Source organism: Romboutsia maritimum (assembly GCF_002251085.2).
GTDB classification, from domain to species: Bacteria; Bacillota; Clostridia; order Peptostreptococcales; family Peptostreptococcaceae; genus Romboutsia_B; species Romboutsia_B maritimum.
The window spans coordinates 230,686-346,028 of the sequence record NZ_NOJZ02000001.1; the positions used below are offsets into that span (position 1 = coordinate 230,686).

Annotated in this window: 121 protein-coding genes and 2 other annotated features (1 of these 123 running past the window's edge); of the genes, 5 read left to right on the plus strand and 116 right to left on the minus strand. The window is 27.5% G+C overall.

Annotation, left to right across the window (positions count from 1 at the left end; genetic code table 11):
* Positions 1 to 75: 75 nt before the first annotated feature.
* The 37 genes from CHF27_RS01100 to CHF27_RS01280 form a co-directional block, all read right to left on the minus strand.
* Complete coding sequence (locus CHF27_RS01100) at positions 76 to 1,401, minus strand: pyrimidine-nucleoside phosphorylase (RefSeq protein WP_095404816.1); 1,326 nt, start codon at positions 1,399 to 1,401, stop codon at positions 76 to 78.
* Between the two features lie 101 nt (positions 1,402 to 1,502).
* Complete coding sequence (locus CHF27_RS01105; protein WP_095405106.1) at positions 1,503 to 2,315, minus strand: purine-nucleoside phosphorylase; 813 nt, start codon at positions 2,313 to 2,315, stop codon at positions 1,503 to 1,505.
* 26 nt (positions 2,316 to 2,341) lie between these two features.
* Positions 2,342 to 3,514: a phosphopentomutase gene (locus CHF27_RS01110; RefSeq protein ID WP_095404815.1), complete on the minus strand. Its 1,173-nt coding sequence runs from the start codon at positions 3,512 to 3,514 to the stop codon at positions 2,342 to 2,344.
* A 22-nt stretch (positions 3,515 to 3,536) separates the two neighbouring features.
* Complete coding sequence (locus CHF27_RS01115; protein ID WP_095404814.1) at positions 3,537 to 4,412, minus strand: tyrosine-type recombinase/integrase; 876 nt, start codon at positions 4,410 to 4,412, stop codon at positions 3,537 to 3,539.
* Between the two features lie 12 nt (positions 4,413 to 4,424).
* Positions 4,425 to 5,030, minus strand: a complete 606-nt coding sequence (locus tag CHF27_RS01120) for a stage II sporulation protein M (RefSeq protein ID WP_095404813.1) — start codon at positions 5,028 to 5,030, stop codon at positions 4,425 to 4,427.
* Between the two features lie 61 nt (positions 5,031 to 5,091).
* A complete protein-coding gene (locus CHF27_RS01125; protein ID WP_095404812.1) occupies positions 5,092 to 5,622 on the minus strand; it encodes an NUDIX domain-containing protein in 531 nt (176 codons plus the stop codon).
* On the minus strand, positions 5,597 to 6,691 hold the full coding sequence (locus tag CHF27_RS01130) for a DUF3866 family protein (RefSeq protein WP_095404811.1): 1,095 nt from the start codon (positions 6,689 to 6,691) through the stop codon (positions 5,597 to 5,599). Before CHF27_RS01130 ends, CHF27_RS01125 begins: the two co-directional genes overlap by 26 nt.
* 4 nt (positions 6,692 to 6,695) lie before the next feature.
* The gene (locus tag CHF27_RS01135; protein WP_095404810.1) at positions 6,696 to 7,520 is read right to left on the minus strand and encodes a glycosyl transferase; all 825 of its coding nucleotides are present in this window, start codon (positions 7,518 to 7,520) and stop codon (positions 6,696 to 6,698) included.
* A 6-nt stretch (positions 7,521 to 7,526) separates the two neighbouring features.
* Positions 7,527 to 8,219 carry a glycosyltransferase family 2 protein gene (locus CHF27_RS01140; protein WP_095404809.1) on the minus strand — a complete coding sequence of 231 codons (693 nt, stop codon included), beginning with the start codon at positions 8,217 to 8,219 and terminating at the stop codon, positions 7,527 to 7,529.
* Positions 8,220 to 8,235: 16 nt separating this feature from the next.
* Positions 8,236 to 9,111 carry a copper transporter gene (locus tag CHF27_RS01145; protein WP_095404808.1) on the minus strand — a complete coding sequence of 292 codons (876 nt, stop codon included), beginning with the start codon at positions 9,109 to 9,111 and terminating at the stop codon, positions 8,236 to 8,238.
* Between the two features lie 16 nt (positions 9,112 to 9,127).
* Positions 9,128 to 10,249, minus strand: coding sequence for a putative cytokinetic ring protein SteA (steA, locus tag CHF27_RS01150; RefSeq protein WP_095404807.1), 1,122 nt, complete (start codon positions 10,247 to 10,249; stop codon positions 9,128 to 9,130).
* Positions 10,250 to 10,448: 199 nt separating this feature from the next.
* Entirely contained in the window at positions 10,449 to 11,702 is a 1,254-nt protein-coding gene (locus tag CHF27_RS01155; protein ID WP_095404806.1) for a CCA tRNA nucleotidyltransferase, read from the minus strand.
* Between the two features lie 98 nt (positions 11,703 to 11,800).
* Positions 11,801 to 12,628: a sporulation transcription factor Spo0A gene (gene spo0A / locus CHF27_RS01160; RefSeq protein WP_095405105.1), complete on the minus strand. Its 828-nt coding sequence runs from the start codon at positions 12,626 to 12,628 to the stop codon at positions 11,801 to 11,803.
* A gap of 114 nt (positions 12,629 to 12,742) precedes the next feature.
* The gene (locus CHF27_RS01165; protein ID WP_095404805.1) at positions 12,743 to 13,774 is read right to left on the minus strand and encodes a SpoIVB peptidase S55 domain-containing protein; all 1,032 of its coding nucleotides are present in this window, start codon (positions 13,772 to 13,774) and stop codon (positions 12,743 to 12,745) included.
* 146 nt (positions 13,775 to 13,920) lie between these two features.
* Entirely contained in the window at positions 13,921 to 15,603 is a 1,683-nt protein-coding gene (gene recN / locus CHF27_RS01170; protein ID WP_095404804.1) for a DNA repair protein RecN, read from the minus strand.
* Positions 15,604 to 15,634: 31 nt separating this feature from the next.
* Positions 15,635 to 16,444 carry a TlyA family RNA methyltransferase gene (locus tag CHF27_RS01175; RefSeq protein WP_095404803.1) on the minus strand — a complete coding sequence of 270 codons (810 nt, stop codon included), beginning with the start codon at positions 16,442 to 16,444 and terminating at the stop codon, positions 15,635 to 15,637.
* Between the two features lie 17 nt (positions 16,445 to 16,461).
* Complete coding sequence (dxs, locus tag CHF27_RS01180; protein WP_095404802.1) at positions 16,462 to 18,318, minus strand: 1-deoxy-D-xylulose-5-phosphate synthase; 1,857 nt, start codon at positions 18,316 to 18,318, stop codon at positions 16,462 to 16,464.
* Positions 18,319 to 18,590: 272 nt separating this feature from the next.
* Complete coding sequence (locus CHF27_RS01185) at positions 18,591 to 19,028, minus strand: divergent PAP2 family protein (protein WP_095404801.1); 438 nt, start codon at positions 19,026 to 19,028, stop codon at positions 18,591 to 18,593.
* Between the two features lie 9 nt (positions 19,029 to 19,037).
* Complete coding sequence (locus CHF27_RS01190; RefSeq protein WP_095404800.1) at positions 19,038 to 19,925, minus strand: polyprenyl synthetase family protein; 888 nt, start codon at positions 19,923 to 19,925, stop codon at positions 19,038 to 19,040.
* A 2-nt stretch (positions 19,926 to 19,927) separates the two neighbouring features.
* Positions 19,928 to 20,143: an exodeoxyribonuclease VII small subunit gene (gene xseB / locus CHF27_RS01195; RefSeq protein ID WP_095404799.1), complete on the minus strand. Its 216-nt coding sequence runs from the start codon at positions 20,141 to 20,143 to the stop codon at positions 19,928 to 19,930.
* A gap of 2 nt (positions 20,144 to 20,145) precedes the next feature.
* Positions 20,146 to 21,351: an exodeoxyribonuclease VII large subunit gene (gene xseA / locus CHF27_RS01200; protein ID WP_095404798.1), complete on the minus strand. Its 1,206-nt coding sequence runs from the start codon at positions 21,349 to 21,351 to the stop codon at positions 20,146 to 20,148.
* Positions 21,352 to 21,407: 56 nt separating this feature from the next.
* Positions 21,408 to 22,376, minus strand: coding sequence for an O-sialoglycoprotein endopeptidase (locus CHF27_RS01205; protein WP_095404797.1), 969 nt, complete (start codon positions 22,374 to 22,376; stop codon positions 21,408 to 21,410).
* On the minus strand, positions 22,360 to 22,869 hold the full coding sequence (nusB, locus tag CHF27_RS01210; RefSeq protein ID WP_095404796.1) for a transcription antitermination factor NusB: 510 nt from the start codon (positions 22,867 to 22,869) through the stop codon (positions 22,360 to 22,362). The genes CHF27_RS01205 and nusB overlap by 17 nt, the downstream gene beginning before the upstream one ends.
* A gap of 77 nt (positions 22,870 to 22,946) precedes the next feature.
* Positions 22,947 to 23,309, minus strand: a complete 363-nt coding sequence (locus CHF27_RS01215) for an Asp23/Gls24 family envelope stress response protein (protein ID WP_095404795.1) — start codon at positions 23,307 to 23,309, stop codon at positions 22,947 to 22,949.
* A gap of 186 nt (positions 23,310 to 23,495) precedes the next feature.
* Positions 23,496 to 24,140, minus strand: coding sequence for a SpoIIIAH-like family protein (locus CHF27_RS01220; protein WP_095404794.1), 645 nt, complete (start codon positions 24,138 to 24,140; stop codon positions 23,496 to 23,498).
* Positions 24,141 to 24,163: 23 nt separating this feature from the next.
* Positions 24,164 to 24,715 (minus strand): stage III sporulation protein AG, encoded by a 552-nt coding sequence (locus tag CHF27_RS01225; protein WP_095404793.1) that lies wholly within the window; start codon positions 24,713 to 24,715, stop codon positions 24,164 to 24,166.
* A 14-nt stretch (positions 24,716 to 24,729) separates the two neighbouring features.
* Positions 24,730 to 25,314 carry a stage III sporulation protein AF gene (locus CHF27_RS01230; protein ID WP_095404792.1) on the minus strand — a complete coding sequence of 195 codons (585 nt, stop codon included), beginning with the start codon at positions 25,312 to 25,314 and terminating at the stop codon, positions 24,730 to 24,732.
* 11 nt (positions 25,315 to 25,325) lie between these two features.
* Complete coding sequence (spoIIIAE, locus tag CHF27_RS01235) at positions 25,326 to 26,507, minus strand: stage III sporulation protein AE (RefSeq protein WP_095404791.1); 1,182 nt, start codon at positions 26,505 to 26,507, stop codon at positions 25,326 to 25,328.
* 14 nt (positions 26,508 to 26,521) lie between these two features.
* Positions 26,522 to 26,899, minus strand: a complete 378-nt coding sequence (gene spoIIIAD / locus CHF27_RS01240; RefSeq protein ID WP_243444920.1) for a stage III sporulation protein AD — start codon at positions 26,897 to 26,899, stop codon at positions 26,522 to 26,524.
* A gap of 24 nt (positions 26,900 to 26,923) precedes the next feature.
* Positions 26,924 to 27,121: a stage III sporulation protein AC gene (spoIIIAC, locus tag CHF27_RS01245; RefSeq protein ID WP_095404789.1), complete on the minus strand. Its 198-nt coding sequence runs from the start codon at positions 27,119 to 27,121 to the stop codon at positions 26,924 to 26,926.
* 10 nt (positions 27,122 to 27,131) lie between these two features.
* Positions 27,132 to 27,653 (minus strand): stage III sporulation protein AB, encoded by a 522-nt coding sequence (locus CHF27_RS01250; protein WP_095404788.1) that lies wholly within the window; start codon positions 27,651 to 27,653, stop codon positions 27,132 to 27,134.
* Positions 27,643 to 28,611 (minus strand): stage III sporulation protein AA, encoded by a 969-nt coding sequence (gene spoIIIAA / locus CHF27_RS01255; RefSeq protein WP_095404787.1) that lies wholly within the window; start codon positions 28,609 to 28,611, stop codon positions 27,643 to 27,645. The genes CHF27_RS01250 and spoIIIAA overlap by 11 nt, the downstream gene beginning before the upstream one ends.
* 118 nt (positions 28,612 to 28,729) lie before the next feature.
* Positions 28,730 to 29,746 (minus strand): phosphate acyltransferase PlsX, encoded by a 1,017-nt coding sequence (gene plsX, locus CHF27_RS01260; RefSeq protein ID WP_095404786.1) that lies wholly within the window; start codon positions 29,744 to 29,746, stop codon positions 28,730 to 28,732.
* 11 nt (positions 29,747 to 29,757) lie between these two features.
* The gene (gene fapR, locus CHF27_RS01265; protein ID WP_095404785.1) at positions 29,758 to 30,315 is read right to left on the minus strand and encodes a transcription factor FapR; all 558 of its coding nucleotides are present in this window, start codon (positions 30,313 to 30,315) and stop codon (positions 29,758 to 29,760) included.
* Positions 30,316 to 30,471: 156 nt separating this feature from the next.
* Positions 30,472 to 30,648 carry a 50S ribosomal protein L32 gene (rpmF, locus tag CHF27_RS01270; protein ID WP_095404784.1) on the minus strand — a complete coding sequence of 59 codons (177 nt, stop codon included), beginning with the start codon at positions 30,646 to 30,648 and terminating at the stop codon, positions 30,472 to 30,474.
* 13 nt (positions 30,649 to 30,661) lie between these two features.
* The gene (locus CHF27_RS01275) at positions 30,662 to 31,189 is read right to left on the minus strand and encodes a YceD family protein (RefSeq protein WP_095404783.1); all 528 of its coding nucleotides are present in this window, start codon (positions 31,187 to 31,189) and stop codon (positions 30,662 to 30,664) included.
* 167 nt (positions 31,190 to 31,356) lie between these two features.
* Positions 31,357 to 32,553, minus strand: coding sequence for an acetate/propionate family kinase (locus CHF27_RS01280; RefSeq protein ID WP_095404782.1), 1,197 nt, complete (start codon positions 32,551 to 32,553; stop codon positions 31,357 to 31,359).
* A gap of 447 nt (positions 32,554 to 33,000) precedes the next feature.
* On the opposite strand from CHF27_RS01280, the gene CHF27_RS01285 reads away from it, so the two are divergent.
* Together CHF27_RS01285 and ylbJ are read left to right on the plus strand one after the other, a co-directional pair.
* Positions 33,001 to 34,278, plus strand: a complete 1,278-nt coding sequence (locus tag CHF27_RS01285; RefSeq protein WP_095404781.1) for a nucleotidyltransferase — start codon at positions 33,001 to 33,003, stop codon at positions 34,276 to 34,278.
* A gap of 84 nt (positions 34,279 to 34,362) precedes the next feature.
* Positions 34,363 to 35,565 (plus strand): sporulation integral membrane protein YlbJ, encoded by a 1,203-nt coding sequence (ylbJ, locus tag CHF27_RS01290; protein WP_095404780.1) that lies wholly within the window; start codon positions 34,363 to 34,365, stop codon positions 35,563 to 35,565.
* Between the two features lie 74 nt (positions 35,566 to 35,639).
* Here the strand turns inward: ylbJ and CHF27_RS01295 are convergent, their stop codons facing one another.
* The 6 genes from CHF27_RS01295 to CHF27_RS01320 form a co-directional block, all read right to left on the minus strand.
* Entirely contained in the window at positions 35,640 to 36,164 is a 525-nt protein-coding gene (locus tag CHF27_RS01295) for a hypothetical protein (protein WP_095404779.1), read from the minus strand.
* A 3-nt stretch (positions 36,165 to 36,167) separates the two neighbouring features.
* Entirely contained in the window at positions 36,168 to 36,665 is a 498-nt protein-coding gene (gene coaD, locus CHF27_RS01300) for a pantetheine-phosphate adenylyltransferase (RefSeq protein WP_095404778.1), read from the minus strand.
* Positions 36,666 to 36,670: 5 nt separating this feature from the next.
* Positions 36,671 to 37,225, minus strand: coding sequence for a 16S rRNA (guanine(966)-N(2))-methyltransferase RsmD (gene rsmD / locus CHF27_RS01305; RefSeq protein ID WP_095404777.1), 555 nt, complete (start codon positions 37,223 to 37,225; stop codon positions 36,671 to 36,673).
* A gap of 40 nt (positions 37,226 to 37,265) precedes the next feature.
* The gene (recG, locus tag CHF27_RS01310) at positions 37,266 to 39,326 is read right to left on the minus strand and encodes an ATP-dependent DNA helicase RecG (protein ID WP_095404776.1); all 2,061 of its coding nucleotides are present in this window, start codon (positions 39,324 to 39,326) and stop codon (positions 37,266 to 37,268) included.
* A 77-nt stretch (positions 39,327 to 39,403) separates the two neighbouring features.
* Positions 39,404 to 41,026, minus strand: a complete 1,623-nt coding sequence (locus CHF27_RS01315) for a DAK2 domain-containing protein (protein ID WP_095404775.1) — start codon at positions 41,024 to 41,026, stop codon at positions 39,404 to 39,406.
* Positions 41,027 to 41,041: 15 nt separating this feature from the next.
* Positions 41,042 to 41,392, minus strand: coding sequence for an Asp23/Gls24 family envelope stress response protein (locus CHF27_RS01320; RefSeq protein WP_095404774.1), 351 nt, complete (start codon positions 41,390 to 41,392; stop codon positions 41,042 to 41,044).
* Between the two features lie 399 nt (positions 41,393 to 41,791).
* Between CHF27_RS01320 and rpmB the strand changes: the two genes are divergently transcribed.
* On the plus strand, positions 41,792 to 41,980 hold the full coding sequence (gene rpmB, locus CHF27_RS01325; protein WP_095404773.1) for a 50S ribosomal protein L28: 189 nt from the start codon (positions 41,792 to 41,794) through the stop codon (positions 41,978 to 41,980).
* A 274-nt stretch (positions 41,981 to 42,254) separates the two neighbouring features.
* On the opposite strand, the gene CHF27_RS01330 is transcribed toward rpmB, so the two are convergent.
* The 21 genes from CHF27_RS01330 to CHF27_RS01430 form a co-directional block, all read right to left on the minus strand.
* Positions 42,255 to 42,404, minus strand: a complete 150-nt coding sequence (locus CHF27_RS01330; RefSeq protein ID WP_095404772.1) for a 2-oxoglutarate translocator — start codon at positions 42,402 to 42,404, stop codon at positions 42,255 to 42,257.
* A gap of 172 nt (positions 42,405 to 42,576) precedes the next feature.
* Positions 42,577 to 43,266 carry a hypothetical protein gene (locus CHF27_RS01335; RefSeq protein WP_095404771.1) on the minus strand — a complete coding sequence of 230 codons (690 nt, stop codon included), beginning with the start codon at positions 43,264 to 43,266 and terminating at the stop codon, positions 42,577 to 42,579.
* A 93-nt stretch (positions 43,267 to 43,359) separates the two neighbouring features.
* A complete protein-coding gene (locus CHF27_RS01340) occupies positions 43,360 to 43,920 on the minus strand; it encodes a flavodoxin domain-containing protein (protein WP_095404770.1) in 561 nt (186 codons plus the stop codon).
* 146 nt (positions 43,921 to 44,066) lie between these two features.
* Positions 44,067 to 44,714, minus strand: coding sequence for a thiamine diphosphokinase (locus CHF27_RS01345; protein ID WP_095404769.1), 648 nt, complete (start codon positions 44,712 to 44,714; stop codon positions 44,067 to 44,069).
* Between the two features lie 9 nt (positions 44,715 to 44,723).
* Positions 44,724 to 45,380 carry a ribulose-phosphate 3-epimerase gene (rpe, locus tag CHF27_RS01350; protein ID WP_095404768.1) on the minus strand — a complete coding sequence of 219 codons (657 nt, stop codon included), beginning with the start codon at positions 45,378 to 45,380 and terminating at the stop codon, positions 44,724 to 44,726.
* 1 nt (position 45,381) lies between these two features.
* The gene (rsgA, locus tag CHF27_RS01355) at positions 45,382 to 46,263 is read right to left on the minus strand and encodes a ribosome small subunit-dependent GTPase A (protein ID WP_095404767.1); all 882 of its coding nucleotides are present in this window, start codon (positions 46,261 to 46,263) and stop codon (positions 45,382 to 45,384) included.
* 204 nt (positions 46,264 to 46,467) lie between these two features.
* Positions 46,468 to 48,324, minus strand: coding sequence for a Stk1 family PASTA domain-containing Ser/Thr kinase (pknB, locus tag CHF27_RS01360; RefSeq protein ID WP_095404766.1), 1,857 nt, complete (start codon positions 48,322 to 48,324; stop codon positions 46,468 to 46,470).
* Positions 48,325 to 48,336: 12 nt separating this feature from the next.
* Positions 48,337 to 49,089 (minus strand): Stp1/IreP family PP2C-type Ser/Thr phosphatase, encoded by a 753-nt coding sequence (locus CHF27_RS01365; RefSeq protein WP_095404765.1) that lies wholly within the window; start codon positions 49,087 to 49,089, stop codon positions 48,337 to 48,339.
* An 18-nt stretch (positions 49,090 to 49,107) separates the two neighbouring features.
* Entirely contained in the window at positions 49,108 to 50,139 is a 1,032-nt protein-coding gene (gene rlmN, locus CHF27_RS01370; protein WP_095404764.1) for a 23S rRNA (adenine(2503)-C(2))-methyltransferase RlmN, read from the minus strand.
* Positions 50,140 to 50,146: 7 nt separating this feature from the next.
* Positions 50,147 to 51,472, minus strand: a complete 1,326-nt coding sequence (rsmB, locus tag CHF27_RS01375) for a 16S rRNA (cytosine(967)-C(5))-methyltransferase RsmB (RefSeq protein ID WP_095404763.1) — start codon at positions 51,470 to 51,472, stop codon at positions 50,147 to 50,149.
* Between the two features lie 91 nt (positions 51,473 to 51,563).
* Positions 51,564 to 52,274: a zinc metallopeptidase gene (locus CHF27_RS01380; protein WP_095404762.1), complete on the minus strand. Its 711-nt coding sequence runs from the start codon at positions 52,272 to 52,274 to the stop codon at positions 51,564 to 51,566.
* A gap of 13 nt (positions 52,275 to 52,287) precedes the next feature.
* Entirely contained in the window at positions 52,288 to 53,028 is a 741-nt protein-coding gene (locus CHF27_RS01385; RefSeq protein WP_095404761.1) for a DUF116 domain-containing protein, read from the minus strand.
* A 9-nt stretch (positions 53,029 to 53,037) separates the two neighbouring features.
* A complete protein-coding gene (gene fmt, locus CHF27_RS01390; protein WP_095404760.1) occupies positions 53,038 to 53,967 on the minus strand; it encodes a methionyl-tRNA formyltransferase in 930 nt (309 codons plus the stop codon).
* A gap of 15 nt (positions 53,968 to 53,982) precedes the next feature.
* The gene (def, locus tag CHF27_RS01395; RefSeq protein ID WP_095404759.1) at positions 53,983 to 54,423 is read right to left on the minus strand and encodes a peptide deformylase; all 441 of its coding nucleotides are present in this window, start codon (positions 54,421 to 54,423) and stop codon (positions 53,983 to 53,985) included.
* Between the two features lie 17 nt (positions 54,424 to 54,440).
* Positions 54,441 to 56,930, minus strand: coding sequence for a primosomal protein N' (gene priA, locus CHF27_RS01400; RefSeq protein ID WP_095404758.1), 2,490 nt, complete (start codon positions 56,928 to 56,930; stop codon positions 54,441 to 54,443).
* Between the two features lie 74 nt (positions 56,931 to 57,004).
* Positions 57,005 to 58,204, minus strand: a complete 1,200-nt coding sequence (coaBC, locus tag CHF27_RS01405) for a bifunctional phosphopantothenoylcysteine decarboxylase/phosphopantothenate--cysteine ligase CoaBC (RefSeq protein WP_095404757.1) — start codon at positions 58,202 to 58,204, stop codon at positions 57,005 to 57,007.
* 5 nt (positions 58,205 to 58,209) lie between these two features.
* The gene (gene rpoZ, locus CHF27_RS01410; protein ID WP_095404756.1) at positions 58,210 to 58,476 is read right to left on the minus strand and encodes a DNA-directed RNA polymerase subunit omega; all 267 of its coding nucleotides are present in this window, start codon (positions 58,474 to 58,476) and stop codon (positions 58,210 to 58,212) included.
* Position 58,477: 1 nt separating this feature from the next.
* The gene (gene gmk, locus CHF27_RS01415) at positions 58,478 to 59,095 is read right to left on the minus strand and encodes a guanylate kinase (protein ID WP_095404755.1); all 618 of its coding nucleotides are present in this window, start codon (positions 59,093 to 59,095) and stop codon (positions 58,478 to 58,480) included.
* A 41-nt stretch (positions 59,096 to 59,136) separates the two neighbouring features.
* Positions 59,137 to 60,018 carry a YicC/YloC family endoribonuclease gene (locus CHF27_RS01420; RefSeq protein ID WP_095404754.1) on the minus strand — a complete coding sequence of 294 codons (882 nt, stop codon included), beginning with the start codon at positions 60,016 to 60,018 and terminating at the stop codon, positions 59,137 to 59,139.
* A gap of 1 nt (position 60,019) precedes the next feature.
* Positions 60,020 to 60,850 carry a diaminopimelate epimerase gene (gene dapF / locus CHF27_RS01425; RefSeq protein ID WP_095404753.1) on the minus strand — a complete coding sequence of 277 codons (831 nt, stop codon included), beginning with the start codon at positions 60,848 to 60,850 and terminating at the stop codon, positions 60,020 to 60,022.
* A gap of 188 nt (positions 60,851 to 61,038) precedes the next feature.
* Positions 61,039 to 62,064, minus strand: a complete 1,026-nt coding sequence (locus tag CHF27_RS01430; protein WP_095404752.1) for a threonine aldolase family protein — start codon at positions 62,062 to 62,064, stop codon at positions 61,039 to 61,041.
* 259 nt (positions 62,065 to 62,323) lie between these two features.
* Between CHF27_RS01430 and CHF27_RS01435 the strand changes: the two genes are divergently transcribed.
* Positions 62,324 to 64,096: an Rqc2 family fibronectin-binding protein gene (locus tag CHF27_RS01435; RefSeq protein ID WP_095404751.1), complete on the plus strand. Its 1,773-nt coding sequence runs from the start codon at positions 62,324 to 62,326 to the stop codon at positions 64,094 to 64,096.
* Between the two features lie 82 nt (positions 64,097 to 64,178).
* On the opposite strand, the gene CHF27_RS01440 is transcribed toward CHF27_RS01435, so the two are convergent.
* The 16 genes from CHF27_RS01440 to CHF27_RS01515 form a co-directional block, all read right to left on the minus strand.
* Entirely contained in the window at positions 64,179 to 65,192 is a 1,014-nt protein-coding gene (locus tag CHF27_RS01440; RefSeq protein ID WP_095404750.1) for a BMP family lipoprotein, read from the minus strand.
* 228 nt (positions 65,193 to 65,420) lie between these two features.
* Complete coding sequence (locus tag CHF27_RS01445) at positions 65,421 to 66,668, minus strand: uracil-xanthine permease family protein (protein WP_095404749.1); 1,248 nt, start codon at positions 66,666 to 66,668, stop codon at positions 65,421 to 65,423.
* A 108-nt stretch (positions 66,669 to 66,776) separates the two neighbouring features.
* Entirely contained in the window at positions 66,777 to 67,310 is a 534-nt protein-coding gene (gene pyrR, locus CHF27_RS01450) for a bifunctional pyr operon transcriptional regulator/uracil phosphoribosyltransferase PyrR (RefSeq protein WP_095404748.1), read from the minus strand.
* A gap of 221 nt (positions 67,311 to 67,531) precedes the next feature.
* Positions 67,532 to 68,443, minus strand: coding sequence for an RluA family pseudouridine synthase (locus CHF27_RS01455; RefSeq protein WP_095405104.1), 912 nt, complete (start codon positions 68,441 to 68,443; stop codon positions 67,532 to 67,534).
* The gene (gene lspA, locus CHF27_RS01460) at positions 68,443 to 68,895 is read right to left on the minus strand and encodes a signal peptidase II (protein WP_095404747.1); all 453 of its coding nucleotides are present in this window, start codon (positions 68,893 to 68,895) and stop codon (positions 68,443 to 68,445) included. The genes CHF27_RS01455 and lspA overlap by 1 nt, the downstream gene beginning before the upstream one ends.
* A 67-nt stretch (positions 68,896 to 68,962) precedes the next feature.
* Positions 68,963 to 69,745 carry a polysaccharide deacetylase family protein gene (locus tag CHF27_RS01465; protein ID WP_095404746.1) on the minus strand — a complete coding sequence of 261 codons (783 nt, stop codon included), beginning with the start codon at positions 69,743 to 69,745 and terminating at the stop codon, positions 68,963 to 68,965.
* A gap of 51 nt (positions 69,746 to 69,796) precedes the next feature.
* Positions 69,797 to 70,288, minus strand: a complete 492-nt coding sequence (locus CHF27_RS01470) for a TraR/DksA family transcriptional regulator (RefSeq protein WP_095404745.1) — start codon at positions 70,286 to 70,288, stop codon at positions 69,797 to 69,799.
* Between the two features lie 14 nt (positions 70,289 to 70,302).
* Positions 70,303 to 70,641 (minus strand): DUF5665 domain-containing protein, encoded by a 339-nt coding sequence (locus CHF27_RS01475; protein WP_095404744.1) that lies wholly within the window; start codon positions 70,639 to 70,641, stop codon positions 70,303 to 70,305.
* 271 nt (positions 70,642 to 70,912) lie between these two features.
* Positions 70,913 to 72,331: a carbon starvation CstA family protein gene (locus CHF27_RS01480; RefSeq protein WP_095404743.1), complete on the minus strand. Its 1,419-nt coding sequence runs from the start codon at positions 72,329 to 72,331 to the stop codon at positions 70,913 to 70,915.
* Positions 72,332 to 72,511: 180 nt separating this feature from the next.
* A complete protein-coding gene (locus CHF27_RS01485; RefSeq protein ID WP_095404742.1) occupies positions 72,512 to 73,237 on the minus strand; it encodes a LytR/AlgR family response regulator transcription factor in 726 nt (241 codons plus the stop codon).
* Between the two features lie 4 nt (positions 73,238 to 73,241).
* Entirely contained in the window at positions 73,242 to 74,432 is a 1,191-nt protein-coding gene (locus tag CHF27_RS01490; protein WP_095404741.1) for a sensor histidine kinase, read from the minus strand.
* Positions 74,433 to 74,497: 65 nt separating this feature from the next.
* Positions 74,498 to 75,502 carry a tryptophan--tRNA ligase gene (gene trpS / locus CHF27_RS01495; protein ID WP_095404740.1) on the minus strand — a complete coding sequence of 335 codons (1,005 nt, stop codon included), beginning with the start codon at positions 75,500 to 75,502 and terminating at the stop codon, positions 74,498 to 74,500.
* A gap of 16 nt (positions 75,503 to 75,518) precedes the next feature.
* A complete protein-coding gene (locus CHF27_RS01500; protein WP_095404739.1) occupies positions 75,519 to 76,217 on the minus strand; it encodes a 5'-methylthioadenosine/adenosylhomocysteine nucleosidase in 699 nt (232 codons plus the stop codon).
* Between the two features lie 65 nt (positions 76,218 to 76,282).
* Positions 76,283 to 76,528: a binding site (T-box leader), on the minus strand.
* Positions 76,529 to 76,602: 74 nt separating this feature from the next.
* Positions 76,603 to 77,046: a hypothetical protein gene (locus tag CHF27_RS01505; protein WP_095404738.1), complete on the minus strand. Its 444-nt coding sequence runs from the start codon at positions 77,044 to 77,046 to the stop codon at positions 76,603 to 76,605.
* A gap of 8 nt (positions 77,047 to 77,054) precedes the next feature.
* Positions 77,055 to 78,422: a rhodanese-like domain-containing protein gene (locus tag CHF27_RS01510; RefSeq protein ID WP_330409725.1), complete on the minus strand. Its 1,368-nt coding sequence runs from the start codon at positions 78,420 to 78,422 to the stop codon at positions 77,055 to 77,057.
* 136 nt (positions 78,423 to 78,558) lie between these two features.
* On the minus strand, positions 78,559 to 79,401 hold the full coding sequence (locus CHF27_RS01515) for a DegV family protein (RefSeq protein WP_095404737.1): 843 nt from the start codon (positions 79,399 to 79,401) through the stop codon (positions 78,559 to 78,561).
* A 212-nt stretch (positions 79,402 to 79,613) separates the two neighbouring features.
* On the opposite strand from CHF27_RS01515, the gene CHF27_RS01520 reads away from it, so the two are divergent.
* Positions 79,614 to 80,174, plus strand: a complete 561-nt coding sequence (locus tag CHF27_RS01520) for a TetR/AcrR family transcriptional regulator (RefSeq protein ID WP_095404736.1) — start codon at positions 79,614 to 79,616, stop codon at positions 80,172 to 80,174.
* Positions 80,175 to 80,224: 50 nt separating this feature from the next.
* On the opposite strand, the gene CHF27_RS01525 is transcribed toward CHF27_RS01520, so the two are convergent.
* The 36 genes from CHF27_RS01525 to CHF27_RS01700 all read right to left on the minus strand — a co-directional run.
* Entirely contained in the window at positions 80,225 to 81,091 is an 867-nt protein-coding gene (locus CHF27_RS01525; RefSeq protein WP_095404735.1) for an ABC transporter ATP-binding protein, read from the minus strand.
* Positions 81,091 to 82,173, minus strand: a complete 1,083-nt coding sequence (locus tag CHF27_RS01530; protein ID WP_095404734.1) for a FecCD family ABC transporter permease — start codon at positions 82,171 to 82,173, stop codon at positions 81,091 to 81,093. The genes CHF27_RS01525 and CHF27_RS01530 overlap by 1 nt, the downstream gene beginning before the upstream one ends.
* Positions 82,173 to 83,201 carry an ABC transporter substrate-binding protein gene (locus tag CHF27_RS01535; RefSeq protein WP_095404733.1) on the minus strand — a complete coding sequence of 343 codons (1,029 nt, stop codon included), beginning with the start codon at positions 83,199 to 83,201 and terminating at the stop codon, positions 82,173 to 82,175. The genes CHF27_RS01530 and CHF27_RS01535 overlap by 1 nt, the downstream gene beginning before the upstream one ends.
* Positions 83,202 to 83,351: 150 nt before the next feature.
* Positions 83,352 to 83,624, minus strand: coding sequence for a hypothetical protein (locus CHF27_RS01540; protein WP_095404732.1), 273 nt, complete (start codon positions 83,622 to 83,624; stop codon positions 83,352 to 83,354).
* 249 nt (positions 83,625 to 83,873) lie between these two features.
* The gene (locus CHF27_RS01545; protein WP_095404731.1) at positions 83,874 to 85,568 is read right to left on the minus strand and encodes an AbgT family transporter; all 1,695 of its coding nucleotides are present in this window, start codon (positions 85,566 to 85,568) and stop codon (positions 83,874 to 83,876) included.
* 276 nt (positions 85,569 to 85,844) lie between these two features.
* On the minus strand, positions 85,845 to 88,955 hold the full coding sequence (ileS, locus tag CHF27_RS01550; RefSeq protein ID WP_095404730.1) for an isoleucine--tRNA ligase: 3,111 nt from the start codon (positions 88,953 to 88,955) through the stop codon (positions 85,845 to 85,847).
* Between the two features lie 89 nt (positions 88,956 to 89,044).
* Positions 89,045 to 89,279: a binding site (T-box leader), on the minus strand.
* A gap of 84 nt (positions 89,280 to 89,363) precedes the next feature.
* Positions 89,364 to 89,900, minus strand: a complete 537-nt coding sequence (locus CHF27_RS01555) for a DivIVA domain-containing protein (protein ID WP_095404729.1) — start codon at positions 89,898 to 89,900, stop codon at positions 89,364 to 89,366.
* Between the two features lie 12 nt (positions 89,901 to 89,912).
* A complete protein-coding gene (locus CHF27_RS01560; RefSeq protein ID WP_095404728.1) occupies positions 89,913 to 90,698 on the minus strand; it encodes a YlmH family RNA-binding protein in 786 nt (261 codons plus the stop codon).
* An 18-nt stretch (positions 90,699 to 90,716) separates the two neighbouring features.
* The gene (locus CHF27_RS01565) at positions 90,717 to 90,977 is read right to left on the minus strand and encodes a YggT family protein (RefSeq protein ID WP_095404727.1); all 261 of its coding nucleotides are present in this window, start codon (positions 90,975 to 90,977) and stop codon (positions 90,717 to 90,719) included.
* Between the two features lie 15 nt (positions 90,978 to 90,992).
* On the minus strand, positions 90,993 to 91,457 hold the full coding sequence (locus tag CHF27_RS01570) for a cell division protein SepF (protein ID WP_095404726.1): 465 nt from the start codon (positions 91,455 to 91,457) through the stop codon (positions 90,993 to 90,995).
* 34 nt (positions 91,458 to 91,491) lie between these two features.
* Entirely contained in the window at positions 91,492 to 92,196 is a 705-nt protein-coding gene (locus CHF27_RS01575) for a YggS family pyridoxal phosphate-dependent enzyme (protein ID WP_095404725.1), read from the minus strand.
* A gap of 8 nt (positions 92,197 to 92,204) precedes the next feature.
* The gene (locus CHF27_RS01580) at positions 92,205 to 93,434 is read right to left on the minus strand and encodes an HlyD family efflux transporter periplasmic adaptor subunit (protein WP_158534713.1); all 1,230 of its coding nucleotides are present in this window, start codon (positions 93,432 to 93,434) and stop codon (positions 92,205 to 92,207) included.
* A 198-nt stretch (positions 93,435 to 93,632) separates the two neighbouring features.
* Positions 93,633 to 95,111 carry an alanine/glycine:cation symporter family protein gene (locus CHF27_RS01585; RefSeq protein WP_095404723.1) on the minus strand — a complete coding sequence of 493 codons (1,479 nt, stop codon included), beginning with the start codon at positions 95,109 to 95,111 and terminating at the stop codon, positions 93,633 to 93,635.
* Positions 95,112 to 95,423: 312 nt separating this feature from the next.
* Entirely contained in the window at positions 95,424 to 96,896 is a 1,473-nt protein-coding gene (gene spoIVA / locus CHF27_RS01590) for a stage IV sporulation protein A (protein WP_095404722.1), read from the minus strand.
* A gap of 163 nt (positions 96,897 to 97,059) precedes the next feature.
* Positions 97,060 to 98,082, minus strand: coding sequence for an NAD(P)H-dependent glycerol-3-phosphate dehydrogenase (locus CHF27_RS01595; RefSeq protein ID WP_095404721.1), 1,023 nt, complete (start codon positions 98,080 to 98,082; stop codon positions 97,060 to 97,062).
* Positions 98,083 to 98,113: 31 nt separating this feature from the next.
* Positions 98,114 to 98,722, minus strand: coding sequence for a glycerol-3-phosphate 1-O-acyltransferase PlsY (gene plsY / locus CHF27_RS01600; RefSeq protein WP_095404720.1), 609 nt, complete (start codon positions 98,720 to 98,722; stop codon positions 98,114 to 98,116).
* 24 nt (positions 98,723 to 98,746) lie between these two features.
* Positions 98,747 to 100,072: a ribosome biogenesis GTPase Der gene (der, locus tag CHF27_RS01605; protein ID WP_095404719.1), complete on the minus strand. Its 1,326-nt coding sequence runs from the start codon at positions 100,070 to 100,072 to the stop codon at positions 98,747 to 98,749.
* 14 nt (positions 100,073 to 100,086) lie between these two features.
* Positions 100,087 to 101,415, minus strand: coding sequence for a DUF512 domain-containing protein (locus CHF27_RS01610; protein ID WP_095404718.1), 1,329 nt, complete (start codon positions 101,413 to 101,415; stop codon positions 100,087 to 100,089).
* 119 nt (positions 101,416 to 101,534) lie between these two features.
* A complete protein-coding gene (locus CHF27_RS01615) occupies positions 101,535 to 101,735 on the minus strand; it encodes a capping complex subunit for YIEGIA (protein ID WP_095404717.1) in 201 nt (66 codons plus the stop codon).
* Position 101,736: 1 nt separating this feature from the next.
* The gene (locus tag CHF27_RS01620) at positions 101,737 to 102,669 is read right to left on the minus strand and encodes a YIEGIA domain-containing protein (protein WP_095404716.1); all 933 of its coding nucleotides are present in this window, start codon (positions 102,667 to 102,669) and stop codon (positions 101,737 to 101,739) included.
* Between the two features lie 22 nt (positions 102,670 to 102,691).
* The gene (locus tag CHF27_RS01625; RefSeq protein WP_095404715.1) at positions 102,692 to 103,624 is read right to left on the minus strand and encodes a YIEGIA domain-containing protein; all 933 of its coding nucleotides are present in this window, start codon (positions 103,622 to 103,624) and stop codon (positions 102,692 to 102,694) included.
* Between the two features lie 96 nt (positions 103,625 to 103,720).
* Positions 103,721 to 105,010 carry a HAMP domain-containing sensor histidine kinase gene (locus tag CHF27_RS01630; protein ID WP_095404714.1) on the minus strand — a complete coding sequence of 430 codons (1,290 nt, stop codon included), beginning with the start codon at positions 105,008 to 105,010 and terminating at the stop codon, positions 103,721 to 103,723.
* Positions 105,011 to 105,042: 32 nt separating this feature from the next.
* Positions 105,043 to 105,732: a response regulator gene (locus CHF27_RS01635; protein ID WP_095405102.1), complete on the minus strand. Its 690-nt coding sequence runs from the start codon at positions 105,730 to 105,732 to the stop codon at positions 105,043 to 105,045.
* A 19-nt stretch (positions 105,733 to 105,751) separates the two neighbouring features.
* On the minus strand, positions 105,752 to 106,462 hold the full coding sequence (pgeF, locus tag CHF27_RS01640; RefSeq protein ID WP_095404713.1) for a peptidoglycan editing factor PgeF: 711 nt from the start codon (positions 106,460 to 106,462) through the stop codon (positions 105,752 to 105,754).
* 1 nt (position 106,463) lies between these two features.
* Positions 106,464 to 106,922, minus strand: coding sequence for a transcriptional regulator NrdR (gene nrdR / locus CHF27_RS01645; protein WP_095404712.1), 459 nt, complete (start codon positions 106,920 to 106,922; stop codon positions 106,464 to 106,466).
* A gap of 24 nt (positions 106,923 to 106,946) precedes the next feature.
* On the minus strand, positions 106,947 to 107,210 hold the full coding sequence (locus CHF27_RS01650; protein WP_095404711.1) for a YlmC/YmxH family sporulation protein: 264 nt from the start codon (positions 107,208 to 107,210) through the stop codon (positions 106,947 to 106,949).
* Positions 107,211 to 107,280: 70 nt separating this feature from the next.
* Positions 107,281 to 108,948: a bifunctional diguanylate cyclase/phosphohydrolase gene (locus CHF27_RS01655; RefSeq protein WP_095404710.1), complete on the minus strand. Its 1,668-nt coding sequence runs from the start codon at positions 108,946 to 108,948 to the stop codon at positions 107,281 to 107,283.
* 71 nt (positions 108,949 to 109,019) lie between these two features.
* Positions 109,020 to 109,139 carry a cyclic lactone autoinducer peptide gene (locus CHF27_RS01660; protein ID WP_095404709.1) on the minus strand — a complete coding sequence of 40 codons (120 nt, stop codon included), beginning with the start codon at positions 109,137 to 109,139 and terminating at the stop codon, positions 109,020 to 109,022.
* A gap of 49 nt (positions 109,140 to 109,188) precedes the next feature.
* The gene (locus CHF27_RS01665; protein ID WP_095404708.1) at positions 109,189 to 109,839 is read right to left on the minus strand and encodes an accessory gene regulator ArgB-like protein; all 651 of its coding nucleotides are present in this window, start codon (positions 109,837 to 109,839) and stop codon (positions 109,189 to 109,191) included.
* Positions 109,832 to 110,305, minus strand: coding sequence for a hypothetical protein (locus tag CHF27_RS01670; protein ID WP_095404707.1), 474 nt, complete (start codon positions 110,303 to 110,305; stop codon positions 109,832 to 109,834). Before CHF27_RS01670 ends, CHF27_RS01665 begins: the two co-directional genes overlap by 8 nt.
* Before the next feature lie 171 nt (positions 110,306 to 110,476).
* Positions 110,477 to 111,250, minus strand: a complete 774-nt coding sequence (gene sigG / locus CHF27_RS01675) for an RNA polymerase sporulation sigma factor SigG (protein ID WP_095404706.1) — start codon at positions 111,248 to 111,250, stop codon at positions 110,477 to 110,479.
* Positions 111,251 to 111,338: 88 nt separating this feature from the next.
* Complete coding sequence (gene sigE / locus CHF27_RS01680) at positions 111,339 to 112,052, minus strand: RNA polymerase sporulation sigma factor SigE (RefSeq protein ID WP_095405101.1); 714 nt, start codon at positions 112,050 to 112,052, stop codon at positions 111,339 to 111,341.
* A gap of 50 nt (positions 112,053 to 112,102) precedes the next feature.
* On the minus strand, positions 112,103 to 112,945 hold the full coding sequence (locus CHF27_RS01685) for a sigma-E processing peptidase SpoIIGA (protein ID WP_095404705.1): 843 nt from the start codon (positions 112,943 to 112,945) through the stop codon (positions 112,103 to 112,105).
* 468 nt (positions 112,946 to 113,413) lie between these two features.
* Entirely contained in the window at positions 113,414 to 114,559 is a 1,146-nt protein-coding gene (gene ftsZ, locus CHF27_RS01690; protein ID WP_095404704.1) for a cell division protein FtsZ, read from the minus strand.
* A 104-nt stretch (positions 114,560 to 114,663) separates the two neighbouring features.
* On the minus strand, positions 114,664 to 115,017 hold the full coding sequence (locus tag CHF27_RS01695; protein WP_095404703.1) for a small basic family protein: 354 nt from the start codon (positions 115,015 to 115,017) through the stop codon (positions 114,664 to 114,666).
* 66 nt (positions 115,018 to 115,083) lie between these two features.
* Positions 115,084 to 115,343, minus strand: partial view of a DUF881 domain-containing protein gene (locus tag CHF27_RS01700; protein WP_243444916.1) — the end only. 433 nt of this gene lie beyond the right edge of the window; 260 of the gene's 693 nt are visible here — the last part of the coding sequence; the start codon falls outside the window, past its right edge; it ends in the stop codon at positions 115,084 to 115,086.

The window sequence follows — 115,343 nt, forward strand, 5'->3', positions numbered from 1 at the left end:
ATTTTTTTAATTCATATCAAAATAAAAAAAGCCTAACGTTATTCTTTACACGTTAAGCTTTTTATAATCATTTTTCTAGAATTTTTTAATTTCATTTTTAGTTACAACGCCGTATATTAGCTTTCTAGGAGCTACTTTTGCTTCTACTATTGAATAAGCTCTTATAAATCGTTCTTTAGCTGATTCAAATTTTTCTTCTTTGTTAAAATGCATATAAGCTAATATATCGCCTTCTCTTACATAATCTCCGACTTTTTTCTCTAATACAATCCCTGCTGATAAATCAAGTATATCTTCTTTTGTTTCTCTTCCTGCACCTAAAATCATCGCTGAAATTCCTACTTCTTCTGCCTCTATTTTGCTTATATATCCTGCTTTACTTGATTTAATAGGTACTATCTTACTTGCCTTTGGAAGTAATGAGTAATCATCAATTACTCTTTTATCTCCACCTTGATTTTCTATAAATACTTTTAACTTATCAAGTGCTTCTCCTGAAGATATAGCATGTCTAATTTTCAAAATACCTTCTTCATAATCTTTTGCAACTTTTGCTAGAACTAACATGTATGCACCTAAAGTCTCACATAAATGTACAAAATCTTTTGGTCCATTTCCCTTTAATGTTTCTATAGCTTCTATTACTTCTAGTGAATTTCCTACTGCAAACCCTAATGGCTCATCCATATCAGTAATCATTCCTATAGTTTCTCTATTCATGCCACTTCCTATATCAACCATAGCTTTTGCTAATTCAAATGAGTCGTCTAACGTTTTCATAAATGCTCCATCACCAGTTTTTACATCTAATAATATTGCATTTGCTCCTGATGCTAATTTTTTACACATTATACTTGCTGCTATAAGAGATATATTATCAACTGTAGCTGTAACATCTCTAAGTGCATACATTTTTTTATCTGCAACTGCTATTGATGCAGTTTGACCACAAACTGCTATTTTATGTTTATTTACAGAGTCTACAAACTTATCAGATTCCATTTCTATTGAAAATCCAGGTATGGCTTCTAATTTATCTAATGTCCCACCTGTATGTCCAAGACCCCTTCCTGACATTTTTGCAACTGGTGCTTTGCATGCAGCTACTAATGGTGCTAATGCAATTGTAGTTTTATCCCCTACTCCACCTGTACTATGTTTATCAACTTTTATACCTTTTATTTCTGATAGATCTATTACTTCTCCAGAATTCATCATTGCCTCTGTAAGGTATACGGTTTCCTGCTTATTCATTTTATTTAAGTAAATTGCCATTAGTAAAGCTGAAGCTTGATAATCTGGTATCTCACCTTTAGAATATTGTTCAACAAAGAAATTTATTTCTTCTTTTGTTAACTCATTGTTATCTCTTTTTTTCTTTATTATATCGTAAATTCTCATATCAAAATCTCCTTAATATATTGATAAATTGTTTATTAAATTCCAATAAGCTTAATATTAAAATTAATTCAATATTAAGCTTATTATTTAACTTATCTTTACTATATTCTATTTACTACACTTTTTACTAAGCTTAAAAATTCAGCTTTTACTTTTTGAGTAGTTTCTATGACTTCTTCATGATTAAGCGGTTGATCAAGTATTCCAGCAGCCATATTTGTTATACAAGATATACCTATAACCTCCATTTTTGAATGAGAAGCTACTATAACTTCTGGTGCTGTAGACATACCTACTGCATCTGCTCCTAATATTTGAGCCATTTTTACTTCTGATGGAGTTTCATATGTTGGTCCACTAAAGAACGCATATACACCTTCTTTTATATTCATATTTAAATCTTTTGCACATCCTTTTACTAATTGTACATATTTAGGAGTGTATGCTGTTGACATATCTGGGAATCTAGCACCTAGTCTTTCATCATTTTTTCCTATTAATGGGTTGTTCCCACTTAAATTTATATGATCTTTTATAACCATTAAATCTCCTGGTTTAAAGTTTGGATTTGCTCCTCCAGCTGCGTTAGTTACTACTACAGTATCTACACCTAAAGCTTTCATAACTCTTATTGGGAAAGTTATTTCTTGTTGAGAATATCCTTCATAGTAATGGAATCTTCCTTGCATAGCAATTACTGTCTTTCCTTCTAAATTACCTATTACAAGTTGTCCTGCATGACCTTCAACAGTTGATACTGGGAAGTTTGGAATATCATTGTATTTTATTTTAATACAATCAGTTATTTGATCTGCTAATACACCAAGACCTGAACCTAATATTAATCCTACTTTAGGTTGTACACTAGCTTGTCCTTTTATAAACTCTGCACTTTCTTGTATTTTATCAAACATATTATTCATATTTATTTCCTCCAAAATTATTTCATTATGATATTTTTAAAACTAGTACCATTTTTAGGCATTTTTACTTCTAATATATCTGCAACTGTTGCACCTATATCAGAAAAACTTTTTCTTATTCCTAAATTTAAGTCTTCTTTTATTTGATTTCCATAAACTAAAACTGGAATATATTCTCTAGTATGGTCTGTACCTTTATAAGTTGGGTCATTTCCATGATCTGCATTTATAATAAGTATATCATCATCTTTCATAGATTGTATTATCTCTGGTATTCTTGCATCAAATTGTTCTAGAGCTTCTTTGTATCCTTGAGTATTTCTTCTATGACCATATTTTGAGTCAAAATCAACTAAATTAGTGAATATAAGTCCATTATTTTCTTTTTTGATGTAATTTATAGTTTCGTCTACTCCATGCATATTATCTTTAGTATGTACTGCTTCTGTTATGCCTTGTCCATTAAATATATCTTCTATTTTTCCTACTCCTATAACATCAAGCTTTTCTTCTTTTATATTATCTAGAACTGTTTTTTCAAATGGATTTAATGAATAATCCCTTCTATTAGAAGTTCTAGTAAACTCTCCCTTTTTTTTACCTACAAATGGTCTAGCTATTATTCTAGCTACAGCATTTTCTCCCATCATTATGTTTCTAGCAATTTCACACATTTTATATAATTCTTCTAGCGGAATTATTTGTTCATGCGCTGCTATTTGGAATACACTATCAGCTGAAGTATATACTATAACATCTCCAGTTTTCATTTGATGTTCACCATATTCATCTAATATAGCTGTTCCTGATGCTGGTTTATTTGCAACAACTTTTCTACCTGTTTGTCTTTCAAACTCATCTATTACATCTTTAGGAAATCCATTTTCAAATGTTTTAAAAGGTGTCTCCACTAAAACGCCTGTCATCTCCCAATGTCCTGTAGTCGTATCTTTCCCCTGAGATAATTCCCCACATTTTCCATAGCATCCTATTGTATTTTCTTTAGGTTCCAAAAAATCTACACCTTGTATGTTTCCTATCCCTAGTTTTCTTAAATTTGGTATTTTAATATCACTATGTTGTCTTACTATATTGCCTAATGTATTAACTCCTACATCCCCAAACTTCTCAGAATCTGGTAAAGCACCTATTCCTACACTATCAATTACTATCCATACAACTCTTGCCATGTTACTATTCTCCTTTTAAGTTTTATTTTCTAGGATGTTTTTCTTTCATTTCCTTCCTAATATTCTTATTTATATGATTTAAATAACATTGTAGACTCGATAAGTTAGCATTTCCTAGTATTTTGCTTACGACTGCAATATTTGCACCCTCATTTAATAAATGTATTGCAAATGAGTGTCTAAGCATACTAGGATTTATATTTTTATCTATATTAGCTAGCCTTGCGTATTTTTTTATTATTTTCCAAAGCCCTTGTCTTGTAAACCTTTGCCCTAGAGAGCTTACAAACAGGGCATTTTCATCGTTAATAGCTAATTTAGGTCTTGCTTCTTTTATATATTTTTCTAGATATATTTTTGTAATATCAGATAGAGGTATAACCCTTTGATTTTTACATGAGTTACAATATATATAATCTATCTCTAAATCAATATCACTTATATCCATTTCTACTAATTCAGACACCTTTATTCCTGTTCCATACAACATTTCAAATATAGCTTTATCTCTAATTAACTTAGGAGTTGTTAGTTTTGGAAAACTCAATAATGACTCTATTTCTTCCTCTGTTAATATATCTAAATCATTTTTCTCAATCTTTGGCTTTTTTATATTTTTAGCCGGATTCATATTACATGTATGATTTAAGAATAAATAGTCATGGAAAGATTTTATAGAAGATATCATTCTTGATACTGTTGCAACTGATACATTACTTTTCTCTAACTCAATTAAGTATCCTATTATATCATTTTCTACTACATCATTTAATTTTATATTTTTTCTACATAAATATTCTACATATTTTTTTACATCTATACAATACGATGATACAGTATTTTCTGATAATCTTTTTTTATTTTTTATATAACTTATATATTCCTTTATAACTTCCATAGTAAACTCCTTTTATCTGACTAGGAATTGTAAAATACTAACACTCGCAGTATTTAAAATAACTTGTAATCCTACTGATATTGTCAATACAATTACGGAATTTAATAAGTATCTTCTACTTAAGAATAATATACTGTCTATATCTCTTTTTTTCAACTCATAAATGCCTTCTTTTATATAATTTAAAGAAATCAGGGCTAATATAATAGTCCCTGGAATAATAATAAAATTTTTAAATAAAACTATTAATATCATTTTTATACTTTTAAATTTCAAAGTTAAAATACAGCTATTTATAGTATAGCCTATAGATAACCCTTTTAACATAAAAATTATAATTGCAATTGGAAATGTTATGATAAATAGACTTAATATACATATTAATCCCATAAAACCAATATCTGATTTTAAATTAGACATTACTACATCCTTCATCTTCACATTTGAACCATAGTAATTTACTACTGAATTAATGCTATCAAATATATTACGCTGTGAATTAGACCATACTTTATTCAAGTATGTCCCAAGTATAATAAATACAATAAATACAAATCCCATAATTAATATTTTTTTGTTTAGTTCATCATAATTCCCTTTTCTATATGTTCTTCTCAAATTTATAACCTCCTCTTATATCTTACAAAATACTATGTAAGAGAAGAGGAGGTTATGCATTTTATATTATCTCTTTAGCCAATAAAAGTCCAATCGATGTTTTAGCATCTTCGATTTCATTTTTAATAATCATATTGTAAGCTTCTTCTAATTCGATTTCATATACATCTAAAAATTCATCATCATCAAGCTTATCTTCTCCTGCTTCAAGTCCTGTGGCTAAGTATATATATATTTTTTCATTTGAAAATCCTGCTGATGTAAAAAATTTATGTATTAATTTCATATTTTGGGCAGTATATCCAGTTTCTTCTTTCAATTCTCTCATAGCACAATCTTTTGGATTTTCACCTATTTCAAGTTTTCCTGCAGGTATTTCCCAAATAACTTTTTCTATAGGTTTTCTAAATTGTTTAACAAGAACAACTTTACCCTCTTCAGTTATTGCTAATATTCCTACAGCCCCTCCATGTTCCACTATTTCTCTTTTTTGATATCCTTGATTTGGTATCTCTACTGTGTCTATTTTTAAATTAACTACTTTCCCATTATATATTCTATCACTACTAATCGTTTTTTCTTCTACTATCATCACAAACCTCCATTAAGTAATATGCAGCTGTACTAGCAGCTTCAAAAAATTCCTTATCTTGTTCGTAATTTCGTCCCATACTTCTAACTTTCAATCCAAAATAATCTAAATCATCTTTAGTATTTTTATTATCTATATAAACTATATTGTGTTTTTTAAGTAAACAATTATCTTTTATCTGTTCTTTTATAAGATTAATTTTTTCTTCTGAATACATAGTTATTGGAATATCTACAGATACATTAACAATATCTTTAAATACTGTAATACTATGATGTGATAATCCTCTATGTCTGTCTCTTTTATCTGCAAAACTTATCCTTGGTATTGCAATTGGCATTCCTCCAAGTTTTTTAACTGCATCTAACAAAGGTCCTTGTTCTATACCTGTAAATCCATATTTAGTACCTGTCCCTGCAATCCCTGGTCCCATACTTATAAATATAGCATCAGCTTTTAAAATTTCTTTTGCTGTAATTAGTGCAGTATATATATTAATACATTCAAAGTCTCCACCAAAAGCATTACCTATAGTTATTGTACTATCTATTAATCCTTTGTTTTTAAGCATTTCTACATTTTTACTTAAATATATAGGAAGGGAAGCACCATCAGTCATTATATACACTAATTTTTTAGTTGGATTATTTCTTTTGTAAGAAGCCACAAATGGCGTTAACATGCTATGTAATGTTCCTATTGCAACTGGCAAATTTTCTAAACTTGAAAATTCATCAAATTTATCATGATAAGAACTATCTTGTTCTTCTACTGAATCAACTTTAACTTGAAATGGTGTATATCTCAATTTCATTATATGACCACCCTCAGTTAAGTTAGACTCTAAGTTGTTTAAATTAGTTATTACAAAATGATATCCACCTGTTCCTAAGCTAAGCTCAACAGCTGTAGTATTTAAAACAACTTCATCTCCAACGTTTACTTTTCCAGTCATTTTAGGATAATTATATGCTCTTTGAATATCTCCATTTATATTAACTCTTATATCTTCTAATTTATCACTTTTATCTACTATTTCTTCTACTTTACCTACTCTTTTACTTATCATAAGTTTACCTTCCTAACTTATCTATAAAATTTAATAACTTATTTTTTTCAATTATTTTTGTTAGCGAATACTTTTCTGTAAGTATATGTATAAATACTAAAAATACCAACCATCCTATTCTTATATTAAGTGAATATCCAAATATAACAAGAATACCTATTGATATCCCTAATACATTTGAGCCTGTATCTCCCATCATAGCTCTAGCCTTAAGATCATAATTAAAATATGCTAAAACATTTGGAACTATAAGAAGAGGAAGAACTTTAACATATCCTGTTAATGTTAAAAATATTATCACCATTATAGATAAATATGCTTTTATTGCTCTCCCTGGTCTTAAATCTAATAAATTCATTAAATTTGTTGATAAAGCTATTATAAGAGTATTTACTACTATATCTACAGGGTCTTTTGAAATTCCTATTGATATTATTAATCCTACAAACCCACCAAATAAAGCTTTAAATCCACCAGTTGTAAGATTTCCTTTATATAAACTTTTAAAATGTCCTTTAAGGCCACTTACATTTCTATTTCCTATAATGTCATCTAATACACCTGCAAAAAACATTGATATCATTCCAAATATATACATAAATAAATATAATAAATTTTTTATATCATAAGTAAAAAACACTAATATTATACCATTTATAATTATCATTGGAAGAAATACTATCCCCATACTTACAGGAATCATATCTTTTTTATAGTTTGGTCTTAATATATTGCTATCTGTCAATAAATTTTTAAACAGTGGTATTCCAAAATAAGTTCCAAATAATCCTGTTAATAATAGAATAATATAAAGTATAAAATTATCCATTTGGCACTACCTCCATTCTTTCTTTTTCTGTCTTAAAACCTTCTTTATATGGTAGTATTGTTTCCCTCTATGGATAAATCCTTTTAAATCTCTTCCTGTTTCACTATGAGTCATATTAACTAATACTTCTTTTATCTTGTATCCATATTTTAATATATCTATAGTCATTCCAACTTCAACACCATAACCATATGGCATTTCTTTAAATTTTTCTAAAACTTCCTTTTTAAATAATCTTTGACCAGATAAAGTTGCATCTAACTCTACACCTGTCATTTGTAAAACAGAGTCTTTAGCTAATCCTTTTACAAATCCTAATCCGCCCTTTTTCTTTGCTGGTGGAAATTTAGCTATAATTACGTCTGCATCTTCTTTTAAAATAGGTTCTATTAATTTTTTTACTTCACTTGAACAACTACCTAAATCTCCATCTAAAAATCCTATAATATCTGCATTTTTCATAGATATTTTCAATCCATAATTAAGTGCATATCCTTTACCGCTATTCTTATCTAATTTAAAAACTTTTACTTTTTCACTTTTAACTTGTGATGCAATTTGTGCAGTATTGTCACTAGATCCATCATCAACAACTACTACTTCATTTATTTCATTTATGCCTATTATACCTTCTAATGTATCTTTTATTTTATTTTCTTCATTATAAGCTGGTATTATTATGCTTATATAAGGTTTCATTTTTTTCTCTCCTTTATTACTTCTTATATGGTAATAAACTTTCTGCACTATCTAATCTTCCAAACTTACCTACCATATTACCTTGTTTTAAAATCCAAGCTAATGAAACTTTTCCTACACCTTCATCAACATTGTCTATAGTCGATACTTTATCTTTAGTGTATAAATCAATATTAGGGAATTTATTAGCTTGCTTTTGAACTGCAACTATATATTTATTTTCTTCTTTTAAAGTATTTATTAAGTTTTTATCTATTTTTTCAAACTGAGTTTTAGCAACTTTTTCTTCTGCTGATGATGCTATTACTACTGATTCATAAGATGTATATTCATTTCCTAATGTATTTAATTTTATTATTCCAAGTTCTTGAAGATATGTTAATTTGTCGCTTGCATCTTCACCTTTTAAAGCTTCCTTTATATATTTTATTGCATCAGATGTAGTTTTTATTTCTGTTCCTATTTTACTTGAAACTTCTTTTAATTTTACTTCATCAGTAATACTATTTTTTAACACAATACTAAAAGCTATCTTTCCATTAGCTTTATTCACAACATCTTCTATATCTTTTGTATAATCATTATTTTCGTTTGTAGATATTATACCTATATTTTTATTAGTTAATTCATTTACAATTATCTTATCTACATTTTCATTTATGAACTCTATAGTTTTGTTATAATCTTTACCTAATTTATCTAAATCGTCTTCTAGATTATCATTAGTTTCTTTTAAAGCTTCGAATCTTTCGTCTAAATCATTAATTACTTGTGATTGTTGTTTACTTAACTCTTGGTCATAGTTTAAGTTGAATCCTACTAATATACCTATTCCTAGAGCTATAAATATAGCACCAATGGTAACTATATAGTACTTCATATTTATATGCATTTTAATCCTCCTAAATTTACATCTGTAATAATAGCTTAAATTTCAACTGCATTAAATGTATAAATTGCTTAGCACTTGGTGATAAAGATGCTAATATCAATACTGGAAATAACGCAGTTGCAATAAGTGCAAATATATATTTTAATTTTAATTTGCTTCTATATAATAAGTTAACACCTTTTGCATCTATAAGTTTTGAACCTATCTTTAATCTAACTAAGAATGTACTAGCCATTCCTTTTCTTCCTTTTTCTAAGAAGTCAATCATATTAGAATGAGTTCCTAAAGCCACTATAAGCTCAGCCTTATATTCATATGCTATAAGCATAGCTATGTCCTCACTTGTCCCAGGTGCAGGAAATACGATGGCATCTAATCCTAAATCTTCTACTCTTTTTAATCCTGGAGCTCTACCGTCAGTATAAGCATGTACAACTATTTCTTTTGCTTTCTTTAAAGCCTCATCACTGACACTGTCCATATCTCCTACTATTACATCTGGAGTATACCCAAACTCAAGAAGTGCATCTGCTCCTCCATCAACACCTACTAATATAGGTTTCATTTCCTCTATGTAAGAAATTATTGTATTTAAATCTTCTTTATAATCTTGTCCCCTTACCACAATAAGAACATGTCTATTTTTATACTGAGTTTTGACTATAGGTATATCTACATCTCCAAGTATAAATCCTTTTTCTTTTTTAGCATAATCTATAGTATTATCTATAAATCTGTCTAATTCAACAGCTAGGTTTTCATAGGCTTTTTTTAATTTAATAGCCACTTCATTTTTTCCTAATACTTCGCCTTCACCTACAAGATTTCCATCTCTATATATTTTCCCATCTATAACTTCAATTATTTGACCTTCTTTTAATTCATTAAATACTTCTTCTCCTACATTGTCTATTATAAGAATATTTTTTTCAGTTAATATTCCTGGTCCTTTATTCGGATATCTTCCACTTATAGAAGGAGATGCATTTATAACTAGCTTTATCTTACCTTCTACTAAAGAATTAGCTGCAACTTCATCAATATCTATATGATTTATAACGGCTATTTCTTTACCTGTAAGTCTTTTCGCAAGCCTTTTAGTTTTTCTATCTACCTTAATAGGGGCTTCGACTCTCATATTTTTAACCTCCGATATCATTTTTAAAATCAAACTACATTATAGCATTATTTAGCAATAAAAGAAATATTTTAGATTTCTTTTACTATTTTAGCCATGTTTTAATATTTTTTATATTTATAATTTTACAACTCGAGATTAATTAGAATACTTATAAAATTATACTTTTTAATATTAAAAAGCATAATTTTATAAATAATTACAATAAACCAATGAGAATTTCCTTTTTATTATAATTTGGATTTTCCATAACTTTATTTAATAAAAAATTAAGTTTTTCTCCTATTTCTTTTCCTCTATATCCTAGTTTTTGTAATTCATTACCATCAATATTTAAATCTTTTATTTTATAACATTCATTCTTTTCTTCTATTCTTTTTATATTATCAATAATTTCATCTATTAAATTTACTTCTTCTTTTAAACAATAACTATAATATAATGACTTTAATTTTAATACCTTTTTAAATTTTTCTGGTCCTATTTTATTTAAAATCAGCTTTATTTTTACCAAATCTATATCATCTGTATTCATTAACATATATTCTAATAAAAGCTTGTATTCGTTTATTATTTGATTAGAATATTTAAGATTTTCTACTATACTACATTTATCAAAATCCTCTTTACAGTTTGATTTTTCAAATGACTTGCGCCTAATTACATATTCTAACATAGCTAATCGTTCTGATACATCCAAATCACATTTTTCTAATACTTCAATTTCTTTTTCAAAGCATTTATAGCTATGGATATCCATTTTCAATAAAATACCAATATGTTTAAATACTCCTGTTTTGTATAAAAGCATCATATCTTGAGGTTTTTTACTAAGAATTATTTTTGTAAATTCATCTGTAATTCTTTCCTTACTTATATTTTTAATTATATAAGCATTTTTATATATGCTATCCAACGTTATACTTTCTATTTCAAAATTTAATTTATTACTAAATCTAATTGCTCTAATTATTCTAAGTCCATCTTCATTAAATCTTTCATCAGGATTTCCTACTGTTTTTACAATTTTATTTTTTATATCTTGTATTCCACCGAATTCATCTATTATTCCTACTTTGTCATTATATGCAATTGCATTTATTGTAAAATCCCTTCTTTTTAAATCCTGTGATATATTCGAAGTAAATTCTACATTTTTAGGTCTTCTATTATTTTCATATTCTCCTTCTAACCTATATGTCGTGATTTCATACACTTCATTATCAATGATAACACCTACAGTTCCGTGTTTTATTCCATTTTCTATTAATTTATGATTTTTAAATATTTTTATTATTTCACTCGGCTTTGCATTAGTAGTTATATCATAATCATTAGGCTCTATACCTAATATACTATCTCTTACACATCCTCCAACTATAAATGCTTCATAGCCTTCTTTATATATTTTATCAATTATGTACTTTACATTATTAGGTAAGTATATTTTCATATTATACACTCCTCGTTTGAATGTCTATTGTAATGTATTTTAAATTTACAAAAATAAAGCCTTCTATTTCGAGAAGGCTTTGGTCTTATTTTATAGAATTATTTTACCATACTATGTTCTAATCTTAATTTATCTGCAATCATTGCTATAAATTCAGAGTTTGTTGGTTTACCTTTTGTATTATGAACTGTATATCCAAATAATTGGTTTATTGTATCGACCTTGCCTCTACTCCATGCAACTTCTATTGCATGTCTTATAGCTCTTTCAACTCTACTTGGAGTAGTATTAAATTTCTTAGCTATACTTGGATATAATTCTTTAGTTACTGCACCTAAAAGTTCTACATTTTCTATAACCATTTTTATAGCTTCTCTTAAATATAGGTATCCTTTTATATGTGCTGGTACACCTATTTCATGTATTATGTTAGTTATTTCAGTTTCTATGTTCCCAACATTTTTAACAAAATCTGTTCTTGTCATTTGAATATCTGGACTCGTTCTCATTTTTTGTTCCATATGAGAACTTCTATTTGTAACTAGCTCTCTTATTCTATTTATGAATATTACGAAATCAAACGGTTTTACTATGTAGTAATCCGCCCCTAAGTTTATCGCACTTTGAGTTATTTTATCTTGACCAACAGCAGACAATACTATTATTTTCGGCATCTTAGGTATATCCATTGCATTTAACTTTTCAATTACACCTAATCCATCTAGATGAGGCATAATTACATCTAAAACTAATAAATCTGGTTGAGTTTTTTTGACTAAATCTAATGCTTCTATTCCATCTTTAGCTATCCCTAGAATTTCTATATCGTCTTCATTAGATAAGTATTCCTTTAATACCTGACAAAAATCCTTATTATCATCAGCTAAAACTATCTTAATTTTTTCATTCACTAAAATTCCCCCCATTAATAAAACATTTTCTTTTATATAGAAAAATCTAAACTTTTTCACTCTAAAAGCATATTCGACACAGCAAAATTATATTCCTTCTGAGTATTTAAATTTTTAATGTCTCTTTTCTCATTCTATCATCTTGCCTATAAAAATGCCATAGCCTTTTTTAGGGTTATCTTTAAATACATGTGTTATTGTGCCAATAATTCTGTTATTTTGTATTATCGGACAACCACTCATACCTTGGATGATTCCCCCAGTATATTTTATTAAATCTTCATCTATTACTTTTATTATCATATCTTTATCTGTTCTTTTATTAAAATCTATACTTTCTATTTTTACATCATAACTTTGAATATTTCTATTTTGGTCTTCAAAAAGAATTATAGCATCCCCTATTTTTACATCTTTAAAAGAAGCAACTTCTACCAATTGTATGTCTTTTTCTTTTTCATTATTAAGTTCGCCACTTATTCCAAAATTAGAATTATCATTAAATTTTCCTATAATATCATTTGCTGTAAAATCACCTTCGATTTTACCAACTTTCTTGTTAATTGTTTTTATTATACTTATATTCGATAGATTATATACATACCCTTGATTTATTTTCAACAATTCGTTTGTATCTACATCTACAATTGGATGACCAATTGCCTTAAATTTTTTAGTATTAGGGTCATAAAAACTCATAGTTCCTATTCCAGATATTTTATCCCTTACCCATAGACCTAATTTGTATTTTTCTTTTATTTTTTTTGTCTTTATTATTTCTTTTTTATATTTATTATTTCTTTCAAAAGTGACTTCTATTTTATCTTGTTTTATTTTATTTAAAATAGATAAAATATCTTCACTATTTTTTATTGTCATCTCATTAATTGCTACTATGTTGTCACCTTTCTTTAATCCCCCTATATACTCTATGTCATCTTCTTCATAACCTAATACTAAAACCCCGTCTGTGTTTGCCTTTATACCGACTATAGTTCCTAAGGGGTATATAAATTTCTTACTAGTCATTTCATCTTCTTTAAAAGTTTGTATAATTTGATTTTTATTATTTTTAGAAAAATTATAAATTCCTATCAACGTAATTATTGTGAACATCATTAAATAACCTTTTTTTGAGTTAATATTTAATTTTAATTTCATTTTATTATCTCCTAATTTTTATGATTATTTACTTATAATTCCTTTGTTCTAAAAATTTATTCATTGTATTTTGAAATAAAAAAATAGAAAATTTTTATAAAATAATTTGTATTTTATATTTTTATATGCAAAAAAAGTACTTATTTCTAAGTACTTTTTTTAGCTAATTGAATAATCTCACTTGCATGTTCTATTGTCTTTTCTGTTATATTACTTCCTGCAATCAATCTAGCTATCTCATCTCTTCTTTGCGAATCATCTAATTTTTTTATAGTAGTAAAAGTTCTATCATTAGCAGTATTTTTTTCAATACAGTAATGTGTATCTGCATTTGCAGCTATTTGTGGTAAATGTGTTATACAAACTATTTGCTTTTTCTTAGCTATATTCCCTAGCTTTTCTCCTACAATTTGTGCTGCTATTCCACTTATTCCTGTATCAATTTCATCAAAAACTAATGTATCAATTTGATCTATATCTGCAAGTATAGTTTTAAATGCTAACATAAATCTAGACATCTCTCCGCCTGATGCTACTTTATAAATAGGCTTTATATCTTCACCTAAATTGAATGATATCATAAATTCCACATCATCTTTTCCATTTTGAGTAAAATTATATTCTCCAAAATCAACTTTAAATACTACATTTTTCATGTTTAAACTTTTTAATTCTACAAGTAAAACTTCTTCTAAATTAGCAGCTACTTTTTTTCTAGCTTCAGTTAATTTGTCAGCCTTGTCCAAAAGAAGTCTTTCCAATTTTAATAGTTGAGATTTTAATTCTTCTACTTTCTCATCTCTATTTAATATTTCATCTAATCTATCTTGTATCTTATTTTTATATTTAAATATATCTTCTATTGTTTCTCCATATTTTCTTCTCAAACCATTTATTTCATCTACCCTAGACTCTATTTGTTCAAGTTCATATGGTTCAAAATCTATACTTTCTTTGTAATTTCTAATTTCTCTAGATATATCTTGAATTTCATACATTATTCTTTCTATATTTTCATTGTAATCATTTAGAATTTTATCATACTCAGAAATCGAACTTAGCTCTTTAGATGCAGCACCTATTAAATCAACTGCATTTACACTTCCTTCATATAAATTTTGATAGCTTAAATTTAAATTATTATAGATTTTTTCACTGTTTCTATATACTTCTCTTTGTTTTAGTAAATCCTCATACTCATCTTTATTTAAATTTGAAGATTCTATCTCATTTATTTGAAATTTTAATAAATCTATTTCTCTTTGAATTTGCATGTCATCTTTATTTTCAGTTAAAACATTTAATGAATGTTTAACCTTACTATATTCAGAATATATAGATTTATAATCTTTTATAGATTTATCTAATTTCGATTCTCCAAACAAATCTAAGAACTGTAAATGAGTTTCTTTATTAAACAAAGCTTGATTTTGATGTTGACCATGTATATCTATTAATGTAGCTGCCATTTCCTTTAAAATTGACATTTTTACAGTTCTACCATTTACCCTAGCCACACTTTTTCCATCACTATATATAAGTCTAGTTATAACTAATAAATTATCACTATCTATTTCTATTCCATTTTCATCTAAAATTTGTTTTAAATGTATATTTTCTGAATAAAATACAGCTTCTACTAAACCTTTATCAGTTCCTTTTCTTAAAAAAGATCTATCGTATTTTTCACCTAAACAAAGTCCTAAGGCATCTATTATTATAGATTTTCCAGAACCTGTTTCTCCTGTTAATATATTTAAATTCTTATCTATACTTAGCCTTAGCTCATCTACTAAAGCACAATTTTTCATATATAACTCAAGGATCAATTTAAATCCCCCTTTTTCATAGAGAAAATTTTTATTTTAAATTATGAGAAGATTCTACAACTTCTATTATTTTTTTGCTGTGTTCTTCACTATTAAACTCATATCCTTCATTAGTAGTTTTTAAGTGAATTAAATACTCTATATTACCTTCTGGCCCTTTTATTGGAGAAAAATCTAATCCTAAGATTTCAAAACCATTTTCAACTGCAAAATTTGAAACCATTTCAATTACTTCTATGTGTGTAGATTTTTCTCTAACCACTCCTTTTTTACCAACTTTTTCCCTTCCTGCTTCAAATTGAGGTTTTATTAATGCTACAACCTCCCCACCTGGAATAAGAAGTTCTTTTGCCTTTGGTAATACTAATCTTAATGATATAAATGATACATCTATAGACGCAAATTCAGCAAATTCTTTAGTATTTTCAATAGTTACATTTCTTATATTGGTTCTTTCCATACAAACTACTCTTTCGTCTTGTCTTAACTTCCAAGCAAGTTGTCCATATCCTACATCTATAGAAAATACTTTTTTAGCACCATTTTGAAGCATACAGTCTGTAAATCCACCAGTTGAAGAACCAATATCCATACACACTTTTTTATCTAAACTTAAATCAAAATTTTTCATAGCTTTTTCAAGCTTTAATCCACCTCTACTTACATATGGAATTGGATTTCCTTTTACTTCTATTTTAGATTCTTCTTTAACTTCTGATCCTGCTTTGTCACATCTTTGATTATCCACAAATACAAGACCTGCCATTATTGCTTTTTTAGCCCTTTCTCTACTTTCAAAATGACCTTGTTCTACTAATAATATATCTATTCTCTTTTTCATAAAACTACCTTTCTGGTTTATAAACTTTTTATTTTATCAGCTATACAGTTTGGTGATAAACCTATGCTATCGTAAATTTCATTAGGGCTACCATGTGGTATAAATGTTTCTGGAAGTCCTATATTTGTTACTTTTACATCATAACCATTATCAATAATAAATTGATTTATTCTACTTCCAAATCCTCCAGTTATTATATTATCTTCTATAGTAACTATATTTTTATATTCTTTTACTAACTTGTGTAACAATGTTTCATCTATTGGCTTTAAAAATCTAGCATTAACTATTGTAGGTTTTATATCCTCGTTAAGCAATATTTCGCTAGCCTCTAATGCATGTTTAACCATGTTTCCTATTGCTAATATAACTGTATCTTTTCCTTCTTCTAGTACTTCATATTGGCCAATATTTATATTTTCATAACTACCTTTATTTAAATAATAACTATTTCCTCTTGGATATCTTATAGCTACTGGTGCATTAATATCTAATGATAAATCCATCATAAGTTCTAACTCTCTAGTATCCTTAGGTGCCATTACTGTTATATTCGGCACAGAATTTAAATAACTTAAGTCAAACATTCCATGATGAGTTTCTCCATCATTACCAACTATACCAGCTCTATCTATAAGTAACGTTACTGGTTTATTAGTTATACAAATATCGTGTATTACTTGATCATATGCTCTTTGTAAAAATGATGAATACACTGCAAAATATGGTTTCAATCCATTTTTAGCTAATCCCGCAGAAAAAGTTGCTGCATGTTGTTCTGCAATTCCTACATCATAATATCTATTTGGGTATACTTTTTCAAATAAATTTAATCCTGTTCCTGATGGCATCGCTGCTGTTATTGCTACAATATTCTCATTTTTCTTTGCCATATCTATTAATTTTTCGCCTACTGCACAAGATATAGATTTGTTACTTGAAGGCAATACCCCTGTTCTTATATCAAATTTTGAAACTCCATGATACTTATCAGGTTTTTCTTCTGCAAACTTATATCCTTTACCTTTTTTAGTTATTACATGAAGTAATACTGGCCCTTTTTTGTTTTTAGCTTTTATTAATATATCTATCAATTCTTTTGTATTATGTCCATCTATAGGTCCATAGTACTTTATCCCTAGAGAATCAAATAAAGCACATTCTTGTGGTATAAATTTGCCTATTATACTATCCTTAACTTTGTTAGCTGTTTTAGATATTGCATTTCCTGTTGAAGTAATGCTTAATAGTTTTTCTACTTCATCTTTAACTTTATTTACAGTAGAATTACTTATAATACTTGATAAGTGTCTTGACATACCTCCAACATTTTTATCTATAGACATTTCATTGTCATTTAATATTACTATCATATTTTTTTTAACATAACCTAAATGATTTAAAGCCTCAAGAGCCATTCCTCCTGTTATTGAACCATCACCTATTACTGATATAACACTGTAATCTTCATTTTTTATATCTCTAGCGCAAGCAATTCCTGTTGCAACAGAAATAGAAGTACTACTATGTCCTGTATCAAATATATCATGAGGACTTTCATTCTCCTTTGGAAATCCACTTAACCCATTAAATTGTCTTAATGATGTAAAATCATTTTTTCTTCCAGTAACTATTTTATGTACATAAGATTGATGACCTACATCCCATACTATTTTATCTTCTGGGCTATCAAACACTTTGTGTAGTGCTAAAGTTAATTCTACGACACCCAAATTAGAAGCTAAGTGACCTCCCGTATTAGAAACAGATTTCACTAAAAATTTTCGTATATCTTTTGCTAGCAAATCCATTTCTTCTACACTCATAGCCTTTATGTCTTTTGGAGAGTTTACTTTATTTAAATATTTATACATAATCATCCTCACCTTTTACTATATTAAATTTCGCTTAACGTCTTCATTTATTTTACCAGTATTTAACCTGAATTTATTTTTACTCTAAATATACAAATTAATACAATAAATCAAAATATTAAAAAGGTCTTCCATCGAAGACCTAAAATATTGACATAGTTTCCATGTATTTTCAAAATAAATATATTTTAAGTATTATCTAAAATATATCCATTTTATAACTTTTTTATAAAACATAAAAAATTATATCATATAATATTGCTTTTTTCAATTTATACCAAAACTAAAGCTGTTATTATACCTAGTAAAGCACCTAGTATTACTTCCTTTGGTGTATGCCCTATTAACTCTTTTAATCTATTTTGTTCTATATGTTTTCCTTTATGAAAATCATCTAACATTTGATTTAATATAGCAGCTTGTTTTCCAACTGCCCTTCTTACTCCAGATGCATCATACATTATTATTAATGCAAATACTGCTGCTATTGCAAAATTAGATGAATCAAATCCTTTTTCTGCTCCTATAACTGTAGCTAAACTAGTAACAAATGAACTATGTGAACTTGGCATTCCTCCTGAAATAACTATTCTTGAGATATCTACTCTTTTTTGTTTTCCTGTAAATATCTTAATAAATTGCGCTAAAAAACAAGCAAATATGCTTATTCCTAATACTTTGTTGCTAAAAATCTCCGAAAAAAAGTTCATTTTTCCTCCTTAGTATTCTCTAGCTATTATATAATCAGCTAATCCATCTAATAACTCTGTTTCCTCTGATAATTTACTAATGCTCAACTTAGCTTCATCTATTAAACTTCTTGCGATCTCTTTTGATTTATCTAATCCTAATAACGATGGGTATGTTGATTTATGATTTTCTATATCACTTCCAACTTTTTTACCTAATTTAGCTTCATCTCCTACAATATCTAATATATCGTCTACTATTTGGAATGATAACCCTATATTTTTTGCATATTTTGTTATCTCTTCAAGTTGTTCATCATTAGCTCCACCAATGATAGCACCAGCTCTCATACATCCTATTATAATAGCTGCTGTCTTATTTAAATGTATAAAATCTAATTTATCTTTAGAAATTTGTACGTTTTCACTTTGAACATCTACAACTTGACCACCTATCATACCATATATCCCTGATGACTTTGCAATTTCATTTATTGCACATAAGTATTTATTAGAGTCTTCTTTATTTATAGAATTAGAAAGCATCACTTCAAATGCATAATTTAAAAGTGCATCTCCAGCTAATATAGCCATAGATTCTCCATATACCTTATGATTAGTAGGTCTTCCTCTTCTTAAATCATCATTATCAAGAGCAGGTAAATCATCATGAATCAATGAATACGTATGTATCATCTCAATCGCAACTGCAAATGCAATAACATCTTCTTCATTTCCTCCAACTACTTTACACGCTTCTAAAGTTAATATTGGTCTTAATCTTTTTCCACCAGCTTCTAAACTATAATTCATAGCTTCCATTATAGTTTTTTGATAACCTTCTTCTTTTGGCATATACTTTTTTAGTAAATCTTCTATATAATTAGCTCTTTCTTTTAAGGCTTGTTTAAAGTCCACGTTTATTCCTCCCTTAAATACAAATCTTCTTCTATACCCAGCTTATTAAATTTACTTATTTTTAATTGGGCATCTTCTAAAAGTTTATTACAATGCTTATAAAGACAAATACCTTCCTCATACAAACTTAAAGATTCATCTAGGCTAGCATTTTTAGATTCTAATTTTTCCAATATATTTTCTAATTTTTTATAGGCTTGTTCATATGTTAAATTCATACTTATACCTCTTTATTTTTTATTTTATTTACACTACATTCAATACTTCCATCCACTAAAATGACATCTATACTATCTTTAAATTTTACTTCTTTTATGCTATTTAGAACCTCCCTGTCTTTTTGAACTATACTATATCCTCTTTCCATAGTTGCTACTGGACTTAAATTGTGTAATATAGCTCTAGACTTACTAAGATTTTCTGTTTTTATATTTATATTATTTTCTACTTCAAAAATTATTTTATCATATATCTTATCTAATTGTATAATTTTATCTTTTATTATGTATGCTTCTAAGTAATTATTTATTTTATCAAAAACAGAACTTAACCTATGTTCATCAATATTTATTTGATTTTTTAAAGACCTAGTCATTCTATTTCTAATATTCTCAAGTTTAAATTTTAAGTCTTCTAAAGACGGTGTTGCTATTTCTGCTGCTGCTGACGGTGTAGGAGCTCTCATATCTGCTACAAAGTCACATATTGTAAAATCAGTTTCATGTCCAACTGCAGAAATTATAGGTATTTTAGAATCAAAAACAGCTCTAGCTACATTTTCTTCATTAAATGACCAAAGCTCTTCTATAGATCCTCCTCCTCTACCCACTATAATTGTATCTACAACACTAATTTCATTAAAAAATTTAATTCCCTCACATATATCACTTGATGACCTAATACCTTGTACAGTTACAGGATAAAGTTTTATTTTTACTTTTGGATATCTTCTTTTTATTACATTTATTATATCTCTTATAACTGCTCCTGTTTCTGAAGTAACAACTCCAATTTCTTTTGGTATCTTCGAAATAGATTTTTTATATTTTGAATCAAATAAACCTTCTTTATTTAATTTTTCTTTTAGTTTATTAAATTCTATATATAAATTTCCCATTCCTTCTACTTCTATAGAATTAATATATAACTGATATGCACCATCTCTTTCATATACAGATATATATCCATAAGCGATTACTTTTACACCATTATCTAATTTTAAATTTTTATCATAATTTTTTTTAAACATTACGCAGTTTAATTTTGAATGCTCATCCTTTAAGGATAGATAAACATTTCCACTACTATGAACCTTAAAATTAGAAATTTCTCCTTTTACTTTAAGGTTATATAATATTGGATCGTTGCTTAGAATTCTTTTTATATATGAATTTGCTTCACTTATTTCTAAAGCTCTTAATTTCATATTTTTTCTCCTAAAATCCAAACTAATCATTTACTTTCACTCAAATAATTAATTTTTTAATTTTGTTGTTTCAAAAAATTATTTAATCCTATTATAGCACAACCAACTGCATTGTCTGTTGAATATTCAGAACTGGTAAAGTGTGTATATATGTTATTCTTTTCTAACTGTTTACTTAATTTCTTAGCTATATATTTACTTGCAGATACTCCTCCTGCAAATACTACTTCATTTATATTATACTCCCAACATACATATGTAAGTGACTTATACATATTTTTTACAATAGAATCTAATACTACTTTTGATATGTATTCGTCAGTTTTAATTCCTATTAATTTTTCAGCTTGATTTTCCAACCCAGATAAATTCATATATCCTTCTTTTACTGATGTTTTTAATCCTTGTTCAATCTTTTCATTGCAACTAATAGCTTTTTCATCTAAATATATTCCAGCTGGAAATTTATAACCTAACTTAACTCCTATTCTGTCTATAAGTTGTCCAAAACTTATATCTTTACTACCTCCAACTATTTCTATATTATATCCATTATCTTTTTTATTTACTAATAGTATTTCAGTTGTTCCTCCAGACATATGTACAGATAAAAATCTATTTTTTTGGTTAAGCTTACTCGTAAAAAGACTCGCTTCTATATGATTTTCTTGATGACTCGTTTCATATAGTGGGCAATTTAGCATTGAATCAATTAGTTTTGTAAAATTATAACCTACTGTAAAAACCGGCATATAAGAATCTTTTGTTGGTCTTGGCTTTGTTGATACACACAACGCCTTTATATTATACATTTTCATTATATTATAAAGCTTATCTCCCAAAGTTCCTAAGTTATTAATATGCTGAAAAACAGCTTCACTTTGTCTTAATCCCTTGCTATTTTCCTTTACCTTTAACATTATTTTTTCGTTAAAAATAATACTTTTATCTAAAGATATAGCTGCTATAGAAGTCGTATAGCAGCTAGTATCTATTCCAAGTATTATATTATTGTCCGATTTCATTAACAACACTTCCTAAAATTCCATTTATAAACTTAGGAGATTTATCATCACAGTATATTTTTGCTAGTTCTACAGCTTCATTTATAGAAACTTTTTTAGGTATTTCTGGTAAGCACATCATTTCACATACACATAATCTTAATATAGATAAATCTACTTTTGGCATTCTTTGTATTGACCAGTTTTTAGAAAATTTATTTATAGATTCATCTATAACACCACTATTATCTTTTAATGCTCTACAAATCTTTATCATATATTCTCTGTCTATTATGTCTTCTATCTTTAAATTTTCTAATTCTAAATTAGGATTATTTGAATATTGTAATCTAAGTTCTTGGTATCTATTTACTATGTATTCAAAGTTATCATTTAAGAACGTATTTATATACCCTTCTAAGTTTTGAATATCTTCCTTGTTTATATTTGCTTGATATATTAACTTCATCATATATTCTCTTGTAGTTACCTTCTTTGCTTTATCGCTCTTCATTCGTTGTAATCCTCCTTCAATTTTTAGTATGCACGATTACGCAATAAAAAACCCTCTGATTTTCCAGAGGGTTTCTATTAACTTTTCTTAGCCTGCTTAGCTTCTTCTTTCTCAGCTTTTTCTTTTTTAAAGCTGATTCCTTGAACATGTATATTTACTTGAGAAACTTTTAATCCTGTCATCGTCTCAACAGTATTCTTTACATTTTCTTGTACTTTGAAAGCTATATCTGGTATAGATGTACCGTACTCTATCATAACCATTACGTCTAAGTTAACGTCCTCGTCTTCTACTTGAATTTTTATGCCATTATTTTTAAGTAATTTATCTGTAAATGTAGTTGTAGTTTCTACGCCATCAACTTCTAAAGCTGCAAGTCCTGCTATAGTAGCTATAACATCATTAGATATTTTCACTTGTCCAAAGTTATTATTTTCCATGATAAATACTTACCCCCTATTAAGGAACTTTTTTATAAATATAATAATACCAAATCCTTTAAAACTTTGCAAGAAAATAACCTCAGTTAAATTCTGAGGCTTTTGTTTTAATCGATTAATATATTATATATATTATCCAAACTTGAAAAATTTATCCTATTTAAAGTTAATTTTTTAAATTAATTTTTATTTTTTATTATTATTAACAAGTTTTATATTTTCATATTTTACATTAGCTTGCTGAGCTACTAAATCAAATATTTTTGCCGCTTCTTTTTTCTCTAATTTTTCCTCATCAACTACTACATTTACACTATTATCACTTATATAAACCAATGCATTTTCAAATCCCTTTGTACTTAATAAGTTTTCTATCTGAAGCTCAGTTTCTTGGTCTCTAACTAACTTTAATTTCATCTCAGAAGCTTCTTTTCTTGACTCTTCTGATGTTGATGGATTATTTATCATTTCATTTAAATCCTGTGATAATTCATTTCTCTGTTTTTCTCTAGTCATTTTCATATCTAATATATATGATGCTTTTTTCATATTTTCCTGTGAAGTCATTTGTTTTTCTATTTCTTTACTTGTTTCTGTTACTTTTTCATCTACTTTATTAGCTTTGCTATCTACTATTCCTACTTCTTTGTCTTTTTTATCATTTGATTTATCTGAATTTTTTTCCAATTGTGCTTGCTCATATGCTTTAAATTCCTGAGATACTCCTAATGCAGATTTTTTACTTAATTGATAATTTGCAACACCTAGAACTACTAGCATTGCTGATAATGTTATTACAACAAAACCTCTATTCTTATAATTAAATTTCAATTTTATCCCCCCGTTATATGTATTTATTTAGAATATATTTCAACCTGATGACCAGATATTTGAAGTGATGTTTGTACTGCACTATAAAGCGTTTCTTTTACTTGTGGATTACTTGCTCCACTTGACACTACTATTACTCCTTTAACTTTTGCTTCTGTCGTTTTTATTATTACTGGATTACTTGAATTAGAAGTTACCATAGTCTTATTATCACTTGATGTTGTAATAGTTCTTACCCCCCCTTGTGGATCTTTTTCCTCTGTCTTTTCTGTAGTTGAATTTGAGTTAAAAGCTGGTTGTATTTCTTCACTAGATTCAAAAGTAACCATTACATCTATATCTCCAGCTCCCTCAATTTGAGATAATATTTTTTTTAGTTTGCTTTCTACAATATTTCGCTCATCTTCTTTTGTTACTTGTTTTTCATTTTGCGTATTTGCTTCTTCTTTTTTTAGGCTCTTTTTATCTCCTCCAGGCAAAAAAGGTATTAGTACTAAAGATATTATACATATAGCCCCTAGAGATATTAGTGAGTAAATTTTCTTTTTATCTTTTTCGTTTAAGTTTTTAAACATTCTCCCAACCCCTATTAATCAATTTCTATGGTTTCAATTGAGACATCAAGTATTTTTACCAAATCATCTTTAAGGTCTTTTTTACTTAAATTTAGTTCGTGTTCAGTACTTTTTTGATTATTCTTATCTTTAAACACTTGTGTTGATTTTTCTTTTTTACTAGATTGTATGTCCTTTTCATTATGTTTATTACTATTATTTTTTTCTTTAATCTTTATATTGTTTATATCTGATCCACTAAAGTCTATATCTTCCAACTCATATCCATACTCTTCTAGCTTAAGTTTCAACACTTCTTTCAACCCATCTTCATATCCTTTTTCTAAACTATTTGTACCAGTTTTTTGCATTAAATTATTAGTACTCTCCACGTATTTTCTATTATAATCGCCCATTGATTTCAGTATCTTATCTTCTAAATTCATATCTTTTGAAAAAAAACTTATAATAGGTGTTATTACAATAAATACAAATATAAAATTAATAACTAAATTTATATAAGGCTTTATTTTTGAAGAAGGTAAAATCATATCCACTATATTTATTATAAATACACCAATCAAAATACTAATTATCCACGTTTTAATACTACTTAGCATATAACACCTCCTTAGCCTTGAGATACTACACTTATAGATGTTAATATTGCAACAGTTACAAAGAACATAATAGTTATAGCAATTACACAAGCAAGCATTATCATCATTAAATTTGCTACTTCATTTAAAAAACTTGATATATTTTCTTCTCCTATTGGTTCTACAACTATTGCTGATACTTTATAAACAACTACTACTGATAATATTTTTATAATTGGTAATAAGCAAATTCCAATTAACAATACAAGTCCTATTCCTCCAAATACATTTTTTATAAGTTGAGATGAGGATAATAATATATCTACAGAATCTGAAACAAATCCTCCTACAACTGGTATAAAATTTCCTATTGCAAATTTGGCAGTCTTTACACTAAACTTATCAAAACTAGTTACATATAATCCTTGTATAGATACAAGTCCTAAATAAACCGTAAACATTGCACCTATACAAACTACATTAAATTGTTTTATAAATGAAGCAAATTTCTTAAGTTTAATATTTTTTGATAAATTATTTATAATTAAAACTGCAAATGCAATAGTAATTGATACTAACATAAATTTCTTAAATACAATATTTATAAAAGTTACTCCACCTATAAATATCGGATTTAAAGCTGTTGATGTTATCGGAAATCCTATTACTACTAAAAGAGTTATAAGTATTGGCATAATAACTTGCATAAGTCCAACAGTATTATCTATGGTGTTATAGCAAATATTTAAAACATCCTTAAAACCTATTAACGTTAGTGACACCATTGTTATAAATATTATGTAAGTTGTTATCTCACTTATTGCTCCTGATGAAAATGAATTTTCCAAACTTCTAAGAATTGATGATAAAAGTGCTAAAACTAATATTATAGCAAAAACCCTAAGACTTGATTTTAATTCATCAAATGCCATTATTTTTATTCCATCCTTATTAAAAAGGTCTAATATATTTTTGTCCCCTTTAATAAGATCTTTAACAAAAGTTTTCAAATTTACATCTTTTACACCAGAACCATCTTTTATGTATTTCTCCATTTCATTTAAATCAATTTTATTTAGTTGATTATCTATATAACTATCTATACTGTTTTTAGTTTGTTTATACTCTTCATTGTCATTGTTAGCAAAACATATACTGCAACTTAATATTGTCAACATTATTATTAATATAATAATTGAAAGTATTTTTTTCATAAGTAATCATTCTCCTATGGAATTATATTTAATATTGTTTCTACAATAGATAAAAGTATAGGGAATGACATCGTCATTACTATTATTTTTCCACCAAACTCTAATTTAGAAGCTATATTATTTTCTCCACAATCTTTGCAAAGTTGTATTGCAAACTCCATTAAATATGCTATTCCTATCAGTTTTATTATTAATGATATATACATTGTAGGTATATTTGCTTTGCTAGCTAAATTTTGTATACTTTCTATTATGAAATTCAACTTAAATATAACTGATAATAATATTGTAATTCCTGTAATTATAGCTATAAAGTTTGCTATTTCTGGTCTCTCTTTTTTTATTACTAAGCAGAGTGTAGTCGAAATTATTGCAATCCCTATTAATTGCATTACCTCCAAGATATCTCCTCCTCTTTAGTAAAGCTGAAACATCGTTCTTACTGCATTGAATAAACCACTTATTTCATTCAAAACCATGCCTAAGACTATTATTACTCCCGCTAATGTAGTAAGAGATGCCCAATCTTTTCTATCTGTTTTTTCTAAAATCATATTTAATACTGATATTAATATTCCTACACCTGCAACTTTTAATATCAATGTTATATCCATACCCAACCTCCTAAATTAAAATAATTCCTATACCTATTCCTATAAAAGTGGTTAATTTTTTATATAATAATCCTTTTTTATTTATATCGTCTTTACTTTCATCAGTAAGCTTTTTAAGATTTTCTATGCTTAAATCTATCATTCTTTCCTGAGATAAAATATCACTTTTACCTAGAGTAAGTATAAGTTTTTTTACTTCATCAACCTCCTTATTTTGTAAATATGTTTCTTTAGTTAAAATATCTATATTGTCTTTTACTATTTCATCTAAAATTTTACTTGAATTTTTATGTAAATCTAATGACATACTTTTAAAAAATATTGATAAAGAATACTCTTTTCTCTGACCTACTCTTTCAAAAATTTCCTCTAATGTATATAATCCAAAAGACAAGTCCATCCTTATTATCTCTAATATTCTTATGAGATCATTGAGTTGTTTATGTCTTTTTGTATAAGCTTTATATAAATAATCACCTATTAGATAACTGCATCCCACTAAAACTCCTATAAGTATTATTTTAAGTTGCAAAATACCATCTCTTTTCTTCTAAGTCATAAACTTTATCTATAGTTCCTGGTCCTTCTTTTGCTGATAATAATATTACTTTTTGAAATAATTCTTTGTCTAATAGGTTACTTAGTTCTTTTCTTGACTTTATATCTTCTATAGAATCACCATGCACTGTAGTTATCAAACCTACACCGCCATTTAGAGCCGTGTAAAGCGCCTTAATTTCACTTTCATTGCCTATTTCATCTGTTACTATTACATTAGGTGACATAGACCTTAGAAGCATCATAATTCCGACATCCTTAGGGCAAGTTTCTATTATATCTGTTCTTATACCTATATTCATTTGAGGTATACCTAAATAAGATCCTGCTATCTCATTACGTTCATCTATAAGTGCAACTTTCATTCCCCTAAACCCTAATCTTTCATTTCCATTACTTAAATTTCTTACTATATCTCTAATTAAAGTTGTCTTTCCACATTGAGGTGGAGATATTATCAATGTATTATTAATTTGATTATCATTTTTTATAATATGATTTATGATTTTATCTGAAGCTCCTATTATTTCTCTAGAAACTCTTATATTTAAGGATGATATATGTTTTATATTTTTAACTTGTCCATCTTCTACTATTGCTTTTCCTACCAATCCAACTCTATGACCACCTCTTAGAGTTATAAATCCTTTTTTAATATCATCCATAAATGAATGAATTGAGTATTTGCAAATTATCTGAAATGTTTGTTCTATATCATCTCTAGTTACTATGTAAGGATTATCCATTTTTAAATTAAGATTCTTTGTTCTTTCATCATAGAAGTAATCCTTATTATTGGCATTTAATATTAGTGGTTTTTGAGTTCTTAGTCTTATTTCTTCTATACTTATGTTTTTATATATAATATGCTTTATTTTTTCTCTTAGGTTTATAGAAAGTGAATTTATTATTTCATCTGAAAGTTTATTCATGTCTTGTCCTCCTCTCTTGTTTGTATAATTATATTAAAACTTCTTAAATAATATTACAAAAAAGAGACAGCCTCAAAATTTTAAATTTTGAGGCTGTCTCTTTTTAGCTATATATAAATTATTTTTCTTCTTTATTTTGTTCTTCTATTTTTTTCACAACTTCTTTTATATCCTCAACTACATTACCTTGAGCAAATTTGATACCCTGATTTATTGCATTTTTTATAGCTTTAGCATTAGAGCTTCCATGAGCCTTTATAACTCCTCCATCTACACCTAGAAGAGGCGCTCCTCCGTACTCTGCGTAATCCATAAAACTTTTTAACTTTTGTAAATCACTTTTTATAAGCATTGCGCCCATTTTACCTTTTGTACTAGATAAGATAGTTTCTTTTATTAATTTCATGACAGACATAGCTACACCTTCAACAGATTTTAATAATATATTTCCTGTAAATCCATCACAAACAATTATATCCGTACATGCATTTATAGCATCTCTAGCTTCAACATTTCCTATAAAGTTTAAATCTAGCTTTTTTAGTTCTTCATAAGACTTTTTAACTAAATCATTTCCTTTTCCTTCTTCGATTCCTACGTTAGCCAATGCTAATCTTGGATTTTCAATTCCTAAAACTTTTTTTGAATAAATATTACTCATTGCTGCGAATTCAACTAAATTTCTAGGTTTACAATCTGCATTTGCTCCTCCATCAGCTATTAATGTCATCCCATGCTTTGCATTAGGCATAGCTGGGCATAAGCATGGTCTATCGATTCCTTTTATTCTACCTACTACAAACAATCCTCCTGCTAGTAGTGCCCCTGTATTCCCTGCTGAAACTACAGCATCTGCTTTTCCTTCTTTCACTAATCTAAGTGCTATAACCATAGATGCATCCTTTTTACTTCTAATTGCTTTTACTGGCTTGTCTTCATTTTCTATAACTTCCGTCGTATGAATAATTTCTAACTTACTTCTATCAAATTCATAATTAGAAAATTCCTTTTCTAATAACTCTTTATCTCCTGTTACTATTAAATCCACATTATACTCTTTAATTGCATCAACTACACCCTCTACATTTGATTTAGGTGCATTATCTCCACCCATTCCATCTATAACAATTTTCATATTTTAACCTCCTACTCTATTTCTTCGAAAATAAATTCACCTATATATATATTCTCTTGAGCCCTATTATTGATAACTACTTTAACATAATATTTCTTATCTTCTTTTTTATAAATTTCAGCTTTTGCTATAAGTCTATCTTTTTGTTCAATTAATTTTAAACACTTTCCATTTACTTCTCTCATTATTACCTTAGGTGCATCTATTATTGCCATAGCCAATGAATTAGCTAAGGAAAAAACATATGTATCTCTTAAAGTATTTGTTTTTGAGTAAATCATATCCTCAGAAATTTCTAACATCGATATGCCTAATTGTCCAACACATAAATCTATAATTTCTCCAGTAATTTCTTTCATTCCTAGAGTTTTTACCTTTGAGCTTTGTGTCTCTGCTATAGATTTTACTCTTTCTCTTAGTTCAGGTATATTTAAACTCATTCTATCTAACCTAATAGTTTGAATACTAACTTCAAATAAATTAGCTAATTCTTCATCTGTATAAAAAGGGTCTTCATTTAAAATATCAACAAGTTCTTTTTGTCTTTGATCCTTGCTTTTCTTTTTCATATTACCTCCAAAATTATATGTACAGTTAACACCTGCTACTAATTGCAGTGTATAATACTGTACATATTTTTTCAATACTTATTAATATTTTAATTATTTATAAATTTAATATAAAAAAAACATGTAGAATATTCTACATGTTTTTTTTAGAAATTATTATTCAGAAACAACTTCTTTACCTTTATAATATCCACAATCTGGACATATTCTATGTGGTAATTTTGGCTCATGACATTGTGGACAACTTACAAATCCAGTTGCTGTCATTTGTGAGTTAGCCGCTCTTCTCATTTTAGTTTTTGATTTAGATGTCTTACGCTTTGGTACTGCCATTTACGCCACCTCCTTAGTCATTTTTAAACAAATCTTTTAATTTAGCAAAACGGGGATCTATAAGCTCCTCGTCGTTCGCGGTTTCATTGCAAGAACATTCTTCTTTATTTAAGTTTGCTCCGCATTTGTGACAAAGTCCTTTACAATCTTCACTACAAAGACTCGCAATAGGCATATTGAAGTCTAAAGTTTGTTCTATTATATCAATAAGATTTACTTCATCTGAATGATATATAAAAGCATCATAGTCTTCAAAACTATCTTCGTCATAATCTTCTTTAACTAAAAATCCTTGTATAGAATACTCTATTGGCACTTCTACATCATCTAAACATCTTGAACAAGTATCAAGAATAGTAAAATCAACATCTACGTCTAAATATAAACCTTTATTCGTATTAGAAATCTTACCTTTTAAATTTAGGGGTGAAGTTAATTTGTAATTGTTATCACAATAATTAATAGTATCAACTTTTTGAGAAAAATTCAAGTCTAATTTGTCAGTTTCTCTTTTATTTAATCTATCTAGACTAATTTTCATTCATTTCACCTCAATATGTTGCCAAATTTATTATACAAATCTCGCATTTGTTTGTCAAGTATTTTTACTTGATAGATAAATTTGTAAAAACTTTATATTGTAAAAAATATCAACTAAAATTTAAGGTAGGTGTTAACCTACCTTAAGTATATTATATCCTTTTATAATTATTTTACTAAAGATAAAGTATCTCTAGCTATCATTAATTCTTCATTAGTTGGTATTAATAATACCTTTACTTTAGAATCTTCTGTAGATATAACTCTTTCTTTTCCTCTAACTTTGTTAGCTTCTCTGTCTAATTTCATTCCTAAGAATTCCATATCAGAAGCTATAGATGCTCTCATGTCTATACCATTTTCACCAACACCAGCAGTGAATACAACAACATCTACTCCGTTCATTTCTGCAGCATAAGAACCTATATATTTCTTAACTTTTTTAACATAAGCTTCTAAAGCTACTTGAGCTTTTTCATCTCCATTTTTAGCTGCATCTTCTATATCTCTGAAGTCACTTGATATTCCTGTCATTCCGTATACTCCAGATTGTTTGTTCATTAAGTTACTTAATCCATCAGCATCTAAGCCTTCTTTTTGCATTAAGAATGGTAATATAGCAGCGTCTATATCTCCACATCTAGTTCCCATTATTAAACCTTCTAATGGAGTGAATCCCATAGAAGTATCTACACATTTACCACCATCAACAGCAGCTAAAGAAGCTCCGTTACCTAAGTGACAAGTTATTATTTTTAAATCTTTTATGTCTTTTCCTAACATTTCTGCTGCTCTTTGAGATACATATTTATGAGAAGTTCCGTGGAATCCGTATCTTCTTACACCGTATTTAGTGTATAACTCATGTGGTAAACCATATAAGTAAGATGATTTAGGCATTGTTTGATGGAATGCAGTATCAAATACTGCTACCATTGGTACTCCTGGAAGTATAGCTTTACAAGCATCTATTCCCATTATATTAGCTGGGTTATGAAGAGGAGCTAATTCTATACATTCTTCTAATGCTTTTTCAACTTCTTCAGTTATAACTACTGATTTCGCGAATTTTTCACCTGCATGAACAACTCTATGTCCTACAGCTTCTATTTCTTTCATGTCTTTAACTCCACCGAATTCTGGGTGAAGTACAGCATCTAATACTAATTTTATAGCATCTTGATGGTTATTCATTGGTTGCTCTATTACAAGTTTGCCTTCTACACCATCTTTTTCTTGCTTAAGTATTGATCCTTCTATTCCTATTCTTTCAACTAATCCTATACATAATACTTCTTCATTTGACATATCTATTAATTGATATTTTAATGAAGAACTACCACAGTTTAATACTAATATTTTCATTAGTGTACCTCCTTAAAAATTTTATCAATAATTATGTAATTAGTCTATTTAGACTTTACTTTTAAAGTTTTTTCAAAATTGTATACATTAAACAATTTATTTAACATAAATAATATACCATCTTTTAATTTAAAAGTACATACTCTATTTTTAGACCCAAATAATAAACTTATATTTAAGTTTATACTTTTTATACTTATAGTATTATAACATAGATTATTTTTATCTATTTGTTATAATATTATAATATAAATATTGTTTTTGTAAAACAACTTTATTTATATTAATTTTAGTTATTAAAATTTTTCATACTATTAAAATACGTACCATGAAGTAATTCTATATATATTATATATTTCCTTTATTTGAGAATTTTATTAATATTATTATATATAAATTATAAATTTCATGGTATCTATTTAGTTATATAATAAAAGGAGAATACTTATGAATATTTTAGGACTTGTAGTTGAATATAACCCTTTTCATAATGGTCATTTATATCACTTAGAAACATCTAAAAAAATATCTAATGCTACTCATACCGTAGCAATTATGAGCGGGAATTTCTTACAAAGAGGAGAACCTGCCTTAATTGACAAATATAGTCGTGCAAAAGCTGCTGTTTTAAATGGTGTAGATTTAGTTATTGAACTACCTACAATGTTTGCATCCCAAAGCGCTGAAATATTCGCTCATGGTGCCATAGCTACTCTTAATTCACTAAATTGTATAAGTTCTATTTGTTTTGGTAGTGAATACGGAAATATTGATGTACTTTCAATAATTTCAAAAATTCTTGTTAATGAACCAAGTGAATTTAAAGTTCTTTTAAAAAAATATTTAGATGAAGGGATGCTATTTCCAACAGCTAGAAGTCTCGCATTATTTGAATATATTAACAAAAATAAACTAATAAATATATCTAAAGAAAGTTTAACAGATATCTTAAATTCATCTAACAATATTTTAGGTATAGAATATATAAAAAGTTTATTAAAATTAAAAAGTACTATAAAGCCTTATACTATTACAAGAATTAAATCTGAATATAACAGTGAATCTATAACTAGCAATATTTGTTCTGCTACTGCTATAAGAAAAACGTTAAAAGACTGCTGTGATATTTCTTTTACAAAGTCTGTAGTTCCAAAAGATACATATAAAGTTTTAAATGATAAAATTAACAATCAATTTTATCCTGTTTTTGATGAAATGTTTTTTGATACATTATCTTCAATAATAATTAGAGATATAAATCATTTAAATAATTACTTTGAAGTAAATGAAGGTATCGAAAATAAAATATATAATAATATTTTCAAATCTAATTCTTTAAATGAACTTCAACTTGCAATTAAATCTAAAAGATATACATTGACTAAAATCAAAAGAACTCTTAATAATATTTTATTAGGAATCACCAAGGATGATATGAACTTAGTTAAAAATATAGATTGTTTACCATATGTCAGGGTTTTAGCTTTTAATGATAAAGGACGTGAAATTTTAAAATCTATAAAAAATAATTCAGAAATAAATATTATTAATAAATTTTCAAATATTTCATTTTCTATGAATGATGAAGTATTTAAAACTTTAATAAATTATGATATAAAAGCTAGCAATATGTATAATTTTATATATTATAAAAATAATAAAAATCTTTTAAAAGGTCCAATGGATTTTTATACTACTCCTATTTATGTAAAAAAAGAGTATTAAATCTAAATCAAAATTATTTATTTTTCATATATTTTTAAATTAATTAATATAATATCTTATATTATTATGATTCTAGGTGATATTATGAAAAAAAATAAATTATTCATGTTCTTTTTTCCAGTATTTATAGTTATGTTTTTAATTTTAGGTATAATTTTATTTCCCAACGAATCCATAATATCTGCTAAAGAAGGAATTAGTATCTGGACATCCGTACTTATCCCTTCCCTTCTTCCTTTTATAATAGGTGCTAACTTAATTGTTGATTTAAAAATTGCAGATATTATAGGGTTCATAATTAACCCAATAACTAAATTTATTTTCAATGTATCTGGAAAAGGAGCTCTTGTTTTTGTTATTTCAACAGTATCTGGCTATCCTGTTGGATCAAAATTAGCTTCCGAATTACGTATTAACAAACAAATTTCTTTAAACGAAGCTCAAAGATTAGTTGCATTTTGTTCTACATCTGGTCCATTGTTTATAATTGGCTCTGTTGCAACTGGCATGTTTCAAAATCCATCGCTAGGATATTTAATGATTATTTGTCATTATTTAGGTTCAATAACTGTCGGCTTATTATTTAGAAACTATGGTAAAGAATCATTGCCAAAACCAAAGTATGATGTGAAAACAAATATAAGAAATGTCATTGACACTAGATACTCTAATGGTAATGGTTTTTTTGTATCATTTGGAAATGCTGTTTTTAGTGGAGTAAATACACTACTTTTAATTGGAGGCTTTGTTATAGTATTTTCTGTGATATTTAAAATTTTATCTTTATTCAAAATAATTCCTATACTATCTACTATTTTATATATACCATTATCATTTTTAGGAATTACTAAGGAGCTTTGCCAAGCTTTTATAAGTGGTCTTTTTGAAATGACTATCGGTTGTAATAATATATCATCTGTATCATCTCCTGAGGTGATTAAAGCCACTTTAGCAAGCTTTCTTATTGGGTTTAGTGGTTTATCCATATTAGCTCAATGTTGTAATTTTATAGCAAAGACAGATATAAATACAAACTTGTACATTTTAAGTAAATTCTTACACGGTATATTTGCTGCTATATTTACATTTTTAGCTTATCCATTATCTAAATCCACAGCTTTAGTTTCTAATTTCAATAATGTTTATGACACTCTTTATAATAACTCACTTTGGATTTACTACATAAATAACTATCAAGTTATTTTACCTTTTGTTGTTTTATTTTACTTAATATCATCATTGTATATACTTAATAAATCAAGTAATCCTTATTGTAAAAATACATAATAAAAATCTTTTAAACATAAAAGAGGCTGTCTCAAAAAAACATAATTTTTTGAAACAACCTCTTTATTGCATATTTATCTATCTGGATTTAATTGTGCTCTATCTCTAGAAACTTCATCTAATATTCCTTTCAAGTTATGCTCTACACTTAAAAGAACATCTTCTGCATAATCAATAGATCCTAATCTTATTTCTGTTGCTATTCTTTCTGCTCTTTCAACTATTTCTTTTGCCTTCTCTTCTGCCTTAATAACAGGTTCACTAGCTTCTACATAGGCTTTCACTACTTCTTCTGAATTTTGTTTAAGAGCTTCTACATCTTTGCTATATTCTTCATGTATTCTTTTGGCTTCTTTCTTTGCTTGTTCTATTAATTCAGCAGCTTCTTGTTTAGCCGAATTAATAATTTTATGTCTTTCTTTATTTATCCAAACAGCTTGAGTGACTTCTTCTGGAATTAATGCTTTTATATCATTAATTATGCTAAGTACTTCTTCCTTATCTACTCCACATTTATGTGAAAAAGGAATAGTAGATGCATTAGTTATAATGCTCTCTAATTCATCAAATAACTCCATCATTTCTAAGTCTACCTTCATCTTTTACTTCCCCCTATTAGTTTTTCTTTTTAATTCTTCTAAAACTTCTTTTGGCACTAAATTTTTTATATCTGCATCAAAAGCTAATACTTCTTTTATTAAAGATGAACTTATAAAAGAGTATTTAGTAGTAGTAGGTAAAATTACAGTTTCTATATTAGGATTTAATTCCTTATTCATGTGAGCCATCTGAAGCTCATACTCAACATCAGCTCCACTTCTTACCCCTCTAACCAAGGTATCTATACCGTTTTCTTCGCAGTAATCCACTAATAATCCATTAAAACTCACAACTTTAACATTATCTAAATGAACAGTACAAGATTTTATAAGATTAACTCTTTCTTCAAATGTAAAAAGTCCTTTTTTATTAGGGTTAAAAAGGACACCAATTTGCAATTCATCAAAAATTCTTGCTGAACGACAAATTATATCCAAATGTCCATTTGTAATAGGATCAAAACTACCTGCAAACATGGCTTTTTTCATTTTCTTAATCATTTTATTTATGCCTCCATCTTATAAAACGTTAATGTAGTATTTCCGTATTTCTTATCTCTACTTTTTTCTAGTCTGCCTATATTTTCTGGAAATTCATCATTTGAATCATGCTCTACAACTATTATACCTTCTTCATTTAATAAATTTGATTTATCAATATTTTCAAGGGCTTGTACAAACATATTCTTATAATATGGAGGATCCATAAATATAACATCAAATTTTTCATTTTGTATTGTTAGCTTATTAATTGCATCTTTAAAGTCTGAATTTATAACTATACTTTCTCTTTCAGCCCTTGCTTTTCTTATATTTGATTTTATTATACTAATGCTTTCTTTACTAACATCTACAAAAACACATTTTTGAGCTCCTCTAGATATGCACTCAATTCCTAGTGAGCCTGTTCCAGCAAATAAATCTAGTATATTACTATCCATTATGTATGAATTTATTATATTAAACAACGACTCTTTTACTCTATCCGTTGTCGGTCTTACATCCTCATTTTTTGGAGTATCTAATTTTAACCCTCTTACTCTTCCTGAAATAACTCTCAATGTCATATCTCCTCTCAGTATATTTTAGCATAAATTTAATTTAATTTAATGAAATTTCTTTAACTGCATACTCAAACTTATCGAAAATTTCCCTTTTTAATAAGTTATTCTCAAAACTATATAGCCCATGGTCTTCTCCAATAATATATCGAGCTTCTTGTTGAGCTATTTTTAATATTTTCATATGTTTAAATATATTTGCAACTTTAAGTTCTGGCAGTCCATGTTGTCTTGTTCCAAAAAATTCTCCTGGACCTCTTATTTCTAAATCTTTCTCTGATATTTTAAATCCATCATTTGTTTGTTCCATTATAGACATTCTTTGTCTACAAACATCTGATTTAGATGCATATATTAAAATACAATAAGATTTGTGAATACCTCTTCCAACACGACCTCTAAGCTGATGTAATTGTGCAAGTCCAAATCTTTCTGCATTTTCAATAATCATCAATGTTGCATTTGGCACATTTACACCAACCTCTATAACTGTTGTAGAAACTAATATATCTATCTCTTTATTTTTAAAACTCTTCATTATATTTTCTTTTTCTTTTGATTTCATTTTTCCATGAAGAAGACCCACTCTAAGGTCACTAAAAAATTCTAGTTTTAATTCCTCTACCAATTCAACTGCAGCTTTAGCCTCTATAGCTTCACTTTCTTCAACTAATGGACATACTATATAAACTTGTCTTCCTTTTTCAACTTCTCGTCTTACTAAATTATTGTAAGCTCTGTCTCTTTTTCCTTTATCAACTGCAATGGTTTCTATAGGTTGTCTACCTGGAGGAAGCTCATCTATTATAGATATATCCAAATCTCCATAAAGTATTAATGCTAGGGTTCTTGGTATAGGTGTCGCTGTCATTACTAATATATCTGGGTTTTGTCCCTTTTCAGAAAGTTTACTTCTTTGCCTTACACCAAAACGGTGTTGTTCATCAGTAATTACTAATCCCAACTTGCTAAATTCAACTTTATCTTCAATCAAAGCATGTGTTCCAATTAAAATATCAACCTCTTTATTTTTTACTTTTTCTAAAACATTTTCTTTTTGCTTTTTTGTTAAACTTCCCACTAAAAGTTCTACATTCATATCAAATCCCTTAAGAGTTTCTGTAAGTGAAACATAATGCTGCTCTGCTAGAATTTCAGTAGGTGCCATCAAAGCCCCTTGATAACCATTTAAAACACAATTAGCTAAAGATAATAATGCCACCACCGTTTTACCGCTTCCTACATCTCCTTGAACTAATCTATTCATAACTTTAATAGAGCTCATATCTTCAATAATTTCATTCAATGCTCTATTTTGTGCACCTGTTAATTTGAAAGGTAATGAATTAATTATATCAGTTAATATTTTATGTCTTTCAAATTTTATTCCTTTAGACTCTGTATTTCCATTTTTAAACATAAATAATCCGAGTTGTAAAATTAAAAACTCTTCAAATACAATTCTATATAGTGCAATTTTTAATGATTCTTTACTACTTGGAGAATGAATGTTTCTTATAGCATAATCAATACTACATAATTTATATTTTTCAATTATTCTTTTAGGCATATACTCTTTTATTTTCAAATTTTCATCAGACAATACCATTTTTATCATACTAATAAGTTCCTTATTAGTAACTCCAAATGTAAGAGGATAAATAGGCATTATCTTACAAGTATTTTTAGGAGCATTGCTAAGATGTTCTACTTCACAAGATGTTATCTCTATATTTTTAAATTCTTTTTTTACTTTTCCAAATACTAATATAGTATCTCCTGATTTAAATGTATTTTTTACATAATCTTGATTAAAAAATACTAATTTAGCAAATCCAGTTTCATCTTTTACATCAACTTTAGTCAATGTCATACCTTTTTTAGGATTATAAGTAGTAACTCCTATTACTATAGCTTTTATAGTTGCCTTATCTTCATTTTCTAACTGTGCTATTTTCTTTAAATTATTTCTATCTTCATATTGTCTTGGAAAATAGAAAACTAAATCCTTCAAGGTGAATATTCCCAATTTATTTAGTTTATATGCTTTTTTAGGACCTACTCCTTTTACATATTGTATATCTTTCATTAAATCACTCATCGTAATCACCTATTACATAAAAATCCTGTATAATTAACTAAAATAAGTAGCAAAATTATACAGGATTTTTCTAATAATTATTCAACTGAAATTAAGTAATAATAAAGAGGTTGACCTCCATAATATAACTCTACGTCTATATCTTCAAACTTCTCTTCTAATGCATCACGAAGTTCGTTTGCTTGTTCTTCGCTTACATCTTCTCCGTAAAATAAAGTTATTATTGCAGTATCTTCATCTACTATTTTTTCTATAAGATTTGTAGTTATTTCATCTACTTTATCTCCAGCAGATAATAATTTTCCTTCTGCTATACCTATTATATTACCTTCTTTAACTTCAATATCATTCATTACAGTATCTCTTACAGCATATGTTACTTGACCTGACTTAACTAACTGTAAAGAGCTCATCATGGCTTCTGTATTTTCTTCTACACTTAAATCTCCGTTAAAGTTTACTAATGCCGAGAATCCTTGAGGAGTATTTTTTGTAGGTATAACTATTATATTCTTTTCACTTAATTCTTTAGCTTGATTAGCAGCCATTATTATATTTCCGTTATTTGGGAATATAAATATATTTCTAGCATTTATATTTTCTATTGATTTCATAAAATCTTCTGTACTTGGATTCATAGTTTGACCACCTTCTATTATATGATCAACTCCAAAGTCTTTAAATATATCAGCTAGTCCTTTTCCCATAGAAGTTGCTATAAAACCATACTCTTTTTCTTCTTGAGATACTACTACTTCTTCTGACTCTACAAGCGTATTTTCATGTTGTAATTTCATATTTTCTATTTTTATAGTTAATAATTGACCGTACTTTAATGCTTCTTGTAAAACAATACCTGGTTCGTTAGTATGAATATGAACTTTTATTACTCCTTCATCTCCAACTACAGCTAAGCTATCTCCATGAGGAATCATTATATCTCTTATTTGAGTATCTTCTATTTTGTCGCTTTCTAATATAAATTCCGTACAATAACAATATTTTATATCTTCAGTTGAAATATTAGATTTACCTATTTCAACATTTTGTACATTACTAGAGTTAGCATCTTTAGCTTTTATAGGATTTCCTTTTAAAGCCTTATACATACCTTCATATATAAGAACTAAACCTTTCCCTCCTGAATCAACAACCCCAGCTTCTTTTAAAGCCTTTAAAAGTTCTGGTGTTCTATCTAAAGATTTGTTCGCTTCTTTTATTAATTCTTCTAAAAATGTAATCATATCTTTTTCTGCTTTAGAAGCCTTTATACCAAACTCTGAACTTTCTCTTACTACTGTAAGTATAGTTCCTTCTATAGGCTTTATTACAGCTTTATATGCAGTATCTGAACCATTTTTAAATGCAAGTGCTAAATCTTGAGTAGATAATGTTTCTTTACCTTCTATAGATTTTGCTATACCTCTAATTATTTGTGATAATATAACTCCAGAATTTCCTCTAGCTCCCATAAGAGAACCTTTAGATAACGCCTTACCTATATCCGTTATATTTTCATTATTCACTTTTGCTAATTCTTTCATAGCGTAAGATATAGTAAGTGACATGTTAGTTCCTGTATCTCCATCAGGAACTGGGAATACATTAAGTTTGTCTACTAACTCTTTATGGTTTTGAAGATTGTTCGCTCCTGAGACAAACATATCCCTTAAAATTTTACCATCTATATACTGAATCATTTTCTTCCTCCTAAATTACTTAACTCTAATACCTTGCACGTTAATATCTATTTTACTTAATTTTATTGACGTAAATTTTTCAACTGTGTATTTTACTCTATCAATTATGTTATTTGCAACTGTTGATATATTTGTTCCGTACTGTATTATAACATAAAGTTCTATTGCTATGGTATTATCTTCTAATTCTTCCACTTTTACGCCTTTAACAGCATTTTCACCTTTAAGTAATTCAACTATACCTTTAGATTTATATGCTAAACCTACTAATCCATAACTCTCCATAGCAGCTCTATATGCTATTTGGGCTATTACATGCTTATCTATTTCTACACTTCCATATTGGTTAGTTACTTTTGCACTCATGGTTGACCCCCTTAAGTTCATTTTTTTTATTTTTATTTTGCTCAAAAATTATCCAAAACTTTCTTTTTTTTAAATAATATAAATTATAACTACTATAATACTATAAATGTGTTATAATTTAAACCTACCTAATTTTTAATTCGGCAAATATTTTTTAATTTAAACTTTTAATGAGATATTTTCAAATAATAAATTAGTATAAAAAAAGAAAATATTTAGAATTTCTTTTTTAATATTTACTTTATATGAAATTATATATATAATTTTATATGATAATAAGAAATTCTTCAATATGTGTAGGACAAATATATATTTCATATTGCACGATTTTAATTTTTATGTTAATATAAATATGTTTTTAGTCTTTAATAGTTATCATTTTAAGGAGGTGTACGGATAATGGCAAAAATATGTAGCGTATGTGGTAAAGGAAAGGTTTCTGGAAACCAAGTATCACACTCAAATAAACATAGTAGAAGAACATGGTCAGCAAACTTAAGAAGCGTTAGAGCTATAGTAGATGGTACTCCTAAGAGAGTAAAAGTTTGTACTAGATGTTTACGTTCTGGTAAAGTAGAAAGAGCTTAATAAGCTTTTTATTTAAAAGCCTACTTAATTAGTAGGCTTTTGTTTTTGTTAAAGAACAATCTCAAAATATCAAACTTTTGAGATTGTTCTTTTCTTTTTATCTTTTTTCCTTTCTCATAAAATGCAACACTATATTAGAAAGCCACTTAGGAAATTTTATAGTTATCATTTTCATATTCATACCTCCAAATTTAATTTTTTCAAAATTTCTTACTTAATTATAAAAATAAAATATAATTCAAAATTATTCCCAACTTCTTACTTTGTATTTTCTTTAATATAAGAATAATAAAACTCCACAAGATATAAGAAGTAATGCTGTAATAGCCAACCATATCCAATTAGGTAGTATCATAGATAAAATTACTGTAGCGCCTGTAGCTAAACATATTATTCCTAACAAACCCTTTGATTGATTTCGCATAAAACACCCCCCCTAGCGCCTACATTATTACTTTTAAAAAGTTCTCATATACTTTAAATTTATGCAAAATTAAGTATTTTTAGACCTGTCCTACTTTTTAATTCACATTTTTACATAAAAAAATAAGACGGTGCCATCTAAGATTAAATTATCATTCTTAAATGGCATCACCTTATTGCAAAATTCTTTTAAATCTATCTACATATTCTATATTTTTCATACTTGAAGTTTTACTTAAACCTTTAGAAATAAAGTATTTATCTAACTTTTCAATTTCTAAATATGTTTCCATTTCTTCTTTAGTTCCACCTAGATAATTATTTATATCTATAGTGCTGTCATCATTAAATTTAATTTTATAATAAAATTGACCCTTATCCCTTATATATGGGATTCTAGAGCCATATACGCCTGTATTTATAGATTTTATATCTTCTATACTGTATTCTTTTCCTAGGGGATGAAAAATGGAATATGTTTTTATTTTGGAATAATCTATGACACTTACATTTGTTATAACTGCATATAGCAAAACAATGTTTACTAAAATAAAACTTTTTCTATGTTTTTTCCATATTTTTTGATTTTTTTTATAAAAATCAGAACTTTTCTTCTTTTCTTTATACATACTTGCTTTATACATGATAAATATAATCCAAATAAATTCTAATATAAATATCACTTTATTTTGTGGAGAGTTAATAGTCCACATAAAATAGTCTTTTGGTACAAAAATAAATTCTTGTAACTTTAATATAATAATATACACACCAAAAAATAATATAATTGTACTAAAAAATATTATTATCCATTTTGTTATAAATTTTAAAATTTCTTTAATTTTATACAATATTATTCCCATTTTCCCTCCTAAATACATTTTTCAATATTATAACATAATTTAGGAATTCACTTATTAATCATTGTTTTTATGATAATTTATAACAAATATAAATTAATATTTTATTTTTATATCCTTACACACAAAATCAACAATAGGATTTACCAATTTTTTATTTGAAAAATCAACAGGCTTTTCAAATGCTTCTAACATTTCTTTTGAATCTTGATCTAATTCTTCTTCTTTCTTTGCCTTCAAAGTTATTTTCATAACATTCATTAAAACTTTATCAGCTACTCCTAATTCTTTATAATTAAAAGCACCTCTTAAGTAAAACAAGTTAATTTTTTCTCTAATATCTTCTTTAAAATTTGATTTTAATATAGTATTTTTACTTTCTTGAAATTTAGAAGAAAGTCCTACTGCAAAAACTATTATATTTTTATCTTCTATCATTTTATAATTTTTATTAATTAAGTCTATTCCCTTTATTTTACCAGCACATAAAGGGCCTCCATATATAATAACATCATATTTAATTAAATCATTTTTTCTTACATCTGATATTTCATATAAATCTGCATCTAATTTAATAGCTATCCAACCTGCATATTTTCTTGTACTACCATATTTACTTTTATATATAACAGCTATTGAGCTATTTTCATTTAACATAACAGTTCCCCCTTACAATATTCTATTAATTAATACTATATGACTAATACTCATATTAATCCTTCTATAAACATTAATTTAATTAAAAAAGGGTGTATTTAATCACACCCTTTTTATCAATTTAATACAATATCCAATAATATATATTAATTTTTTTTATTCCTTATTATAAGTACTGTTCCTTTATCAACATTTACCTTACATTGATTTTCCAACATAACATTTGATATTCCTATTGGAGATGAGTACTTCATATAAAAATTTGTAAGAGGATATTCTAAATTAGTAAGAGTAATCCCTTTAGCATCTCCTTTTATAGGAATCACAGATACAGTATCTCCAACTTCTCCGTCTATAATCATTTCTTCATCTACTGCTATATATATATCTTCCTTTTCAGAAAGAATTCTTCCATATATTTGAACTTCTTTTAGATAATCCAGCAATTTAATATTAGCAAGCATGTGATCTATTCGTCCACCTAAAGAACCTATAAAATCTACTTGACTAGCATTAATCTGTTGTGATAAATAAATACATAACTCTGTGTCTGTTTCATTTTTTTTTGATGGAAATTTTTTAAATATAACATTTTTATCTTTATAATAAGATATTATATTTTTATTAATAGAATCTAAATCTCCTAGTATATAATTTGGACTTATATTCATTTTATATGCGTGATTTGCTCCTCCATCAGCACATATTATATAATCATAGTGTTGTTTAGAAATTATATTTTTCATAATTTTATAATCTTGTATTTCTCCATTTAAAATAATACAAATTTTCATATTAACTCCTTATAAAGAAGCATTTTTTCTAAACAACTTAACTGTTTCACTTATATCATTACTATTAAATATAGCTGACCCTGCAACAATTACATTAGCCCCAGCTTTAACTACTTTATATACATTTTCAGGTTTTATACCACCATCAACTTGAATATCTACATTTAAATTCTTAGAATCTATAAGTTCTTTTAATTCTTCTATTTTAGGTATCATACTTTCTATAAAAGACTGCCCTCCAAAACCAGGATTAACAGTCATTATAAGAACCATATCTATATCTTGTAAAACATGTTTTATAGTATCTATAGGTGTAGCCGGATTTAAAGCAACACCAGCTTTAACATTGTGTGCTTTTATATTTTGTATAGTTCTATGTAAATGTCTACAAGCCTCTTGATGAACTACTATTAAATCGCAACCTGCATCTGCAAATTCCTTTATATATCTGTCTGGATTTTCTATCATAAGATGAGCATCAAAAACCATATTTACATCTTTTCTTAAACTCTTTACAATTGCAGGCCCTAAAGTAATATTAGGTACAAAATGTCCATCCATCACATCAATGTGTAAGTATTCACATCCTGCATTTTCTACTTTTTTAACTTCCTCTAATAATTTTGCAAAATCTGCTGATAATATTGATGGTGCTAATTTAATCATTTTAGTATCTCCTTTTCCCTTGTCTTATTTCATTTAATAATTGTATATAACTTTCATATCTTTGCTTAGATATTTCCCCATTCTCAACTGCTTCTTTTACAGAACAACTAGGTTCATTTTCATGTATGCATTTAAAACCAAATCTACAGTTATCAAACTCTTCAAATTCTATAAAGTACTCTTTAAGTTCATTTTCAGATATACTATCAAGCGTAAGTGAACTAAATCCTGGAGTATCTGCTACCATCGCTCCACATTCTAATTTTAAAAGTTCAGCATGTCGAGTAGTATGCTTTCCTCTTTTTATTTTATCACTTACTTCACCTGTTTGTAACTCAAATTTACTATCTATTTCATTTAATAAACTTGATTTACCAACTCCAGATGGACCTGCAAATACAACTATATTTCCTTTTAATTCATCTTTTACTTTATCTATATTTAATTTAGTTTTATTACTTACCGAAATAACCTTATATCCACTAAGCTCATATATACCTTTTATTTCATCTAAAGTATTCTCATCATCTAAATCTGCTTTAGTCAAAATTATAACTATTTCTAAGTTCTCCTTTTCTGCAAGAACTATAAATCTATCCAATAAAGAAAGGTGAGGTTTCGGATTCTTAATTGCAAAAACTATTAAAGCTTTATTTACATTAGCTATAGGCGGTCTTACTAATTCAGTATCTCTTTTTTCTATGTTTTCTACAACACCCTTTTTAGTTTCTTCATCAACTACACTTATACTAACTCTATCTCCAACTAAAGGTGTTATCTTTTGTTTTCTAAATATACCTCTAGCTCTACATTCATAAAGTCCATTTTCTGTATCTACGTAGTAAAATCCCCCTATACCTTTTATGATCGTTCCTTCTAACATTAAATTCCTCCTTCAAGATTTCAAGTAATATAAATATTGTATCCTATTTTTATATAATATCATATATATGATATTAATTAATGATACTTTTAATTTATTCTTTTTTTATATAAATATTTATAAAAAATAAATACATTAGTAAAAAGTTTTTTTATATAAAAATAGTCCAACTAAATTTTTAGTTGGACTTATCTTATATGATTTTTACTCTGTTACTTCTCCATTTGTTTCAACAGGAACTTCTCCACTATTTTCTCCAGCACTTCCTGAACCTGGTTGAGATCCTGAACCTGTATTTCCTTGATTATTATCCGTACTTTCTGGTTTTTCTGTATTATTTTCTACATTACCAGTTCCTGTATTTCCTGGTTTAGTAGTATTTGAACCATTTCCAGTATTTCCACTTTGACTTGGTTTACTTGGTTTAATAGAATGACCTGTATTTTCATTTGTTTTACTATCGGTATTTTTATTTTGTTCAGGGGTAATTGTTTGTGTATTATTTTCGGATGGAATAGACGTTTTTTCTGGTCCCTTACTTACCACTAAACTTATTTTTTCACCTTCTTCAATACTTCCTAATCCAGCTGTTGGACTTTGACTTAAAACTACACCTTCTTTATAAATCTCACTAAATTGATATTTTATATTTCCTAATTCTAATTTATTTTCTTTTAATATATTTTCTGCTTCTCCTAAATTAAGACCTACTACATTAGGTACTTCTGCTTCTTTAGCACCTTTACTTAATATTATGTTTACAGTATCACCTTTTTTAACTTCACTTCCAGCTACTGGTTTTTGTGAAATTACATGGTCTTTTGGTACCCTTGCATTATATTCATCTCTTACAATAATTTGTAATCCTAATTTTTCAAGTTCTTTATTTGCATCTTCTAAACTCATATTTGCAAGGTCTGGAGCTACCATAGCTTCAGTTTGAGTTCCTGATTTCCAAGGTATAAACTTAATCGCTATAAATACCTGTGCTAATAAAATTATTGCTAATATTACCACAGCTATTTTAAGCCTCTTTTTAGTTTTAGGACTGTCTTCTTTTTTAGGCTTTTTCGTTTTTTTCTTCTTCGGAACTTCTTCCATTAATTCATCATCCTCATATTCGTAGTCATAGTCATCTTCATCATACTCATCTTCTTCATTTGATGTTGATTTATTCATGTCATCTTGATCAATTTTTTTTGTAGCATAATTATCATATTCTTTTATAAAATCTAAGTCTATATTTTTTTCTATATACTCAATGTCTTCTATCAATTCTTCTGCACTTTGATATCTATCTGCACTAGATTTCTCAGTTAATTTCTTTATTATAGTCCTTACACTTTGAGGAATATTTACTTTTTCTTCAGAAGTAAATTCTATATCATCATTTATATGTTGTAATGCAATCGATATTGGACTATCTCCTCTAAACGGTACCTTACCTATTAACATTTCATATAAAACTATACCTAGAGAATAAAGATCTGCATTATTAGTTACAAATTTACCCTTAGCTTGTTCTGGAGAAAAATAATGCACTGATCCTATTATGCTTCCTATATTAGTCATAGTTGAATTAGATACAGCTTTTGCTATACCAAAATCAGCAACCTTAACTACTCTACCCTCATTAGATATAAGTATATTGTGAGGTTTTATATCTCTGTGTATTATGCCCTTTTTATGAGCTGCACTAAGTGCCATAGCTATCTGCTTAGTTATATCAAGAGCTGTATATTCATCTAAAGTTCCTTCAGTTTGTATTATTTCTTTTAAATTTTGTCCTTCTACAAGCTCCATTACTATATAATGAACTTTTCCATCTTCTCCTACATCATAAACATTCACTATATTAGGATGAGAGAGACTAGCCACGGCCTCAGCCTCTCTTTTAAATTTAGTTAAGAATTCTTCGTCGTCTACAAATTCTGGTCTAAGTACTTTGACTGCAACAGTTCTATTTAATAACTTGTCTTTTGCTTCATACACAAAAGCCATTCCACCATCACCAATTTTTTTGATGATTTCATATCTATTTCCTAAAATTGTATCTCCCACTATATCACCGTCCTAATTATGCTTTATTAATATAACCGAAATATTATCTTTTCCTGAAACATCATTGGCTATATCAATTAATTTTTCACTTAAATTTTCTAAGTCTTCATCCTTTGAAATCACATTTTTAATTTCTTTATCATCTACAAAACCTGTTAGTCCATCTGTTGCAAGTAAAATCTTGTCGTTTTGTTCTAGCTTGTACTTAAATATATCAACTATTACTATCTCATCAGTTCCCATAGCTCTAGTTATATGATTTCTACGAGGATCAGTCTTAGCTTCTTCTTCTGTAATTATTTTCGCTCTAATAAGTTCTTCAACAACCGAATGGTCTATTGTTATTTTTGAAAATCCACATTTATTCAATAAATAACATCTACTATCTCCAACATTTGCTACATATAAATTATCTTTATATATTATAGCACAAGTAAGTGTAGTTCCCATTCCTTCATAATCTAAGTCTGACATAGATTTTTTATATATAATTGAGTTAACGCTATTATAAGCCTGTTTAAGTATATCATCTATATAATCTATTTTTATGCTTTGAGTTTGTAATAAATTCTCTTTTAAAAAACATAGAATATTTTCTACAGCTAATTTACTGGCAACTTCACCTTTTTTGTGACCACCCATTCCATCTGCCATAGCAAATATACCTATCATCTTGCCATTATCTGTGTATAAAATTTCCCCCCTACAATAATCTTCATTATTCTTTCTTACTCTTCCTATATGGGAGGCACAACTATAAATCATACGACTTCCCCCTTAAAGCTACTTGTATTTTCTTCTTAATTGACCACAAGCCCCACTAATATCAGAACCCATAGATATTCTAACTGTAGCTGGTATTTTATTTTTTTCTAGATTATCTCTAAATTTATAAATAAATGATTTATCTGGCTTTTCAAATTCTCTTTCTTCTACTTTATTTATAGGTATTAAGTTAACATGACATAACATTCCTTTTAAAAGCTTAGATAATGCATTTGCTTCCTTCTCAGAATCATTCACATCTTTTATTAATGAATATTCAAAAGTAACCCTTCTATTTGTCTTTTTAATATAATACCTACATGCATCTAAAATTTCTTCTATTGTATATGCATTAGCAACAGGCATTATTTCTTTTCTTGCTTCGTCATAAGGAGAGTGTAATGATAGCGCTAAATTTATAGGTAATTCTAAATCAGCAAACTCATATATTTTTGGTACTATACCGCAAGTTGACAAAGTTATATGTCTATATCCTATATTAAGTCCATTTTTATCATTTACAATTTCGAAAAACTTTTTAGTATTTTCAAAATTATCAAGTGGTTCTCCACTTCCCATTAAAACTATATTAGAAACTCTCTTACCTGTATCTTCTTGTATCTTCATAATTTGATCTAATATTTCCCATGGTTCTAAATTTCTTAATAATCCATCTATTGTAGATGCACAAAATTTACATCCCATTCTACATCCAACTTGATTGGATACACATACAGTTACTCTACTATCATAATCCATCATAACAGTTTCTATTATATTTTTGTCATTAAGTAAAAATAAATACTTTTTAGTACCATCAACCTTCGATTCTAATTTAAGCTCTACTTCAATATTTCCAATGTAAGAAACTTCTTCTAATTTATTTCTTAAATTTTTCGGTATATTATTCATATCATCAAAGCTTTTGGCCCCTTTATATATCCATGAAAAAATCTGACTTCCCCTAAAAGGTTTCTCTCCTATTGTTTTCATAAACTCTTTTAGTTCTTCTTCTGTAAAGTTTTTTAATGCTACTTTATTATGATTCATATTATCACTACCTTACTCTTTTTAATTTTGATATAAAGAAACCATCCATACCATGAATATTAGGATATATTTTTAGATATCCCTTATCTTGATTATCTAAATCAACATTTACTTCTTTTATAGGTACTAATTCAAAATTTTCATTTTCTTGTAAAAATTCATTAATTACATTAATATTTTCATTTTCTTGTATAGTACATGTACTATATATTAATATACCGCCCACTTTAACACATTTAGCTGCATTATCTAATATAGTTCTCTGTATATTTGGTAAATCCTTAAGTTCCGCTTTTTCTTTAAACTTAATTTCAGGCTTTCTTCTTATTATTCCTAATCCAGAACACGGTACGTCCGCTAACACATAATCAAACTTATCTACACTATTTTCATCTTCTAATGATGCATCTTGTTTTTCAATTTGAACATTAGTAAGACCTAGCCTATCTACTGTAGATTTTATAAGCTTTAATTTATGGTCAAAAATGTCTCTAGAAACTACTGTTCCTGTATTATTCATAAGTGTAGCAATATGAGTAGTTTTTCCACCAGGCGCACTGCATACGTCTAAAACTAACGATTTTTCTGTAGGATTCATTACTTTCCCTACTATCATAGAACTTATATCTTGTATTGTAAATAGTCCTTGCTTAAATAAATCATTATTTTCTATATTTTTTAGATTTTCTACTCTTATAGCTTCTTCTATGTTTGGTACCTTATATGCTTTTATATCATTTTCATTTAATTTATTTATAAGTTCATCTCTACTTATTTTTAATGTATTAGTTCTTATATATATACTTGGTCTTTCATTATTAGCTTCAAGTAAATCTTCTGTAAATTCTTCTCCAAAGTTAACAATCCAATTCTTTATTAACCAAGGTTTATATGAATACTTTGTAGATAAGTACATTACTTTATCATCTATATCTACATTTAGAATGTCTTCTCTTTTTCTAATTACATTTCTAAGTATTGCATTTATAAATCCAGATGATCTATTATCATATTTCTTAGCTAGACTAACAGTTTCATTAACTGCAGCATAATCAGATATACTATCTAAAAAAGCAATTTGATAAATCCCCATTCTTAGCAATATTTTAACACAAATTGATAATTTTTGTGATTTTATTTTAGAAAGTTTATCTATAATATAATCTAAGTAATACTTGTTTTCAACCACTCCATAAATTAGTTCTGTAGCTAATCCCCTATCTTGATTATTCATGTCTAAATTTTTAAAATGCTTATTTATAGCCATATTAGAATAATTGCTATTTTCCTCTATATCGCATAATACTTTAAATGCAATTTCTCTTGCTTTCATATATGTTCTCCTTAATTGTAATAAATTTTCACTTAATATTTATACTTTTTTAAACAGAAAAAGTCCTAGAAACACTAGGACAATCTCTCCTTTAATCGTTATCTCTTTGAGCTATTGCTAATAATCTAAGTAATTGAAGTACTGACGTTAATGCTGCTGCTACATATGTTAATGCTGCTGCATTAAGAACACTTCTGCTTTGTCTTAATTCTTTTCCTTCAACTATACCTAAATTTTCAAGTTGTACTATTGCTCTACTAGAAGCATTAAACTCAACTGGTAATGTTATTATTTGGAATAACACAGAAGCCGAAAATAATAATATACCTATTTTTAAAAACAAACCTCTTTGTAAAAACAACCCTATTCCCATTAAAAACCACGATGCATTTGAAGTAAAATTAACTATTGGTACTAATCCACTTCTCAAATTAAGAGGTGCATATCCTTTAGCATGTTGAATAGCATGACCACATTCATGAGCTGCTACAGCTACTGATGTTATTGATGTTCCATAATAAACATCTTGTGATAATCTAAGTATTTTACTTCTAGGATCATAATGATCACTTAAATGACCTCGTACCATTTCTATACTTACATTATATAATCCATTTGAATCTAATATAGCTCTTGCAGTTCTTTCACCCGTATATCCTCTGTATGTGTTGACTCTTAAAAACCTACTAGTTGTAGAACTTACTTTAAATTGAGCATACATAGTAAATATTATAGCTGGAATTAATATGATCATAGTAGGATCAAAAAACGGATAACCGTATCCGTAACCATATGGGTACATAAAAATCACTCTCCTATATTTTCTGCGATGTAAAGAAGTTTATTGCTTCTTCAACCTCTTTGATGTCTATAATTGTGTCTACGCAAGGACCATTAGGTCTTTTATTGAATACACCTAAAACAGGTATATTTTTAACGTCTTGAACTCCTGAGGTTAAATCTCTTTCACAGGCTACAGCTATTACAGCTTTAGGCTTATTTTCTAGAATAATTTTTCTAGCTAATGTTCCCCCTGTAGCAACAAATATATTTATATTTGATTTTTCTTTTAATTTAACCAAATCACCTATATTACATAACCCACATTGCTTGCAAGTTTCTATAGTTGAAGTTACTTTTAACTTACAACTGTTCTTTTGAACACAATGAGGTATAAGAATTAATATGTCTTGTGGATTTAAATTATACTTATTACTATATATATATTTATTATTCAACTTTATAAAAATTTTTCTTATTTCATTTTTAGATATTCCTACAATATTTCCTACTCCTATCATCATAGGAAACATTATACTTACTATTTTTAAATTTATACTCATTAATCTAGAACTAACTTTTCTATCCTTTATTACATTATAAGTAATTATAGTTGAAAATATTATTATTAAGGCTACTAATGAAATGATAGTATTTATCACCATTCCAAATAAATCTGTTAAATTTAGTATGAATACATTTATAGTAGCTACTCCTAAAATAAGAATCATCAGTATAATGCCTATAATAGTTAAATATTTTTTTGTATCTATCATTTTATTCACCTAGCTTAACACTATATTAGCCTCTATACTATTTCCTTTTATATATTCTGATACTAGTACTCTTTTCTTGCCTGGCATTTGCATTTCTTCAATTAATAATACATTGTCTTTTGTAGCCACTCTTATTCCTTCTTTGTCTACTTTAAGTATCGTTCCTGGTTGTTTATCACAATTTTCACCTAATACTTTAGTCTTCCATACTTTCATAGTTAAATCATTGTATGATGTGTATGCACTTGGCCATGGATTTACTCCTCTAACTAAATTATGTATTTCCTTAGCACTTTTATTCCACTCTATATTACCTAATGATTTATTCATCATAGGTGCATATGTAAATTCATCATGATTTTGAGGTATTCTAGGTGCACATCCTTTTTCAATTAAATCCAACGTATCTTTTAAAGTATTAGCTCCCATAACAACCATTTCATCATGAAGTTCTCCTGCTGTAATTTCATCATCAAGATTAAATTCTGTCTTTAATATCATATCTCCAGTATCTAACCCTTCATCCATATACATAGTTGTTACACCTGTTTTTTCTTCTCCATTTATTATTACCCAATTTATTGGAGCTGCCCCTCTATACTTAGGAAGTAAAGATACATGTACATTTATACATCCTAACTTAGGTATTTCAAGTATTGATTTTGGAAGTATTTGTCCAAATGCAACTACTACTATAACATCTGGTTTTAATTCTTTAATTACTTCAACAAAACTTTCTTCTCTAGCTTTTGATGGTTGATATACAGGTATATCATATTTTAAGGCAAGTTCCTTTACAGGAGGCATACCTATTTTTTTTCCTCTTCCAACTGGCTTATCTGGTTGAGTTACAACTGCTAATATATCATGCTTTTCATCTATTATTTTTTTAAGACATCCAACTGCTATGTCTGGAGTTCCCATAAATACTATTTTCAATTAAATCAGCTCCTATTACTTTTCTATTTTGTCAACAAATAATATACCTTCTAAATGATCTATTTCATGACAGAATGCTCTAGCTAAAAGTTCTTCACCTTCTATTTCCATTAACTGACCTTTTCTATTGAAAGCTCTTACTTTTACAACGTATGGTCTTCTTACAGGACCTGACTCTCCTACAACGCTTAAGCATCCTTCATCGTCTATTTGTTCTCCAGAAGTTGCTATTATTTCAGGATTTATAAGTTCTATTATTCCATCTCCAACATCTATTATTACTACTCTTTTTAAGATTCCAACTTGAGGTGCTGCAAGACCTACCCCATCGGCTGCATACATTGTATCTGCCATATCATCTAATAATTGAATTATTTTATCATCAATTTTTTCTACCTTCTTAGATTTCTTTCTTAAAACTGGTTCTCCTATTTTAACTATTTGTCTTAATGCCATTATCTTTCCTCCTAAACTTATAATACACTATTTGGGTTAATATCTATTGATATATTAATATCTTTATTAAATACAACATCTCTTTTTGTTATACATATATATTTTATTATACCCTTTAATAAATTAATTTCAATATTATCATCTTTAAATAATATTTGCCATCTATAATTTTGATTTATTTTTGCTATAGTGCACGGATTTGGTCCTAAAATAAATTCAAAATTATCTATTCCTCTACTTTTTAACAAATAAACTATTGAATCATACATATTTTTAGCATTCTGCTTTACTAAATGTTCATTATTCCCACTTACAACTACACTTATCATATTATTAAAAGGAGCATATCCAAATGCATTTCTTATCTTTATTTCATCATTATAAAATCCTTCATAATCGTAGTTTATAGCCCTTCTAATTGCATAATGGTCTGTATCGTAAGTTTGAAGTATTACGCTTCCTTCTTTATCACTTCTTCCAGCTCTACCTGAAACTTGAGTTATTAGTTGAAATGTAGTTTCAGAACTTTTAAAATCAGGAAATTTTAAAATCATATCGGCTGATAATATTCCAACTAAGGTTACATTATCAAAATCCAAACCCTTACTTATCATTTGAGTCCCTATTAAAACATCTGCTTCTTTATTTTTAAACTTATTTAATATTTCTTCTAATGAACCTTTTTTAGATGTTGTATCTTTATCCATCCTTAAAATTTTAATGTCCTTGAATATAGTTTTTAATTCTTCTTCTATTCTTTGTGTTCCAACTCCAAATGGCTTTACATACTTACTTTTACACTCTGGGCACTCAATTGGAATTTCCTTTTCATATCCACAGTAGTGACAACGTCCTATATTATCGCCTTTATGATACGTTAATGAGATATCACAATTTTCACATTGAAATACATAGCCACACTTTCTACATGATATAAAATTTGCATAGCCTCTTCTGTTTAAAAACAATATAATCTGACTATCATTTTTTATTGCTTCTTGTATTTCTAATTGTAGCTTCATACTAAATATACTTTTGTTTCCCTTATTTAATTCTTCCTTCATATCTACAACATTTATTTTAGGAAGAGGTTTATTATTCGCTCTTTGTTGTATTTTTATTAAATTATATTCACCTTGTTTGGCCTTATAATATTCTTCAATAGAAGGAGTTGCTGAACCTAAAATCAAAGATATATTTTTCTTGACAGATAAAAATTTAGCTACCTCTATAGCATTAAATTTAGGATTTTTTTCAGATTTATATGCACTTTCATGAAACTCATCTATAATAATAACACCTAAGCTATTAAACGGTGCAAATAATGCCGATCTAGCACCTATTAATATTCTTATTTTACCGCTCTTTATAGCTTTATACACATCATGTTTTTGACCTTCAGAAAGTTGACTGTGAAATACACCAACTATTTCTCCAAATTTATTTTTAAATCTAGATATACTCTGAGGTGTAAGAGATATTTCTGGGACTAGAACTATACTATCTAAACCTTGATTTAATGCAGAATCAATTATCTCCATATACACTTCAGTTTTTCCACTTCCAGTTACTCCATGTATCATATAAGGTTTTTTATCTTCATCAAACATCTGAGACTTAATTTTGTCTATTGCATTTTTTTGTTCACTATTTAATTCAATTTTTTTAGATACTGATGTATATATACTTTCTGGTTTTCTATAATAATCTTTTAATTCTAAATTAATCAATTTTTTTTCATGAAGAGACGTTATGCTTTGTCTAGAAGCATTTAAAAGTTCCAATAAATCATTTATTTCAACCTCATCGTTATACTTTAAAAAATTGATTATTTCTTTTTGTTTACTTCCTGTTTTTATTTTATGATTTAATATATAGTCATCTACATCTTCACCATCCATAGATAATGATATATAACAAATCTTCTTTTCATTTTTATGATTTTTATATTCCCAGCTTATTTTAATTATTTCTTTTCTTTTAAGTCGTTCTAATATATTATTTACATTGCTTATATTTTTTAACTTTTCAACTTTTATCTTACCCTTATTATTTATAATTTCGTCTATTATCTTTTTTTCTTCATTACTAATATTACTTAATATTAACTGTAATTGAAACTGATTTAAATTTTCATAGTCATCATTAAAGCTTACTACCTTATAATTATTTAATTTATATCCCTTTGGATATATTAAATTTATACAATCAATATATGTACATAAATATCTGTTTTTCATCCAAGAAACTAACTCTAAATCCTCTATTTTAAAAATCGGATTTTCATCCAATATATCAACAACTTCTTTTGTTTTTATTTTTTCTTCTAATTTATCTGAAATTTCAAATACAAATGCTTCTGTAGGCTTATTACCCCTTCCAAATGGAACTAGAACTCTATGCCCTATCTCTAAATTATCTATTAAAAGAGCTGGAATTTGGTATGTAAACAAGTTATCTGTATATATAGTATTACTTCTCACTACCACTTTTACGTATTTTTCCATATTATAACCTCTATTTTGATTTAATTACATCTGTATAGTTGGCTAGAAAAATAAGCACCTATTTTAATAGATGCTTATTTTTCTAATAGAGCTTTAACTTTATCTAAAATAACGTTAGCTACTTCTTCTTTTTTCATTTTTGGATATTCGATAATATCCCCTTCTCTATCTATGATTTTGACTATATTAGTATCTACTCCAAAGCCTGAACCTTCTTGAGTCAAATCATTAGCTACTATAAAATCTAAATTTTTCTTTTTAACTTTACCTTTAGCATTTTCTATAAGATCATTTGTTTCAGCAGCAAAACCAACTAGTATTTTATCGCCTTTTACTTTACCAATTTCATAGGCAATATCTTTATTTCTATCTAAATTTATAATTAAATCATCATTGCTTTTTTTTATTTTTTTATCACAGTAACTCTTTGGTTTATAATCTGCTACTGCTGCACTTTTTATAATAACTTGGTTTTCATCTAAATTGTCAATCACTGCTTCATACATATCTTGAGCTGATTCTATTTTAACTAATTTTTTTAGTTTTTTTGGAGGCATTAAATTTGTAGGCCCAGAGATAAGAGTTACTTCTGCTCCTCTTTGTATAGCTTTATTTGCTATTGCATATCCCATTTTACCAGTTGATCTATTAGTTATATATCTAACTGGGTCTATACTTTCAACAGTTGGACCTGCTGTAATTATTATATGCTTTCCCTTTAAATCTTGTTTTTTAGTAAGTAAATCAACAACTTCATCAACTATTTTTTCAGGAGATGCTAACTTACCTTTTCCCATGTCGCCACAAGCTAATCTTCCACTTTCGGGTTCAACAAAATTAAAATCTAATTCTTTTAATGTATTTATATTTTTTTGAACTATTGCATTTTCATACATATTTGTGTTCATAGCTGGCGCTATCAAAACCTTAGCTTTAGTAGCCATTATAGTTGTAGTTAACATATCATCTGCTATACCATTTGCTATTTTACCTATGATATTCGCAGTAGCTGGTGCAACTAAAAATAAATCAGCTTTTTTTGCTAATGATATATGCTCTACATCCCATGTTTTAGGCTCTTCAAACATATCATCAATCACATAATTTTGACTCAAAGATTGAAATGTTAATGGTGCAACAAATTCTGTAGCAGATTTAGTCATTATAACATGAACATTTGCTCTTAGTTTTTTTAATCTACTAACAACATCACATGCTTTATATACAGCTATTCCACCACTTACACCAATTACAACAGTTTTGCCATTTAACATAGAAATTACTCCTGTTCTATATTTTGTATTTGCTCTTGGTGATGTCTAGCTTCTTCAATATCTATTTCCTCTTGAGTTAATAATCTATAAGTTATTTTATCTTCAGAAACCTCTTGAGTAGCTATACAAACTGGCTTATTTTCTCTTTGTTTATTTGCAACATATGGAGTAGATCCGTCAACTATTTCCCTAGCTCTCTTTGCAACTGTACCTACTAAGTAGTATCTGTTGTCTATTTTATTTAATACGTCGTTTATAGATGGTTTTATCATATTATAACTCCTCCTTGAAATTTTCTATTATATTAGTTTTATATCTATTGACTTTATTTTTTTCAGAAGATATTATACTTTCTACTTCTTTTGCAGATTTTACTACATCTTCATTTACTATAAAATAGTCATAGTTATCTATTTGTTTTATTTCTTCAAATGCACAACTAAATCTCTTGTCAATTTCCTCTTGAGTTTCAGTTCCTCTTCCAACTATTCTGTTTTTTAATTCTTGTAGTGATGGTGGAAGTACAAATATAAATACTCCTTGTGGATAAACTTCTTTTATCTGAGCTGCTCCTTGCATTTCTATTTCTAATAAAACGTCTTGACCTTTTTCTAGGCATTCTAATATAGCAGCTTTTGGTGTTCCATAAATATTATCATAAATCTTAGCATATTCTAAGAATTCACCTTCAGCTATCATATTTTCAAACTTTTCTTTAGTTATAAAGAAGTAATTAACCCCATCAACTTCTCCTGTTCTAGGTTTTCTAGTAGTCGCTGATACGGAAAGTTTTATTTGGTCATTATTTTTTAATAACTCTTTACATATTGTACCTTTTCCAGCTCCTGATGGTCCAGATACAACTAGTAATAGTCCTTTTCTTTTAACCATTATTATATCTTCCTTTCTCGTTGTATATGTATTAATTTATTTTACTCTATATTTTGTATTTGTTCTCTTATCTTTTCTAATTCGCTTTTTATTTCAACAACTAAATTAGTTATATTTAAATCAGATGATTTTGATCCTATAGTATTAGTTTCTCTGTTCATCTCTTGAATTAAAAAATCTATTTTTCTACCTATTGATTCATCTTTTACTATAGTTTTTTTAAGTTGATCTATATGACTTCTAAATCTTACTATCTCTTCTGTTATACTGCTTTTATCAGCATATATAGCTACTTCTTGAGCCAATCTATTTTCATCAATAATACTAGGATCTTCTAGCATTTCACTTATTCTACTATTTAATTTTTCTTTATAGTCAATAACAACATTATATGAGTACTTCTCAATTTCTTCAATATAATTTTTAAGAAGATTGCATCTTTCTAAAGTATCTTGTGCTAATTTTTTTCCTTCTTCAATTCTCATTTCTTTTAATTTTATTAATGCTTCTTCTAAAGCAGGTTTTAGCATAGACCATAATAAATCTTCATCTTCTTCTTTTTCTTCTGTTTTTATTATTTCTGGGAATTTAGCTATATTCATGACACTTATGTCATCTACTAAATCAAATTTATCTTTTATTTGTTTTAATATTCCTACATATTGTGATGCTAATGTTTCGTCAAATTTTAAGTTTACATCTTCACTACCTAATAAGTCAAGCTTAATATATAAGTCTACTCTTCCTCTTTTTGCATAATCCTTAACTAAATTTCTTACCTTATCTTCTAAAAATGAAATTTTTCTAGGAAGACGCACATTTATATCACAATATTTATGATTTATAGTTTTACACTCAACTAAAAAATTATAGTTATCGTCTTTATATTCTCCTCTTCCAAAGCCTGTCATACTGATAGCCATATTATACCTCCAAAATTCCTTCGCATATTTTTACTGCTGGTCCTGTCATATAAACAAAATCTTCTATATCTATTTTTACTGTTCCACCTTGAGATGTTACATTTACACTTTTATCCACCATTTTTAAATAATTTAAGATAATTGCTGATGCAGTCATTCCCGTACCACACCCTAGTGTATACCCACATCCTCTTTCCCAGGTATAAACAGATATATTACTTCTATCTTCTATTTTAACAAAATTTACATTTGTTCCATTAAGAAAAATCTTATTTTTTTCTATTTCTTTTCCATATTTATATATTTGATTTAAATTTAAATTGTCAACTAATATCACAGTATGAGGCACTCCCATTAGCATAGAGCTAATCTTTAACTCTTTATCTATTATAGTTATACTTTCATTAATAAATATTTCTTTATCAGTATCTATTGGAATATCCTTTGAGAAAAAACTTCCTTTTCCCATATTAACTTTTATAGAGTTTGCTTTTTCAAATATAGTGTTAATTTCTACTATCTTTATTCCATCTAATGTATCAATTTCAAACATTTCTTTTTTAACTATATTATTGTCATAAACAAATTTTGCAAAACATCTTATTCCATTTCCACACATAGAGGCTCTTGAACCATCAGAATTATAGTATAACATCTCTATGTCAGCATTATTAGAACTTTTAACAACTAACAATCCATCTGCTCCTACTGAAAATCTTCTGTGACATACTTTTTGGGCTAATTTACCATAGTTAGAATTTTCAATATTATGAATTCTTCCATCTATTGCGATAAAATCATTTCCTATTCCATGTAGTTTCCAAAACTTCATAAAATCTCCCCTTTTAAATTTAAATCACTAACTTATTATTATACAATACTTCGCTCCTAAAAGGAATTGATATCTCTTTTTTTATTATTTTAATCTTACTTGAAAATGTTCGCAAATATGGTATGTATATTAAAAAAGCTGCCTCAAAATAAAATTTTGAAACAGCTACCTTTAAAAGATGTGATTTTTTATTCGATTATTTCTTTTATTGTTTTTATTACATAATCTATGTCTTCTCTTGTAACGTCTATGTGTGTTACAAATCTATATTCTCCATTTTCTTTTTTGTTAATTTTTATATTTTTATCATAGAATTTTTTTACTAATATATCTTCATGGATTATGTTATCATCCAGTTTAAAAAATACCATATTTATATCATTTGTTTTTGGGTTTACTTCTATATTTTTTATTTTTGATAATTCACTAGCTAGATATTTTGCATTTTTATGGTCTTCAGGTAATCTTAATGTCATTTCTTCAAGAGCAATTATACCTGCTGCTGCAACTATTCCTACCTGTCTCATACCTCCACCCATAAGCTTTTGATTTTTTCTTGCTCTTTGAATAAATTCCTTACTTCCTGCAAGTATAGAGCCCATAGGAGCTGCTAGTCCTTTTGATAAACAAAACATTACACTATCAGCACATGCAGCTATTTCACTTGCATCTACATTTAAGGCTAGTGCTGCATTAAATATTCTCGCCCCATCTAAATGCACTGGTATTGAATGTTTTTCTGCTATTTTTTTTATCTCTTGTAAATTTTCTAACTTAACTACTGCTCCTTCTAAGTTAGCATTTTCTACACATATAAGTCCTGTTTCAGGTTCATGTATATCATCTCTTCTTATTGCTTTTTCTACAAGATATGGATCCATCGTTCCATTATCAGTTTCTAAGGTTCTAAGTTGAACTCCCGCTATTACTGATGATGCTCCTACTTCATGAACGACTATATGATAATCTTTTCCAATAATTACTTCATGCCCTCTTCTAGTATGCGTAAATAATGATAATTGATTTCCAAAAGTTCCACTTGGTATAAATGTAGCAGCTTCCTTACCTACCTTTTTAGCTGCTAATTCTTCAAGCTTATTTACTGTAGGGTCATCTCTCAATGAAGAATCTCCCACCGGTGCTTGTGCCATTGCTTTTCTCATTTTCTCAGTTGGCATTGTTACCGTGTCACTTCTTAAGTCAATAAATTTCATAATATATCCCCTTCTTATTTTAAAATATTTTTAGAAAACGTTTTTCTTATCATTACTTCACCTTAATTTCTTTTCTATATATTAGATATATCATTTTTGTACTTTTATTTCAATCTAAATAATATAGAATTATTTATAAAATTTTTGAAAGAATATTTTAATAAAAAGTAGATTATCAAAGCTAAGCTATTCACATTATATGTTTTATGTGTAATAATTAATTTATTGACAGTTTTGCGTCTAAGAAAGGAGCGATTTTATGGCTTTAGATGGTTTAGTTATACACTCTATAGTAAATGAGTTATCATCAAAACTTTTAGGTGGTAAAATAGATAAAATTCAACAACCTGAAGATGATGAATTAGTTTTACATATAAGAAACAACAAAGAAAATTACAAATTAATATTAAGTGCTAGTGCTTCCAATCCAAGAGTTTACCTAGCAGATAATTATAAAAAAGAAAATCCTAAAAAAGCACCTATGTTTTGCATGCTCTTTAGGAAATATATTCAAGGTGGAAATATAACAAAAATCTCTCAAGTTGGATTTGAGAGAATTATAAAAATCAGCATTGATTCCTTAGATGAATTAAAGGAAAAGACTACTAAGGACATTATTATTGAAATAATGGGAAGGCATAGTAACATAATTCTTACTCATTCTAGTGACGATAAAATTATAGATTCTGCAAAAAGAATTCCAACTAGTATAAGTAGAGTTCGTCAAATATTACCTGGTCAAACTTATTGTCTTCCTCCTAAACAAGATAAATTAGACCCTACTAGTAATATATCTAACGATGCTTTTATAAATACTTTAAATGACTTTGAAGGACCTATTTTTAAGGCTATTTATTCTAAGTTTTTAGGTATCAGTCCTATTGTTGCAAAAGAAATATGTTTTAGGTCAGGTATTTTAGAAAATACTAATATTAAAGATTTAAATACAACTGAATTTAATTTAATATATAAAGAATTTGATAAGTTATTTCAAGATATAAAAAACAATACTTATTCTCCTTGTATAGTTATAAACGAAAAATTAGATAGAGTTGTAGACTTTAGTTGTATTAATTTAACTTTATTTAATGAATTATCTTTTATAAATAATGATAGTATCTCTAATATAGTTGAAAATTATTATAGAACTAAAGATATAAAGGATAGAATTCACCAGCGTTCTTCTGATTTAAAGAAAAGTATATCTATAAAACTTGATAGACTTTATCATAAGCAGAAAAAGCAAGAAGAAGAACTTTTAGAAGCTGAGAATGCTGATACTTATAAATTAAAAGGTGAATTACTTACAGCTTATATTTATATGATTAAAAAAGGTATGGAAAATATTGAAGTTGCAAATTTTTACAGTCCTAACTATGAAAATATGACTATTGGACTAAATAAAAATCTTACACCTTCTGAAAACTCACAAAAATACTTTAAAAAATATAATAAATTAAAGACTGCTAAAAAAGAAATTACTCATCAAATGAGTTTAAACAAAGAAGAAATTGATTATTTAGAAAATATTATATTAAGTATAGAGAACTGCGAAAATATGGAAGAACTTCAAGATATAAGAGAAGAACTTATTAAGCTTGGCTATGCTAAACAACAAGGTAAAGCTAAATCTAAAAAGGAAACTTCTCTTACTACAAAACCGCTTGAATTTATGTCTTCTGAAGGATTTAAAATTTTTGTCGGTAAAAATAACAAACAAAATGACCACTTAACTTTAAGAATAGCTGATTATGATGATATATGGATGCATACTAAAAATATTCCTGGGTCACATGTTATAATTAAATGTGCAGGTCATGAAGTTTCAGAGCAAACTATATTTGAAGGTGCTATGCTTGCAGCTTTCTTCAGTAAATCCAAAATGTCTTCTAAGGTTCCTGTTGACTATACTAAAAAGAAACACGTTAAAAAACCTAGTGGTTCAAAACCAGGTATGGTAATTTACGAAACTAACAGTACCATTTATGTTACTCCAGAAGAAGAATTAGTTGCTAAATTAAAAATCAAATAATTTATACAAATACAAAATAAGCAGTCTCAAAATATTGAGACTGCTTATTTTTAATTACATATAATAAATGAAAATTTTTAGACTATTTAGCACCATTAAACTCATCTTGAGTTCTTGGAACTATCACTTTTCCATTTTTAACTAATTCAGCTTGTTTATTAACATAATCTATTATATCTTGAGGAACATGTTTACTAGTATTTTCAGGTATACCTATTGCTCCTTCTTTTAATCCATATACTTTTTGTACTCCACCTTCAAATTTACCATCAACTAATTCTTTAGATAAATTATACGAAGCTACATTTAATTTTTTAAGTACTGATGTTATTACATTTTCTGGAGCTAAATAACTTTGATCTCTGTCTACACCTATAGCATATTTCTTGTTTTCTCTAGCTGCTTCTATCGAACCAGTTCCTGTATCTCCTGCTGCTGCAAGTATTATATCTGCTCCTGCTGCATGCATTTGCTTAGCTATTGATTTTCCTTTTGCTTGATCACTAAATGAGTTTGCATATTGTTCTTGTATTTTTACATCCTTATTAGTAGATACTGCACCATATTTAAATCCATAGTGATATTTTTCTATAGAAGGTGTAGTCATTCCACCTATAAATCCTACATTATCAGTTTTAGTCATTTTTGCAGCTATCATACCCGCTAAATATGCTCCTTCTTCTTCCTTAAACACTACTGGAACAACATTTTTTGGTATATTTTTATATGTTGCATCTATTAAACCAAATTTTTGTTCTGGGTAACTTTCTGCCATTTCCTTTATAGGGTCTTCTAATTGATATCCAACTCCTACTATTAAATCTATATCTTGATCTACAAACGTTTCTATATTTTGTACATAATCAGACTTTTGTTTTGATTCTAAGTATTTTATATCTACTCCAAAATCTTCTTTAGCTTTTTGTAATCCTTCCCAAGTAGATTGATTAAAAGATTGGTCATTTATACTTCCTTCTCCTAATACAATAGCTACTGAAAGTTTTTTTGCTTTTTCTTTATTAGATGAACACCCCGTTAGTAAAGATGTCGCAAGTAAAATTGATGCTGATATTGATAATAACTTTTTAAATTTCATGTTTAACCTCCATTAACTGCCCTTTTTTCTGAACTTTAATTAACCCATCATTGTTTTTGTTCGGTAACAAAGTCTTATTTTATAGGATTTTATTATTTCTGTCTATACCTTTTAAATAATTTTCGTATTTTTTTTGAAAAAAATTTTAAATTAAGGATTCATTAAGATTTAAATATATAAAAAAAGCTGCCTCAAAATTCAACATAAATTTTGAGACAGCTTATATATTTATTGTGCAATTGTAGGTTTTGTTGTAACTGCTTTATTTTTTTCTTCTTTTTTAAAATCTTCATTGTTTAATAATCTATTTAATATAATTCCTACTATAGCCGCTAAGCTTAGTCCTGTTATTTTTACAGTATCTGTTACAGGTATACCTATTAATATCCCCTTGTTTCCTAAATAAGTTGTTCCAAGTCCTATAATCATTATAGTTGCTATTATGATTATATTATTTTTATTTTGTATGCAAGAGCTGTCTTTTATAGTCTTAACTCCTACAAGGCTTATCATTGAGAATAACAAAATACTTATGCCACCCATTACTGCTCCTGGTATACTTTGAAGAAATCCTCCAAATTTACCTATACATGCAAGTAGTATTGCTAGTATTGCTGTACGTCTTAATATACTTGGGTCGTAATTTTTAGTTATAGCTAATACTGCTGTATTTTCTCCATAAGTCGTATTTGCTGGCCCTCCTAAAAATCCTGCTACTATAGTAGCTAAACCATCTCCAAGTAAAGTTTTATTAAGTCCTGGATTTTCTATGAAATTTTTACCTACAACTGCTCCATTCGTAGTCATATCTCCTATATGTTCCATAAACACTGCTATAACTACTGGTGCTATTATTACTATCGCTTCTAAACTAAATTTAGGTAATGTAAACGCAGGTACTTCAAATATACTTGCTTTTGTAATTGAACTAATATCTACTATTCCAATAGCTATGGATATTGCATATCCTGAAAAAACTGCTATTAATATACTCAGTTGTTTTATAAACCCTTTAGTAAATTTATTTATACCAATTGCTATAGATAAAGTTATACCTGCTACTATCAAGTTTGCTGATGCCATATCAAAAGCTGTAGGCAATAAATTCAAACCAATTACAGCTATCATAGCCCCTGTTACTTGTGCTGGAAAATATTTTTTAATTTTTTCTATTCCTACTATTTGAACCAAGAAAGACATTATTACATAAATTAGACCTGCTATCATTATTCCACCTTGTGCATAAGATAAATCTCCTTTATATGCATCTTTTGCCGCTATAATTACTGGTATGAATGCAAAACTTGAACCTAAGAATACAGGAACTTTTCCCTGTGTGCAGAAATGAAATATTAGAGTTCCAACACCTGCGCAAAATATTGCAACTGATGGATTAAAACCTGTTAATATAGGAACTAATACTGTAGCTCCAAACATGGCTAATAGATGTTGTAGTGACATTATTGTTTTTTTCATAAAAAAACCTCCCAAATTTTTATTTAGGGAGAACTTAATCTCCCTTTTTCAGTCTCTCTGTACTGAATTAAAAGGTAACACAAACCTTATTAATTAAAATTTATAATCTTACTCATTAATAGTTACTGAATCTTCACTATCTACTTCAATTAATTTAACTGATATTATTTCATTTTTTGATGTAGGCACATTTTTTCCTACATAATCAGCTCTTACTGGTAATTCTCTATGACCTCTATCAACTAGTACTGCTAGTTGTATTGATTTAGGCCTTCCTATATCCATTATAGCGTCTAGCGCTGATCTAACTGTTCTACCTGTAAATAATACATCATCAACTAGTATTACTGTTTTATCATTTATATTAAATTCTATATTAGAACCATTAAGCACTGGGTCTATATTAATTTTTTCTAAATCATCTCTATAAAGTGTTATATCTACTTCACCTGTGTTTATTTTAATTCCTTCTATTTGTTCTATCTTACCTGCTATTCTAGCAGCTATTGGAACACCTCTTGTTTTTATTCCAACTAAAACAACATCTTCTATTCCTTTATTTCTTTCTATTATTTCATGACTTATTCTTGTTATTGCTCTTCCTATTGCTTTTTCGTCCATTAATTGAGCTTTTTGTCTCATATTTGACCTCCCGAGAATAGTTTTAATTTATAACTTCTTTCTAAAGTTAAAAAAGCTTCTTATCATAAGACAAGAAGCTGTATTTACTAAAAATATGTAGTAATATACAAATAATTGCCTTATGATATCTCTGTATCAATTAAAGGTCTTTTCGACTATATTATATTTTTTATATAATATTTACTTAATAGTATATAGTCCTATATTAAATTTTGCAAGGATTATTTTATTTTTCTGATAATATCCTTAAAATACTCTGGTAATTCAGAGTCAAATTCAATATATTTCTTTGTTGTAGGATGTATAAATCCTAGTTTCTTCGCATGTAATGTTTGACCATTTAATTTGAATTTAGTATTCTTTGGACCATATACCACGTCTCCTAAAAGAGGGTGATTTATAGACAATGCATGTACTCTTATTTGATGAGTCCTTCCTGTTTCAAGTCTTGCTCTCATATGAGTAAAATTTTCAAATCTTTCTATAACCTCAAAATGAGTTACTGCATTTCTACCATCTTTTACTATAGCCATTTTTAATCTATCTTTAGGATTTCTACCTATTGGCTTGTTTACTGTTATTTTATCTTCTTTAACTACACCATGGCATATAAACTCATATTCTCTCGTTATTGAATGGTCTTTTAGCTGCTCTGCTAATGAGTTATGAGCATTATTATTCTTTGCAATCATTAAAAGTCCAGAAGTGTCCTTATCAATCCTATGCACTATTCCTGGTCTAATAACTCCATTTATAGATGATAATTTATCCTTACAATGATATAAAATTGCATTAACTAATGTATTTTCATAATTACCCGGTGCTGGATGAACTACCATATCTTGAGATTTATTCACTATTAATAAGTCCTCATCTTCATATACAATATCTATAGGAATATTTTGTGGAGTTACCTCTAGCAATTTCGGAGCCGGTATTTCTATTATTATCTTATCATCTTCCTTAACTAAATATTTTGCCTTTTCTATTTTATTATTAACTTTTACTTTTTTTTCTTTTATTATTTTTTGAATATAACTTCTAGACATATCTCCTAACTGAGTTGAAAGATATACATCTAATCTATCCCCTTCTTCTTCATCTATTACTAAAAATTCCTTTATTTCTTCCATTACTTCACCTGCTTCTTTTCTTCTGAAAATAATATATATACACATAAAAAAATTGTTCCTAAAACTACAAATATGTCTGCTATATTAAATACATATTGCCATACTACTCTAAAATCAAAATAATCTACTACAAAACCTAATCTAACTCTATCTATTAAATTTCCTATAGCTCCTGATATTATAAGTATAATTCCCATTTTACTTATAATACTCACTTTTTTTGTATGTAAATAATAAAGCCCAAATACAGATGCTATTAAAGCAACAATTATAAATATAATTTGATTATTTTGAAACATTCCAAATGCAGCACCTCTATTTTCCACATATGTAAGATGAAATACATTTTGTATAACAGGTATACTTAGTGCATCTTGTAAATAATTTAATGCCCACCATTTGGATAATTGATCTATTCCTATTAACAATACTATTATTAATTCGTATACCAATATCATATCCTCCTTAAAATTATTCCTATTTTAATATTATACAAAAAAAAGCTTCCTAAATGGAAGCTTAGTTTCTAGTTTCATGATTTTTTTCTTTATCTTTGTTTACATGATCAATTAATTCTGATACTGTTACGAATTTAAATCCTTTTTTTTGCAAACTTGGTATTACAGTTTCTAAAGCTTGTATAGTTTGTGATTTAGGTGTTCTTGCTTTATTATAATCATGTAGTAATATTATATTTCCATTTTCTACTTTAGTTATTATTGTGTTTACTATACTATAAACACCTGGATTTGACCAATCTCTTGGATCTAAATTAGACCATAAAACTATATTCATATTTTTATTTTTTATAATATCACATATATTTTTATTTATAGCTCTATATGGAGGTCTAAATAATTTAGGCTCTTTATCTATTACTTTTTTTATAGCTTCTTGAGTTTTACTTATCTCTCTTTCTACTTCTTGATAATTTCTTTTTTCCACATTTATATGAGTAAAAGTATGATTGCCTATTTCATGACCTTCTTCCTTTTCCATTTTTAATATTTCTGGATTAAATTGTACTTTTTCTCCTACAACAAAAAAGGTTGCTTTTACATTATATTTTTTTAATATATCTAGAACTTGAGGAGTAAAATCTTCATCTGGTCCATCATCAAATGTTAGTGCAACTACTTTTTCCTCATCATTACCTTTTTTAATTATTAAATCATCATAATCATTCATTATATCATTTTTAATATTACTAGCTTCTTTTATATAAACTTTGTTGTGATTATATGTATACAATCCCAATACTATTAATGATACTATTGATATTGAATATATAAGTTTTTTCATTAAATAAAGGCCTCTTTTCTTTTATTAATGATTTAAATTTTTTAATATAGCCTAATCATCATATAATCCGTTCTTATTTATATCAGTTAAATTTTTTAAATCTTGAGAATAAAAATCGCACCCTCTATTTATGAAATTTTGATCCATATTTTCATTGTCTAATGGTAAATTATCATGTTTTTTAGCACAATTGGAACATACATTAGTTTCTGGAACTATGTCTAATCTATCTTCATCTATATTCTTTTTACACATGTCACAAATTCCATAAGTCCCATTTTCTATTTTATCTAATGCTAAATTAACTTGATATAACTTTCCTTTTTCATGTGTAGTTAAACTATTTTGCATATCTTGCATAAATACATCTGTTGCTATATCAGCTATATGATTATCATAGCTTGAAAGTTCTCCAGACGAATATTTTTCACTAGTATGCTTAGTAGTATCTCCAAATAAAGTATTATCCTGCATTTCAATTATTAATCCATCTAATTTTTCTTTTTCTTTTAATAATTTTTTTTTGTATTTATTTATATTCATTGCTATCACCTCTACTATTTTCTATATACATCTACTATATCTAATAATTTTGCTATGTATCGACCTATTATCGGCAAATCCATCCACTGAGTTAACAAATAAAATAATAATGCTGCTAGAAACGTAAAACCTATTGCTTGTCCAAACCCTTTTCCTAATCCTGCCACAAAATTTATAATAAACAGCCTTCTTTTGCTATCTGCAAGCATCATATATTCTCTAATTCTACTTCTTTCAATTATTAGCATAAGTCTTTCTAAATATTTTTGTATTAAATTTAAATCATTTCTATTAGGTCTTGATATATCCATCTCATTTATTGCTTTTTTTATTTCTTCATAATTTAAACTCATATTATGATATTCATTCTTAGATTTTTTATCTTTGATATAATCACACCCTTCTTTAAAAATTCACTTTACTCTAATTTTCAACATAAAAATAAATTATTTAATGGAGTAATATATCATATGCTTATTTTAAATTAAAATTTATATATTGATTAATTTAATCACAACAACTTTTAAAAATAGTATGTGATTAATTTAATATAAAAATACAATAAAAAAGAACCATAAATAGATTTTTTATGAAATCTATTTATGGTTCTTGATTTTAATTTATTTATGCTACTTTTTTATTATTTACTGTTTTTACTTTTTTTGCTTTAACAAAGAATATTATAGAAAGTAATAACGCTATTACAACACCTATTATATTAGAAATATTAGCTGATAATCTAAATCCTTCTGGTGCTTGCATTATATAACTAAATATTACAACTGTCATAAATATAGCTGGTATTGTAGATATATAATGATTCTTATTATTTTTAACTAGATATGATGACCCAGCCCATAACATTATCATTGCTAATGTTTGGTTTGCCCAAGAGAAATACTTCCATATTATAGTAAAATCTATAAATGTAAGTGCTACACCTACTGCAAATAATGGTAGTGCTATGATAAATCTATTTTTTATCTTATCTTGATTAATATTAAATGCATCTGCTATTGTAAGTCTTGCACTTCTAAATGCTGTGTCTCCAGAAGTTATTGGACAAGCTACAACTCCAAGTACAGCTAATACTCCGCCTATAGGACCCATTAAACTATTTGTTATTGTATTTACTACTACTGTTGGTCCACCATTACCTATTATTACATCAAGTTGTGGTGTTCCACCGAAGAATGACATAGCAGCTGCAGCCCATACTAAAGCTATTATTCCCTCTGCAACCATTGATCCATAGAATACTGGTCTTGCTTCTGCTTCATGCTCTACACATCTAGCCATAAGAGGTGATTGTGTAGCATGGAATCCAGATATTGCTCCACAAGCTATTGTTATAAATAAATATGGGAACATTGGTGTTCCTTTTGGATTTAAATTTTGTAAACTTATATTAGGTATATCATAACCTTTTAATACAAGTCCTCCACCAACTCCTACAGCCATTATTATAAGAGCTGCTCCAAATAGTGGATATATTTTTCCTATTAATTTATCAACCGGTAACACAGTGGCTAATATATAATATACTATTATAACCGCTACCCATATACTTGTGTTTACTCCAGTTAAAGTTTTTAAAAGTCCTGCTGGCCCTGTAACAAATACTACCCCAACTAAAACTAAAAGTATAACACTAAATACTCTCATTATATGTCTTGCAGTTTCCCCTAAATAAATACCTACTATTTCAGATGCTGAAGTTCCTTTATTCTTCATTGATAAATATCCTGATAAGAAATCGTGAACTCCTCCTGCAAATATTGTTCCGAATACTATCCATAAAAATGCTGCTGGTCCAAATAAAGCTCCTTGTATAGCTCCAAATATCGGTCCTAGACCTGCTATATTTAAAAATTGAATTAAAAATATCTTTTTCCAATCCATTGGGACATAATCTACCCCATCTTGATAAGCTAATGCTGGTGTTTGATTTTGATTGTTTATACCAAATGTTTTCTCAACAAACTTCCCATAGATAAAATAGCCTGCTATAAGTATTACTATTGCACCTAAAAAACTAATCATACTTTTCCCTCCTAAATTTAATTAACTATAATTCCAATAATAATTTCATATCGAAAGCAGGAAATTGATTTCCTGTTCAGGAAACCACTTTCCTAATTTCTTTAATACTATAATACCTTTTTTAGGCAAAAAAAGTTTTTATTTTGTAATTAAATGCATTTTTTGGTACATAAAATGCATTTATAGATGCATAAGTTCCCTAAATTCTTTTATCTTACTTCTACTAACTGTAACTTCATATTCTCCATTTTTTAATTTTAAAATATATGTATTATTAAACCAAGGCACTATTTCCTCTATTTTGGTCAAATTCACAAGATATGATCTATGACATTTAAAGAAAACTTTACTATTTATAAGTTTTTCAACTTCTGATATACTTTCTCTTAAAATAAACTTATCTTTATCAGTATAAACATATGTATATCTTTCTTGTGCCTGGCAATAATAAATATCTTCAACGTTTACTACACATATTTTATTACCTTTCCAAAGACTTATTTTATTTTGTATTTCAGTTATTTTTTTTACATCTTTATTATTATCATCTTTTGTTGATTCTAATTTTTTTAGCATCGATACTATTCTCTCTTCTGAATAAGGTTTTAGTATATAATCAAATATATCTAATGAAAATGCATCTACTGCATAACTTTCATAAGCTGTTATAAATACTATTTTAGGTTTTTTCTTAAATTGATTTATAGTTTTTGCCAATAACATTCCATCTAATTTTGGTATATTTATATCCATAAAAATAACATCTACTTTGCTCCCTTGTATAAACTCAAGTACATCTAAACCATTAGAAAATTCATTTATTATTTCAATATTACTATTATTTTCTATAAAATACCTCAGTTCCTTTCTAGCTGGATACTCATCTTCTACTATAATTGCATTCATCTTTTTACCCCCTAACATCAAACTCTATTGCTGTACCTTTACTTAATTTTTTTATTTTTAAACCATCTTCATAAAATAACTTAAGTCTTAAATGGACATTATATAGTCCTATTTTATTTTGTGGCATTTTATCATTATATAAATCATCTATTATTTTTTGATTTATACCTATCCCATCATCTATTACAGATATTCTTACCTTATCGTTAATTTTCTTTATTGATATTTTAACACAACCTTTTTCTTCTCCTTCTAAAATGCCATGAATAACTGCATTCTCAACTAATGGTTGTATAATTAAACTCGGTATTTTTATATCAATATCATCTATATCATATTCTATATTTAATAAATCCCCAAATCTAGCCTTTACTATTTCAACATAAGACTTAACCTGATTTATTTCTTTTTCTATGCTTATTAGATTTTCATTAGACTCTAAATTATGTCTTAAATATGTAGATAAATTTATAATGAGTTTCCTTGCTTTATTTGGGTCAAACCTTATAAATGAAGCTATAGTATTTAATGAATTAAATAAAAAGTGCGGATTAATTTGTCTTTGCAGCGCTCTTATTTCAGCTTTATTTCTAGCTTCTATTTCTCTCTTGTCCTTTTCTATACCTTCCACAATCGATACTACAAAGCCTATTGCTATTTGTCCTGAAAGTAGAGGCATATATATAGTCTGAATTATATCTAAGGCCATTGTATGAGGTTTTGACATAAAATATATAAGTAACATAGTAAAACTTTCAGAAATCATACCTACTATTATTCCATATAATTCTATGTATCCTTTTTTTATTTTTCCATGTAAAAAGCCTGATAATATACCTGCTAATATACTTGATAAAAAACAAGGTATAGAAGTTATCCCTCCTATATCAATTAAATATCTATGTACTCCTGCTAAAATTCCTGCTGGTATACTTACTATTGGTCCAAATAAAATTCCACTTGAAACAATAGCTATTACTCTCGTATTTACAATTGAACCCATGTATACAATTCCATTATATGTACCAAATATAGCTAAAAAAGTAAATATTAAAGATATTATTATTAAATCTTCTATTTCATATTTATCTTTTTCAAAAATTTTCTTAAAAGCCTTCAATTTACTTATTAATAAAAATAAAACTACTAATAGACTTGCCTTCTCTAGAAGCGCTATTAATATAGACCCTTTCATAATTTTCTCCTTTATAAAAGGCCTATAACTATATAAATATTAATTATAGGCCCTTGTTTATATTTTTATAAAAACTTTCTTTCTATTAATCCAACTTTTTTATAAACTTTTCTAAGCGTCTTTCTAGCTTGTTTTTCAGCTTTACTCGCACCTATAGCATATACATTTTCTAAATAATCTTTATTATTAAGAAGATCAACATATTTTTCTCTTATAGGTCTTAAACTCTCTGCAACTACTTCTGCTACATCTTCTTTAAATATCCCATAACCTTTACCTTCATACATTGCAACTAAATCTTCTATTTTTTTATTATCTAATTGAGAATATATTTCTAATAAATTTTTAATTCCAACTTGTTCATCATTATATGCTACAATACCTAAAGAATCAGTTACACTTCTTTTTATCTTTCTTCTTATAGTATCTGCATCATCTGCTAAGAGGATATATCCATTTTCATTTGAATCTGATTTACTCATTTTCTTAGTAGGTTCTTGTAAACTCATTACTCTTCCTACTTCCTTTGGTATATATCCCTCTGGTATATTAAATGTAGGTGAATATCTATTATTAAATCTATTAGCTAAATCACGAGCTAACTCTAAATGTTGTTTTTGATCTTCCCCAACTGGTACTAAATCAGTTTGATATAAAAGTATATCAGCTGCCATTAATACTGGATAAGTGAATAAACCTGCATTTAAATTTGCTTCACTTTTTTGAGATTTATCTTTAAATTGAGTCATTCTACTTAACTCACCCATATAAGTCATTGTATTTAATATCCACATAAGTTCTGTATGTGCACTTACATGTGATTGTATAAATATAGTATTTTTCTCTGGATCTAGTCCACAAGCTAAATATTGAGCAAGCAATTCCATAGTATTAGATCTTAAATTTTTAGCTTCTTGAGGTACTGTTATTGCATGTAAATCTACAACACTGTAATAGCAGTCATATTCATCTTGAAGTTTCGTCCAGTTTTTTATTGCACCTAAATAATTTCCTAGAGTCATCTTTCCTGATGGTTGAGCCCCACTGAATATTACTTTTTTATCACTCATCTTTATACCTCCCAAATTATATTGCTTTTAACATTTTTAATACTATATCTTTAGAATTATGAGCTGCATCTACAACAAATTCTTCATACGTAACATCTGCACTTCCATCTGCTTTGTCCGACATAGCTCTTATTATTACAAAAGGAACATTGTTTAAAGAACATACATGTGCTATAGATGCCCCTTCCATCTCTCCACAATAAGCATTAAATTCATTAGCTAATTCATCTTTTAATTCTTTAGAACTTATGAATTTATCTCCTGTTACTACTCTTCCTTTTAAAACTTTATGATTTTTAACTTCCTCTACAGATGATTGATATGCTGCATTTATAAGCCTTTCATCTGCTGTAAATATTGAACTTTCCATTCTAGGTATCATTCCTTTTTTATATCCAAAAACAGTAGCATCTACATCATATTGAATTGCATCAGTTGATATTACTATATCTTGTACATCTAACTCTGAATTTATAGCACCTGCTACCCCTGTATTTACAACAGCCTCTACTTTAAATTCACTTATTAAAATTTGAGCACATAATGCTGAATTTACTTTTCCTATTCCGCATCTTACCAATACTACATCTCTACCTTCTATTTTACCTTCATAAAATTTCAAGCTTGCTTTTTCTAATGTATTTTTAACATTCATTAACTCAACTAATATATCTACCTCTTCGTCCATTGCTCCTATTATACCTATTCTATTCATTAGTTCCTCCTTAGTTTTTAGTGTTTTACACACTTTTTATGATAATTAAAAAATCCGCCCTAAATTAATAGGACGGATATATTTTCCGCGGTACCACCTAAATTATATACACAAAATTTCAAATGCATATCTCTTAATATCTGCTATAACGTGCAGTCACGATTATGGATACTTTATAATATTTTATCAATTATATTTCCCCTTATTCCTCTAAGGTCCATTCACTAAATCATTTCTTGTTAAGATCTCAGCATCCTTAACTCTCTGTATTGAATATACATTTAGCTACTATTCCTTTTCATAGGATTAATATATTCTTTTTTATTTTATAATATGACTTACAATAAAAATTGTCAACCCACTTAATTTAAAAGTTTATATTTTCCTAAGATTTATTTTTATTTAAAATCGCATATATAAAAATATTAAGTATTTGTATAATTAATGCTACTATAAAAAATATTATAAAATAATAATATGATATTCTCTCAATAAAATAGTTATTATTTATAACTATGTAAATTAAAAAACTTATTATTGAAGCTATTAACACTTGAGCTTTATAAAATTTACTTTTGCCCTTTTTTATAGTATATATTAAAATCATAAAAAACAATATGCATAATGATATAAATACAATATTCATAATCTGTATATTTTGTGCTGAAAATATTCCATTTGCAAATTGATATTTTCTATAATATACATGATGCATAACACCTGCTTTTTTCTTTGTCAAATATTCAATTACAAATCCACTTAATAATGCTATTAGCTGAATTATACATGTTATTATATAAAGTATTTTAAAAAAAATTTTATCTTTCATATCAACTCCTATTTAGGTTCCCCTGTTTCAGTAGGATTAGAAGCATCATTACTCCATCCTATCCATCCATCACTATATAAAGATGTATTTTTTAGTCCCATTACATTTGCATAAGTTAAAACTTCTGCAGCTCTCCATCCACTTCCACACATAAATGTAAGATGTTTGTTAGTATCTATTCCTGCTTTTTTCCATAAAGCCTTTATTTCATCTGCATTTCTCATAGTATTATCTATATTACGATAATCCTCTAAAGTAGTAGCACTTGTACCTGCATATCCATAAACTGCTCCTGGTATACGTCCTTTTTTATTATGATAACTATATCCTGAAACTTTTCCTATATATTCATCCCATGTACGATTATCTACTAACACAAATTTATCTTTATCTTTTAATTGTTCTTTAAGTTCTGGAATTGTATCTATTAAATCTGCGTTGCCTGGTATTGCTCCCTTAAATTCAGTTCCTGGAGTTTTTTTATTACTTTTTGTTTCTAACTCATAACCTGCAGCAACCCATGCATTATTTCCACCATTTAAAACTCTTACATCGTTAATTCCTATATAACGAAGTACAGTAGCCACTCTGTAAGAAGCCATAGTATCTAATCCAGTAACTACAATAGTATCATCTTTAGTAAATCCATAATTTAGTGCAAATTTACTTAAATTTTCATCACTATCTAACATCCAAGCTGGTGGCGGTTCTATAGTATCTGTATTTATATGAACACTAGTAGGTACATGCCCTTTAGAATATGCTTCACTTTCTTCTCCCCAACTAGCTTCTACAATTTTAATATTTTTTGAATTTTCAAACGTTGAAGGTTTACTTCCATCTAATATATTTTTTACAACTTTAGCCGGAACTAGCATTTCATGATTTTTATACTTCTCCATAGGTAAAGATTTATCTTTAGCCCAATCTTTTATATCATATATATATAAATTTTTATATCCTTTTTCATCTAAATACGATGCTACTTTTTTCGCATCTTTTTTATTGGCATCATATAACACTATATTTTTATCTTTATCTATTTTTTTATTTTTTAAAGCATTATCTAAAGTTTCTTCTTTCTTTTCTGAATCTACATCTAACCAGTTTGCTGAGAAATCAACTGCTTTAGATATATGCCCTCCTCTTTTTTCATCATTTAATATCCATCCATTATAAGAATCATTAATACGAGTATCAACTATTATCCAAGAATTATCATCTAATTTTGATTTTAAGTCTTCAGTAGAAATCTCTTTAGTTGTAACTTCTTTTGAAACTTGATTTTTAGTTTTTTCATTACTACATGCTACTAATCCTACCATGCCTAATATAAGCATAGAACTTATAGCAACTTTTTTGATTATTTTCTTCACTGATGTACCTTCTTTCTATGTCTTTTAAAATTCAACTACATTTAAATAATTACGTATTCTATACTATATAATACTTGCACTTAAGTAAAATATTATAGATAAAAAATATAATTAAATCTTTGTCTATAGATTTTATTTATAGTACACTAACTAAAATGGCTCCTGATGATGTATATGTTCCCATTACTGAACCAACTTCACTTATTATAGTCTCTTTAAATTCATGTTGTTTTTCTATCATTTCTTTTATTTTAAGTGCTTTTTCTTTACAATTTGAATGTCCTATTGCTAAAGTTTTATCTTTTGAATCATTCACATTTAAATTTATATATTCAATCAACTTTTTAAGACTATTTCCTTCTCCCCTAGCCTTATCTACAGGTTTAACTATTCCATCTGCTACTTGAATTATAACTTTAAAATTCAATGAATTTATAATTTTTCCTGCTAATGGCTTTACTCTACCTCCTTTTATTGCATTTTCTAATGTTTCTAGTGTTCCGTAAAACATAACTTCATTCTTTATTTTCTCTATAATTGATACTATTTCATCTATAGACTTACCTTCTTGTATTAATTGTGCTGTTTTTATTACTAAAAGTCCAAACCCTATAGAACCATTCATTGTATCTACTATTTGTATATTTTTATCTTTATATTCTTTTAAAAATATATTTTTTGCTAAAACTGCACTTGAATAAGTTCCTGATAACTTAGAACTTAAAGTTAAAACTAAAACATTATCTTCATTACAATTGTATGATTCTATAAATTTATCAGGTGATGGACAAGATGTTTTAGGCAATTCTTTTGAATTTGACATCATTTTATAAAAAGTTTCATTATCAATTTCCTCACCTGCAACAAAGCTTTCTTCCCCAAATTGAACATTAAGAGCTACAACCTCTATGTCATATTTTTGTAATATATCCTTTGATAAATCACAAGATCCATCTACTATCAATTTTATTTTATTCATATTAATAATTCCTCTCAAATTTTCATATATTATTTAACGGTCGGTCGGTCGACCGATAATTAATATTATTTTATATTTATTAGCTTTGAAAGTCAATACATTAATCATCATATCAAATTCATAATATATGAGATTTGTTGACAATAAAATTTTACACCTATATAATATTATTGATTTACCAATTGTTCGCTAAACATAGAAAGGTTGATTATATGAAACCAAACAATAATATGAAACAAAATATTTTAATTGCAGCTACTGACCTAATTACAAAAAACGGTATAAAAAATACTAGTCTTGCTGATATTGCAAATTCAGTGGGTATTAGTAAAGGTACTTTATACTACCATTACTCTTCAAAAGACGATATAATATTTAGCATTGCCGATTCCCACTTAAATATAATAACTGATGCAATTTTAAATTGTGTCCAAAATATAAAAACTGAATCACCTAAAGATAAAATAGTTGAATTTATAATAAATAAAATAACTACCATAGAAAGTACTGGTCGAGTACACATGTATCTTATTTGTGAAGCTATAACAGGAAATGAACCTTTAAAAGAAAGAATTAGAGTTAAATATATACAGTGGAGAAATACACTTAAATCTGAAATTGAAAAAAGCTTTATTGATAATAAAGAATCTAGCGAGGCACTTTCCTTCCTTCTCATATCTATAGTAGATGGACTTGTAATTCAAAGTCTATTAAAGACTGAGAAATTACCCTATGAAAATATAGCAACATTTTTAATTAATAAGTGGTACTAAAAAAGGACTATCTCAAAAATATAAGAATTTTGAGATAATCCCTTTTTTATTTATACAGTTGTTGCCTGTTTATGGCAATGTTCATGTTCATGGACGCCTGTAAATCTATCTTCATGCACATGATCATGACCAACTCCATTTATATGTTCATGTTGGTGCATATATGATACCTGAAGTTTTTTATTTACAGGATTTTCACCTATATGTGCATTTACTCCAAAAACTTCTTTTAGCATCTCTGATGTTATAACTTCTTCTACTGTCCCACAGTTTATTATTTCTCCGTTTTTCATAACTATTAAATAATCACAATACATAGAAGCTATATTCATATCATGTATTGCTGATAAAGTTGTTATATTTAAACTCTTCACCAAATCCATAAGCTGTATTTGGTAACCTATATCTAAGTGATTAGTAGGTTCGTCTAGTATTAAAAAATCCGTATTTTGAACTAATGCACGTGCAATTAAAGTTCTCTGCTTTTCTCCCCCTGATAAATTAGCAAAGCTTCTATCGGCATGATTTGTAAGACCTACTCTATTTAGCATTTCTTTAACCATGTCTAAATCTTTTGTTGAATAATCTTCAAATACAGACTTATATGGATAACGTCCCATTTTTACTATCTGTTCTACAGTAAAATCAAATTGAGTATTACTTTCTTGAGCAAGTACTGCAATTTCTTTAGCACAATCTTTATCCTTCATTTGAAGCAAATCTCTATTATCAATACTTATTTGTCCACTATCTGGTTTATATATTCTATATATGTTTTTAAGTAATGTAGATTTCCCCGAACCATTTGGTCCTATTACACCTACAAAAGAACCTTCTTTTACATCAAAAGATATATCTTTTAATATATTTTTACTTTCTACACTAAATTTAAGATTTTTTACATTTAATTTAACCATTAGTTATTACCCCCAAAGGAATAATTTTTTCTAGATATTAACCATAAGAAGAATGGTCCTCCAACTAAAGAAGTTATTATACCTATAGGTATTTCCGTAGGTGGGAACATACCTCTTGCTGCAACATCTGACCATATTAAGAATATTGCTCCAATTAAACTAGATAATACTATTAACTTTTTATGATCACTTCCTGCTATTGTTCTACATATATGAGGAACTACTAAACCTATAAATCCTATAGCCCCTGTTATTGCAACTAATGTAGATGTAAGCAAGGTTGACATTATAAGTAAAACTGTTTTTACTAACTTAATATTTATTCCAAGTATTATTGCGTTGTCATCTCCAAGTAACATTATATCTAAAGTTTTACTCATTATAAACGATACTATTGCTACTAGTATTAGTGCTATAAGAGGTGTTAATAGAACTTCCCATTTAGCTCCTCCTAAACTACCTATAGTCCAAAATAATGCAGATTTTGCTTGGTTTGAGTTTTCTGCTGAGTATATTAATAAGTTTGTTAATGCTGAAAATATTGTTGATATTGCCATACCTGAAAGTACTAATCTTGTTGTAGACGTACTTTTCCCCATACAAGTACCTATTGAAAATACTAATATTCCAGATATCATAGAACCAAAAAATGCTCCAGCTGTTATACTATTTATTCCTAAAAAAGATATTCCCCCCATAACTATTACAGCTACTGCACCGCATGATGCTCCTGAAGATATACCTAATATATATGGTTCTGCTATAGGGTTTTTAGTTACACATTGCATTAAAACACCACAAAGAGCAAGCCCTGCTCCACAAAGAGCACCTAAAATCACCCTTGGTAATCTTATCTCCCATATTATATTTTCAAACATATCATTCCACGTTGGATCAAACATTGTTGAATTTGTTACTTTATTTACAAATACTTTATAAACTATGTCTGGGTCTATATATGTACTACCTATAGCTATTGCTATTATCATTGTAAGAACTAAAACTATACTTAAACCAATTGTCCAAAACAAAAAGCCTTTATTTTTTGAAAGGCTCTTTGTTTTTTGTATACTCATTTCCATTATTTATCTTCTCCATGGAAATATCCATACATCTTTTCTATAACGTGGGCATTTCTTACCCCTGGAGACAAGTCAGCTAGTCCTACAACGTATATCTTATTATTTTTAATAGCATTAACATTTTTTAGTGCTGGATTCTTCTTTAAGAAATCTATTTTTTGTTGTGCTGGAGTTCCTGCCATAAAGTCTGTTACTAATATTACTTCAGGATTTTCAGATACTATACTTTCCCAAGAAACATGAGGATATATTTCTTTTTGAGTTCCGAATATATTATTTCCACCTGCAATTTCTATTAAATTGTTAGCAAGTCCTGCCCCAACAACCATAGCATCATTGTCTCCTGAATCATAAACCATCATTTTAACTTTTTCTTCTTTTTTAGTATCTCCAACTTTATCTTCAACTGCTTTTATATCACTTTTCATTTTATCTATAACTACTTTAGATTTATCTTGAACTCCAAATATTTTTCCTAATAAATCAAAGTCTTCATAAACAGTGTCTACCGTAGCATTTGGTGCTAATGATTTACATTTAAAAGGAGTTATTCCTTTTGATATAAGTTCATCTGGAGCACCTGTTGTTTCATTACTTACTGACATATCCCATCCACTTACAAAATCAGCTCCTGTAGCAAGGAATCCTTCTTTTGAAATAGAATGTCCTTCTGCTATTTTTATTTCAGGTATTTTCTTATATGCTTCTTCGTATTCTGGTAATATTGGATTATCTAAAAGAGCTGTTCCTACCATTTTATCTCCTAAGTCTAATGCTAGTAGCATCTCTGTCATAAACTGTGATAATGTAACTGCTTTTTGAGCAGGTTTTTCTAATTTAACATCATAATCTTTAACACCATCTGAATAAACAAATTTTACTGGCTCAAATTTAGTTGATTCAACTGCTGCTGCAGGTTTTTCTGAACCTTCTTGACTAGCTTTTCCTGAACATCCTACTACGCTTAATGATAATCCCGCTATAGTCAGGACTACTAGAAATCTTCTTAAACTTCTGCTTTTTATCATTGTATTTCTCCCCCTAAATTTATATATATATTTACAAAAAAACCATGAAGATTTAAATAAGATATTTAAAATATCTTTATATTAAACCTTCATGGTTTATATCTCAAAATTTTATTTTAATTTTAATTTACATCTATTCATGCTTAACTTTTACGCATGAATATGTTCATGATCTTTAGTATGTTCATGTCCATGTTCATGATTATGATTATGATCATGAGTATGAACCCCTGTAAATTTATCGTCATGATTGTGATCATGTCCAACACCTTCTACATGCTCATGTTCGTGTCCATGAGAATGAGTATGTGTATGAGAATGATCATGATTATGACCTCCGCAACAATCTTCTCCCCCATTTCCACAACATCCATTTTGATGTGGATTATGATGATATCTTATTAAAAATCTATTCAATGTCATTACTTATACCCCCTAGTATATTTGGAAATACTTCAGTATCCCGTCTTCTTATTTATTATATAAGGTAAAAATAAAAAAAACAATGGAAATCGTTTTTTTCGTAAAATTAAAATAATTTGCTATAATCTGTCAATTCTTAATATTTTATAACTATTTTTTAAGCCACAATTTTATTTACTAGAGATTAAAAAAACTGAAAAATATATATTATATATTTTCCAGTCTGAAATTTAATTTAAATTGTATTTTCTATATAAAGAAGAATTGGTTTGGTCCTATAGCAAATCCTGTTAATGCCCAAATTATAGCTAGTAAAGTCCATCCTATTAAGAACACCATTGAAACTGGCATCATCATAGACATTAAACTACCAACACCAAAGTCCTTTTTATATTTTTGACCAAATACTACCACAACTCCTAAATAACTCATTAAAGGAGATATTATATTTGTAGATGAGTCACCTATACGATACATTAATTGTACCCCTGCTGGAGTGAATCCTGCAACCATTAACATAGGTACAAATATTGGCGCAAGTAATCCCCACTTAGCTGAAGCACCACCCATAAATAAGTTAACAAATGCAGTTAAGAATATAAATGCAACCATAAGTACCATAGACCACATCATATTATCTGTAGGTATTTGACGAACTAAATCCGCTCCTAAAGAAGCTACTAATACTCCTAAATGTGAATCATTAAAGTAATTTAAAAATTGAGATACAAAGAACATTATAACTATTATTGGAGCCATATCTGCCATAGCCTTACACATAGCTGGTACTATATCTTCACTTTTCTTAAATTTACCTGATTTAAATCCATATACAAGACCACTTACTGCAAATATAACGAACATTAACATTATAACCATATCACCGTGGAAGAACATAGATTTTAAGAAACTATCTGCTGATTGTAATACAGCATTTCCATTCGCATCAGTTGCCCATATTCCAACTGTAGTTGATAAATCTCCAAGTAATGGTATTATATTATTTTTATCAAAAGGTAAAGCTGCCAAAACTATAAGTCCTATAACTACAAATAAAATTTTATTAGTAAATTTAAAAGCAACTTTTTCTTGCTCACTTATTTCATGATCTGGCTCTACATCAGCTTCTTTTTTATTATAATCTCCTAGTCTTGGTTCAACAAATTTATCTACAACTAAAGTACCTAATATCATTATTAATAATGTTGATCCCATCATAAAGAACCAGTTACTTGTAACAGACATTGTAGATGCTAGATTAGTTTTAGCTAATGCATCTCCTGTTTCTGCTGCTGCTTGAGTAAATGGTAATAATAATGCATCAGTTGAACTTACAAATAAGTTAGCACTAAATCCTCCTGATACACCAGCAAAACCTGCTGCAAGACCCGCAAGAGGATGTCTTCCTAAAGTATAATACATTAAAGCTGCAAGAGGAATTAATACAACATATCCTGCATCTGATGCCATATTAGACATAACTCCTAAGAATATAACAACTGGTGTTACAAGCTTCATTGGAGTAGCTTTAACTATACTTTTCATTGCTATTGATAAATATCCACTTTGTTCCATAAGACCTATCGCTAGCATTATTATAAGTATTGTTCCTATAGCATACATATTCATAAAGTTTGCTATAGCAGTTCCTATTACATAAGATAGTCCATTTGAATATCTCTCTACTACCGTAGTTCCTGTAGCAGCAACTTTTAAAACCTCTATTGGCTTTTGACCTAAAAGATTATTTATTGGGAATTTCCCTAATGGAGTATCTGCAACTACTCCTAGTGTTCCTAATACTGCCGATGCAACTAATGTAAATACTGATATGTAAATAAACATTAATACTGGATGAGGCAATTTATTTCCTAATTTTTCTATTTTATCCATAAACCTTTGAATTTTAGATTTTTTTTCTTGTTCCTTTATCGTGACTTCCATTCATTTTCCTCCTATTTTATCTATTATTATAAGTCCTTAATTAATTTTAACATATTTTAACATTATTTTCAGTCTTTTGACTATTTTCCTTATTTTCCATCAAAATTCTTCTTATTTTTTTAGTTAAATATCGTACTTTTAGATTTCTACCTAATTTTATAAAGTGTTTTTTTTATTTTCTTTTTTTTATTCATAAAAAAAAATCCTTACGCCTAAAGATTTTTCAAATCTTAGGTGCAAGGATTTATTCATTTTTTTATCTTTTATTCATTTTTACTATTTTCTTATAACTTTTATACCTGTCATATGGTCATTTAAGTTATGTTTTTCTAATGTTTCATCTTCAACTCTATTTATTTCTAAAGCTAAAGTTTCTGTCTTTATATAATCTTCAAATTTATTTACAGCTGATGAGATTTCACCATCTGAACAATAATCTATAACTATGTTATCTAATACATCAAAGTTACTAGATTTTCTTATTTGTTGTACTTTTGATATAAATTCTCTTGCATATCCTTCAGCTATTAATTCTTCATTTAATGTAGTATCTAATATAACGAATAAGTTATTTTCCATAGTTACATTAAATCCTTCTTTAGCTGATATATTAATTAATACATGCTCTTTATTAAATTCAAAATTTTCACCATCAACTTCAACTATTAAACTTTCACCATTTTCTAATTTAGGAACAACTTCACTTGGATTTAATTTATTTAATGCTCCAGCAAAGAATTTCATCTTAGATCCTAAGATTGGTCCTAATACTTTAAAGTTTGGTTTTAAGCTGTAGTTCATATACTCACTTAAATCTTTAGCAAACACAACTTCTTTAACATTAAGTTCTTCTTTTATTAAATCTACTATATCACTTATAATAGGTTCATATTTTCCATCTACAAATACTTCTTGTACTGGTTGACGTACTTTTATTCTACTAGTTTCTCTTGATGCTCTACCTAATGTAACTAAGTTTTTAGCTAAGTCCATTTTTTCTTCTAACTTAGCATCTATTAAACTTTCATTAGCTCTTGGATAACTAGCTAAATGAACAGATACTTCATTAGTTAATTTTCTATACATTTCTTCTGACATGTATGGAGCAAATGGTGCTATTAATTCACAAAGTTCTTTTAATATTTCATAAGTTGTATTGTAAACTGCTTTTTTATCTTCTGTTAATTCAGTAGCCCAGAATCTTCTTCTTGAACGTCTTATATACCAGTTAGATAAATCATCATTTATAAATGCTTGTATTCTTCTTATTGTTTTATTTACTTCAAATATTTCTAAGTTTTCTTCTACTTCTTTCTTTAAATTGTTAAACTTAGATAATATCCATCTATCAAGTTCTGGTCTATCTTTGTACTCTACAAAGAAGTCATTCGGATTTATGTTATCTGTATTAGCATATAATGTGAAGAAGTTATAAACATTTTTCATTGTTCCTAAGAATTTACTTTGAACTTCTTTTAATCCTTCTTCATCAAATCTGATTGGTGTCCATGGTGGAGATACATATAATAAGTACCATCTTAAAGCATCTGCTCCATATTTATCGAATAATTCAAATGGATTTACTGTGTTTCCTCTTGATTTACTCATTTTCTTACCATCTTTATCTAATACAAGGTCATTAACTAAAACTTTTTTGTAAGGTGCTTTACCCATAACAAATGTAGATATTGCAAGTAATGAATAGAACCATCCTCTAGTTTGGTCTATACCTTCACAGATATAATCTGCTGGGAATAATTCTTCAAAGTTTTCTTTATTTTCAAATGGGTAATGATGTTGTGCAAATGGCATTGAACCACTATCAAACCAACAGTCTATAACATCAGTTACTCTTGTCATTGGCTTACCACAACATTCACATTTTAAATGTATATCATCAACATAAGGTCTATGAAGCTCTACAGTTTCTGGGTTTACATCTTCTATCGCCTTTTTCGCAAGTTCTTCCCTTGAACCTACTGAATCCTTATGACCACATTCACATCTCCAGATATTAAGAGGAGTTCCCCAATATCTACTTCTTGATACAGCCCAGTCATTTAAATTTTCTAACCAGTTTCCAAATCTTCCTTCTCCTACGAATTTTGGATACCAATCAACAGTTTTATTATTAGCTATTAATTGATCTTTTAATTTTGTCATTTCTATATACCAGCTTGGTTTAGCATAATATAAAAGTGGAGTTTGACATCTCCAACAGTGAGGATAGTTATGTGCTACTTTTTCTTTAGAGAACAGTTTATTTTCATGAGCTAACCACTTGATTATCTCAACATCTAAACCATCTTCCATAACAAATTTACCTTCCCATGGAGTAGTTGTAAATTTACCTGTTTCATCTACTGGTTGTAAAACTGGTAAATCATATTTTCTTCCTAAATTGTAATCATCTTCCCCAAATGCTGGTGCAGTATGAACTATACCTGTACCATCTTCAGTTGTTACATAATCTCCTAAAGTTATGAAGAATGCTTTCTTATCTGTTTCAACGAATGGCATTAATTGCTCATATTCTATTCCTTCTAATGTAGCACCTTTCATTTCTTCTATTACTTCGTAATCTTCACCTAGCACTTTATTAGCTAAAGGTTTAGATACATAATAAATTTCTTCACCTTGTTTAACTTTTAAATAATCTACTTCTCCATTTATAGTTAATGCAACGTTTGAAGGTAATGTCCAAGGAGTAGTTGTCCATGCTAAGAAATATTCATTTTCAGTACCTTTTCTTTTAAACTTAGCTATTACTGTATTAGTTTTTATTTCTTTATATCCTTGTGCAACCTCATGTGAAGCAAGACCTGTCCCACATCTTGGGCAATAAGGAAGTATCTTATGACCTTCGTACACATATCCTTCTTTGTTAAATTTATTTAGTATCCACCATACAGTTTCTATATAATTATTATCTAGAGTTATGTATGGATTATCTAAATCTGTTTCATAAGCCATTCTTTCAGTCATAGCTCTCCATTGTTTTTCAAAAGTGAAAACAGATTCTCTACATTTTTTATTAAATTTATCTATTCCATATTCTTCTATTTGTTGTTTATCAGAAAGTCCTAATTCTTTTTCTACCTGAATTTCAACTGGTAATCCATGAGTATCCCATCCTGCTTTTCTTTTAACTTGGTATCCACTCATTGACTTGTATCTACATACCCAGTCTTTTAATGTTCTAGCTACAACGTGATGTATTCCTGGATTTCCATTAGCTGTTGGAGGTCCCTCATAGAATACAAAGCTAGGATCATTTTTACCCTTTTCTAAAGTTTTTTCTAATATGTCTATATCTTTCCAATACTCAGAAACTTCTGCCTCTGCTTGTTTTACAGAACTGTCTACTAATGACTCAAATTTTGCCATAATATCACCCTTTCTACTGATTATAATATTACTATGATTGTTATCTAAATTAACTTTGTTTATAACAATAAAAAAACTCGTCCCCTAATAAAAGGGACGAGTATTGATCGCGTTACCACCCTAATTCCACATACAAATACGAATACATACTTATATGTAACACTCTATAGTATAACGGCACTAACCGGCACAGCTTAATTGATTATATTCGTTCAGCCTACAGCTTAGGAGTGATTTTCAACTTTAATAAATTTATTGGTTCTCAGCTTATCCAATTCTCTGTAAAATCTTTTTAAAGCATACTGTCTCCATCATCGCTTTTATATAATATATTTTGTTTTATACTATGAGATTTTATACCAAGTTATTATAATAGTCAATATTTTTTTATCATATAATTAATATTAATTATTCTAATGTACTTGCTATTTCTTCCGATTCAGCTTTATCTAAATTATAGATTGTTGTTCCTTCAAATGCATTTAAGCATTTCTCATCTACATCATAGAATATTTCATCTATACTTCTCATTTCATCTTCGATTAATGATTTGAATTTGTTTCTAAACACTTTAAATTCCTTAACTAAAGAATCATATTCTTTTCTTATTTCTATAACACGATTATTTCCTTGTTCTATAATTTGTCTAGCTTTTAAGTCTGCTTCTTCAACTATTATTTTAGCTTTTTTATTTGCAGCTATACAAGTATCTTCTGCTGCACTTTGAGCTGTTATTAATGTTGCTTTTAATGTTTCTTCTATATTCTCATACTTGCTAACTTGGTCTTGATATAATCTTAATTTTTCTTTAAGATCTAGGTTTTCTCTGTATAAAGTTTCAAAATCTTCTTTTACTATATCTAAAAATTCATCTACTTCTTCTTCTTTATAACCTCTTAAAGATTTTTTAAATTCCTTATTTTCTATTTCGATTGGAGTTAACATTTATTCCCCTCCTTATATAATTATCTTAGCCTGAACTTTTATTTTGCCCTTTTTAGTAAGGTCCCCTATCTTAGTAACCTTAGCTCTTCCTTTTCCCCTTACAGATATCAAAGATCCTTCTTTAATTTCTTTTGATGGAGAAGTTATTTTTTCATAATTTACATTAACCTTTTCCCCATTAATAAACTTTAAACTATCTTGTCTAGATATATTATATAATCCACTTATAATACAATCAATTCTATCTGAAGATACTGTAAAGGATATGTCTTTATAATTAGGAGAATTATATATGATCTGTTCTCTTGTTATTTCTTTTATTTTCACATTATTTCTTGACACTTTTTCTAAATTCATAATTATGAAGTCACAAATATCATCACTAACTATTACTTGACAAAAGCTATCATGTATAATTATATCTCCAACTTTTTCTCTTTTTATACCCAGGTTCATAAGAGCACCTAGATAATCTTTATGAGAAATATCACTAAATTTAAAATTACCTTCTATTTGTAAAAATCTAAGTTTATTTTGTACATCTTCATATTCCATATAATACGGATATATAAACACAGTACTTCTTTCACAATTAACATATCCGCCATCAACAGTATATTTTATATCACTATTAGAATTTAAAATATCTATTGCATTTTTTATTTCATACGGATTTAGAAAATCTGTATTTCTAACATCATAATTTTTCAATGCAGCATTAGCTTTATCTATAACTTTGAACATTTTATTTTTTAAATCTATGTCTTTTAAATGATTCGTAAGTCTTGATTTGTCCATTTTATATCAATTAATTCTCTACATTAAAATCTTTAGTAGAATTCTTTCTATTATTTGTAATAAAAAAACTGTAACTAAAGGTGAGATATCTATTGGTCCGTTCATATATTTATATAATACAGACCTTACTGGTTCTTCTATAGGATAAGTTAAAGTCGTTAATATATCATATATTTTATTATCAGTTCCTCCAGGAAACCATGTTAGAAGACATCTTATAATTATTAAAAATGTTATTAGTTTAAAAAGCTTCACTACTGCTATTGCTAATATACTCATATTAAAACCCCTTTACTATTTATTTTGCCAAGGGAAAAATGCCTTACTTTCTAATTCTTTTTTCATATTTGCATCTATATCAACATTGTTTGGTGCTAATATAAATATTGCTCTAGATACTTTTTGCATACTTCCATCTAGTACATAAACTGCACCATTCATAAAGTTAAATATAGATTTACGTGTTTCAACATCATCTAATAAGCCTTCTAAATTAACTATAACTGCTCTTCTTTGTTTAAGATGGTCTGCTATAACTGTAACTTCTTCGTATTTTTTTGGCTCTACTATTACAACTTTCATTTGACTAGTTGTGTGTAAATTTACAATTTTACTTCCTTTAGAATGATTTATAGAATTAAACTCACTATTTATATCTTCTTCTTGTTCTAACTCTTCAACAACATCTTCTATGTCATCATAATCTTCCTCATCGTCAACCATCCAATTTTTAAATTTAGATATTAATCCATCTCCCATTACTAATAGCCTCCTTCGTATTTATTATTTATACTTATTTTTTATCGTAGTTTCTTGCTCCAAATATAGATGTTCCTACTCTTACCATACTTGAACCTTCTTCTATAGCGATTTCATAGTCGTTGCTCATGCCCATAGATAAAACATCCATATCAACATTGTCTATTTGCAACTTATCTATTTCTAAAGATAACTCTTTAAGTCTTCTAAATACACTTCTTACTTCTTCTTCATCTTCTGTAAAAGGTGCCATAGTCATAAGACCTTTAATTTTTATATTTTTATAATTAGACGAAATATTTTTTATAAACTCAATAGAATCTTTTTCATCAATTCCATGTTTAGTTTCTTCTTTAGATATATTAACCTGAATTAAACAGTTTATAGTTCTTTCTATTTTTTCAGCTCTTTTTTGAATTTCTTCACATAAAGCTTGTCTATCTAAAGAATGTATCATATGCACTTTGTCGATTATATATTTTACTTTGTTAGTTTGTAATGTTCCTATTAAGTGCCAATTAACTTTATCACCTATAATTTTATACTTTCTATCTAATTCTTGAGGTTTATTTTCACCTACATCTGTTACACCATTTTCAATTGCCTCATTAATTGCATCTACATCTACTGTTTTAGTAACCGCCAGTAAAGTTACATCTTTACTTAATCTATTAACTTTTTCAGATGCTTTTTCTATATTCTTTCTTACATTATCTAAATTTTCTTTAATAGATTCCATTTTTTCACCTACTTTATTCTCATATTTTTACTTATAATATTAGGTTTTAAAATAATTTTATCATATATGTTTATACTTTTACTATCCTTACTGTCATCATTATAACAATCTATGAATATAAAATTATCATCTTCATATGCAATTTTATATAACTCAACAAAGTTTACAGTTTTAGACTCTTCATCTATAACGTATACACCTCGCTTAGTTCCTATTTTTTCCACAGAAGTTTTAGGTACTTTTAAACCTTCCATTTGCCTATATATTATATCAAATTCTTTAACTCTTGTATCGTAAATTCCAACATTTTGATTACTTATTTTCAATATGATTATAAAATTTTCTTTATCATCATATATTTTCTCTACTTTCGAATCAATTTCTTGTTTATCATTCCTTAATTTTATATTTTGATTTAGCTTAAAATTTTTTACTTCATCCTTATCAACACATATTGCCACATAGTAATTATAATTGTCAACTACTCTTAAAATAGTTTCACTCTGATTTACATCTTCTCCATCTTTCTTTACTTCTTCATATTGATTATCGGTATTTTGTATATCCTTTTTAGTTATTTCATTAATTTTATCGTATGTAAATTTATCTTCCTTTCCATCGAATTTGTATGATATTATTCCTGATATACTTGAACTCAATTTTAAAATTCCTTTTTCTTTCTGTAAAATCAGCATTTTTATTTGTTCTTCTTTTGTTTTTAATTTTATTGAATCAATATCATTATTAAGTAAATCATTTCTTTCTTTTATATCTTTATTTGCTTTTTTTATATCTTCATTTATTCCATCATAGTCATTATTTAATAAATTAGTTTGAATTTTATCACTACTTGAATTAATATTTTTATTTAAAACTTCTATATCCTTACTAGATATATTACTTTCACCCGTTTTTAATTTATCAATTTCTTTATCTAATTTATCTATTTTTTTATTAATATCTTTATCTGTGTTTTCAGAACTTATTTGGGCTACTTCTTGAGACTTTTTAACCTTTTCTCCTTCTTTAACTAACAAATTTACACTTCCATCTATGTCAGATTTAACTATATATTCATCTCTTATAATAAGTCCTTTTTTTGTAATCTTAGCTTCTAAATTTTCACTTTGTAATACTAAAGTATCTACATTCTTACTTATAAACTCCATTCCTATTTGAAACATTAAATAAATAAAAACTCCTAAAATAAGAATTTTAGAATATTTTAATTTTCTCAACATTTCACCTCCTACTCTTAATATAATTTCTTCGTTTAATAACCTATCTCCTTGTTTATATAAGAATAGAGGTAAATATTTTTTATTTTTATAAATATTTTTTCATAAAAGGTAACATATTTCATTTTCTTTTCATATATATTATATTGAGGTTAATTTAAAATGACTCTTGAAATCTCAAGAGTCATTTTAAATTATCTATTTTAAGTTTTGTTTATTTTTTTCTACCCAGAAATCAGCATTTTTTATACCTAACTTAATAGGATCAAATGAAATTTGTTCCCTTGGTACTCCGGACTTTAATTGACTTTCATAGTCATTAAAGCACTTAATAACTACATTTGATAAAGCAATTATAGCTATTAAGTTAAGCCATGCCATACTACCTACTCCAATATCACCCATTTGCCATGCAAGATTAGCAGTTTTAACACAACCAAATACTGTAGCACCTAATAATAATACTCTTAATAAATTTATTAATATTTTACTACTACTTCCTCCAGTTATTTTCTTAGCTATATAAGTTAAGTTAACTTCAGCTATATAATAGTAAGCCATTAATGTTGTAAATGCAAATAAGAATAATGCAATTGACACGAACGCTCCTCCAAATCCAGGAATCAAGGTATTTACTGCTGTTTGTGTAAATGCTGGACCAAATTCTACTCCTGGTAAATTTTCAACTATCATAGCTCCTGACCCATCTAATACATTATAGCTACCTGTCATTAATATCATAAATCCAGTTGCTGAACATACAAATAATGTATCAACATATACTGAAAATGCTTGAACAAAACCTTGTTTTGCTGGATGAGATACTTCTGCTGCTGAAGCTGCTTGTGGACCTGTACCTTGACCAGCTTCATTTGAGTAAACTCCACGTTTTACTCCCCAAGCTATTGTAGAACCTATAATACCTCCAAAAGCTTGCTCTGCACCAAATGCGGATTTAAATATTAATGCTATAACTGCTGGTAATTTTTCTATATTAACTATAATTATAGCTAAAGCCATAAGAATGTATAAACCACCCATAAGTGGAACTATTAATTCTGCTGCTGAACCTATTCTTTTTATTCCACCAAATATAATAAGACCTAATAAAGCAACTAATATACCTGCTATTATCCATGAGTTAATTCCAAATGAATTCTTCATCGCTACTGCAATTGAATTTGATTGAACCCCTGGCAAAAATAATCCTGTTGCAAATACTGTAACTATTGCAAATACTATTCCATACCATTTAGAAAAAGTCGTATTTCCTAAACCTTTTTCAATATAATATGCAGGACCTCCACGGTATTGACCTTCATGTTCTTCTTTGTAAATTTGACCTAATGCTGATTCTGCAAATGCTGAACCTGCTCCTAAAAACGCTATAGTCCACATCCAAAATAATGCTCCTGGTCCACCCATAGCTATTGCAGTTGCAACCCCAGCAATATTACCTGTTCCTATACGCCCAGCTAATGCTGTACATAACGCTTGGAAAGAAGAAATACCTTGTTCTGATTTTTCTCCTTTAAAAAGTAATGTTACCATTTCTTTAATATTTCTTAATTGAGAAAAACGAGTTCTAAAAGAAAAATAAATTCCAGCACCTAAACAAAAATATATTAAAAAATTACTCCAAATTATATTATAAATCGAGTTAATAATACCTTCCATAATATACCTCCCTTAATTTTCATATTCTTCTATTTTTATTTTTATTTTTATAAAATATTACAAACTTAAGCCATTGTTACTTTTATTATTGCAAATTAATATATTCTTATTCTTTAATGGCTTTAACCTTATATAATATACTATTCCAGAAAAATTTTTAAGTTCCTTTATATTTCAAAATATTCAGAAAATTAAATATATCAAAAAAAATAATTCATTTCTTTTTATTCAATTTATAAACTAAAAATAAATACATATAGAAAGGTTAAATAAATACTGTATTATAATTATTCAACCTTTCTATATTTGTTTTTATAACAAAATAGTTATAATATTCATGCTTCCTTCATTTATAATTTTTTGAAGAGTTTTTTGTATTTTCACTCTTATTTCTTCTGGCATTGTATACAATTTACTTTGTAACTGTTCTTTAACTAAATCATGTAGAGATTTTCCAAACATATTTGATTCCCATATTTCACTAGGATTTTGTTCAAATTCGTCTAATAAATATTTAGCCATATCTTCACCTTGATTTTGATTTCCTACTATAGGTGATACTTCTGTAGATATATCTGCCTTAATTATATGAAGAGATGGAGCATTAGCTTTTAATTTTACTCCATATTGTTTTCCTTGTTTTATAATTTCTGGTTCTTCTAGACTAAGCTCATCTAATGAAGGTGCAACTACTCCATATCCTTTAGTTTTTGCATCTATTAATGCACTTTCAATCTTATCATACTCAGTTTTAACTTTAGATAACTTAGTTATTAAATTTAAAAGTTGATAGTCTCCATCAATCTTAAATCCACTTTTTTCTTCTAATACATTGTAAAATAAATCTTGTTTAGTTCCTAAATCAATAGTTATTACTCCTTCTCCGAGTTCTACATTATCTACTTGTGTATCATCTAAAAATTCTAACTCAGAAAATCCAGCTACTATACTATCTATATCTCTTATCTTTCCTATTTCAGCTATACTTTGTTTTAATGTAGATATTATATTATTTTTAATCCAGTGATTTCTTTCTAAGCCTTCTACCCATTGTGGTAAATTTATTCTTATTTCTGTTAATGGAAAATCATATAGTATAGCTTCCATAACTTCTTCTATCTCATCGTCTTCCATTTCTTCTACATTTACTGGTACTATTGGAACTTCATATTTTTCCTCTAATTCTTTTCTCAATAAAATAGTATCCTCACTATTTGGATTAAGAGTATTTAATACAACTGTAAATGGCTTTTTAATAGCCTTTAATTCATTTATTACTCTTTCTTCTGCATTTACATAATTCTTTCTTTCTATTCCTGTAACAGAACCATCAGTTATAACTACTACTCCTATAGTTGAATGGTCTCTTATAACCTTTTTAGTTCCTATCTCTGCTGCTTTTTCAAAAGTCATAGCCTCTTGAGACCATGGAGTTGAAACAAGTCTTTGTTTGCCTTCTTCTTCGTGACCTAAAGCCCCGTCAACTATGTATCCTACACAATCAACCATTCTTACTTTTAAAGATACTGTGTCTTTAATTTTTATTTCTACCCCATCTGCTGGTACAAATTTGGGTTCTACTGTCATTATTGTTTTTCCTGATCCACTTTGAGGTATTTCATCTTGAGTTCTTTCTCTTTTGAATTCATTTTCTATGTTAGGTAATACAAGGGTTTCCATAAATTTTCTTATAAACGTAGACTTTCCTGTTCTTACAGGCCCAACTACCCCAATATATATGTCCCCTTGAGTTCTTTTTGCTATATCTTCATATATGTTATTCATATAATTCCCCTCCTGCATATAATTTCTTATTAAATTATATTTTGTTTGTTTAACTAATATTACAAAAATAAAATTTCGTATGTAATCTACGCTTATTTTTTAAGATATCTCCCTTTATTAATATTATGTTTATCAAACTTTTATGACATTAAAAAAGCTAGGATTAAAATCCTAGCTTTTCATTTACTACTTCTTCCATTTCATGAGTTTTATTTCTCATCATTAACTCAACTACAACTTCATTAGGATTTGCTCCTTCGTATAGTACAGAGTATATGGCATTAGTTATTGGCATGTCTATATTTAGTTTTTTAGCAACTTCATGTGCTACATCTGTTGCTGTTATTCCTTCTACGACCATTTTAACTTCTTTTAAAGTTTCATCTAAACTCTTTCCTTGACCTATAAGAATACCAGCTCTCCTGTTTCTACTATGCATGCTCGTACATGTAACAATTAGATCACCTATACCTGATAAACCTGCAAAAGTTGATACATTAGCTCCCAGAGCAAGTCCAAGCCTACTAATTTCACTAATACCCCTTGTCATAAGAGCTGCCTTTGCATTATCACCATAGCCTAGACCATCACATATTCCAGCTCCAAATGCTATGATATTTTTTAACGCTCCACCTAACTCAACTCCTACTATATCAGGATTGGTATAAACTCTAAGCTTAGGGCTCATAAATACATCTTGAACTAATTGAGCTATGTCTAGGTCTTGTGATGCAACTACAACTGTAGTAGGTATATCTCTTGCAACTTCTTCTGCATGAGATGGTCCAGACAATGTTACATAAGGATTTTTCGGTAATTCTTCTTTACAAACCTCAGATAATCTAAGACCTGTTCCTTTTTCTAGTCCTTTAGCAACATCAACTATAATTTGTTCTTCTTTTATAAATGATTTTATTTGTTTACAAATACTTCTTATTGCTTGGGATGGAACTGCTAAAACTACTATCTTACTATTATTTACAGCTTCCTCTATATTAGTAGTTACTATTATATTTTCAGGAAATAATATTCCTGGCAAATAAGCTATATTTTCTTTAGTTTTATTTATCTTTTGAGCTTGTTCTTCTTTTAAGGTCCACATATTAACTTTATATCCTTTTTTGGCAAGACCTAAAGCTAATGCACTACCCCAACTACCAGCACCTAATACACATACCTTTTCCAACTTAGAATACCTCCTATGTACAAACTAAAAATTACTCTTTGTTTTGACCTAATTTTCTCTCTGTTCCACTTAATAATCTTTTTATGTTTTCTCTATGAGTATATATAACAGATATACTTAAGAATAACGTAACTAATATACCTTTTTTATTTTGAGTTAAAATCATTAAAACAGGTGTCATTGAAATTCCTAATACGGAAGCTAATGAAACATATCTTGTAAAATAAACTATTACCAGGAAAGTTGCAAAACCTATTAATGCTATTATAGTATTAATAGCTAGCATAGCGCCTAGAGAAGTAGCAACACCTTTTCCTCCTCTAAAACCTAAAAATGCTGGCCAATTATGACCTGCTACAACAAATACAGCACCTAAATACATAGATGTTTGCATGTCACTTCCAGATAAATCTGCTAATATTCTAGCTACCCATACAGCGATTGCTCCTTTTAGTAAATCTCCCACAAATGTCATAGCTCCAGCTTTTTTACCAAGTGTTCTAAGAACATTTGTCGAACCTGCATTACCAGATCCTTGCGTCCTTATATCAACCCCTGCTATCCTTTTAGCAACTAGATATGAAGTAGATATATTTCCTAAAAGATATGCAATTACAATAATTAATATATAGTTAAACATACGGACCCCCTTTAGGTAATAATTTTATTTTTTATTTTTTTGTCTATATTCAAACTTAACAGATGTACCTTCAAATCCAAAATTCTCTCTTATCTTATTCTCAATATATCTTTGATATGAGAAGTGAGTTAAATCTTTATCGTTTATAAATAATGTTATTTTAGGTGGTTTAATGTCTGTTTGGGCACCATAGTAAATCTTTAATCTTCTTCCTTTATCTGATGGTGGTTGATTTAACATTACTGCTTCACCTATTACATCATTTAATGTTGAAGTCGATATTCTCTTAGAATGTTCACTTGCTACATATTGAACAGTTTCTAATATCTTATTCATTCTTTGATTAGTTTTGGCTGATACAAATAGTACTGGTGCATACATCATGAATGGGAACTTTTCTTTTATTTCTTTTGTATAATTACCTAAAGTTTTATTATCTTTTTCTATTAAATCCCATTTATTAACTACAAATATACATCCTTTACCTTCATCATGAGCTATTCCTGCAACCTTAGTATCTTGTTCTGTTATACCTTGTTCTGCATCTATTACTATTAATACTATATCTGCTCTATCAACAGCACTCATCGCTCTTATTACACTGTATTTTTCTACTTTTTCATATATTTTACTTTTTCTTCTTATTCCAGCTGTATCTATAAGAAGGAATTGTTGTCCATTTTTTTCAAGATACGTATCTACTGCATCTCTAGTTGTACCTGCTATAGGACTCACTATTACTCTTTCTTCACCTAATATATTATTTAGTATAGAACTTTTTCCTGCATTAGGCTTACCTGTTATTGCAACTCTTATTATATCTTCGTCATACTCTGTATTTAACCCTTCTGGGAAATTCTCAACTACTTCATCTAATAAATCTCCAAGTCCCATACTGTTTGCACTAGATATTGCAACTGGAGTTCCTAAACCTAATTCATAAAAATCATATACATTATCATATTGACTTTGGCTGTCTATTTTATTAGCTACTAATATAACTGGCTTTTTTGTTTTTCTAAGTATTTGAGATACTTCTCTATCTGCAGCTGTTATACCATTTTTTCCATCAACTACAAATATTATAACGTGAGCCATATCCATTGCAAGCATAGCTTGATTTCTCATTTGAGATAATATTATATCTTCACTATCTGGCTCTATACCTCCTGTATCTACTAAAGTAAAATACTTATCTAACCATTCTACTTCTGTAAATATTCTATCTCTAGTTACTCCTGGAGTATCTTCTACTATTGATATTCTTTTTCCTGCTAACTTATTAAATAATGTAGATTTACCTACATTTGGTCTACCTACTACTGCTACTATCGGTCTATTATCACTCATAATTATCTCCTTTCTTATTTTAAAATTTTATCTACAAAGTCTTTTCCATCATTTAAACAAGGAACAACTTCTATATTCATAATTTCTTGCATTTTTTCTAAAGTTATATTATCTAAGAATATTTCTTCATCTGCTTTTAACATATTTCTCGGTATATATAAAGTTTCGCCTAAATCCTTATCTTTTAACTGTTCAATTATATCTGTAGCAGTTATAAGTCCAGAAACTGTTATTGTATCTCCAAAGAAATTATTTACTATTTTATATACTTCAATTTCAACATTATCAAATTTACTCATTATACATTGTGCCATGTTTTTAATAAATTTATAAGCAGAATGACCTGTTGCTATTGAAACTTTTTTATTTCTTGTAATTTTATCTTCCGATAATGTACTTAGAAAATCTTGTATTTCTCTTTCTAACTTACTTATCATACCTACACCATTTTCAAATTGGATAAAACCTTCATACTCATCATATTTTAATAATTCTCTATTTGCAATTATGTAAAATTCATCTGATAAAAATGCAAATCTAGTTCCTCTTTTTAATAGATATTTCTTTTGTATTTCATTTATTTGGTCTATAGTTTCAGACGCACTATTTTTATTAAATATATCTAAGTTAGGTAAATGACTTCTATGCTTTGTTATCCCTACAGGTACAATTGCTGCACTATTTACATATGGATATAATTTTTCTAAATCAGATATAGTTCTTGTTAATTCTTCTTTATCATTATATCCTGGACATAAAACTATTTGGCAGTTCATTTGTATATTAGCTTTTGCTAATCTTTGCATAATACTATATAAATTTCCTGCAAATTTATTTTTAATCATTTTCTGTCTTAGTTCTGGATTTGTAGTATGAACAGAAATATTTATAGGACTTATTCTATATTTGATAATATTATTTATATCATCTTCACTCATATTAGTAAGAGTTACAAAATTACCTTGTAAAAATGATAGCCTTGAGTCATCATCCTTAAAATAAAGTGTTTCTCTCATACCTTTTGGAAGTTGATCTATAAAACAAAATACACATTTATTTCTACAACTTTTAGCTTGATCTATTATTGGGTTTGTAAATTCAATACCCAACTCCTCATCAAATTCTTTTTCAATTTCATATATATATATTTCACCGTTTATTTTCTGAATTTCTGCCTCTAAGTACTCATCGCTTACCAAAAATTTATATTCTATAATATCATGTATTATCTGGTCGTTTATAGATATAAGTAAATCTCCTACTTCTATACCTATCTCATCAGCAATACTATCCTTATATACTTTACTTATAATATTATTAACTTTTTTAACATTTACTTCCATATGTTATCACCACTTTTCTTTTTGAATACATCATATTATATTACCATGTTTTAATAAAAATAGTCAATATATAGCGAAATTTGAACATAATGTCTAAAAAAGGTACCAAAAGGTACCTTTTAATGTTTAACTACTATTAACGTTCCACTAGTCATCTCATGAACCATACCACTTACACATTTAGACATAAGCATTGCTTTCTGTTGCAAGTCTTTTTCGTTATCTGCATAAAATATAGGACATCCTCCACCATTTTGCATATTTTTATTAGTCGTTATTATAGCTAAAGTGTATTCATTTATGCCTACGTTCATTCCCATCTTATACACTTCCCTTCTTACCTATTTTATAATTTTCAAGTGATAAATTTTTTCCTTTTGCACTTGCTAAAACCGGACAAGACTTAACTGCTTCTATTATCTTTTGTTCATCCTTTTCCATTGGTATAAATGCTATTATTAAACTTTCTTTTTTTGGATTTCTTCTTGGCAATGGTACAAATGCTGGTTCATCATGTTCTCTATATAAACCTAATCTAGAGTAAAGATTGTATACTATAGTTTGTCTTTGACCTGAATCAAATAAAATCCCTGCATTAGTATAATCTTTATCTTTAGGTATTATTTCTATACCTATTCCTCTTGAAAGATATCTTTCCCTATCACTTTTAAGACCTATATTAGTAATTCCCTTTAAATCTCCAACTTTCATTATACACTCATCTACAAAACTTATTTTTACTATTTCAACATCTGCAATATCACCTATACTCTCTCTTTTTAATAATTTTTTTAGTATAAGAGTTAATGCTAGTCCAATTATAGAACTTATCATTAAAGATGTATTTTTTGCTATTTTAAGTTCTTCTATAATTAAATAATACAATCCAATTGTTGATAAAGAAGTTATTATACACATATAATTTCTAATTTCATAAGTTCTCGCTATTTCCTCAATAAAAGCTTCTCCTCTTTTTACTAATTGAATATCTTCTAAATTTTGTAAACTATCTCTTCTATTCTCCCTAACTTGTCTGAATTGCTCTGCTGCTAAAGATAAAAATGTTATAGACGTATATGCTCTGTCTCTTAAAGCAGGTACAAGTAATGCTCCTAATGACGATGCTACAAATGCTAATACTAACTGAGATAATAATATATTAGGTTGCGCTGGGTATTGTCTTTGGTCCGTATTTAACATAATAATTCTAGAAAGAATTCCAATTCCAACTGCTACTAAAAATACTTTGTCCATTTAATCACCTCTTTACTTTTAACTATAAAGCTTTTCTTTTATACGCACTTTGTTTTCCTTTTGAAGTTTCAAGTACTGGTGTACTTTTAACTACTTGTATCATTGTATCTATATCTTTTACAATTGGTATATATGGTATAACCACTGTATTTTTTTCTAAATTTGTTCTTGATGTAGCTATTATATCTTTTTCATCTACATCCTTATCTATTCCCATATGAATAAATATACTATGTATTATGGCATCTCTTTGCCCTAAGTCATTTATAATACCAAAGTCTGCCATAGTATTAGGAATTATTTCTATAGCTATTCCACTGTTTATATATTTATCTCTACTATCTTTCAATCCTATATTAGTTATTATTGTGTCATTTACTTTTAGTATAGGTCCTTCAAAGTTTATTTTTGCTGGAATAACTTGTGCAACATCTCCTATACTATCTCTTCTTAAATATCTTCTAAACATTAACCCTATCAGTGCACCTGCTATTAATGCACTTATTGTACATCCTAAAAATCTCACATTAAATTTTTTATTTAAGTATATATAAGCTATAGAAGCCCCTAATGCTGAAAATAAACTTATATAACTTCTTGATTCATATGTAGTTGCTATTTCCTCTACATATGCAGAACCTTTTGGAACTATCTCTCCATTATCAATATTTTCTAATGTTATTCTTTCTTGCTTAGCTAAACCTTGAAATTGTTGAATTGCCACAGCAAAAAATGTTAATGCAGAAAACTCTTTATCTACTAATGCAGGTAGTGCTATTGCTCCAAGTGAAGCAGAAAGACCCGATATTATAATTTGCTCTAAAAAATCCTGTGGTCTTGTTGGATATTGCTTATCTGTAACTCTTAATACAAATCCTCTGCATACTATACCTACAAATGTAGCCACTAAAAATGCCCGTCTAAACAACTCATCATTAAATAAACTTTCTTTCATGATACAACTCCTTTTCCTATAAAATTATTTATAAATAATTTTCATTACAAATTTTCTAGTACCATTAGTTTATGCAAAAACAAAAAAAAATCTCCTTTAACTAAGGAAATTTTTATTTGGTATGGTAATAATAAATTCACTACCTTTATCTAATTCACTTTTTAATTCTACATTTCCACCTAAATTTTTTACTATATGTTTAGTTATAGCAAGTCCTAACCCTGTTCCACCAACTTCTCTACTTCTTGCTTTATCTACTCTATAAAATCTTTCAAAAACACGATTTATATCTTCTTTAGGTATTCCTACTCCATTATCTATTACTTTTAAAATAATATTTTTACTTTCTGATTTTACAATAACTTTAATTTTTCCTCCTTGCGGAGTATACTTTATTGCATTATCTATCAAGTTTAAAAATATCTGCTTCATATAGTCTCTATTTATTAATACACTAAGTTTTTCATCACTAAATTCATAATTTATATCTATATCTTTTAACTCAGCCATGTAAATTGTCATATCATAAACTTCTTTAAATATATCGTATATTTTTACACTATCAACTTGTATACTATCTTTATTTTCTATAAATGATAATAATAATATATCATCAATAAGCCTTTTTAATCTATCTGATTCACTTTCAATAATTCCTAAAAATTTATTTCTTGTTTGTTTATCTATATTTTCATTTAATTTTAATGTTTCTACAAATCCACTTATTGATGTTAATGGTGTCTTAAGTTCATGACTTACATTAGCAACAAAATCACTTCTCATATTTTCAAGTTTTACTTTCTCTGTGATATCTTCTATATTAATAATTGAACCAATCATAACATTATTAGTATTTTGAAGATATACTGGATCTAATTTTATTTTATAAACGGTTCCATTACTTATTGTAATTTCACTTCTTTCATTTTTATTTGATCCTATATATCTAGAAACTTCTGATAGTATTTTTTCTTCCTTTATGACAAAATTTACATTGTGTCCTTCTACTACTTCATTTGGTTCACACTTTATTATATTCTTAGCTTCTTCATTTATTAATAATATATTTCCATGAACATCTAGCGCTAAAATCCCATGAGATATACTTTTTAATATAGATTTTAATTGAAGATGTTTGTACTCACCTTCAGCTACTGCATTATCTATCTTTTCTATCATATGATTAAAATTTCTTGCTAATTCTCCTAATTCACCTTTTGCGGATATATTTAATCTTGAATGAAACTCTTTATTGCTTACTTTTTTAGATACATAAATAAATTCTTCTAGATAACTTCTTAGGCTTACGGTATACCTTATTGCTACTATTGCAATTATTATAGAAAGTAATGTTATAAAGAAATACAGATTATCTATAAATTCCATAATAAAATTCTCCTATTTCCATTTTTAATATTTTAATCAATTTTATACCCTACACCTCGTATTGTTTCTATATATTTAACTGTACTATTTTCCCCTTCTATTTTCTTTCTAAGATACCTTATATGAACATCAACAGTTCTAGTTTCTCCATAATATTCATAACCCCAAATTTTATCTAAAAGGTAATTTCTAGAAAGTACTTTCCCTTTATTTTGAAGTAACAACCTTAGAAGTTCAAATTCCTTTAAAGTTAATTCTATTTTCTCGCTACCTTTAGTTACTTCGTGTTTAGATAAGTCAACTTTAAGGTTTCCTGAATGTAAAATATTTTCTTCATTTGTTGAGTTCAAATTATATCTTCTAAGCACAGAAGTAATTCTAGCTAATAACTCCTTTATACTAAATGGTTTAGTTATATAATCATCTGCTCCTACTTCTAAACCTTCTACCTTATCATTTTCCATATTTTTAGCTGTAAGCATTATAACAGGTGTATTTTTTAAGGATTTATCACTTCTTATTTTTTTTAATACCTCAATACCACTTATATTAGGTAACATCCAATCTAAAAGTATTAAGTCAGGTTTAATTTCCTTTGCCTTTATAAATCCATCAAAACCATCATATGAATAATCAACCTCATAATTTTCTGTTTCTAAATTGAACTTAAGAAGTTCAACTATATGCATCTCATCATCTATAACAAGAACCTTAGTATTAATCATTGGCTATACACCTCTCTTATTTTATCTGTAGTAACATTCCTATTCTTTTTTGTGTTTTATAATGCTTTCTATAAGAGTGGAATTTATCTTCATTACAGCTAGTACATAAATTCAAGTTAATTATATTTTGCTTTTTAACTCCACTACATTTTAGTATATGTTCATTAATCTTCCACAAGTCTAAATAATATCTACCTTCTTTAATTATATAAAATTTTTCATCTTGATTTGTAATAATCGTGTTAAATTTTTTTACTAAGTCTTCTGATACTTCATAACAACAAGGTCCTATTGATGGACCTATCACACATACTACATCTTCTAGCGCTGTATTATAATGCTTATTCATTTTATCAATAACCTTTTGACCTATCTTATCAAATGTTCCTCTCCAGCCTGCATGAGCTAATCCTATAGCTTTATTCTTTGTATCTATTATAGCTATAGGAACACAATCTGCAGTAAATATAAGTAATGGTACATTTTTTACGTTTGTAATTAATGCATCTCCATCTATTTTTTGTCCTATATTATTTTCATCAATAAGATTCACTATATCTGAGTGTATTTGTATGTTACTAGTTAAATTTTCAAACTCAAACTTACCGTCTTCACATACTTTTATCATATCTTCTTTTAATTTTGAATCTACATCCTTAGTAGTAATAGCTAGATTTACAAATTCTATATTTTCTTCAATTTCTTTAACTGTTATATAACTACTCACTTTAGTCTCCTTTTTCAATTAATATATTTTTCAATTCATTTACAAAAGTATTTATATCTTTAAATTGTCTGTATACAGAAGCAAATCTAACATAAGCTACTTCATCTACATCTTTTAATTTATCCATAACCATTTCGCCTATTTTACCTGTTTCTATTTCAGATATATAAAATTTATTTATTTCATTTTCAACATAAGAAACTATATCTTCAATTTGTTCAATTGACACAGGTCTTTTTTCACAAGCCTTTAATAACCCAAACTTTATTTTTTCTGTATTAAAGTATTCTCTACTATTATCTTTTTTTATTACCATTACTGGCGTTGTTTCTATTTTTTCGTATGTAGTAAATCGCTTCTTACAGGATTCACATTCTCTTCTTCTTCTAATAGATTTACTATCTGTGTGTCTAGAATCTATAACTTTAGATTCTTTATAATTACAATAAGGACATTGCAATGTTGTTTCCTCCTTTGTTGTTATCTATATATTAAATTCGTCTAAGTTAAGTTCAGAGCCTATATTTACTATTATAGTATCACAGCCTATTTTTAATATATCATTCCAAAAAATAACTTGTTCTTCTCCTCCTCTTGAGAAAAATGATTTTCCTCCATCTCCAAATATTGTAAAGGATACTATCTTACCTTCATTTATATCCATATCTATATCTGTTATAAATCCCATTCTCTTACCATTTTTAACATTTATAACTTCTTTATCCATTATATCAGAAACTCTAATCATATTATAATCTCCCTCCTCTTAAAAATAAATATGTACTTGCTTAAAAAAAAATAACCTATATAGGTCATTTTTAAAATTTATCTTTGTAAATTTCTAGCATATTCGTAAATTCTTCAACTAGTTTTGGATCAAATTGAGTTCCTGCATTGATTTTTAATTCTTCTATAGCTTCATTATGACTTTTTCTTGAATTATATGGTCTATTAGATGTCATAGCGTCAAAGCTATCAGCTATAGTAAGCATTCTTGCTAAATAAGGTATTTCTTTTCCTTTTAATTTATCTGGATATCCATTTCCATCATATCTTTCATGGTGGTGTTTTACTAATGATATAAATGGATCAAATTGTTTTATGTTTTGGATTAAATCAACACCATACTGAGAATGATTTCTCAATATGCTAAATTCTCGATCTGTTAATTTATCCTTTTTATTTAATACGCCTTCTGGTATATCCACTTTTCCTATATCATGTAAATATGCAGCTATCCTAAGTTTAATTTCTTCATCTTCTTTTAAATTTAGATGTTTCGCAAAATATTTACTATAATTAACTACTCTTTCAGTGTGACCATAAGTATATTTATCTTTTAAATTTATCATGCTTATAAAAGCTTTAATCGATCTAACCGTTTTATCTTCAATCATTATATTTGCACACAAATCATCTAGTACATTATGATATGTTTCAACTCTATTTTTATTAAATGATTTTGCTCTATATAACGCATCATCTGCTATTTTTATAAGTTGATGTTTACTTTTAGCTCTATTTGGATAAGAAGAAACACCTATGGATATGGTTACATTTTTATTAGGCTGTTTATCTTGACCCTCAAAATTAGTATTTTCTACTGCTTTTCGTATTCTTTCTCCAATTTTTATGGCATCTTCTTCCGTTGTATTAGGCAATACTGCTGCAAACTCTTCTCCACCGTATCTCGCTACTATATCATTTTCTCTAATATTACTTTTTAATATAATACCCATTTTTTGTAAAAGTCGATCTCCTGCTTGATGACCATTTATATCATTATAGTTTTTAAAAAAATCAATATCCATAAATAATAATGATACTGATTTTTTATAATCAATCGAATATTCTATTGACTTATCAAGATATTCTTGAAAATACCTATGATTATATAAATTTGTTAATTCATCTACATTAACTAACTCACTTAATTCTTTACTATATTCTTTTTCTATATTAACATACATACCTAGTATATAAGACGTTACTACTATAGTGCTCATAAGTACTAAATCTCTTTCAAAATACAAACTCAATATATTTTCATTTGAAATTACTAATACATCAATGCTTATTATTATTAATCCTGAAGCTACTGAAATTATTAAACTAGGTATACTGCCAAACTGAATTGCACCTATTAATATTATAAATATACATATGAACTTATATGCACTTTGATATAATCCTGTACCACTTAAAACTGTTATAAAAATCATTAAAAGTAAAACTATTTCAAAAACATAACTTTGCTTGAACTTTTTATCTTCAGTGTGTCTTGTAAATTTAGATATCCATATAAAATACAATGTCATAAAAGCCAAAATTACAATTGAATATATCATTAATAGATATACATTAATAGACTTTTCAATATCAACAGAACTTATAAGAGCTAATACCCCCAATAGCATATATATAACTTTTAAAACAATTAATATTTCAAATATTCTTTGGCTTCTTTTTTTTTCTGATCTATTCATGTTATTTCACCTAACAGATAAACTTTTTAAATTAATAAACCACAAGGAAAATCCTCATGGTCTATTAATTATTAATCTTCTCTTAATGATTCTGGAACCTCTGGTTCATAGAAAAGACACATACATAAAGTTGCTGCTTCTCCTGCAACCTTTTTAGTTGCATTAAATAGAGTATTAATTAAAAAATCCATTAGTGATCCCCCTTATTTCTTTTGTTATCAAATTTTAGCTTCATATATATTACAACTTAGATATATCTAAGATGTTATCAATTTTTTCTACAAACATTTTTCCTATTACACTTAAAGCAAATGTTTGCATGAAAATTCCCAATACCACCGACATTATTATAGACTTTATAAAATAAATATTTTTCAAAAAATAAAAAACATATAATAAAATTATAACAAGTATATAGATATTCATTAACTTAAAAGATTTCTTTCTCAACTTTTTTCTTTTATTTTCATTTTTTAAAGGTTTTTCTTTACATCCAATTGGACATCTTTTATATATTATAAAATATTCTAAAGTTATTAGAATCATGATAATCATTAAAAATATAAATTTATCAGATTTTTGTATTATTATATCTCCTATAAAAGTTAACAATATAACCATCATTAACCCTATAATTGTACATCTATTTGGACTACTTGCATGAACTCCACCTGAATACCTTTTTAGCAGACCACAACATATAGTTATAATCAATACTTCTTTGAGTCTTCCTATAATAATACCTACGAATATAGTTATTATTGCTGTAAAAATAGTATGTATTATTACAAACATTCCGTATTTTAAAATGTTTATGTCTTCTTCTGATTTTTCTAATCTATTACCTATCTTTATAGATAAATTTGATGCAATTTCTTCTACTTTACTCATCCCTACCCCTTGAATTGACTTTATTATTAAAAAATTTTATTATAAATGCTATTCCTAAAAAAATTAATAATGATGGAATACTTGAAATTGCACTTATAAAATTTGATCGATTAACTAATACGTTTAAATTTATTTTAAATATATTTATTGCTATAAACATATATATTGTCTCACTTAACAACAATGCTATAAATAATTCAAATGTTATTATAACTGATTGAATTATTTTATTTCCTGATAAATAAGTAAATATTAATACTTCAATCATAATAGAAATTATTGTATGTACACCAAAAGTAATAGGCAGCAATCTTACAAAAGAAATTATCAATGTCATTAACATACCCATTTGTAGAATTTTATTTTTGCTCATATTTGCTTCTAATAACATATTTCCTAAAAATATAAATAAAATAGACTCTGGCAAACTTCTAACTAATGTATATATAACTGATGACTTTAACATTATTATTCTCCTTTTAGTTTTGTTGTCTTGTATATTATAACATTTCAAAAGTTTTTTTTCAAATTATTCCATTTGATGACATTCTTTTTTCTTACTTATTTTTAATATAATTTTTTCAACAAAAAAATCGTTGAAAAATTATTTATCAACGATTTTTTAATAATATTATTTTTATATATATTTTCTCATATTTTTCAATGCATTTTTTTCTATCCTCGACACTTGAGCTTGAGATATTCCTATTTCATCTGCAACTTCTATTTGAGTTCTTCCTTTGTAAAATCTTAAATCTAACACTAATTTTTCTCTGTTATTTAATTTTTTTATCGCTTCTTTTAATGCTATCTCTTGTAACCAATTTTCATCTGTATCTTTTTTATCTTGTACTTGATCCATTACAAATATAGCGTCTCCATTATCCTGATATACTGGATCAAATAGTGATATTGGATCTTGAATTGCATCTAGTGCCATTACTACTGATTCTACTTCTAGTTCCAACTCTTTAGCTATTTCTGATACTGTAGGTTCCTTAGAGTTCAATCTCACTAATCTCTCTCTAACTTGTAGTGCTTTATATGCTATGTCTTTTAATGATCTACTAACTCTTATAGGATTATTGTCTCTTAAATATCTTCTTATTTCACCTATAATCATAGGAACTGCGTAAGTTGAAAATCTTACATTTTGGCTTAAATCAAAATTATCAATAGCCTTTATAAGCCCTATACAACCTATTTGAAACAAGTCGTCTATATTTTCTCCTCTGTTATTAAACTTTTGTATTACACTTAAAACTAATCTTAAGTTTCCTCTAACAAATCGTTGTCTAGCTTCTTCATCTCCAGCTTTTATCTTAACAAGAAGCTCTGTCATTTGATTATTTTTAAGAACTGGAAGCTCAGATGTATTAACACCACAGATTTCAACTTTATTAATTTGCATACATTTCAGTCCTCTCTTAAAAGTATTATCTATATGAAATTATTTACACATCATATATTTTTATACTTTTAAGATGAATTTATTTATATTATACAAATTTCTTCATTTCTTTTTTTAATCTCGAAATTATTTTTTTTTCGAGTCTAGATATGTAGGATTGAGATATTCCAAGCATGTTAGCAACTTCCTTTTGTGTTCTCTCATTTCCTTTATTGGTTAATCCAAATCTTAATTCCATAATTTGCTTTTCTCTCTCAGATAATCTATCTAATGCCATCACTAATAAATCTCTATCTATTTCTTCTTCAATAATTTTGTATATTTCATCATTTTCAGTTCCTAAAACATCAGATAGTAATAATTCATTTCCATCTAAATCTATATTTAATGGTTCATCAAATGAAACTTCTATTTTCTTCTTATTATTTTTTCTAAGGTACATTAATATTTCATTTTCTATACATCTAGAAGCATACGTAGCTAATTTTATATTTTTATTTAATTTAAATGTATTTACAGCTTTTATAAGTCCTATTGTACCTATTGAAATTAAGTCTTCTACATCTATACCTGTATTTTCAAATTTTCTAGATATATATACTACTAGCCTTAAATTTCTTTCTATAAGTATAGGTTTTACACTTTCATCATTTTCTAACTTTTGTAATAATTCATTTTCTTCTTTTGATTTTAAAGGAGGCGGCAGTATATTAACTCCTCCCATATAATAAATTCCTTTTGATTTTATGATGCCTAACTTAATTCCTAGCGAAACAATGAAGTTAATTAATCTTACTTTCATTTTTAATAACAGTGACTTCAATATCCTCTACCCCCTTAGTTTTTAACTATCTAAGCTTCTGATAATATCGTTGGATTTAATATAGCTTTGTAATCTTCATCATTAAAATTAGTAATTCCTAAAACTATATTTCCTATTTTTCTATTGTCAATTTCTACATAGTCCGCTTTTAATCCTAATATCATGCTTGTTTTATTGCTACCTGCATGTCTATATGGTATTACTCTTACTCTAGTTGAAATTTCATCATCTAAAGTATTTATTATTTCATCTGCTTTTTTTGCATCTATAAAGTTATTTTCATAGTTTAAATTTATATTTGGTATAATATCCTTTAAAATACTTGCTTTTATTATGATAATATCACTTTTACTTATTGGATCTTTTAAAAGATTCCCACTATCTAACAATGCCTTGCAAGTATAACTATGATTTAACAAACTTATTGTTATTGTTTTTGTAAATTCTTTTATGTATTTAATCATTTTTATATCTTTGTATATATACTTCAATAATTCACAACTTAAGTATGCACAAATTATAATGAACGAAATTTTCATGTGGTCTATACCTGTAAAATAAATTACAAAATACGTACTTCCAGATATAAATATGTTAGCTAATAAAAAAACTAATAATGTGCGCGTATATTCTTTTTTACTTTTATAACTAAAAGAGACTAGAGTTATTAGAATTATAATAATTATTTTTAGCGGTATAGTAAATAATATATGTAGAGATGGATAAAGATAGGCAACAGAATATATAGCACCTAAGCTTGCACCCATCCATTTTTTTTTCACATTATTATTTTCCTTAATAAGAATAGAAGTACAACTTATAATAATATAATTTATTAATAGGTTTTCTATAATGTAATACTCAATATACATTACATACTCCCCCCTTTGAACCTTTAATATATTATAAGTTAGAAGGGTTAAATTTTTATGTCATTTTTAAAGGTCGAATTGCATTTAATTTATTATTAAAAATAACAAAAAAAGAAAGTATTCATCTTTCTTCTCATCACAAAAACATTCTGTTTTTTTAACTAAACTTGTTCAAATCTAGATATACACTTAGTTTTTACTTAATTCCTGATAAACTAAATATTTTTATTTAAGTGTATTTAAGAAGTTTCTTTGTAGAATTAACTTGTAGAATTAGTTTATTAATAGTAATATTTAAGTATATTTTTTACTATTATTCTTATACTTTTTTTAATATAAATGAATATTTAAGCATACTTTTTATTAGTTGAATTTATTCTTATGCAAAATATAATATTTATATAATTTTTTAAACAATAAAAGGACTGCTTCAAAGTATAATTTTGAAACAGTCCTTATAATAGCAATTTATCTTCTTCTTCTTAAAAATGTTGGTATTTCCATATCATCATCTTCTATTATATTATTTCTTTTAGGTTCTTCTTTTGTTATTGCAATCTCTTCTTGAGGCTGCTCATTTATAGTAGGTCTTATATTATTATTCATAGTAGGTCTAGCATTCATTTTAGGCTTTTCATTTGACTCAAATCCACCTTTTTGTGCTTCATCAAATCCTGTGGCAATTACAGTTATACTTATTTCATCTCCTAAGTCTTCTCTTATAGATGCACCAAATATAATATTTGCCTCTGGATCACATGATTCCTGAACTAAAGTAGATGCCTCATTTATTTCAAACAATCCTAAATTAGAACCACCTGTTATATTAAGTAATACCCCTCTTGCTCCTCTGATTGAAGTTTCAAGGAGTGGAGATTGAATAGCTTCTTGAGCTGCCTCAATCGCTCTATTTTCTCCTGTAGCATTACCTATACCCATATGCGCTAGTCCTTTTTCTTTCATTATTGAAGTAACGTCAGCAAAGTCTAAGTTTATAAGGCCTGGAACTGCTATAAGATCTGATATAGATTGTATACCTTGTTTTAACACATTATCTGCTATAGAGAATGCATCTAACATTGATGTATTTTTTTGAACTATTTGTAATAATCTATCATTTGGTATAGTTATTAATGTGTCTACCTTAGATTTAAGTTCTTCTATACCGTTTTCTGCATTTTTCATTCTTACTTTACCTTCAAAAACAAATGGTTTAGTAACTACTCCGACTGTAAGTATTCCCATTTCTTTAGCAAGTTGTGCAATTACAGGCGCTGCACCAGTACCTGTTCCACCACCCATTCCAGCAGTTACAAACACCATATCTGCTCCTTGTAATACTTTAACTATTTCATCTTTACTTTCTTCTGCAGCTCTCTTTCCTACTTCAGGGTTTGCACCTGCACCTAACCCTCTAGTAAGTTTTTCACCTATTTGAATTTTATATTCAGCTTTAGATGTAAGTAAAGCTTGCTTATCTGTGTTAACTGCTATAAACTCAACACCTTTAAGTTGCGCTTCAACCATTCTATTAACAGCATTATTTCCGCCGCCGCCTGCGCCTATTACCTTAATTTGCGCGAAGCCATCTAATTCTACGTCAAAGTTTAGCATCTATAAACCTCCTTATTTAATGATCCAAAATAAATTATGTACTAATTATATCATTTAATTCTTTAATTTTGTTAATATTTAAGTAACTTATTCCACAAAAATACTTATTTTCCTCTTTTTTTATTACCTAGGTTCGCGATAATATGTCTTCTAATTATAGATAAATTGTCAAATAATCTCGACCCAAATACTAATATTGCAACATAATAAAGCGGTAATCCTAATCTATCGCCTATATATGTAAGAAATATAGCTAATAATGCATTTCCTATAAATCCAGTAATGAAAATTAAATTATCATATTTGCTCTCAAATACTGATCTTATTGCTCCAAAAATAGAGTCCATAGTTGCAAGTATTGCAACTGACATATAAAGCGAGTAATCTATAGGATATGTAAATGGAATATAATATCCAACAACTACTCCAAGTGCTAATCCTGCTAATATCCATATCATAAATGCTCACCTTCTTTATTTTACTTTGAAATACCTATATTGTTCAAGTTTTTTAGCATTTTTTATTTAATTTTTTTCATAAGGATTTATAATTACTTTATTTTTACTTTCTACATCTATATAAATTCCATATACATCCTTTAATAAATTAGTATACGACTGCGGAGAAATCATTGCTGCCATTAATGTTTCAACATTTCCCACAGCCTTTATTATAAATGGTTGTCCATAAGTTGTTTCATTAACTGTAATTGTTGCTCCTGAGCATTTTATTTTACTTGTAGATAAAAGTCTTTCTCCGTTTATGGATATTGCACTTGATCCTG

What these genes read in the sequence shown, in the direction of transcription:
- CHF27_RS01100 (WP_095404816.1), bottom strand. Translation starts at nt 1,401, where the DNA reads ATGAGAATTTACGATATAATAAAGAAAAAAAGAGATAACAATGAGTTA.
- CHF27_RS01105 (WP_095405106.1), bottom strand. Translation starts at nt 2,315, where the DNA reads ATGTTTGATAAAATACAAGAAAGTGCAGAGTTTATAAAAGGACAAGCT.
- CHF27_RS01110 (WP_095404815.1), bottom strand. Translation starts at nt 3,514, where the DNA reads ATGGCAAGAGTTGTATGGATAGTAATTGATAGTGTAGGAATAGGTGCT.
- CHF27_RS01115 (WP_095404814.1), bottom strand. Translation starts at nt 4,412, where the DNA reads ATGGAAGTTATAAAGGAATATATAAGTTATATAAAAAATAAAAAAAGA.
- CHF27_RS01125 (WP_095404812.1), bottom strand. Translation starts at nt 5,622, where the DNA reads ATGATAGTAGAAGAAAAAACGATTAGTAGTGATAGAATATATAATGGG.
- CHF27_RS01130 (WP_095404811.1), bottom strand. Translation starts at nt 6,691, where the DNA reads ATGATAAGTAAAAGAGTAGGTAAAGTAGAAGAAATAGTAGATAAAAGT.
- CHF27_RS01135 (WP_095404810.1), bottom strand. Translation starts at nt 7,520, where the DNA reads ATGGATAATTTTATACTTTATATTATTCTATTATTAACAGGATTATTT.
- CHF27_RS01140 (WP_095404809.1), bottom strand. Translation starts at nt 8,219, where the DNA reads ATGAAACCTTATATAAGCATAATAATACCAGCTTATAATGAAGAAAAT.
- CHF27_RS01145 (WP_095404808.1), bottom strand. Translation starts at nt 9,111, where the DNA reads ATGCATATAAATATGAAGTACTATATAGTTACCATTGGTGCTATATTT.
- steA (WP_095404807.1), bottom strand. Translation starts at nt 10,249, where the DNA reads ATGAGAGTCGAAGCCCCTATTAAGGTAGATAGAAAAACTAAAAGGCTT.
- CHF27_RS01155 (WP_095404806.1), bottom strand. Translation starts at nt 11,702, where the DNA reads ATGAAAATATACTTACCTAATAATGTAAAGTACATAATTGATAAAATA.
- spo0A (WP_095405105.1), bottom strand. Translation starts at nt 12,628, where the DNA reads ATGGGGGGAATTTTAGTGAATGAAAAAATTAAGATAGTTTTAGCTGAT.
- CHF27_RS01165 (WP_095404805.1), bottom strand. Translation starts at nt 13,774, where the DNA reads ATGAAATTAAAATTAAATATTAACTCAAAAAAAGGTTATTTAATGATG.
- CHF27_RS01175 (WP_095404803.1), bottom strand. Translation starts at nt 16,444, where the DNA reads ATGAAAAAGAGAATAGATATATTATTAGTAGAACAAGGTCATTTTGAA.
- dxs (WP_095404802.1), bottom strand. Translation starts at nt 18,318, where the DNA reads ATGTATAAATATTTAAATAAAGTAAACTCTCCAAAAGACATAAAGGCT.
- CHF27_RS01185 (WP_095404801.1), bottom strand. Translation starts at nt 19,028, where the DNA reads ATGAACTTTTTTTCGGAGATTTTTAGCAACAAAGTATTAGGAATAAGC.
- xseB (WP_095404799.1), bottom strand. Translation starts at nt 20,143, where the DNA reads ATGAATTTAACATATGAACAAGCCTATAAAAAATTAGAAAATATATTG.
- xseA (WP_095404798.1), bottom strand. Translation starts at nt 21,351, where the DNA reads ATGAAATTAAGAGCTTTAGAAATAAGTGAAGCAAATTCATATATAAAA.
- CHF27_RS01205 (WP_095404797.1), bottom strand. Translation starts at nt 22,376, where the DNA reads ATGAAATCGGACAATAATATAATACTTGGAATAGATACTAGCTGCTAT.
- nusB (WP_095404796.1), bottom strand. Translation starts at nt 22,869, where the DNA reads ATGAAGAGCGATAAAGCAAAGAAGGTAACTACAAGAGAATATATGATG.
- CHF27_RS01215 (WP_095404795.1), bottom strand. Translation starts at nt 23,309, where the DNA reads ATGGAAAATAATAACTTTGGACAAGTGAAAATATCTAATGATGTTATA.
- CHF27_RS01225 (WP_095404793.1), bottom strand. Translation starts at nt 24,715, where the DNA reads ATGTTTAAAAACTTAAACGAAAAAGATAAAAAGAAAATTTACTCACTA.
- CHF27_RS01230 (WP_095404792.1), bottom strand. Translation starts at nt 25,314, where the DNA reads ATGCTAAGTAGTATTAAAACGTGGATAATTAGTATTTTGATTGGTGTA.
- spoIIIAE (WP_095404791.1), bottom strand. Translation starts at nt 26,507, where the DNA reads ATGAAAAAAATACTTTCAATTATTATATTAATAATAATGTTGACAATA.
- spoIIIAD (WP_243444920.1), bottom strand. Translation starts at nt 26,899, where the DNA reads ATGCAATTAATAGGGATTGCAATAATTTCGACTACACTCTGCTTAGTA.
- spoIIIAC (WP_095404789.1), bottom strand. Translation starts at nt 27,121, where the DNA reads ATGGATATAACATTGATATTAAAAGTTGCAGGTGTAGGAATATTAATA.
- spoIIIAA (WP_095404787.1), bottom strand. Translation starts at nt 28,611, where the DNA reads ATGAATAAACTTTCAGATGAAATAATAAATTCACTTTCTATAAACCTA.
- plsX (WP_095404786.1), bottom strand. Translation starts at nt 29,746, where the DNA reads ATGAAAATTGTTATAGATGGAATGGGTGGAGATAATGCACCTAAATCA.
- fapR (WP_095404785.1), bottom strand. Translation starts at nt 30,315, where the DNA reads ATGAAAAAGAAAAGCAAGGATCAAAGACAAAAAGAACTTGTTGATATT.
- rpmF (WP_095404784.1), bottom strand. Translation starts at nt 30,648, where the DNA reads ATGGCAGTACCAAAGCGTAAGACATCTAAATCAAAAACTAAAATGAGA.
- CHF27_RS01275 (WP_095404783.1), bottom strand. Translation starts at nt 31,189, where the DNA reads ATGAAAATTAGTCTAGATAGATTAAATAAAAGAGAAACTGACAAATTA.
- CHF27_RS01280 (WP_095404782.1), bottom strand. Translation starts at nt 32,553, where the DNA reads ATGAAAATATTAGTATTAAACTGTGGTAGTTCTTCATTAAAATATCAA.
- CHF27_RS01285 (WP_095404781.1), top strand. Translation starts at nt 33,001, where the DNA reads ATGAATATTTTAGGACTTGTAGTTGAATATAACCCTTTTCATAATGGT.
- ylbJ (WP_095404780.1), top strand. Translation starts at nt 34,363, where the DNA reads ATGAAAAAAAATAAATTATTCATGTTCTTTTTTCCAGTATTTATAGTT.
- CHF27_RS01295 (WP_095404779.1), bottom strand. Translation starts at nt 36,164, where the DNA reads ATGAAGGTAGACTTAGAAATGATGGAGTTATTTGATGAATTAGAGAGC.
- coaD (WP_095404778.1), bottom strand. Translation starts at nt 36,665, where the DNA reads ATGATTAAGAAAATGAAAAAAGCCATGTTTGCAGGTAGTTTTGATCCT.
- recG (WP_095404776.1), bottom strand. Translation starts at nt 39,326, where the DNA reads ATGAGTGATTTAATGAAAGATATACAATATGTAAAAGGAGTAGGTCCT.
- CHF27_RS01315 (WP_095404775.1), bottom strand. Translation starts at nt 41,026, where the DNA reads ATGATTCAGTATATAGATGGTAAAATTTTAAGGGATATGTTTGTCTCA.
- CHF27_RS01320 (WP_095404774.1), bottom strand. Translation starts at nt 41,392, where the DNA reads ATGAGTGCAAAAGTAACTAACCAATATGGAAGTGTAGAAATAGATAAG.
- rpmB (WP_095404773.1), top strand. Translation starts at nt 41,792, where the DNA reads ATGGCAAAAATATGTAGCGTATGTGGTAAAGGAAAGGTTTCTGGAAAC.
- CHF27_RS01330 (WP_095404772.1), bottom strand. Translation starts at nt 42,404, where the DNA reads ATGCGAAATCAATCAAAGGGTTTGTTAGGAATAATATGTTTAGCTACA.
- CHF27_RS01335 (WP_095404771.1), bottom strand. Translation starts at nt 43,266, where the DNA reads ATGGGAATAATATTGTATAAAATTAAAGAAATTTTAAAATTTATAACA.
- CHF27_RS01340 (WP_095404770.1), bottom strand. Translation starts at nt 43,920, where the DNA reads ATGTTAAATGAAAATAGCTCAATAGCTGTTATATATAAAAGTAAATAT.
- CHF27_RS01345 (WP_095404769.1), bottom strand. Translation starts at nt 44,714, where the DNA reads ATGAAAATTTGTATTATTTTAAATGGAGAAATACAAGATTATAAAATT.
- rpe (WP_095404768.1), bottom strand. Translation starts at nt 45,380, where the DNA reads ATGATTAAATTAGCACCATCAATATTATCAGCAGATTTTGCAAAATTA.
- rsgA (WP_095404767.1), bottom strand. Translation starts at nt 46,263, where the DNA reads ATGTTAGAAGGAACGATCATAAAAGGTATAGGGGGATTTTACTACGTA.
- CHF27_RS01365 (WP_095404765.1), bottom strand. Translation starts at nt 49,089, where the DNA reads ATGATTTATAGTTGTGCCTCCCATATAGGAAGAGTAAGAAAGAATAAT.
- rlmN (WP_095404764.1), bottom strand. Translation starts at nt 50,139, where the DNA reads ATGAATCATAATAAAGTAGCATTAAAAAACTTTACAGAAGAAGAACTA.
- rsmB (WP_095404763.1), bottom strand. Translation starts at nt 51,472, where the DNA reads ATGAAAGCAAGAGAAATTGCATTTAAAGTATTATGCGATATAGAGGAA.
- CHF27_RS01380 (WP_095404762.1), bottom strand. Translation starts at nt 52,274, where the DNA reads ATGTACCCATATGGTTACGGATACGGTTATCCGTTTTTTGATCCTACT.
- CHF27_RS01385 (WP_095404761.1), bottom strand. Translation starts at nt 53,028, where the DNA reads ATGATAGATACAAAAAAATATTTAACTATTATAGGCATTATACTGATG.
- def (WP_095404759.1), bottom strand. Translation starts at nt 54,423, where the DNA reads ATGGCATTAAGACAAATAGTTAAAATAGGAGAACCAGTTTTAAGAAAG.
- priA (WP_095404758.1), bottom strand. Translation starts at nt 56,930, where the DNA reads ATGGAAAAATACGTAAAAGTGGTAGTGAGAAGTAATACTATATATACA.
- coaBC (WP_095404757.1), bottom strand. Translation starts at nt 58,204, where the DNA reads ATGTTAAATGGCAAAACTGTTGTAATTGGTGTAAGTGGTGGAATAGCT.
- rpoZ (WP_095404756.1), bottom strand. Translation starts at nt 58,476, where the DNA reads ATGATAAAACCATCTATAAACGACGTATTAAATAAAATAGACAACAGA.
- gmk (WP_095404755.1), bottom strand. Translation starts at nt 59,095, where the DNA reads ATGGTTAAAAGAAAAGGACTATTACTAGTTGTATCTGGACCATCAGGA.
- CHF27_RS01420 (WP_095404754.1), bottom strand. Translation starts at nt 60,018, where the DNA reads ATGGCTATCAGTATGACAGGCTTTGGAAGAGGAGAATATAAAGACGAT.
- dapF (WP_095404753.1), bottom strand. Translation starts at nt 60,850, where the DNA reads ATGAAGTTTTGGAAACTACATGGAATAGGAAATGATTTTATCGCAATA.
- CHF27_RS01430 (WP_095404752.1), bottom strand. Translation starts at nt 62,064, where the DNA reads ATGAAATTTATTGACTTAAGAAGTGACACGGTAACAATGCCAACTGAG.
- CHF27_RS01435 (WP_095404751.1), top strand. Translation starts at nt 62,324, where the DNA reads ATGGCTTTAGATGGTTTAGTTATACACTCTATAGTAAATGAGTTATCA.
- CHF27_RS01440 (WP_095404750.1), bottom strand. Translation starts at nt 65,192, where the DNA reads ATGAAATTTAAAAAGTTATTATCAATATCAGCATCAATTTTACTTGCG.
- CHF27_RS01445 (WP_095404749.1), bottom strand. Translation starts at nt 66,668, where the DNA reads ATGAAAAAAACAATAATGTCACTACAACATCTATTAGCCATGTTTGGA.
- pyrR (WP_095404748.1), bottom strand. Translation starts at nt 67,310, where the DNA reads ATGAGACAAAAAGCTCAATTAATGGACGAAAAAGCAATAGGAAGAGCA.
- CHF27_RS01455 (WP_095405104.1), bottom strand. Translation starts at nt 68,443, where the DNA reads ATGGAAGAAATAAAGGAATTTTTAGTAATAGATGAAGAAGAAGGGGAT.
- CHF27_RS01465 (WP_095404746.1), bottom strand. Translation starts at nt 69,745, where the DNA reads ATGAAAAAACTTATATATTCAATATCAATAGTATCATTAATAGTATTG.
- CHF27_RS01470 (WP_095404745.1), bottom strand. Translation starts at nt 70,288, where the DNA reads ATGAATATAAATAAATACAAAAAAAAATTATTAAAAGAAAAAGAAAAA.
- CHF27_RS01475 (WP_095404744.1), bottom strand. Translation starts at nt 70,641, where the DNA reads ATGAGTTTAAATTATGAAGAAATAAAAAAAGCAATAAATGAGATGGAT.
- CHF27_RS01480 (WP_095404743.1), bottom strand. Translation starts at nt 72,331, where the DNA reads ATGATTAGTTTTTTAGGTGCAATAGTAATACTTATAGCAGGCTATTTT.
- CHF27_RS01485 (WP_095404742.1), bottom strand. Translation starts at nt 73,237, where the DNA reads ATGAATGCAATTATAGTAGAAGATGAGTATCCAGCTAGAAAGGAACTG.
- CHF27_RS01490 (WP_095404741.1), bottom strand. Translation starts at nt 74,432, where the DNA reads ATGAAAGGGTCTATATTAATAGCGCTTCTAGAGAAGGCAAGTCTATTA.
- trpS (WP_095404740.1), bottom strand. Translation starts at nt 75,502, where the DNA reads ATGAGTGATAAAAAAGTAATATTCAGTGGGGCTCAACCATCAGGAAAG.
- CHF27_RS01500 (WP_095404739.1), bottom strand. Translation starts at nt 76,217, where the DNA reads ATGAATAGAATAGGTATAATAGGAGCAATGGACGAAGAGGTAGATATA.
- CHF27_RS01505 (WP_095404738.1), bottom strand. Translation starts at nt 77,046, where the DNA reads ATGAAAGATAAAATTTTTTTTAAAATACTTTATATAATAACATGTATA.
- CHF27_RS01515 (WP_095404737.1), bottom strand. Translation starts at nt 79,401, where the DNA reads ATGAATAAAATAAAATTGATAGTAGATGGATCTTGTGATTTATCAAAG.
- CHF27_RS01520 (WP_095404736.1), top strand. Translation starts at nt 79,614, where the DNA reads ATGAAACCAAACAATAATATGAAACAAAATATTTTAATTGCAGCTACT.
- CHF27_RS01525 (WP_095404735.1), bottom strand. Translation starts at nt 81,091, where the DNA reads ATGGTTAAATTAAATGTAAAAAATCTTAAATTTAGTGTAGAAAGTAAA.
- CHF27_RS01530 (WP_095404734.1), bottom strand. Translation starts at nt 82,173, where the DNA reads ATGGAAATGAGTATACAAAAAACAAAGAGCCTTTCAAAAAATAAAGGC.
- CHF27_RS01535 (WP_095404733.1), bottom strand. Translation starts at nt 83,201, where the DNA reads ATGATAAAAAGCAGAAGTTTAAGAAGATTTCTAGTAGTCCTGACTATA.
- CHF27_RS01540 (WP_095404732.1), bottom strand. Translation starts at nt 83,624, where the DNA reads ATGACATTGAATAGATTTTTAATAAGATATCATCATAATCCACATCAA.
- CHF27_RS01545 (WP_095404731.1), bottom strand. Translation starts at nt 85,568, where the DNA reads ATGGAAGTCACGATAAAGGAACAAGAAAAAAAATCTAAAATTCAAAGG.
- ileS (WP_095404730.1), bottom strand. Translation starts at nt 88,955, where the DNA reads ATGGCAAAATTTGAGTCATTAGTAGACAGTTCTGTAAAACAAGCAGAG.
- CHF27_RS01555 (WP_095404729.1), bottom strand. Translation starts at nt 89,900, where the DNA reads ATGTTAACTCCAATCGAAATAGAAAATAAGGAATTTAAAAAATCTTTA.
- CHF27_RS01560 (WP_095404728.1), bottom strand. Translation starts at nt 90,698, where the DNA reads ATGGACAAATCAAGACTTACGAATCATTTAAAAGACATAGATTTAAAA.
- CHF27_RS01565 (WP_095404727.1), bottom strand. Translation starts at nt 90,977, where the DNA reads ATGAGTATATTAGCAATAGCAGTAGTGAAGCTTTTTAAACTAATAACA.
- CHF27_RS01570 (WP_095404726.1), bottom strand. Translation starts at nt 91,457, where the DNA reads ATGGGAGATGGATTAATATCTAAATTTAAAAATTGGATGGTTGACGAT.
- CHF27_RS01575 (WP_095404725.1), bottom strand. Translation starts at nt 92,196, where the DNA reads ATGGAATCTATTAAAGAAAATTTAGATAATGTAAGAAAGAATATAGAA.
- CHF27_RS01585 (WP_095404723.1), bottom strand. Translation starts at nt 95,111, where the DNA reads ATGGAAGGTATTATTAACTCGATTTATAATATAATTTGGAGTAATTTT.
- spoIVA (WP_095404722.1), bottom strand. Translation starts at nt 96,896, where the DNA reads ATGAATAACATATATGAAGATATAGCAAAAAGAACTCAAGGGGACATA.
- plsY (WP_095404720.1), bottom strand. Translation starts at nt 98,722, where the DNA reads ATGTTTAACTATATATTAATTATTGTAATTGCATATCTTTTAGGAAAT.
- der (WP_095404719.1), bottom strand. Translation starts at nt 100,072, where the DNA reads ATGAGTGATAATAGACCGATAGTAGCAGTAGTAGGTAGACCAAATGTA.
- CHF27_RS01610 (WP_095404718.1), bottom strand. Translation starts at nt 101,415, where the DNA reads ATGGAAGTAAATGTTAAAAAAGTTAATAATATTATAAGTAAAGTATAT.
- CHF27_RS01615 (WP_095404717.1), bottom strand. Translation starts at nt 101,735, where the DNA reads ATGGGAATGAACGTAGGCATAAATGAATACACTTTAGCTATAATAACG.
- CHF27_RS01620 (WP_095404716.1), bottom strand. Translation starts at nt 102,669, where the DNA reads ATGGACAAAGTATTTTTAGTAGCAGTTGGAATTGGAATTCTTTCTAGA.
- CHF27_RS01625 (WP_095404715.1), bottom strand. Translation starts at nt 103,624, where the DNA reads ATGAAAGAAAGTTTATTTAATGATGAGTTGTTTAGACGGGCATTTTTA.
- CHF27_RS01630 (WP_095404714.1), bottom strand. Translation starts at nt 105,010, where the DNA reads ATGGAATTTATAGATAATCTGTATTTCTTTATAACATTACTTTCTATA.
- CHF27_RS01650 (WP_095404711.1), bottom strand. Translation starts at nt 107,210, where the DNA reads ATGATTAGAGTTTCTGATATAATGGATAAAGAAGTTATAAATGTTAAA.
- CHF27_RS01655 (WP_095404710.1), bottom strand. Translation starts at nt 108,948, where the DNA reads ATGAATAGATCAGAAAAAAAAAGAAGCCAAAGAATATTTGAAATATTA.
- CHF27_RS01660 (WP_095404709.1), bottom strand. Translation starts at nt 109,139, where the DNA reads ATGGATTTTTTAATTAATACTCTATTTAATGCAACTAAAAAGGTTGCA.
- CHF27_RS01665 (WP_095404708.1), bottom strand. Translation starts at nt 109,839, where the DNA reads ATGAGTAAAGTAGAAGAAATTGCATCAAATTTATCTATAAAGATAGGT.
- CHF27_RS01670 (WP_095404707.1), bottom strand. Translation starts at nt 110,305, where the DNA reads ATGTTAAAGTCATCAGTTATATATACATTAGTTAGAAGTTTGCCAGAG.
- sigG (WP_095404706.1), bottom strand. Translation starts at nt 111,250, where the DNA reads ATGCAAATTAATAAAGTTGAAATCTGTGGTGTTAATACATCTGAGCTT.
- sigE (WP_095405101.1), bottom strand. Translation starts at nt 112,052, where the DNA reads ATGAAAGTAAGATTAATTAACTTCATTGTTTCGCTAGGAATTAAGTTA.
- CHF27_RS01685 (WP_095404705.1), bottom strand. Translation starts at nt 112,945, where the DNA reads ATGTATATTGAGTATTACATTATAGAAAACCTATTAATAAATTATATT.
- ftsZ (WP_095404704.1), bottom strand. Translation starts at nt 114,559, where the DNA reads ATGCTAAACTTTGACGTAGAATTAGATGGCTTCGCGCAAATTAAGGTA.
- CHF27_RS01695 (WP_095404703.1), bottom strand. Translation starts at nt 115,017, where the DNA reads ATGATATGGATATTAGCAGGATTAGCACTTGGAGTAGTTGTTGGATAT.